The sequence below is a fragment of the Parvularcula bermudensis HTCC2503 genome (genome assembly GCF_000152825.2).
Lineage (GTDB): Bacteria > Pseudomonadota > Alphaproteobacteria > Caulobacterales > Parvularculaceae > Parvularcula > Parvularcula bermudensis.
The window spans coordinates 1,421,208-1,536,550 of sequence record NC_014414.1; the positions used below are offsets into that span (position 1 = coordinate 1,421,208).

Consider the following 115,343-nt stretch of genomic DNA (forward strand, 5'->3'; position numbering starts at 1 on the left):
GTAGAGAGAGACCGGCTGGTCAGCCCGCGCCGTCTCTTGAAACGGAGCTGGGGTCGTGTCGCCATAGACCGAGCTTGACGATGCATAGATCAAGAAGGGCGGGGTTTCGGCGTGGCGTACCAGTTCGAGGACATTGAGATGGGCCCGCACATTTGAGTCGACGTAGCTAAGCGGGTTTTCCAGGGAATAGCGCACCCCGGCTTGGGCTGCGAGATGGATGACAATGTCGAACGCGCTGCCGATATTGGCCACCGCCGCCGCGTCGGACAGATCCACCTTGGTAAAGGTAAAGCCGTCCCGTGCCTCAAGGAACCGCAAGCGATCCTGCTTCAAGGCCGGATCGTAATAGGCGTTCAGGCAATCGACGCCGGTGACGGTCCAGCCCCGATCGAGCAAAGCATGGCAGGTATAGGACCCAATAAAGCCGGCGGCGCCGGTCACGAGAACGCGCATCTAACTCTCTCACGGGCGAGCCGGGCTGTCCGCTTTCTTTCAAAAGGGACTGGGGACCGGCGATCAGACGATCGGTTGCGGATCGCCTTTCTTTAAGCCGGTGCGCCTTCTTTGGCCATCTTTCCTGTCGGGGCCCCTAGGCGGGCGCGCCTTCGTCACCGAATTCCGTCGGTGCCTGATCCGAGAGAAGGTCTTTTTGTTTCGTGGCGCGGCGATCCTCGTCGACCTTGCGGGCAATGGTATCGTCCACCGAGGTATCGACGGGCTGCGGGGCCCGGGCCGATGGCACGCGCTTTTCGGGGGGCGGTGTGGGGCGGCTTTGCCCCATCCCTCCTGGCGGGACGGCGAAGGGCGTATCGAGTTTGAGCCGGTAAATCGGCTCCGGCAGAGTGAAGCCGTCCCCCTCAAGACGGTCTTTGGTCACGGTAATCGCGGCGGATTTGGCCTTGAAATAGTCTGTTTCCGTTTGGTCGATCCAAGGGGCGAAGGTTAGAACGATATTGCTGTCGCCCACCTCGACGATCCAGGCCATCGGGGCGGGGTCCTTGAGGACGAAGGCTTGGCCTCTCAAAGCGTTCAACCCCGCTTCCATCGCTGCCCCCGGATTATCCTCGGCGTCGATCCCTAATTCAAAGGTGATGCGCCGCTCGGGATTGCGGGAGAAGTTCGTGATGACGGCCTTGAACACCTCGGCATTGGGAATGCGCAGATGGTTACCGTCGGGGGTCATCAAAATCGTCGCGCGGGAGGTCAGGCTGACCACCGTCCCATTGTGACCGCCAATATCGACGAAGTCTTTCGGGCGAAACGGCTGGCGTAGGCTGAGCATCACACTGGCGATGAAGTTCTCAATTGTATCCCTGACCGCGAAACCGACGGCGAGGCCGAGAACCCCGGCGGCCCCGAGCACCGCCGACAGTACCGCCACCGCGTCGAGGAGATTGAGGGCGATGACGATCCCCATCAAGATGAAGACGATCGGGACCACGGTTCTGGCGAGGCCGACGATCAAGGGATTGTCTGCAAAGCGGCGCCACAGCCAGCCCTGACGCCCCAGAAAGAGACCTAAGATCCAGAAAAAGCCGATCACGCCGGTCGCCACCGCCAGGAGAGGCAGTAGGGCTATCGTGTTCTCCGCCAAAAGGCGCGCCCGCTCGGCGGCCGGGGCGAGACGGCCATCGACCGATAGATCAGCAGCAAGAGCGTTCTCCACCGCGACCACTCCCGCCACGCGGGAGGCGACCTGCTCGGCCTCCACCACCTGATCCCGTCCAGGCACCGTGCCCTCGATCCGCACCACGCCGTCCGCGACGCGGACCTCAACGGCGCGAAAAGCGGGGAGGGCGGCGAAAATACTTTTAAGGCGCCGCTCGATATCCGCATCGTCGATCCCGTTTGCGGCGGCATCGATGGCGCCTTCGGTGAAGGTCACTTGCGCCTCCGTCGACGGCGGCGCCTCCGATGGCGGGGCATTCTCAATCGGGGCGGCGTCACCGGAAAGATCAGCCGACGATGATGCCGAGCCCTGGGCAAGTGCGAGCGGTCCAAGACCCGAAAGGAGGACGGCAGCAATCAGGATGAGGGAGCGCATGGGATGTCCTCGGCCATTTCGGTAGGGTGGCGCGCCGCATCCTGTCGAGAAGGCAGCTCTCCCCCCTTGAGATCGAGGTCGGGGAAGGCGGCTCACCCGTCCTTGTCCAACGCCTTGCGGATCAATCCCGCGACCCGATCGGGGCCTAAGACGGCGATGAACGGCCCCATGCGGGGCCCTTCGCTCTGCCCAAGGACGACTTCGTAAAGGCCGGTGAACCACGCCCGCATGTTTTCAAAGCCCGCCGCCTTACCGGCGTCGAAGACCGCCGTCTGATAGACATCTTCTTCCTGGCCGTCCTCAAGGGACGCCAATCGCTCGGCAAGGTCGAGAAGGGCTTCCCGCTCTTCAACCGTCGGAGAACGGAAGGATTTCTTCGGTTTGACGAAATCCTCGAAATAATGGACGGCATAGGGAATCAGCGCCTCGAGCGCGGCGATTTCCGCTTCCGTCGCTGTCGGCCGATATTTCGCCACGAAGCCGCGCAGCACCTCGGGGTCAGAGGTGCCGGAGGCATCCACCAGCGTCAGCAGCAGGCTGAACGGGACCGGCGGGGTCGTCGTCGGCACCGACCCGGTGTGGATGTGGAAGGCGGGATTATCCACCTGCTTTTCTTCGGGCTGGTCGGCGAATTTCTCGACATGGGTCCAGTACTCATCGACCGTCTTTGGGATAATGTCGAAATAGAGCTTTTTCGCCTTCTTCGGATTTTGAAAATTGAACAGGCTCAAGCTTTCGGGACTGGCATATCGCAGCCATTCCTCGATGGTCAGACCATTCCCCTTGGTCTTCGAAATCTTCCGTCCCTCTTCGTCGAGAAAGAGCTGATAGTTGAAGCCGGCCGGTGGTTCCGCGCCAAGGGCACGCACGATCTTGCCCGACAGGCGGGTCGATTCGGTCAGATCCTCTCCGGCCATTTCATAGTCGACTCCGAAAGCATACCAGCGCCCCGCCCAATCGGCTTTCCACTGCAATTTCGTGGCGCCCCCCGTGACCTTCGTCGTGACCCGGTCGTCGTTCTCGTCCTCGAAGACGATCTCTCCGGTTGCCGGGTCGCGGTCGAGCAGAGGCACGTAGAGCACGCGGTTGGTGGTCGGACTGATCGGCAGGATGGGCGAATAGGTTTGCCGTCTTTCCTCGCCCAAGGTGGGCAGGATGATATCCATCACCTCGTCATAGACCTCAAGCATCCGCAAAAGCGCCTTGTCGAGCGCGCCCTCGCGATAGGCCTCGGTGGCGGAGACGAACTGATAGTCAAAGCCAAAGCGATCGAGGAACCGACGCAACCGCGCATTATTGTGCGCCGAGAAGCTGTCATGGGTGCCGAAGGGGTCCGGCACGCTCGAGAGAGGTTGCTGGAGATAGGGGGCCAGCATTTCAGGTTGGGGCACCGAGGGGGGCACTTTTCGCATGCCGTCCATGTCGTCCGAGACGCAAAGAAGTTTTGTCTCCCGTCCCGACAAAAGAGAAAACGCATGGCGGACCATTGAGGTGCGTGCCACCTCACCGAAGGTGCCGATATGCGGCAGACCGCTCGGGCCGTAGCCGGTTTCAAACACCACGGGGGTGGATTTTCCCGTCTTCTCAAGCCGCTTCATAAGGGCGCGCGCCTCCTGAAAGGGCCAGGATTTGGCGGCGTCGAGCGCGGCGGGCGATAGCGTGACAGGGGGCAAAGCTTACTCTTTCGATGGGTCTGTGATGGGGGTTTGCGGAAACAGACGCACTTGCCTAGCAACTCCACTGGAAAGTCTCAAAGGCGAGTTATGAGCGATATCGATAAATCCCTGACGCCCGCCCATGCGATCATCTACCTCATGGTTCTGGCGTCCGCTTCAGATGGCGATATTCGGGATGCCGAGCTGCAGGCCATTGGCCGGGTCGTGCGGTCCTTTCCGTTGTTTGCCCCAACGGAGGAAGACAGCCTTGTGAAGACCGTCGAGGCGGCGGGCCAGATGATGGCCCCCGATGGGGGATTGCAAAAGGTGATCGCCGCGGCGGCCCGGGCTCTCCCCCCGCATTTGGGCGAAACCGCCTATGCTGCGGTCGTGGATGTCGTGACGGCCGATGAGAACTTGGCCCCGACGGAGATCCGGGTTCTCGAACTCATTCGCGATGCGTTGAACGTATCGGACGAGGGAGCGGCGGCGATCGAGCACGCGGCGAGAGCCCGTCACATGACGGTGGAAGCAGTCGATTGATGACCGATGCTTTGACCCTCGGCTGGGCCGAGTGGTGCGCTTTGCCGACCTTGGGATTGCCGGCGATCAAGGCCAAGGTCGATACGGGTGCCAAAACCTCCGCCCTTCACGCCTTCACCATTCAGCCCTTCGGACCGGCGGGACGCCGAAAGCTGCGCTTTGGGATCCATCCGATTCCAGAGCGACCGGAGTTCGAGGTCTATTGCTCCGCGGACATCGTCGACCAGCGCGATGTGACGAGTTCGAACGGTGAGACAGAGAGCCGCTATGTCATCGAGACGCCGATCCGGATCGGGCCTTACGAATGGCCGATCCAACTGACCCTCTCCGACCGTGAGGGCATGAGCTATCACATGTTGCTGGGGCGCCAGGCGCTGACGGAATTTCCCTTTGAGGGGGAGCCGCTGGTGATGCCGAGCCTCTCCTATCAACAGCCACAGCTCAGCTATGACGTTTATGATGGGCTGTCGAAAAAAGCGCCGACCCCACGGTCTCTCCGTATCGGGATTTTGACGCGGGAGCCGAATGCCTATTCGACACGGCGGCTGGTTGAGGCGGGGGAAACGCGGGAGCATGTCGTCGAGCTGATCGACACCCAACGGTGCTATATGCTGATCAATGCCGGACGGCCCGAGGTCCATTACGATGGCCGGTGCCTGCCGCCCTTTGACACGATCATCCCGCGGATCGGCGCCTCAATCACCGCCTATGGCACCGCCGTGACGCGGCAGTTCGAGGCGATGGGCACGTTTTGCGTGAACGGCTCCCACGCCATCGCCGTCAGTCGGGATAAATTGCATGCCCACCAATTGCTGGCGCGGGAAGGGATCGGCATGCCGACCACGGCGTTTGCGTCATCGCCCAAAGACACCCGGAACCTGATCGATTTGATGGGAGAGGGGGCCACCATCGTCAAACTGCTTGAGTCCAGTCAAGGCAAAGGTGTCGTCCTCACAGAAACCCGTAAAGCCGCTGAAAGTGTGGTCGACGCGTTCCGTGGGCTGAAAGCCGATTTCCTGGTGCAAGAATTCGTGAAGGAGGCCGGGGGCGAAGATATTCGCTGCCTGGTGGTCGGCGGCAAAGTGGTCGCCGCCATCAAACGTCGTGCCGCCCCCGGTGAGTTCCGGTCGAACCTCCACCAGGGGGGATCGGCGGTCACAGTGAAGATCAGCAAGGCTGAAAGGGAAACCGCGATCAAGGCGGCCAAGGTCTTGGGCCTTGGCTTTGCCGGGGTGGATCTATTGCGGTCGAGTTCGGGGCCGAAGGTGCTTGAGGTGAATTCCAGCCCAGGCCTTGAAGGCGTGGAGACGGCGACGGGTAAGGACGTGGCCCGTCTACTGATGGAAGCCATCGAGAAACGCGCCGCGAGCACGGTCCGTCGCCGCCGTCGCGCCTCTGAACCCGGACAATTATGATCTCAGAGATTGCCATGTCAGCGCTCAGGCGGGTTGACCCGGAACGGGCACATCGTCTGACCATTGCGGCGCTGAGAACCGGTATCGTGCCTGGCATGGCGGCCGATCAATGGCCCTCTCTGCACACGGAGATTGCGGGCCTTACCTTACCTAATCCCCTGGGCCTCGCGGCGGGGTTCGATAAAAACGCCCAGGTCCCAGACCCTTGTTTGCGGCTCGGCTTCGGCTTCGTCGAAGTGGGCGCGGTGACGCTGAAAGCGCAGCCTGGCAACCCCCGCCCGCGAGTTTTTCGGCTGCCGCAGGATTTTGCCGTCATCAACCGCTATGGCTTTAACAATGACGGCCTTGAGGCCGTTGCTGCGCGTCTTCGGGCCCGGCGCGGCCGGACGGGGGTCGTTGGGGTCAATCTGGGGGCAAACAAGGACAGCGCCGACCGGCTCAAGGATTTTGCCGTTGGCGCCGCGGCCCTCTCCCCCCTTGTTGATTTTTGTACGGTCAATGTATCTTCCCCCAATACGCCAGGGCTAAGACACCTTCAGGAGGCGGACACCTTGCGCAACCTCCTGTCGTCCCTTCCGTCGGTGATGGCGCCCTCGACCCGCCTGTTTCTAAAAGTTGCGCCGGATTTGACCGACGAGGCTGTTGCTGACCTTGCCGAGCTTGTGCGCTCCACCCCCGTGGACGCGCTGATCGTATCGAACACCACCATCTCGCGCCCTCATTTGACGTCCGACCCGGAGGAGACGGGGGGATTGTCCGGTCGCCCTCTCTTTGATCTCTCGACCCGCCGGTTGCGTGACTTCGCCTCGCTGCTCAACGGGGATGTTCCTTTGATCGGTGTCGGGGGAATCGAAGACAGCGACACGGCCTATCAAAAAATCCTCAACGGGGCGTCAGCCCTGCAGCTCTATACAGCCCTCATTTACAAGGGGCCTAGGCTTGTGGTTGATATCCTTGACGGGCTCGCCGATCGGTTGACTGTCGATGGCTATCCCACCGTCGCCGATGCGGTGGGGGCGGCGCACCGTTAGGCGATCATCAGTCGGTCTGTCTACGAAAAGAGTACCGCTCCGCCAGCTGAGAAGTCAGCAAATTTCCAGATTTCAGCAAGCATTAAGGCAACCTCCTTATAGTTTGGTGAGGATAAGAGCGCGGGACATGCCGAACACACGGCCTGAAATTAGGGCATTCGTCGAAGAAATGCGGTCCACACGATCGGGCCGTTTCATGTTGGAGGCATTGGATTGCCTGCCTAATGGCTTCGTCATTTACGACCCGACCCTCCACCTGATTTACGGTAATCAGGTGGCCCGGGATCGGAATGCCCAGATGTTCGAATTACTCGAAGCCGGGGTGCCCCTCGACCAGATCGTCCGACGACAGTTGAAGCTGATCCTGCCGGATCTTCCGCCTGACGAGTTTGAGGAGAGCGCCGAGGATTACATCTACCGTCTGCGTACGGGTCTGCCCGTCGAGTTTCATACGGAGAACGGCCGCACCGCTCAATCGAACTTCTTTGAAATGGAGAGTGGAGAGCGGGTGGCCGTCACGGTCGATATCACCGCGATCCGCGCCAATGAACAGCGCCTCAGGCTGGCTCGAAGCGAGGCAGAAGCGGCAAATAAGACAAAGTCGGCGTTTCTGGCCAATACAAGCCATGAAATCAGAACGCCCTTGAACGGTATTCTGGGCCTGACCGAGCATGTTCTGAAGCTCGACCTCCCGACCGAAGCGAGACAGCATCTCAATACGATCCACGATGCCGGGACGACCCTGCTCACCCTTCTTAACGATATTCTCGACCTCTCGAAGATCGAAGCTGGGGCGTTCGAACTCGCGCCGGATGAGAAGGCGCTTTCCGAAACCGTGGGCAAGGTCGAACGGCTCTGGTCAGGCCCGGCGAAGCAAAAAGGTCTCTCCCTCGATGTGGTGATCGGCCCGGGTGTCCCTGAAAAGGTCATTGCGGACCATCACCGCCTCTACCAATGTCTCTCGAACCTTGTTTCGAATGCGATCAAATTCACCGAAGAGGGGTCTGTCCATATCCGCGTCGATGCCTCCAAGCCAAAGGCGGGACAATCGGTGGTGACGGTCGCGGTGTCCGATACCGGGCCGGGGATTTCCGACGACATTAAGACCCAGCTCTTCAAGCCCTTCACCCAGGCCGATAGTTCCACCTCCCGCACCTATGGCGGCACCGGCCTTGGTCTCAGCATTGTGCAAGGGCTCATGGATCTAATGGGGGGCTCGGTCGATCTCGAAAGCAAGGTCGGCGTTGGGACGACCTTCCGTGTTCGGTTGCCGGTAAAGGTCCCCGGCGAGATCCATGGGCCAAAGCCCCAGACCGCCGTGCACATGCGCAGCATTCCCGCGGGGCTGAAAGTGCTCATCGTCGACGATATCGGTCTCAATCGACAGGTCGCGCGGCTCCTCTTGCAATCCTCCGGCTGTGTCTGCAGCGAGGCGGAGAACGGGCAGGAGGCCTTGGACATGCTGGCGGGTGGCCCCATCGATATCGTTCTGATGGATCTTCATATGCCAACGATGGATGGCTTCGAAGCGGTGCGCAGAATTCGTGAGAGCAGTGAGGCCTGGGGCGATGTCCCGGTCATCGCGCTGTCGGCGGATGAAGCGGCGCGCCGCGACGGGGAGCTGGGGGAAAAGGGGTTCAACGGGTTCATCGCCAAACCTGTGAGCGAAGCGCGCCTGCTTGAGGCGATTTCCGATGTCCTCAACGGAGAGAACTATCGCAACGGCCGCGTCTTTGCCGATATCGGCTAGAGCATTTTCAAGCGCACTTTGGCGCCGGCTCGCGTCAAGAAAATGCGGCACACACCTATCTAAGGATGTCTGACGGCTGGGGTGACCTGAAACGGCTCTAGGAACTCCCATTGTCGCGCCTTTCTACACCGAAGGGGGGCCACTTATAGGGGCCTTGGCACCGATGGTCGGGCGCGCCTATTCTACTCCCTATGAGCGATCCATCGCCGCCGCTGATTATCGCCGTGGACGGGCCTGCTGCCAGCGGTAAGGGAACGCTCTCCCGCCGACTGGCGGCTTATTATGGTCTCGCCTATCTCGATACCGGGATGCTCTATCGGGGAGTCGGCTGGGTGATGCTGAGCCGGCAACTCGACCCCCGACGCGTGGACGACGCCGAGGCTGCGGCCCGCGCCTTCAGTCTCGACGATATTGCCGATGCGGATATTCGAACCCCCGATGTCGGCCGCGCCGCGTCGCAGGTCGCTGTGCAGCCGCCCGTCCGGGCCGCGCTTCTCACCTATCAACGGCGCTTTGCGGCCGCGCCGCCCAACGGGTTGCGTGGCGCGGTCCTGGATGGCCGCGATATCGGAACCGTGGTGTGTCCCGACGCCCCCGTCAAACTCTATGTGACCGCGGACACTGAGGTGCGGGCCCACCGTCGATGGTCGGAATTGATGGCCCGCGATGCTCGCTCGCTCTCCTTCGAGAACGTTCTTGAGGATATTCGCCGCCGTGATGCGAGGGATGCGGGCCGAGAAGAGGCGCCGATGCGCCCGGCCGCTGATGCCGTGATTATCGACACAACAACGCTCGATCCCGATGAAGTGTTCGCCCGCGCCTTGAGGGAAATCGATCGCCGTTTGCCGTCCTGATGACCGGACCGCTGTATAAAGTCGTCGACAAATCGTCACAGGTTCGGCGCCCATCGCCGATTATGCCGCAATAACAAGCGACTAATGATGAGCAGTTTTTAAACCGCCGCACGCAGAGCGCCCATTGTGAGAGCTAGGGGGCGTCCCATATAGTCGATATAGCAACGGCGCCGAGCACCTCTCTCCCCCCCTCGCTGGTCGCTCGGCTTGGTCTTGCCTTGGCAACCCCGTACAGCAAGACACGTGCTTAGGGCCTCGCATTGCGCGAGGCCCTTTTCTTTTGGGGAGATAGATTGCGGGATCTTGCTTCCCGTATTGCCGCACCGACTTCAGCAGAATCCGAAGGGGCGGTTCGTCAACCGGGGTCTCAAGCGGCGTCGAGGTGCCAATCGGGCCGAACGAAATGGCATGTATAGCCGTGCGGGTAGCGCTCCAGATAATCCTGATGCTCTGCTTCCGCCTCGGTAAACACTCCAGCCGGCGCCAGTTCTGTCACCAATGGCCCTGGCCATTTTCCTGAGCGGTCGACATCGGCCATGACCGCTTCGGCTGTTGCCTTCTGCGCGTCGGAGGTAAACCAAATGGCACTGCGATATTGCGGGCCGATATCATTGCCCTGACGATTGCGGGTCGTGGGGTCGTGAATTTTGAAAAACCAATGCAGCATCTTCTCATAGGACACGACGTCCGGGTCGAAGATGATCTCGATGGCTTCGGCATGACCGGTGCGGCCTGTCTTCACATCGTTATAGGTCGGATTGTCGTAGGCCCCGCCGGTATATCCCACACGGGTGCGCAACACCCCGGGGACCTTCCGTAAAAGGTCCTGCATGCCCCAAAAACATCCCCCCGCCAAAAGCGCCCGTTCGGTCCGGGTTGCCGTGTCGCTTGTCATGCCAACTCCTTCTTCTTCGGTTGTGGGAGAGATGGGGCGCGGCGGACGGCCGATCAATGTGAGAAAGCGTAGCGGACCTGACCCAGGGCGTTTGCCACTTTCCCGGGGGAGAGGGGGATGTTCGTCACTCTGCCCTTTGCTTTTTCGAAGGCCATGACATTGTCGATGCGTCGATCGAGAAAGTCCCACGTTTGCGGGAAGGCCTCCGTCTCTTCATCGAATGTTTGCACCGGCTCCTCGGCGAACCATCGGGTCAGGGTCGACCCATAGACCGAACTCAAGGTGAGCCGCTTTGTGTACCAATTGAAATCCGTCGAGCGATCCCCGAGGGCCCGCCAGATCGCTCCGGATGTGCGCCACAAATGCCGCACCCCGCCCTGGCTGTAGGGGGGGAGGGCCAACGTGGCGGCCGCCCGCCGCGCCGCTTCGCGATGATCCGTCAGTTGACTGATCCGCATCCGCACCAGACTGGTGACCTTGTCGCGAATTTTTTCCGGGCGGACGTCCATCGCCGCCCATCGGTCCGCCATGCGGCGATCTTCTAGCGCCGCCCAATAATCGAGGACATCGAGAATCCCCTTGGGGAACAGGATCCCCAAATGGCCATTGGCCATTTGCCCGTGGCTGAGACCCGCCTCATATCCAGCCCGCCGCAAAGAGGTCTCCGTCCACCCCTCGAAGGTCGCCTCGATCAAGAGGGCGTTGAGCACATCTTGGCGGTCGGCTTCGAGAGGATCGTTCGGTACGGTGGCGGACATCGCGAGGCTCCAACTTGGGGATGGTAATGGACTTTTAAGTCCATTTTAGATATATATTTACGTGTTACAGGCTCCCGGTATAGGAGCCGTCGGAAATTGATTTAAGGGCAATGTCCGCCCTGTCACATCCGAACGCCCCACCGCGAGAGAATTGAGGAGAGCTACCATCGTTACTATCGTCGTCCGTGACAACAATGTTGAACAAGCCCTGCGCGCGCTGAAAAAGAAGATGCAGCGCGAAGGGACCTTCCGGGAAATGAAGCGTCGCAAGTTCTACGAGAAACCGTCTGAGCGGCGGGCGCGTCAAAAAGCCGAAGCGGTCCGCCGGGCCCGTAAGCTGCAACGGAAAAAGATGCAGCGCGAAGGGCTGATCTAAGCTCATCGCCATATCTCGATGAGGGAGCCGTTCCTTGCCTTTTGAGGGACGGCTTTTTTCATGACGTTTTTCAGGCCGGGACGGCAGAGTGGTCCCGTTTGAATGGGGGCGAGGGCGCCCGTTCGATGCCACTTTCACCGGCCTCGCTGGCTTCTTATCTCTTCTCCATATCAGAGTGGAGGTGTCTGCCATGCTCGACCCATCATCGACAACGTCGTTGCACCATGACCATGAGGGGGCCGCGGCCCAACCCGCATCTACACCCGTGCCTGCCTCTGCGCTTCGATTGCGCAAAGCGTCGGATCGCGGCCGGAGTGATCACGGTTGGCTTCGATCCGCCTTCAGTTTCAGCTTTGCGGACTATTTCGACCCCGCGCATAGCAGCTTTGGCGCGTTACGAGTGATCAACGATGATCGAATTGCCCCCCGGGGCGGTTTCCCCATGCATCCCCACCGCAATTTCGACATCTTCTCCTATGTGCTTGAGGGCCAGATCGCGCACCGCGATTCCATGGGCAATGGGTCGACGGTGGCGGCCGGCGGCGTTCAGTTCATGAGCGCCGGTAGCGGCGTTAGACATTCGGAGGTCAATCCGAGTGCCGACGAGCCGCTGCGGATCCTCCAGGTCTGGTTGAGCCCGGCGGTCCTGGATGGTGCGCCGAGATACGAGGTTCTCGGCCCCGAGGAGGTGGATCGACGGGGCAGGTTAGCACCGATTATCACCCAGAGCGGCCAAGCGGGGACGATCAAGACCGACGCGCCCGCCGATGTCTATGCAGGCCGCTTTACCGGGGAGGAGGCCGCGCGCTTCACGGTGCGAACGGGACGCCAATGTTGGGTGCAGGTCGCGAATGGCTCGCTATCGGTGGCGGGCCTCAGGCTCAGCGAGGGCGACGGGCTCGCCATTACGGCCTCAGGTGAGGTCTCCTTGGCAGGTGGCGAAGACGCCGAAATCCTGCTCTTCGATCTCGAGGCCGAGGCGCCCTCGGCGGGGTAGGGGCTTTGGGTGGATCGACAGAGGCGTGCCGACCTCCTAGGCTTTCGCCAGAATGCGGGGGAGCTTTCGATGCGGGCAACGATTGGCGTAGCAGGGGCGTTGCTGTCCCTCTTTTTGGGGGGGGCCTCGACGGCGCAGAGTAATGATCTGACCGTCGAGGAGAACCCGCTTATCGCTGGAGGGGTCGTGCGCTCCCTCGATCTCGACCAATTGAGCGAGGCGATCGCCACCGCCGGGTTTTTGCCAACGATCAGCCACTCGGCCACGGGCCTGCCCTATATCGTGGCTGAAAAAGCAAATGGTGCCCGCTTGTTCGCCACTTTGGGGGCGTGCGATATGCCCCAGGCCGGCAAGGGGTGCCAGCTGATCGAATATCTTGTACTGATGAATTTGCCAGCGTCGAGCCCGGCTCTGGTCAATAATTTCAATATCGAGCGTCGGACCGTCAGTGCAGGCTTTCTCGAAGGAAGTCTCACAGGGTTGACCTATCGTCAGGTCCTCCGCGGCGGTGTTCTGGCCGAGAATGTCGGCTTTACCTTCGGCCTGTTCCTGGAGGACGCGAATACGATCCAAGAAATGGTGATCGAGCAGTCCGGGCCAGGCCCCTTCGAAGTTTCTGTTCCGCCCGATGAGCGTTTCCCCCGCCTCGCGTCGGCCGTTGCCGCCACAGGCTGGGATGTGTCGAGACTGGTGGCGCGGTTCGGTCCCTTATCCCCTGAGCGCGCCAGTCCGCAGGTCCCTTTTCCGTCTATCACCGGTTTCGGCCTTGCGGTGCAGGAGGACTAAAAGCTGTAACCGATAGAGGCCCTGAGAAGGGTGTCTGTGCTTTCCCGTCCCTCCGGCGGCTCGCTTTCGTAGCTCAGCTTGAACCCGACATTCGTTGATAGTCGGTCGGTCAAGGCGGTGGTGAGCGTGAATTCGTTTGCGAGCGTGGTGTTGGCCTCCGCCAGGGTGGCATCGGCATCCTGCGCAAAGGTGACCCCGTCCCGTATGGTCCAGTCCACCTCGCTGGCCGCGAAAAGGGCGACCTCTGTCCCGTCGTCTTCTGTCGGCTCTCCTTCGGTCTCGGACACGCTGACGATACGGACCCCCGGCCCGCCAAGCAGATTCCAGGAGAGATTATCCTTTGCGATGACTTCGACCCCGAAGCCTGAGCCGATAAACCAGCGGCTATCGAACCCGGAAAAGGCGTCCTCCTCATAGCGCACCCGTCCGTAGGCGAAGTGTCGGTCGCCGGTCTGGGCGTCGAGACGATATTGTACGAAGAAATTATCCTGGGTCTCAGAGGTGACCTCCTCGCCGTCGGCGTTTTCCGTTGTTGCCTTGGCGTAATTGGCACCCGCATCGAGACTGTTCTTGAAACGGCCAAAGACCCGCTTGGCACTGAATCGGGCGCCGAGGACGCTGGTTTCCGTGTTGCCTGACGCTGCGGAGGCGGAGAATTCGATACGACCGTCCCAACCATTCGTAGGCTCATGTTTGACGACAAGGCCGCCTGCCATCGCCATCATCATGCACACAACACAACTCATACCTTTTAGATCCCTTGCCCTGGCGCCGCCTGATCCTCCGGATGACGCCGCCGATGATGCCGAGAGGAGGGCGACCCTGTCCCTGTCTCCCCCAAGGCCCTGTCCTCCGACCGGTGTGAGGAACATTATCATGGGATGATTTGTTCAAAAAACTATCATCATGACAGGAAGCGAAGGGGGAACCGGGGCGCGCGAAGAGAATGCGATGACAAAAAGACGCTGAAAGGCTTCACGACTCCGCTTGATTGATCCGGTCCTAGTATCGACGGATCAGCCAAACACCGAGGGCCAGACAGATCATCCCTGCAATCCGGCCCGGCGTGATTTCACGGACCTCCTGGCCGAAAGCGCCAAGATGGTCGAGCCAGATCGAGGCCATGAGCTGTCCCGCGATCAACGCCCCGACCCATGTGGCAATTCCGATACGGGGCACACTGAGGGCGGCCAGGGCGACGCCGGTCGCGCCGATGAGGCCCCCAAGATAGACCCATGGGGGCGCGGTCGCGATGACCGAACTGTTCGGTGCCTGCGGCCGTGAAAGAAGGATGAGGGCGGCAAGGCTGAGCCAGCCGACCGAAAAAGAGATAAGGGCAGCGACCAGGGGGCCGCCGGCAAAGGCCGCGAGGCGGCCATTGATCGCGCCCTGTGCGGCGAATATCGCGCCCGACAAAAGGCCCGCCATAACGAAAATCAACGAGGTCATGGAGCCGGCCTTTCTTGCCCAGGCTCTGTCTCACCTGCGCTATGATCGGCCTCCGATTCAACCGCCCGAGCGGCCTCTTCGATCCATCCGGTAAAGGGCTCCCTCACCAACGGTCCGAAGATCGAGGTGAAATGGCGGATCAGCGCATGGTCAGCCTCGTCCATCGTGACCGGGCGGCCAAGATCCACAAGGCTGGTCACCCCGTATTGCGCATCGCTGATCCCGCAGGGCGTGATCCCGGAAAAATGCGAGAGGTCGGGTTCGACATTGAGTGCAATGCCGTGAAGGCTCACCCATCGGCGGATGCGGACGCCAATGGCGGCAATCTTGTCCTCTTTTGGCATTCCAGGGCGGGAACGATCCACCCACACGCCGACGCGTCCGCGTCGCAGCTCGCCGTCTATGTTGAAATCGCCGAGGCTGGCGATCAGCCATCGTTCGAGGTCGCCGACATATTTTCTCACATCCCTGACCCGGTGCCGCAGGTCCAGCATCAGATAGGCCACCCGCTGTCCAGGTCCGTGATAGGTGTATTGTCCCCCCCGTTTGGCGGGATACACAGGAAACCGATCGGCGTCTTTCAGGTCCGCGGGTTTTGCCGTCGTGCCCGCGGTATAAAGGGGCGGATGTTCAAGAAACCACAGGCGTTCGGGACCGGTGCCGTCGAGAATGGCCTCGACGGCACGGTCCATCGCTTCGAGCGCGATGGGGTAGGGAATGGGGGTACGGGAAACGGTCAAATGAACGGGGCCGGTGGCGAAGCATGCTCCTGGATCCCCAACCGCCCGCGCATAGTCGGCCATGGGCACGGTGTTCGATAGTTTTGGGCGCTTGTCAAACTTAACTCTTGAGAGGGCGACGGCTCTTTGCTATCGCCCGCCGCTCCGAATGGGCCTTCTGGGACCATCCGGCGCGGTCGTGGCGGAACTGGTAGACGCGCAGCGTTGAGGTCGCTGTGGAGCAATCCGTGGAGGTTCGAGTCCTCTCGACCGCACCATTTCCCTTGCGCACCCGCCTTCGGCTGCTTGAGCGCGGGTGCGGTTCGGGATCAGTCCTCTCGGTGGCATTCGTGAACGGTGAGGTCCAGGCGAGCGCCGCCACCGCAAAAGCGCGGAACTTTGACAACACGCTACACTATTTCCTCTCAGGTGATACCATTCCCGAAGCGGTCTACCCTCCGCTGGTCGAGATAGACTACACATTCCCCTTGGACGCGCCTGCTGAATAGGCGCGCCGCAGTTGCGGTCGGCCTCAGTGCCTTCGCGTCTTGCAACAGTATTTGCCGGAGAATGACGTTTTGAGAATGAACCTCTTTCGCCTCTTCCTTACGCTGTGCGCCTATTTCGGGGCCACAGCGCAGGCACAAATCCTGCTGCGCGGCAATGACGGTGATCCAGAGACCCTCGACCATCACGGGACATCAACCATCGCTGAATCCCGGCTGATGGACGATCTTTACTCCGGGCTCGTCGATTTTTCCCCGACTGCCGAGGTCGTTCCGGGTACTGCGGAGCGCTGGGATCTGTCCGACGATGGCCTGACCTATGTGTTCTATCTGAGAGAAGACGCTGCCTGGTCGAATGGTGACCCTGTCACGGCGCACGATTTTGTCTTCGCGTTCCGTCGGTTGATGGATCCGTTGACCAGCGCAAAATACGCCACCATTCTCTACCCGATCAAGAAAGCCGAGCAGGTGAACACTGGTGAGTTGCCGCCTTCTGAACTCGGTGTCAGGGCGATTGATGACAGAACGCTCGAAATCAGGCTTGAGACGGCCACCCCATACTTTCTCGATCAGCTGACGCACCAAACTGGCAAGCCACTCCATCAGGCGTCGGTGGAGGCCTTCGGCGATCAGTTCGTAAAGCCCGAAAACATGGTGACAAACGGCGCCTATAAGCTCGAATCCTCAACGCTCAATGCCCGGATTGTCCTTCGCAAGAATGAGTATTTCTACGACGCCGACAAAGTGGCGATTGAGGAGGTTCATTATATTCCGTTTGAGGATAGGTCGACCTGTGTCCGGGCGTGGGAAGCCGAAGAGGTCCATATCTGTACAGACCTTCCCGCCCAGGATCTTCGACGCCTCGAACAGTACGGAGACTCCTTGCGGGTCGTTCCCTATTTGGGCACCTACTATTACGCCTTGAACACGCAGGACGAATTTCTTTCCGACCCGGAGATACGTCTGGCGATGTCGTTGGTGATTGACCGGGAGTTCCTGGCCGATGAGATCTGGCCAGGGATGATCCCTGCCACGAGCCTCGTGCCCGTGGGGATCAACAACTACCCCGGCGGCTCGCCCACGCTGGACATCTACAATATGTCGATGCTCGACCGGGAGGACGAGGCGATGGCCATCATGGCGCGGAAGGGGATTACCAAGGAAAATCCCGTCCATGTCGAATTGATGTACAATAGCGGTGAGAACCACAAGAACACCGCGACCGCGATTGCGGATATGTGGTCCGAAATCGGCCTCAAGGTAACCTTTAAGATCCGTGATGCCGCTGCCCACTATGCCTATCTGCGCGACAAAGGACCGATGCAGGTCGCCCGGGCCGGGTGGATCGGCGATTATTCCGATCCCCAGAACTTCCTGTTTCTTCTGGAGTCGTACAATGACGGCTTCAATTACGCCCGATACGATAATCCTGAATATGACGCGATAATGGTCCGGGCGGCGAACGAACTCGATCTTGACGTTAGGGCGGAAATTTTGCGCGAGGCCGAGGCAATCGTCCTCCGCGATACGCCTTTCCTGCCGATCTACTACTACTCTTCCTTCACCTTGGTTTCTCCTCGGATAGAGGGGTATGAGAGCAATGTGATGAACAAGCACCTCTCCCGCTACTTGACCCTTGTCGATTGATGGCGGGTTCGAGTGAAGTATACGCCCGATTGATATCGCCCGAAGGACGCTTATGCTCTCTTACGCACTGAAGCGCATATTGACGATCATCCCGACTTTGTTTGTCGTCATTACATTGACATTTTTCTTGATGCGCGTTGCCCCTGGCGGCCCCTTTGATGAGGAGCGTCCCCTGGCACCGGCGGTGCTGGAAAATATCCGGGCCAATTACGGTTTGGATAAGCCCCTGATCGAGCAGTATTGGACATATATGGGCAATCTCCTTCAAGGGGATCTTGGTCCGTCATTCGTCTACAGAGACAAGCGCGTCCATGAAGTGCTGGGGGAGGGGCTTCCTATCTCCCTTACACTGGGCGCGACGGCCTTATTCATCGCGCTTTTCGCCGGTGTGCTTCTCGGGACAGTGGCTGCTTTGAACCAAAATAAGCGCACGGATTTTTTTATCGTCAGCTTTGCGACGTTCGGGATTACGATACCTAACTTTGTTCTTGCTCCTATCCTGACCCTCATATTTGCCCTTACCTTCAATCTGTTGCCCGCAACGGGCTGGGGAAGCCCCCAACAGATTGTCCTCCCGGTGCTGGCGCTTGCGCTGCCGCAGGTTGCCATCATCACGCGGTTGATGCGCGGGTCTATGCTGGAGGCGCTTAAATCCGATCACGTACGAACCGCTCGGGCTTATGGACTTCCCCTCAGCAGCGTGGTGGGAAAGCACGCGTTACGGTCCGCCTTCCTGCCGGTACTCAGCTATCTTGGCCCTGCGGCGGCTGCGTTGCTGACGGGCTCGATCATCGTTGAGCAGATATTCGCGATCCCGGGCATTGGGCGATACTTTGTGACAAGCGCCCTCAATCGCGATTACACCATGGTGATGGGAACGGTCGTGATTGTCGCCACGCTGGTGCTCGTCTTTAATCTGATCGTCGATCTCTTGTACTCGGTTTTCGACCCGCGGGTGCGTTATGAATAGTCCTCCCCTCCCGGCACAGCCAGCTGTCACCAGCCGATCCTTGCTTCAGACCGCCCTGTTGCGTCTCAAGCGAAACAAGGCGGCGATGGTGTCCTTCTGGGTCATTATCGTGATGACCCTCGCTGCGATCATTGGGCCGACTATCTCTCCGCACCCTTACGATGAAGTCTATAACAATTTCGTCAGTGCTAAGCCGTCGCTCTCTCCCTATCCCAAACAGGATCAAATCGTTCCCATTGCGGAGACGGCGTTCAGGCGGGCCCGGGTCGATGTCGACGCCATCGAAGTGGCAAATGGACGTATACAGGTCGAGATCGTCAACCGGAACGCCGAACCGATCGATCCCCGTATCACGCGCTATCTCGTGCGGTCGGATGTTTTTGACGATGTGGATTTGCAGATCAGCGAGGCTGACGCCACCCGTGCCCATGTTACAGCGAATGTAAAGTCGCTCTACTTTCTGATGGGCACGGATCAGAATGGCCGAGACTTGCTCACGCGGATACTTGTCTCGCTGCGCATTTCGTTGCTGGTTGCCGCGCTTGCGACGGGCGTCGCTTTGCTGATTGGGGTCACCTATGGGGCGGTGGCTGGGTTCGTGGGCGGCCATTTGGACAACGCCATGATGCGCGTTGTCGACCTGATGTATTCCCTGCCCTTCGTTTTTTTCGTCATTCTTCTGGTCGTCTTCTTCGGCAACAACATCGTTCTTATCTTCATCGCTATCGGCGCGATCGAATGGCTCGACATGTCCCGTATCGTTCGAGGGCAGACATTGCAATTGAAGCGGCGGGAGTTTGTTCAGGCGTCCGAGGCGCTGGGGGTCAGTAAGGCGGACATTATTCGCCGACACATCGTGCCGAACCTTGCCGGGACAGTGGCCGTCTACATGACCCTCCTTATTCCAAAGGTTATCCTGCTTGAGAGCTTCCTCAGCTTTCTGGGGCTGGGGGTGCAGGAACCGCTTACCTCCCTCGGGCTGTTGATCTCCGAAGGCGCGCGGTACATGCGCAACGATCCGTACATGCTGATATTTCCAGCCCTTGCGATGTCGGTCCTCCTGTTTTCCCTGAACTTCCTGGGTGACGGACTGCGTGATGCCCTCGACCCGAAGGACCGATGACATGAGCTCGACTTCGTCCCCATCGCCCCTGCTGGATATCCAGAACCTGACCGTGGATTTCGACACCCCGGATGGCACCGTGCACGCCGTCAAATCGGTGTCCCTGTCTGTCGCGCCCGGAGAGGTCGTGGCCATTGTCGGTGAGAGTGGTTCGGGAAAAAGCCAAATCGCCATGACCACGCTTGGACTGTTGGCGTCCAATGGAACGGCGTCCGGCCACATTTTATTCCACGATCAGGACCTCCTCAGCCTCTCGAAAAAGAAGATGAACGATATTCGTGGGGTGAAGATTTCTATGATCTTCCAGGAGCCGATGACGTCACTCGACCCTCTTTATTCTATCGGTGATCAGATCATCGAACCGTTGATGGTCCACAAACGGATCGTCCGCCGCGAGGCACAGGCCAAGGCACTCGATCTGTTACGACTTGTGCAAATCCCGGACCCGGAGCGCCGGATGAAGTCCTATCCCACCGAACTGTCCGGCGGCCAACGACAACGGGTGATGATCGCCATGGCGCTGGCGAACGCGCCTGACATGCTCATTGCGGACGAGCCAACCACGGCCCTCGACGTGACGACCCAGGCAGAGATTCTCAAGCTCCTGGCGTCGCTCAACCGAGAGCTTGGGATGAGTATCATCTTCATTACCCATGATTTGGGCATCGTCGAGGCGTTCGCCGATCGTGTCTTCGTGATGCGGCAAGGGCAGCTGCTGGAAGAGGGTAAAACGGTCGATGTCTTTGAAAGTCCGAAGACAGACTATACAAGAACATTGCTGGCAGCCGAGCCGGACGGCACAAAGAGACCTGTCGATGACAGCGTCGAGGTCGTTCTGGAGGCGAAGGGCGTCCATGTGAGCTATGGCGATTCGCCCGGATTGTTCCGTAAGGATACGCGGTTTCATGCGGTGCGCGGGGTCGACCTTCGGCTGCGGGAAGGGCAGACCGTCGGGCTCGTCGGAGAGAGTGGATCGGGCAAATCCACGCTTGGGCGTGCCCTTTTGCGCCTCACGAACTGTGAGGGCCAGATCACCTATCTGGGGCGTGATCTGCTGGCGATCTCCCCACAAGAGATGAAGCCTTTACGGCGAGAGTTACAGATGGTGTTTCAGGATCCCTATGGATCTCTCTCACCACGGATGACCGTTCTCGACATTGTCGAGGAGGGCTTGCGAACCCATGCCGGCCATTTGTCGAAAGCGGACCGCGATGCTCAGGCTCTCGATGCCCTCGAGAAGGTGGGCCTCGACGCCAATGTGAGAAACCGATTCCCGCACGAATTTTCCGGCGGGCAGCGTCAGCGGATCGCGATCGCCCGCGCCATGGTCCTAAAGCCGAAAATAGTGGTCCTCGATGAGCCGACCTCCGCCCTTGACCGAACGGTCCAGAAGGAGATGATCGAACTCCTCCGAACGATTCAGTCCGAATTTTTGCTCTCCTACATCTTCATTAGTCACGATCTGGCCGTGGTGAAGGCAATGGCCGATTATGTCATGGTGATGCGAGATGGCGAGATCGTCGAAGAGGGGATGACGCAGCAGATTTTTGAAGATCCGCACCATGAATATACGAAGAGTTTGATTGCCAGTTCCTTTACTCTCAAGGATATGCTCACCAATCCAGCCTAGCCCTTGCTCGGCACATGCCGGCCGATCATCTGACACGCTCGGTCCGCTGATACCCCGGCCTCCTTCGCTGCGCGATCAACGCCTCCCGGCGAGGGTCGGGGCTTCGACGTTTCGCTTGGCGGCCTTCAGCGTAGATCGGCTTGCCAGGATGAGATCCAAGACCGCGTTCCTGAGCCGCCGGCTCTCTCGCTCCCGCCCTTTCCGCTTCATTACTTGATCGGGCTTAGGCGCCTAGAGCTATTTGGGTTCAACCGTAGTCGGAAAATATAGAGACATTTTACGGCATCGATTGACCTCAAACAGCCCTACGATCATTCGGCCGCGCGGTTCCTTCGGAGGCGTCGGGAGGTCGTTAGGAACGCATACGCGCCCACACTCCCCAATATTGCCAGGCTCAGGCCAGTGGCTGCGAGGAGCACATCATAGAGGCGCGCACCAATGCCTTTGCCCAATCGGCCCGAATGGAGGGGGTAGAAGGCGTTGAATGCCTGCACGCCTGGCGTGGCTGACAGGGCATCCGTCACCGACAGAATGGTCCCACGCGCTGGATCCACCATGATATAGGTGCGCCCGTTCGGTTGCCATTCTGCGGGTTGGCGCAGGCGAATGCGGACGGCGCCTCCTTGACGGGAGGACATCGACACGCCGCGAATGGCCGCATCCGGAAATGCCGCCTGGGCCGTCTGGTACAGCCTTGGCCAGTTCATCTCACCGCGCGCCGCTGGCGTCACCGTTTCGAAGGGCGGGGGAGAGGAGCGGCCCGCCAGCATCAGCGCCTTGGCTGCATCCGGGAAGATCATGCCCGCGCCGGTCAGGGCCATCACAATCAGGGGCAGAGCGGCAAGGACGCCGAGATTGCGGTGGCTGGAGAGGAGATCCTTCCGCTTCGTCGAGCGGGGCAGGACCCGGCTCCCGAGCGATCGACGTGCTGGCCAGACGGCATAAAGACCTGACAAGACGAGGCCGAACAGGCAAAGTCCAGCGACCCCAACCACGATCTCGCCTGTCTCGCCCATCAGCAAATAATGGTGCAATTCGAACACCCATTCTTCCGGGCGGGCATATCCATGCCAACGCGCAAGCTCTGCGCCGGTACTGTCCAGATAGGCAGCCCCACCAGTATGGAAGCGTACACGGATTAGTCCAAGATCTGGTGCGGGAAACCTGATCGACCGGATTGTGCTTGCGCCGTATTGCGCTTCGGCTCGCTCGGTGAGGGCGGCAATCGTCGCCGGATCGGCCGGCACCCCTCGCCGGGCCTGCGGAAAGCTTGCCCGCAGGAAATCATCCTTGAAGACAAGCAGCATGCCGCTCATCCCAATTATTGCGAGCAGGAGGCTCAGTCCGGCCCCGGACCACGCATGGATACGATGGATGACCATTTTTCCGCGTTAAGGCTCAGAGCTTAGCCCGTAACGACAGGATCAACAGCCGCGGATCGCCCGGGAAAATCCTCGTATCTCTCGTTCCCCCCGTATAATAGGTCTCATCGGCAATATTCTCCATGCTGAGGGCCATGCGATATTGATCGGCCTCGTAGTAAAAGCCCAGATCAAGCCGCGTATATCCCGGCAGCTCTACCTGTGTGGAAGGCGACGCATTGGTGACGCGGTCGGATTCGTAATTCACGCCGACAGAGGCCCCCACCGTCCCGTTCCAGACGTCACGGGGCAGGTTGTAACGCGTCCAGAAGAAGGCATCGTGCTCTGGCGCAAAGGCGTTACGCCGCCCGATCAGAGCCTCGTCCGGGCTCTGCGAAATCACTGAGTCGGTATAGGCATAACCAAATCGAACCTGCCAGTTTTCGAGGGGCAAAGCCTGCAATTCGAACTCAGCCCCCTGACTTTCTAGGCCGCCAAGCAGTTGCAGGTCACCGTTGAGGTTGGTCTCGACGATATTGGTTTTCTCGATGTCGAATACAGCAAAGGTCAGGTTTAGCTGCTCATCGAACAGGGAAGCCTTGAGGCCGGCTTCCGTCTGTTCGCCCCGTTCCGGGTTGAAGGACTCACCGTTTGCGTCGCGACGTTGGACTGAATTTGGATTGAAGGATTCAGTATAGCTCGCATAAAGCGAAAGAGCGTCATTGGGCCGGATCACGATGCCGCCCTGCGGCAGGAACACATCGCTCATCTGGTCGTCGGTGAAGTCGGTGGTCTGCTCGGTGAAATCGACATCCTGCCGGTCATAACGACCGCCCACCATGACCGTCAGCCAATCGGTGATGGCCGCTACGTCCTGGATATAGGCGCCATAGTTCAGATAGTCAGTAATCCGATCAGTCCCGGCCGTGATCGCAACCGGCTCGCCCACGCCATATGCCGGATCGAGGATCGAGATATTGGGTGAGATGGCCGAGCCGAAACGGATGCGCTCGTAATCCGCCCGCTCGAACCCGCCATTTAAGCCAGCTAGCAGGTTGTGCTGCGCGGGGCCGGTGTCGAATGCGTGGGATATGTTGAGGTCCACGAAATGATATTCGCGCTTGTTGAGCTGGTGACGGTCGCGCCGACGCAGCGTTGCGTCTTCCAGATCCGGTGCATCGTTCACACGATTGTTTTCGTAGAGCTTGCGCTCGTCTTCGTGAAACACGCTGCGGAGATTGAGGCGGAGGCGCGTCTTAGCCGAAATGTCCCAATTCACGTGGGCGAAGGCGACAAGGCCCTCGTCATTGTCGAAATCACCATCCTCCTGATAGCGCACATTTATCGGTGCGGTCTGATCGATATCGTTATTGACGGCGGCGAGGCCATCGTCAGCGTCGCCGTCTTCCTTCACATATTCAAGCCCGAAGGTGGCTTCCGCCTCCGGACTGACGCGGTAGGTGAGGGAGGGGAAGAGGTACACATTATCGTAGCTGACCCCGTCCCGGAAAGTGTCTTGGGTCTCCACGCGGGCGATGAGCCGATAGAGCCATTTGCCGTCATCGGTCAGGCTGCCGGTTGAGTCGAAGGTGAGGCCGGCGCCTGTGTCATCGCCGAAACCAGAGGTCTCGCTCGCATAACTACGCGTCGTGAAGGTGAGTGTGTTGCTGGCCTCTTCTTCTGGCCGCTTGGTCACGATGTTGACCAGGCCGCCAGGTTCCATCAGTCCGTAGAGCACCGAAGCGGGGCCCTTCACGACTTCCACGCGCTCAATATTAGCTGATGTCGGCGACCCGAAGCGGGAGGCGAGGCCGGGAAGGCCATTGATCTGCACGTTCTGCAGGCTTGCGGAGAGGCCCCGCAGCGTGAAGCTGTTCGCATTGGTGCCGGACTGACTGAGGCCCAGCGTATAGGGATAGGCATCGGCCAGCCGTTCGGAATGGAGATCTTCCAGGAAGGCTTTGTTGAGCAGGGTCACGCTGAGCGGCGTGTCCATGAGGTCCAGATTGGTCTTTGTCGCGGTTTCCGAGAGACGCAAATAAGGAATTTGCTCGCCGGTCACGATCACCTTGTCGTGAATTTGCTGCTCGCCCTCCGCGCGCGCTGACGCGCTGGTCTGCGGTTGGGCCCAGGCGGGCGCGGTGAACAGCAGGATCAGCGTGCTGCAGGCTGCCGAGTGTTTCAGTGCATTGGTCATAACGCTCCCCCGATATTGATAATCATTCTCAATACGCGCGGGGCATACATGTCTGGATCAAAGCGTGCAACTGAAAATCATTTGCATTATGGGGGCGGCAGCGTTCCCCCCCCAAGGTCATGGTCGTTGCGGCAAGGCCCGGCGTCTTCAGGCCATGCCGCCCTCATCGGCGCGTCCAGCGAGGAGACGCCCACTCATCTGAGACACCGCGCCAAAGCCCATCAGGGCCAGAAGGAGCCAGAAGATCATGCCGAGAACGGGGATCATCGACAGAAGGGCCACCACCAAAAATCCAAGGGTGGTCCAGCCGATCCGCCCGACAGGCCCTGGCTCCCCCTCGGCCGAGGTCAGGATGGAGCGGAGCAGGGTTCCCGCGCCATAGGCGATTCCGGCCAGGCCCAAAGGACCGAGGACGAGCACGATCGCGCCGAGGAGGAAACTCAGTGGCAAGCCGATGATCGTGACCCCGAGCGCGATCATCAAGGCCGGGCCGAGCAATCCGATGAGAAGGCCCATGCCGAGGCTCGCCAAGGGTTTTGTCCGCACACGCTCCGCCGTGCCGGAGGTCAGCCGGGGAAGAAGGAGGGCGACGACGACCGCCAGGAGTCCGGCCCCCAAGAACATGATGACGGCAAGGGCAAAGAGACTGGACACCGCTGACGCTGCGGGAGAATTGCCCCATCCTTCCTCGTCCTCTGACCACTCCTCTACATCGACCTCCCCGCGGATGGTCGCGGCCGGATCGATCTCGACGTTTTTCGCGCGGTAGGTGAGGTCTCCGCCAATCACTGTCAGGGGGCCAAGGGTGAGCGTTTCCGCCCTGAGGACCACGTCACCGTCAATCGGCGCGTTGATGTCGATATCTCCCCCCGCGGCTCGTAATTTTCCGCCGATCGGCGCCATAAGCCGAAGCTCGCCCCCGAAGGCATGCACAGTCCCCCCGATCCGCAAGGGTTCATCCAGCCGAATCTCACCCCCGGCGATGGTCAAATCGTCTTCGATGGTACCGCTTCGCAACGTGATGTCGCCCCCGGCGAGAAACCCGTCCTCGATCGTCAGCTCGCTCAATTCAAGCTCACCGCCCGCCAGAACGAGAGTATCCGCCGTCAATCGCCGACTGATCACCTCTCCGGCGGCGGCGATGACATCATCACGGGAGGTCGCTTCGAGGCGGATCTCGCTACCTGCGAAAAAGCTGATATCGTTCAGGGTCTTCTCGATCGTGAGCTTTTCACCGGCCTCAACCTCGGCTGCCGCGTGAAACGTCGCCCCCCCGACCGTCAATAGGGCCAAGAGAACAGCCAAGAAGCCGATAGTCCCCGCTCGTTGCCAGTCAATATCCATGGCGATTTGTCCCTCTCTCCCCCTTATTCGTTGAGATGATGAGCGGCGCCTTGCGCTAAGTCAAAAGTCCCCAGGGGCGATCGCTTTTGGGGCGGGCATTGATCTATGTCAGACCCCCAAGGATCGGTCTGCGGTTAGTGTAACGGGAACCCACCTTGGAGGGAGTTATGTCCAGCCCGACGGCGAGACCTGTCCGCAAATCGCGCGCCCCGCGTTCCGCTGCGCAGACCCACGAGGAACCAACAATTGCGGGCGAGGAGACATCGAAGGAGCATGGCATCGCGTCGCTCCTTAAGCCGGCGGAATTTCAATATTGGGCGACAGAACATATGAAGGCCTGCACGCAAATGACATCGAGGTCGGCGGAGGGCGTCATGACCCTTTGGAGCGAAATGGGGGCCTTTACCGGCCACCGTCTTCAAGCCGGAATGGAAACCGCGAGTGCGCTGGCAGGCTGCCGAACCGGGGGCGATATTTTCCGGTGCAGTGCGGATTATTGGGATGGGATGATCAGATCCTATGCTGACGAAACCGCAAAATTGGCCCATCTGGTCGCCGACATGACCAAGTCCGCGACGACGCCCATGGAAGCCTGCAGCGCATCCGCTCTTCAGAGTATTGCCTCAATACCCGAACATAACGGTATGTTCGTCTAGAGCCGTTTCAGGTCAACGACAGTCGTGAACCCTTTGGGTCTTTGGTTGATCGCAATTTCTACAAGCGAACCGGAAATTGACTTGGCGCAAAGCGATAAGGGTCCCACCTGGCGCAGAGTGATCATGGAGTAGAACGGGTGTCCCTATGAATCGCACTCTCATCATCGCGGCGGCTATTCTGGCGGCGGTCTCCGCGTTCTTTGTGCTCCAGGGGACATTGGTTCGGCGTCCTGACGCGTCATCGACAGTGACCCCTGGGGCCACACTCTCCCCCGCCCCGATAGCGGTCGGGGATCCGGAGATCGGACGTCGCCTCTTCGTCGCCAGAAGCTGTGTGAGCTGTCATCAGGTTCATGGGATTGGGGGAAGGGCCGGTCCCTCTCTCGATGCAGAGCTTTGGGAGGATCGGGCATCCCCAGAAGCGTTTTTTGCGGGCATGTGGCGCGGGGCGCCGCTCATGGTCGAATTACAGAAGCTCGAAATTGGCTATCAGATCGAATTGGACGGTGAGGATCTCCTCCATCTGGCCGCCTTCGCGTCGGATAAAGAGGCGCAGGAAGCCTTCAGCCTCGACGATGTCCCGCCGCAGATGCAGGCGCTTTTTCTTGATAAGCAATACGGGTTCGATGAAACCATGCAGGATTTCTACGACCGATATCGCGGCGAGGAATGGGGGCCGTTCTCCCGCGATCCGGTCGGCGAATAGCCGTCCGTAAAGTCAGCGCTCCGTAAAGTCAGCACTACGGCGCGGCGGCAATCTCTCAAATCGGGCTCTCAGATCGGGCTGGGCTCTCAGATCGGCGCCTCAGATCGGCGGTGAAAAGTCACCGGCTGCGACTTTACCCATGCGGGCAACCTCGTCCATGATACATCTCAGATCATGGAGCATGGTGTCCGACATAGCGCGCCGCATGAGGAACTCGAAGCCCTTGTGACGACGGCCGTTGACGCGATCGTTTCGATTGATCGCTTCGGACTTGTGCGACTCGCCAATCCCGCTACGGAGAAAATGTTCGGCTGGTCGGCAGGTGAGCTGATCGGGAATAAAGTCAATATGCTCATGCCTGAGGGGCATGCGGCTCATCATGACGCCTATGTGCAGCGCTATCTTGATGGGGGAGAGGCGCGGATCATCGGGATCGGTCGGCGCGTTCGGGGCAAGCACAAGGACGGCACGGAGTTTCCGGTCCATCTGAGCGTCGGCGAATTCTCGGTCGAGGGAGATCGCTATTTTGTCGGTATCCTGCGTGACTTGACTGAGGAGCAGCGGGAACATGCCCGGCTTCAGCAGCTCGAAGATCAGTTGGCGCTGTTTGCCCGCCGCAGCGCCGTGTCCGAAATGGGGGCTTCCCTCGCCCATGAGCTCAATCAACCGCTTACGGCCATCGACTTATTCCTGACGGCGGCAAAGCGGGCTTTTGGGGCGGATCCCGACAAGGCCCTCACCCTCTTTGAGGAGGCCCGGCGCGAGGCCCAGCGGGCGGGGGAAATCATTCGGCGTATCCGAAAAATGGTGGAGGGAAACAGCGGTCGGAAAGAGGTCTTTCCCTTAAAGCCGGTGATCGAAGATGCCATCGATTTGTGCCGCATTTCCGATGAGACCAATCCGGCACGATTTGAGGTCGTGGGGGCGGACGAGGCGTTGGTTCTCGGCGATGAAATCCAGATCCGCCAGGTCCTGGTCAATCTCATCAAGAATGCGCTTGAGGCGACGGCGGGACAGCCCGATCGGTGGATCCGAATCGACGTTGCGTGCCATCATTATGTGACAGTGGATGTCACCGATAATGGCCCAGGGGTCGCACAGGACGTTGCCGCCCGGCTCTTTGAGCCTTTCCAGTCCACAAAGGCCGAAGGGCTGGGGATCGGCCTGTCGATCTGTCGCACCATTGCCGAAAATCACGGCGGCGAATTGCTTCATATCCCTGTCGCCATCGCAGGGCAGGGGGGCGGCGGGGCGTGCTTTCGCTTGAAATTACCCGAAGCCGACCAGAAAACGGCGAGCGACGAATGACCACCATTGCCATTATCGACGATGATCAAGGGTTGCGACGGGCGCTCGTCGCCTTGCTCGAGGGCAGCAATCGCGAATTGGTCAGTTATGAGAGCGGCGAAGCCTTTCTTGACGAGGTCGCCGACCGGACCATCGATTTGGCCGTGCTGGATCTGAGGCTCCCGGGGTTGAGCGGCATTAAGGTGCTGGAACGGCTGCGGCCCCTGTCCTTTCCGGTCGTGATGATGAGCGCCAATGGCGATATTCGGACCGCGGTTGACGCCATCAAACTGGGGGCCACCGATTTTATCGAGAAGCCTTTCACGCCGGAAGATCTCGAAAGCTTGATCGATCGCGTCTTGGGAGATGAGGAACTGAGGGATGGCACTGATCTCGCTCCCATGCCCGAGGATTGGCCCCAGCTCGATGCGCTGACCCCCCGGGAACGGGAGGTGGCCTTGGCCCTCAATGAAGGGCTGACGAATAAGGAAGTGGCCCGCCGCTTGGGGTGCAGCCCCCGCACGATTGAGGTCCATCGGGCAAGGGTGTTCCACAAACTAGGGGTGTCGAACATTGCCGGCCTGGTGCGGACCGTCTCAGGTTTCGATCTGCCGCCCTGACCCGGCTCTGGGATGAAGATGCAACCGTTGACCTTAGGAGAACTACGTATGCGGTGCGATCGGAAGATACGCACTCCTACGAATTGGCGGGGATGTCCTGAAATGAGACGCTGCGGTTAGGCAGTCAGAAGGAGGGCAGCGTCATGCGGGCCCTGGACGTCAAGACATTGAAACGGGGGCAGACCCTGTATGTGGCGGGGGAAGAGGCCACCGCCTTGATGAAAGTGTGTGCGGGAGCGGTCATTTTATCGGTGATTTTGGAGGATGGTCGTCGCCAGATCGTCGACTTGGTCGGACCTGGAGATCTCGTCCATTTTGAGGTCGAGGGGCCCCTGGACCATTTCGCCGAGGCGCTGACGGATACGGAGATCGCGCAGATCGACGGCGCGTCGGCCCTGCAGGACCCGGACTTTCGCGCCTATTATCTGGAACAGGCGAGGGCCCGTATGGTGATGGATCGTCGGCATATTACGATGCTTGGTCGGAAATCGGCTCAAGAGCGGCTGGCGGATTTTCTCGAATGTTTGGCGGAGTGCCTCGACTGCGGCCCTTCGGCCATCGACCTTCCCATGACCCGCCAGCAAATCGCCGACTATCTCGGGCTCACCCTCGAAACGGTTTCGCGGATTTTCGCGCGTTGGGGGCGGGAGGGGCGGCTGCGTCAAGTCTCCCACGATCGCTACCTCCTGAGTGACCCGTCAGGGGGCAGGGGGGAGCCGTCCGTGCCCTTGAGCAGATTGTTGACGGCGTAGGGAGGCTGTCAGTCTGTCTGGCTAGCTGTCTGTCTGAGATTTCGCGGGCCCCCAGCCGCCGCCTTTGCCCCCTATGATCTACCGCAAAGCGGGGGCGCAGCGGCGGCCCTAGGCTCTCATTATTTACGAAGGGAGACCGTCCATGGCGATTGGTACCGTTATCGTCCCCGCCTTCGACCCCAAGGGGGTACAGCAGGCGGTCAGTGCTGCCTTGCCATTTGTCGAGAGCCAGGGCGCTCATCTCGTTGGGCTCCACCTCCGCGAACGCTATCCGGCGAGCCAAGTGCCGGAGTATAATTGGCACGCCGCCGTCCTCAAGGAATTCGAGGCCGGGGTGGCGGCCCGGGCCGACGAAATCCGGCATGCCTTTGAGGTCGCCAAGGGCAGTGCCGACGCCACCTGGCTCCAGCCCGAAGGGTCGGAGGGCCTTGATTTCGGCCCTGCGCTGCGGGCGGCTGACCTGATTGTTGTGCCCAGCCCAAAATGCTGTGATCGGCCCGATGCGGCGGGGTTGATCGAGGATATCCTCATCGGATCGGGCCGCCCGGTCCTCCTGGCCCCGGGGACGGTGCCGCCGGCGGTGCCGAAATCCTATCTGATCGGGTGGAATGGCAGTCTTGAAGCGGCCAGTGCCGTGGCGGTGGCGCGGCCCCTCCTCGACCTCGCCGAACGGGTCAGTGTTGTGTCCGTCGGCAGAGTGACGGGCCTTGTCCCCACGGCCGAGGCGGTCGCGGATACCTTGCGGCGGGGCGGTATCGCCGCCGAAGTGACCATGCTCGACAAAAAGGGCAGCGTGATGGAAACCTTGCGCAGCGAAGCGGCTGCGGCGGACATCGATACGCTGCTTGTGGGCGCCTATTCCCATTCCCGTATCCGTGAACGTGTCTTGGGGGGCGTCACCCGCCACACAGTCACGGATCCGTTCATGCGTACACTGCTGGTTCACTGACCAAGCGCCGGCTCGCCAGACATGGCAGGCGCTAGGGAAGGGGGGCGGTGAATGGAATGGGCCACGGCCTTAGGGCCGCTGCGCCCAAGAAGGCTCTCTTCCCCTCGAAAAGGTCGTTTCATTCCGGCGCTTGTCGGTCCGGGGCTCATTCCCCTAAGACGCTTTGGCCCTGGGGCGATGACGCTCCCGGGGACAGCTGTCGACAGATGGACAGCGGGGGACGAAGCGAGGCGACCGATGAGCGGAAAAACGGCACTTATCACCGGCGTTACCGGCCAGGACGGCGCCTATCTTGCTCGCCTCCTGCTGGAAAAGGGGTACACCGTACACGGCGTGAAGCGACGCTCGTCGTCTTTCAACACCGCCCGGGTCGATGATATCTATGTCGACCCCCACGATGAGAATGCGCGGTTCTTTCTCCATTATGGCGATCTGACGGACAGCACCAATCTGATCCGCCTCGTGCAAGAAACCCAGCCCGACGAACTCTACAATCTCGGCGCCCAGAGCCATGTCCAGGTCTCGTTCGAGACGCCGGAATACACCGCGAATTCCGACGCCTTGGGCACGCTGAGATTGCTTGAGGCGATCCGGATCCTCAAGCTCGAGGAAAAGACGCGATTCTATCAAGCCTCGACATCGGAATTATACGGCCTTGTCCAGGAGACGCCGCAGCGCGAGACGACGCCGTTTTATCCGCGATCGCCCTATGGAGCGGCGAAACTCTACGCCTATTGGATCACCGTCAATTATCGCGAGAGCTACCGTCTCCACGCGTCGAACGGGATCCTGTTCAACCATGAGAGCCCGCTACGCGGGGAAACCTTCGTGACACGGAAGATCACCCGAGCGGTCGCGGCGATCCATCACGGCGTTCAGGATACCCTTTACCTCGGCAATCTCGATGCCCAGCGGGATTGGGGCCACGCCAAGGATTATGTCGAGGGCATGTGGCTGATGCTGCAACAAGATGAGCCCGATGATTATGTGCTCGGGACGGGGGAGATGCACTCTGTGCGGGAGTTTGTTGAAAAGGCCTTCGCCCATGTCGAGAAATCCATTGAATGGCGAGGCGAGGGGGTCGACGAGATCGGCGTTGATCGCGCTTCCGGCCGGACCCTCGTCAAGGTCGATCCGCGCTATTTCCGTCCTGCTGAGGTCGATCTCTTGCTCTCCGATCCTGCAAAGGCCCGGGAGAAGCTTGGCTGGCAGAGCACGACCTCGTTCGATCGGTTGGTCCAGGAGATGATGGACAGCGACCTGCAAGTGATCCTGACCGAGCAGGATCGGCAGGGCCGCTATGACTGATCAGCAGACGCTGTACTCTCTCAGCGGGAAACGGGTCTGGGTCGCCGGCCATCGGGGCATGGTGGGGAGCGCTCTTCTCCGACGATTGGAGATCGAGGCGCCCGCCGCCCTATTGACCGTGAGCCGGGACGAGGTCGATCTGAGGGACCAGTCGGCGACCAGGGAATGGGTCGCGAAGGAGCGCCCCGACGCGGTTTTCGTGCCTGCCGCCAAGGTGGGCGGTATCCACGCCAATGCCGCCTATCCGGCTGAATTCCTCTATGACAATGTCATGATTGCCGCGAATGTGATCGAGGCGGCCTTTCGCGTCGGCGTTGAAAAGCTGCTCTTCCTTGGAAGCTCATGCATCTACCCGAAATTCGCGGCGCAACCGATTGCCGAGGAGGCGCTATTGACAGGGCCGCTTGAGCCCACCAATGAATGGTACGCGATCGCCAAGATCGCAGGCATTAAACTGTGCCAGAGCTTTCGCCGTCAGTATGGGGCGGATTTTATTTCTGCGATGCCGTCCAATCTTTATGGTCCGGGTGACAATTATCACCCTGAGAACAGTCACGTCCTTCCTGCCCTCATTCGCAAGGCGCACAGTGCGAAATGTGCAGGACAAAAGGGGATGGAAATTTGGGGGACGGGCACCCCACGCCGTGAATTTCTACATGTCGACGATTGTGCCGACGGGTTGGTCCATCTGATGAAAGGCTACAGCGACGAGGCCCTCATCAATGTCGGATCGGGGACGGATATTCCGATATCGGATCTCGCTCTTCTGGTCATGGACGTGGTCGGTGTTGAGGGAGATCTGTCTCACGATCTCAGCAAGCCCGATGGCACACCCCGAAAGCTGATGGATAATCGCCGGATACGAGAATTGGGATGGACGCCCGCGATCACTCTGCGTGAGGGGATCGCCCACGCCTATGCGGATTTCCTGGCACGCTACGCCTGAGGCGGGTCGCCCTCACAGTCATCTTCGATGCAATCCTGGAAAAACGACCAGATCTGCTGGGTCGTCTGATACCCCTGATAGACGGGAATCCTTAGTGCGCGCTGCCAGAGGGTCGGCTTACGCCCCGGCCAGGCATGGCCCGATCCCTTGATCAGGTTAAACTCAACCGTCGCGCCTCCATTGGACGATTGCGCACGGACGGTCTGGACCGGCCCCTGGCACTGCGACAAGGCATCGTCGAGATCGGGGAGGTCGACATTGCTGGCCGAGGCCCAATAATCGAGCCCTTCTTTGACGGCTGGCCAGCGCCGACGGCGATGGGTGAAGCGGCCTCGGCCACCGCGAAAAGGGACGTTTTCGTCGCGGTCGCCATGCACATGGATGACCGAAAGGGGGGCCTCGGCGGGCCGATCGAAATCCGTCATGGCCCCGGCAACGGCAGCCAGGCCGGCAATGCGTCCGGCCATCGCCGACGCGAATGTATACGCCATGGCGGCGCCTTGGGAGAACCCGGTGACGAAAATCGCCTTTGGGTCAACCGGAGTGTTGACGACAAGCTCGTCCACGAAATGTTCCAGGAAATCGAGGTCGTCCACCTCCGCGAAGGCAGGGCGAACCCGCTTGTCGTCAGGTGACGCATTCCAACTGAGCGAGCGGGGACGGCGACCACTGCCCGCCGGATAGGCTGTGATGAAGCCCTCTTGTTCCCCCAGGCGATGGAACTTCGTGATTTTCGCCATGGCAAGGGGATGAGACTTGCCTGGATGAAGGGCAATGACCAGGGGGAAGGGACCCTCCCCATCCTGAGGCACACTGATCAATGAACGCCGGGGCTGATCGTCATGGAGAAGCGAAAACCGGCTCAGCCCTTCTTTACGAAGGCGGCGCCGCTGCTTCAGCGCTTTCTTCACAGGACGTCGACGCAAAGCCATCAGGTCAGCGGACTTCGATCGGGAGAGGGATTGTCGGCCATCCAAAGCTCAAACCCCCCACGGGGATTGTGATTGTAGCCAAGTAGATTGCCATTATCGTCGATGTCGGCAACTTCCGTCGCAAACGGATTGACCGTCCCAATACAAATTCCAAACGGCGTTGAGTGAATAGCGCGAATACCGTAATTATAAGGGTTTCCAAAGCCGTTTGTGGTGACGGGCAGCCAATTCTCGCCATCGCAGGTCCGATAGAGTTCTGCGCCGCCAAGTTGATCCTTGATCGCCCGGTGTCCCATATGGCCGTAGAATTTTTTGAACAGCTCGGGCCAGTTCTCTTTGCTCGAATAGCTCATCATCAAGCTCCAATTGAAGGTCCCAAGATAGAGCCAGCCATTATGGACACCCTGTCTCCAGAAATAGCCGTTGAAGAAACTCCCAAAGCCTGGACCGTATCCCGAGAGGGGCTTGATTTTCTCGCCGGTGGGCGTTTCTCTTTCCATACCGACGATCAAGTCCCAGCTGCCGTCTTCGTTGACGCGGACGAGCTCTGGCCCCGCGGGGCCGGTCTTGTTGGGCACGTCGATCCCACCGTGCTGGATCCCACTTCCGACAAAGAGAGCATTGCGGAACACGGACAAGCTCGCGACGCCTTGATTTTCCTTGCCGCGATAGGCCCCCTTCTCGATAACCCGCTCCCATTTATAGGGGGGTTCCCCCTCCGCATCCGTCCGCCAAAGTTCATAGCCTGATAGGTTGGCGGTTCCGGCGTAGAGATGGTTGCCGAAGGGCAGCATTTCGAACACGGTCAGATTGCCTGACCCCCTGCCGAATCCGGGTTCGTTACACAGCTTCCAATCGCCTTTGACAGGATCGTCAGTAGAGAAGATGGCAGCGAAGTTCGAGGCATTCGGATCCCCCGACCGTCCGGTGGGGGAGGTGAAGAGCTTTCCTTTGAAGGGGATCAACAGGCGCAGGGTCAGAACGAAGTCCCCGAATTCCTTGGGCATCGGGATCGGGTTGAACTCATATCCATCGACAGTGCGCAGAATATTACAGCCATATCCCCGGGCCGACGCATAGGTACTGGCATAAAGGCACGGTTCGGGATCGCTCTTTCCTTGAAAGACGGCCATCCCGCGATAGCCAATCTCGCGGGGAACGCGGGACCCATCTCGGCCGGTAATGATCGGTGCCCGTCCAATCTCCTCCCATCCGCCGGTTGGCCCGCTCCAGCGGTGCATCTGCGCGCGCATATCGAGGTCGTACAAGTTTTCCGGGCATTTTACCGGCCAGTTTACGATGTTCGTTTTGACCTTGGAGACGCTGAGCGCACACATATTGGCACGGGTTGTGCCTACATAGAGGTGGTTTTTAAACCAGTACATGGAGTGCGGATAGGCGTTGAGCGGATCGGAAATTCCGGCCAAAGCGATGGGGGTGAAGTCTCGCTCCCGCGGGCCGGGCGCGGGCCAGGGGGATCCATTCATGGCGTCGATCGGAGAATTATACATTGTTTAAACCGCCTGCCCCTAACATCGTTCCTACGGCCGATAAGCGCATAAAATGAATGATGAAGAGTTGTATCTGGCCTAAACCGGCGTTACCGTCAAAATGTAAAAAGGGAGACAGGGGGAACTCGTTTCCGCCTGTTTAAAGTATGGCAGAGTGGTCACCACGCATAAAGCAAGTTACTGATGAACAGGATAAGCAGCAGCTTGCCTTCGTCAACAGCTTGTTGACAGAGCGTCGGTTCGACGATGCCAGTAAAGAAGCCGACAAGCTTCTCGCGAACAACCCTAAATCTTTCGGCGCCCACATGGCCAAGGGGCGCGCGCTACAGGGGCTGCGAAAGTTCAAGGACGCCCTCAATTGTTTCCTTCAGGCGGCGCAAATCGACCCGTTGCAACCGTCGGCTCATCTGATGGCCGGGATCTGTGCCTTTGTTGTGCCGGATCTGCCCCTCGCCGAGAAAAAGTTTCGCACAACCCTTGATATCGATAGCAAGAGTTCGGCCGCCCATGTCGGCCTTTCGCAGGTTCTGGTCCGCAATGGGGACAATAATCAGGCTCGGGAGCATCTTGACAAGGCGCTTCGTATTAACCCTGAGATGTCCATGGCGGTCATCCTCAAGGCGCGGCTCGATCTTAAGGATGGGGATGCCGATAGCGCGATCATTCAGCTTCAAGATCAAGTGCGGCGAACGCCGAATAATCGGACGGCCGAATTCGCCCTGATCGGTGCCTACATGCAGGATGAGCGGTGGCAGGAGGCCGAAGCCCTTTTGTCACGGATGGTTTCCGACAATCCCAATGATGCCATCATGCATGGTCTGTTGGGGCGGGTACGGGTCAAACGGGGTGATTTCAAAGGCGCCGAAGAGGCCTATCGCCAGGCCCCGGTGTCCCATAATCGCATCCAAAATCTCGCGCGTAATGTCCAAATGCTTGACGCCCTCGTTCCCCAGGGGAAATACGAGGAGGCGCGAAAGATCCTGTCCCAAGTGCCGAAAATGGGTCCCCTCGCGGCGATTGTGAATACCCGCTACGGCGATGTGTATAAGGCCGAGGGCAATTATCAGCAGGCGATCGCCTCGTATCGGGCGGCGCTCCTCCGAGACAATCAGGGGGAGGCAATGGTGGCGGCGGTCGAACAGGCGGTGGCTGATGCGGGGCGGGCGGATGATTCGCCGTTCGTCGCGCAACGTTTCGCTGACGCTGCCAACGAAGCCTTGGAAAAGAAGCGGAAGTCATTTGCCGATCAGGATTGGCAGGAGATGCTCGAGAAGTATCGACCGAACATCATGGCGATGATGGAAGATCGGGATATCGGCGGCTAACGGATGAGGGAACAGGCGGGTCGAGATCGACCGCTGGGGAGTGAGCTATGGAAAACCATCTCGTTTATATCATCATGGACAGCTGTCGATATGACAGCTTCGAACGGGCCAATACGCCGAATATCGATAAGCTCGGCATTGCCTCCCGGCGGTACAGCTATGCCTCCTGGACCTCGCCGTCGCACCAAACCATCTTGATGGGGATGACCCCTCATGAAAGCCCGAAAAAGGTCTTCGCGTCGGAGGTCTACAAAGGCGAATTCGTGAAATGGGTCGATCGTCTTGGGGTCGATAATTTGTCTTTTAAGAAATTTGTGCCCGACCTTTCCCTGGCGAAGGTTCTTAAGGAGCATGGATATCAAACGACCGCCAAGGTTTCCATGCCGGTGCTGAACGAATTGTCGGGGTTCAATCGGTTCTTCGATGATTACAAGCTCATGCCCAATCACAATGATTTCGGCGGCATGATCAAAGAAACGCGGTTCGATCCGCGCTTCCCGTGCTTCTATTTCTACAATCTGGGGGAGACACACTACCCCTACATGCTGGATGATCCAAGCCTGCCGCATATTTCTGGCGTGCACGGTGTATTTAAACGCATGGACGAGATGGTGAAGGCGGGTGAGCAGGCACTCACCGAGAATGCGGATTTCTTCCCGCGGGATTCAATGGCCGAGCTTCATGCCCAGCAAGTGAAATGTGTGGAGTATGTCGACAGCCTTGTCGGCGAACTCTATCGAAAGGCGCCGCCGAACACGTATTTCATCATCACCGCCGACCATGGCGAATTATTCGGCGAAGATGACTATTTCGGTCATGGCCCGATCATGCACGAAAAGGTCTTCGAAGTGCCCTATGTCGAAGGTCTGCGGCCCGACCGAACGTAAGTCGGTTCTGTGGTGAAGAGATAGCGAGGCACGATGGCGTTCCCGCCTCCTTTGTTCATTCTGGCGCCTCCGCGATCATTCACCTCCGTCGTGAATGGGGTCATCGGGCAGCACCCTGAGATTATGGGGATGCCCGAGCTCAACGTCTTTCAGGCAGAGATGATTGAGGAGTTCTGGACCGGGCGCCGTCCCGACGGCGGCGCGCGGTCACCATTCTGGCACATTATGCGCCATGACGGTATCCTCCGCGCCGTGGCGCAGCTCTACGCGGGGGAGCAAACCATCGATTCGATCGAGATGGCGAAGCGATGGTTGACGGTCAGATTCGATAAGTCAGCGGGGGAGGTCTATCGCGAGCTTTGTGAAAAAGTCAGCCCCCGGATCCTCCTTGACAAGAGCCCTGCTTATGCACGCCGGCGCGACTATCTGGACAGGATCATCAAGGCCTTTCCCGATGCCCGCTTCATCCATTTGATCCGTCATCCCCGTGACCAATGCGCCTCGATCCTGAAGGCCGATGGGGGAGAGCTGATTGCCTTCTTCATGGGGGCGGTCGCGAAGACCGACGGACAATACTTTATCGATCCGCAAACGCAGTGGCGCGACGCCCATCGGGTTATCATTGAATTCTTGCTGACCCTGCCCCGGAAACAGTGGATGCGGATCAAAGGCGAGGATTTCATGAACGATATCGAGGGCGGGGCGATCGAGATTTGCGAATGGCTTGGCATTTCGACAGCCCCCGAAGCCCTCGAAGCAATGCGCCATCCTGAGAATTCGCCCTTTGCCTCGATTGGGCCGGCGAATGCCCGATTGGGGAATGACCCGAACTATCTCAATTCCCCCGCTCTTCGGCCGACGAAGATCAAGACGTCGAATTATTCCGATCCCCTCAAATGGCGCCCTGACGGGGGCGGGTTCGAGGAGGACGTCAAAAAACTCGCTTCCTATTTCGGCTATCAGTGAGCGCAAAAAAAGAGGCGCCCAAGGCGCCCCTTAATGGTGATTCGGTCTGATCGTGGCCGCGCCCCTCAATCCTCGAAGATGAAGTCTTTCTCTACGGACTTCCGATGGATGGCATCGAGCACCAATTGATCAAGGCGACCATCCCGTTGCATATAGCGCGCGATTTGGTGCCCGCCTTTTTTATACTCACGGAAATAGACGTTAGGCAGTCCCATCATCCGTTCCGCACAGACCGTGTCGATACGGTGCGCGCGAGAATAATGGATGAAGAACTTGGTGTGTTTGTTGGACCCCTGCTCGAACAAAGGCTTCATATCGAGCAGATCAAGCTCCGCATGAGGATCATTGTAGACATTCGCGATATAGTCATCCATCGTGAAATCGTCATTTGCCAGACGATTATCGACGTCGATATAGGTTTGGGGCGCGATCGCCTGAACCTCATCCACCCCCATCAGATAGCCGAGCAGCATGGCGGCGTATCCCCCAGAGGAAACACCCACATTGATGATCCGTTTGCCGGGGGCCCGCTCAAGGATCATTTCCAACAAGAACGCCGCTGTCTCGGTGATCGAATGGGTGTGGGGGCGGAGGCCGAGATGATACCAAGCCCGGTTGATATCCCGTAGATAGATCTTGCTCGCCGGCATATTGATCGTGTTGCGGACGAATTGAAAAGGAATCCAGGTCGTCGGCGTCAGCGGCATGCCGCGAAAGAGGAGAAGGACGGTATCGGTATCGTCCTGCCAATGGCAATAATACGGCTCATCCGTCGTGGAAATGCCGGGGGGCAACTGGACTTTTGAGATGTCCTGTTGGTCAAGGGTCGGTGCATCGGATGCCATTACTCAATCCTTTTCTCGCCGTGGACAAGCCCACATTCACTTTGACAACGGCGAAACTGGTCTCATGAAAATTGTTCGAGCTGCCGGAAAAAATCAAGGGACTCAGGGTTAGCAAGAGCACTTGCGTTCCGAACCTCTCGATTATTCAAGATGCATTTCACAGCTATTTCCGCCAGCTTTCCGCTCCTTGTCCGAGGCAAATCCGGTGCCGAAAGGACGTAAGCAGGCACGTGATTGACAGTTAATTCACGGCGAATGCGTTCTTTTATGGCCGCAATAAGCTCATCGGTCAGGTCCTGACCGGCATCCATCTGGACAAATAGCACAATCTGCTCATCGCCCCGGGCCTGATAGCCAGCTGCCAAGCAGTTGAGCACCTGATTGAAGGTCAAGACCTCGGCATAAATTTCGGCGGTGCCCATTCTGATGCCCTGCGGATTGAGGGTCGCATCAGATCGTCCCAAAATGACATATCCCCCATGGGCCGTCCGTTCGATCAGGTCGCCATGGGTCCAAATGCCCTCGAACTCTTCGAAATAGGCGCCGCGATATTTCAGGCCCTCGGGGTCGTTCCAGAAATAGACAGGCATGGACGGGAAGGGGCGCGTACACACCAATTCCCCGGCGCCGGTGGGAATTGAGTTCCCGTCCGGATCATAGACGTCCACCGCCATGCCGAGCCCCGCCATCTGGATCTCGCCGGAATAGACAGGGCTCGTGGGGTCGCCGAGCACGAAACAGGAGGACAGATCCGTCCCGCCTGAAATCGAGGCAAGGTGCAGATCTGATTTCACACTGGCATAGATATATTCGAAATTATCGGTGGAGAGCGGCGATCCTGTCGACATGAGACAGCGAAGCTTGCTGAGATCCCGGTTCTCGCCAATCGGCATTTTCCGCTTCCGGCACATGTCGATATACATGGCCGACATGCCCAAATGGCTGACGCCGATTTCTTCGGCGAAGGCGAACAGCATGTCCTTTTCCGGCACGGAAGGGTTGCCGTCATAGAGGGCGATGGCGGCGCCGTTCGCCAAAGCCGGGATCATCCAGTTCCACATGATCCACGCGCAGGTCGTGTAGTAGAACATGATATCGCCAGGCTGCAGGTCGCAGTGAAACCGGTGCTCCTTCATCAGCTGCAAGAGCGGTCCGCCCGCCCCATGGACGATGCATTTCGGGGCGCCCGTCGTGCCGGAGGAGTAAACGATGACGGCAGGATGATCGAAGGGAAAGCACTCGCCGGGGACCTCATCGGTCTCGGCCGTCTTGAGGAACGCCTGATAGGTCTGACTATTCGGCAGATCGTCGAGACTGGGGCTCTCTGTAAGGGTCTGAAGCACGACAATCCGCTCGACGCTCGGCAGGGACTGCAGCAATTCTTGATAGATCGGCACGCAATTGCGCTCCCGCCGTGCCACGCGGAAGCCATCCACGGCGAACAAGATCTTCGGTTCGCTTTGCGAGAAGCGCTGCTTGAGGGATTCGACACCGAAATCCGGGGCGCATGAGGTCCAAATGGCGCCGAGGCTGAGGGTCGCGATATACATAGCGACACTTTCGGGGCGATTGGTGACGACGCCCCCAACGCGGTCGCCGGCGGTGACCCCCGCCGCCTTGAGGGCATGGGCGAGCTGTCCGACGGCGCGGCGAAGCTCACCGCGGGTCCATTGGCTCGTTTCGTGATCTTCGCAGCGGAAATAAATGGCCGGATCGTCCGCCTTGCCCCGAAGCAGGAGATTGGCCGCCGACAGGCGCGCCTCCGGGAAAAAACGCCGCTCCCACATCTCGCCGTCGTCGCGGAGGACGGTCGACGTATCGCCTTCCAAGGGAAAGTCGACAACGTCCCGGACCGCCTGCCAGAACGCAGAAGGCTGGTCGATCGACCAGCGCCAGAGGGCGGCGGTGTCCGTCCCCGCAAAGCCGTATTTCTCGCCCATTGAGCGATTGAGCTGACGCATGGCGGTAGCGTCCGCCCTTGCCTCACTCGGTGTCCAGAGATGATCACCCTGCGCCATATTTCCCTCCCATAGCGGTCAACGCCTGACCGATGTCGGGACCGGCGTTGACAGGGCCGTGCTTAGCTGACCTTCGGTTCGAGAACCTTCATGATTTCGGCAACCGACGACATTTGCTCGGTTTCTTCCTGACCGAGTTCGATATTGTATTTTTCTTCGATGGCGAAGGTGATGTCGACATGGGCCACGGAATCCCAAAGTTCTTGATTTTCCATGGATGTTTGCTCGGTCACCTCAGCCGCTTCGACCCCGATATTGGAGGCGACGATTTCCCGGACGTCGTTCAGCAATTCATCTCTTGTCATGTTGGACCCCTCACTTGCCTGCGCGCCCAGCTTTGGCCACCTGGCCGACGAAGTTCAAGGAGAAAAGCAAGAATAGGGCCAACAAGCTAAGAACAATGACATCGCGCCATGTTGCAGTTGCGAGATGCATGGGATAGGGTTGCAATGTGGGGGAGCTGGTGGATTTCCCTCTGTTTTTCCATGGGGTTGTGGGGCTCTACGCTGGCCATTGTGGCCGTGTTTTGGGTGGATGGTGCATGGGACGACTTTAATCGACATTAATGTCAGTGCTGGCGTAACTTTTACTTTGTCGCGCGGCTGTTAGGTTAGCCAAAGTAATGCGTGGTTGAGTGCTGTGGCTCTTTCTGTCATCTATTGTACTGTTGGGGTGCGCGGCTGTTCTTTGCTTTGGCGAGTGAAGCTGATGGGATTGGGCGACACGCGAGTTTGCGGGCGAGGGGCTGAGTTGCACGAATTGTGCAGCGCTGATCGGCGATTTTCCGCAGGCGCGGTTGTGGTGGGTATATGGTAGCAGACATGTCAGATCTCCCGGATTTGGACGAGGCTTGGGAAATGGCCGAGCTTCGGGGGCTGATCGATGGTCTCGATTCCTCTGACGAGCCGGTGCAACGCGGCCTCGACTTCAAGCGTGTCGTCCAGGATGAGCAACTTCGAAATCTCGGTGTTCATCTGTGGAGAGAGTATCAGGCAAAGATCTCGGTCAGCCGGGAGAAGTTCGACCAGGCCCTAGAAGCGGAAAATTTGACCCTGGCGGATCTTTGGGCGCCAGGGGTGACCGAAGATATCGATGTCGGCAGCAGTAGCGAAGATGTCGACGCTTTCAAAAAGAAGCTGATGTTCCGGATCCAGATTCTGGAGGTTCTGTTGAACATCAGCCGAGCGGATTTGGAACGGGCGGAACGGTGGCAGCCGCGGGATGCGGTCCCCGAACCGGACGAGGACGCGGCAGGCGCTGAGGCGTCTCATTTTCATGGGCATAAGGCGGGAGATACGGAATGAGCAATTTGGCGAATTCGGCGACAGGCAAACGCGACTTCGCGATTTTTGCATTGACGCCGAGCGGGCTCGACAATGTGGATCTCGCCATCGCCGCTTCCCGCGCCGGGGGCGTGGGGGTGCTGAATGCCGAGTATGGGGAAAATCCCGAAACGGCCGGGGGGCTGCTCGACCACCTTGCCAAGCACGCCCGGGGGGATTTCGGCATCTTGTTGCCGAAAGCGGAAGGGGCTTGGCTTGACCTCGTCAAGAGCGCCCAGACCCGCCCCCCCTTCGTCGTGGTGCCGGTTGATGGGCTGAGTGCCCGCGGGGTGGAAGAGCTGAAGGCGCTTGGCTGTACCGTTCTGGGACAGTTGACCGGCTGGAGTGAGGGCGCCGCGGCCTTGGCGGGCTTGGTCGACGGCTTTTGGTTGAAGGGGCATGAGGCCGGCGGGCTCATCGGAGAGGAGACCAGTTTCGTTCTCCTCAATGATATCAAGCGTCACACGGATCTGCCGCTTTTTGTCCGTGGTGGAATCAACCGCGAATCGGCGGCGGCCTGTGCCGTGGGGGGCGCGTCGGGGGTGGTGCTCGACGATCAATTGCTTCTGCTCGCTGAATCTCCGCTCAAGGAGCCGCTCGGCCTTGCGCTCAAGCGGTTCTCCGGGGTGGAAACCATTCTCGGCGAAGACCAGCACGGGGAACGCTATCTGCGCTTTTGGGGGCTGCCGGGCACGCGGACTGCCCGCGACCTGCGTGATGCGATCACCGCCGCCGGTGATGTGCATAAGGAGCATATCGCAAAGCTGGGATGGACTCTCGACGCCGAGGCGGAGAAGGTGCCGCCTCTCGGGCAGGACGGGGCGGTCGCCAGCTATTGGGCGGCGGAGTTCGGTAAGGTTTCAGCGGTTCTCAAGGCGATCCGTCAAAGCGTGAAGGAGCTGCCCCGGCGGGCCGCTCGGGCCGATATTCTGCAAGAGGGGTCCCCCCTTGCGGAGGCCCACGGCACCCGTTTCCCGATCGTCCAGGGACCCATGACGCATGTCAGCGACACCGCCGATTTCGCGGTGGCTGTCGCGGAGGGGGGCGGGCTCCCCATGGTGGCCGTCTCCCTGATGCGGGGCGAGAAGGTCAAAGATCTCCTGATGGAAACCGCTGAGAAGATCGGCGACAAGTCCTGGGGCGTGGGGATGCTCGGCTTTGTGCCGACCGAGACCCTCGCCGATCAACGGGCGGCGATCCTCGCGGCCAAGCCCACTTTTGCGGTGATTGCCGGTGGTCGCCCCGATCAGGCGCGCGAGATGGAGGAGCAGGGGATCCGCTCCTATCTCCATGTGCCCTCGCCAGTGCTCCTCGAGCAATTCATCCAGAATGGCGCCAAGAGCTTTATTTTCGAGGGCCGGGAATGCGGTGGCCATATCGGCCCCGTGGGGAGCTTCGTTCTCTGGTCGATGATGAGCGATGCCCTGCTCGCCGCAAATCTCAGCCGCGAAGAGGCGGGCAAGATCCACATCCTGTTTGCCGGCGGGATCTTCGATGGGCGCAGCGCGGCCATGGCGCAGGTCATGGCGACTCGGGTGGCTGAAGCCGGCTTTAAGGTCGGCATCCTGATGGGGACGCCCTATCTCTTTACCGAAGAGGCGGTCACCGCCGGGGCGATCAACAAGACCTTTCAGGACGTTGCTATTGCCGCCACGGCGACGGCAAGCTGCGCCACGGGACCGGGCCATGCGAGCCGCTGTGTGACCTCTCAGTTCGTGACGGATTTCCGGACCAAGCGCACGACCATGGCGCGAGAAGGCAAGTCCGGCTCGGAAATCAGTGAAGAACTCGAGGCGATGTCGCTGGGGCGGCTTCGCCTGGCCTCAAAAGGGGTGTCCCGCCCCGCGGATGGCTCGCGCCGTTACGAAGAGCGCAGCGAAGAGGAACAGCGCGAAGGCGGCATGTATATGATCGGCCAGACCGCCACGCTGTTGAGCGAGGTGACGACGGTCGAGGCGCTTCACCGGGGGGTGTGCGACGGGGCTCAAACGACCCTCAGCGCATTCGTCCGGACCCTGCCGATCGAGGCCAAGGTCGTGGATCAGACCCCCGCCGATATCGCGATCATCGGGATGAGCGCGATCCTGCCTGGGGCCAAAACCGCCGAGCAATTCTGGGAAAATATCCTCGGAAAAGTGCACGCCATCAAGGAAGTGCCCGAGCATCGCTGGGATGTGGATCAGTTCTTCGACCCCGAAAAGGGCAAGCGGGACAAGATCTATTCCCGCTGGGGCGGCTTCATCGACGATGTTCGCTTTGATCCGATGCGGTTCGGCATGCCGCCGAATTCGCTCGAATCGATCGACCCCATGCAGCTCCTCGGCCTTGTCGCCATGGATGAGGTCATGAAGGACGCTGATCTGTGTCCGAATGGTCTCGATGGGGAAAATACATCGGTGATCCTCGGGTTTTCCGGCGGTCTTGGTGAGCTTGGGATCAAATACGCAGCGCGGACGGAGATGTACCGGTCTCAAGGGTATGTGGATCCTGAGGATCTCGACTTTATGCCCGAATGGACGTCCGACAGCTTTGCGGGGCTGTTGCCGAACGTTGCGCCGGGGCGGATCGCCAACCGGTTCAATCTCGGTGGCGTCAACTTCACGGTCGATGCGGCCTGTGCCTCCTCCTTGGCGGCGATCTATCAAGGCGTGCTCGAACTTGAGACGGGGCGCAGCGACCTCGTTATCGGCGGCGGTATCGACACCGTTCAGGGACCCTTCGGCTTTACGTGTTTTGCCAAGGCCGGGGCGCTATCCCCCCGGGGCATGTCGAACACCTTCGACGAAAAGGCCGATGGGATCGCGATCTCCGAAGGTCTCGCCATGATCGCCATGAAGCGCCTGTCGGACGCCGAGCGGGACGGTGACAAGATCCTGGCCGTGATCAAGGGGATTGCGGGCTCTTCTGACGGGAAGGCGAAGGGGCTGATGGCGCCGCTGCCGCGGGGGCAAATGCGGGCGCTCCGCCGGGCCTACAATCAGGCGGGATATTCTCCCGCCACGGTGGGGCATTTCGAGGCACATGGGACCGGTACGGCCGCGGGGGATCGCGCTGAAATCGAAAGTCTCAGCACGGTTCTTCTGGAAGAGGGGGCCGAGCCCCGTAGTGCGGTGGTGGGGTCGGTGAAGACCAATATCGGTCACACCAAATCCTCAGCCGGGGTAGCTGGGCTGATCAAGTCGATTTGTGCCCTGAACGATAAGATATTACCGCCCCATCGCGGGGTCGACGTGCCGAACGAAGCCTTCACCAAAGAAGGCTTCCCGCTGCATGTCTCCCAGGAGGTGCGGCCGTGGTTCGCCAGTGCCGGCCCCCGGCGGGCGAGCGTCAGTGCCTTTGGCTTTGGCGGCACCAATTTCCACGCCACGCTCGAAGAATATACGGGCGACTATCGCGAGGCGCAGCCCCTCGCCCGGCGCTGGCCGGTGGAGCTCTATGTCTGGCGGGAAGAGAGCAAAGACGCCCTGATCGCGGCGATGATGGACACCCTGTCCGCCCTCGATGCGGGGGGGCAGCCGCACGGGCCCGATCTCGCCCTCAGCTTGGCGGCCAAGGCGGCGCCCGCGGGGCTTGGGGCGGCAATTGTGGCCTGCTCCGTCGATGTGCTTCGGGAAAAGCTCCGGGGGCTGATCGGTAACATCAATCAGCCGAACGACATCGATCGTCCGGCGGGGGCCTATTATTCTGGCAAGTCGAGCGCCGATGCGGGTCAACTGGCGGTGCTGTTCTCGGGGCAGGGGTCGCAATACCCCGACATGTTCCGCAAATTCGCCGCTTACAATGCGGCGATGCGGGACCGGATCGAACTCGCCGACAAGCAGACCCGGTCGAGCGAAACCTTCCGTGATGGAAAGCGCCTTGCGGAGCTGATCTACCCCGCCGATCGTTTCACCCCCGCTGAGGATAAGGCCGCGAAACAAGCCTTGATGCAGACCGAGGTGACGCAGCCGGCCCTCGGCGCCGTTGAGGCGGGCCTCTGGGCGGTGCTGTCGGCGATGGGGCTCACGCCGGCCATGGCCGCCGGGCACTCCTATGGCGAGTTTGCCGCCCTTCATGCGGCGGGGTCGATCACGGCCGAAGAGCTCTTTGCCATCTCCGAGGCGCGGGGGCGTCTCATCTCCAAGGCGTCGTCCGGGGGGGATCTGGGGGCGATGGTCGCGGCATTGGGGCCGATCGAGGAGGTCCGCCGCGTCGTGGGCGACATGGACGATGTCTATTACGCGAATTTCAACGCGCCGCGGCAGACGATCCTGTCCGGTGGCAAGGACGCCATGAAGGCGGTCGCTGACAAGCTCGACGCGGCGGGGATCAATGCGAAGATGCTGCCGGTCTCGGCGGCCTTCCACTCGCCCTACATGCAGCCCGCGAGCGAGCCCTTCAACAAGGTGCTGGGCGACATCGACTTCAAGGCGCCCCGCTTCCCGGTGTACGCAAATGGGACAGCGGCCCCCCATGACCCTGCCTCCTTGGGGGCGGCCATGGGTGCCCATCTGACGGGACCGGTGAAATTCACCGAAACGGTGGAGCGGATGCACGCCGATGGCGCGCGCATCTTCCTCGAAATCGGCCCGAAAACCGTGCTGACGGACCTCGTGAAGGCCAATCTTCTCCAAAAAGACTTCACGGCCATCAGTGTCGACGGCCATGGGGGCGACCTTGCCGGGCTCTTCCACGGGATCGGCGAATTACACGCCGCTGGGGTTTCGCTCGATTTGGCACCCCTCTTGAAGGGTAGAGCCAAGCGAATTGACCTCAGAAAGCTCGCGGAGATCCGCCTCGAGCCGCCGATGTCACAGCATGAGTGGCTGATCAATGGAACCTATGCACGGCGCCAAGACCAAGTGGTTCACGTCCAAGCCCCGCAGCGGGACACCCCCGCTCTTGGGGCGCCGGGCGCGGGCGCTGCGGTTCATGGGGCCCCTAATGGGTCTCTCAATGGATCTGACAATGGATCTGAGGCGCTTCCCGGCGCGGCCCCCCATGGGGCCGGCGGCGCGGCTTCGGCGCCTCAAGCACCCAACGGCCCGGCCAATGGGACGGGCCCATCCCCTTCTGCGTCGCCATCCCTCCCCGAAGGATGGCGCCGTATCACCGGCAGCGCGGCGCACGGCCTCGCCGGCTCCCGGTTTTCTCTCACCAATGGCTCAGGAGACAATGCGATGACCTACGATCCACCGCACGGCTCGCCCCTGATGGGTGACGCTGCGCTGCGGGAATATTTCGGCGTAATGCGCCAATTTCTGCAAACCCAGGAAAGTGTGATGCTTTCCCTCGCCGGGAACGGCGCCGGTTCTGCCATGGCGTACGAAGCCCATCAGCAAACGGCGATGCCCGCTCCGGCGCCGGCCCCGCTGGCGTTGCCGCAACCTGCCGCGCCCGCGCCCCAAGCCGCGGCACCGGCCCCCGCGCCTGTTGCAGAACCGGCCCCGGCGGTGAACGGTCACGCGCTGAACGGCCATGCGAATGGCGCCCATATGAACGGCGCGCATGCCGAGCCGGCCCCGGCCCCGGCGCCCGCACCGGCTCCTGCTCCGGCCCCCGTGGCCGAGGCGGCCCCGGCCCCTGCGGCCGCGCCCGCGCCTGCGGCGGCTGGCAGCATCGATGTCAAAGCGACCCTGCTCGACATCGTCAGTGACCGGACCGGCTATCCTGAGGACATGCTGTCCATGGATGCCGATATCGAAGCCGATCTTGGGATCGACTCGATCAAGCGGACCGAAATCCTCGGTGCTATGCGCGGGGCCTTGCCCGACAGTGCCACCGATGCGCTCGAAGAGCGCATGCAGGATCTCTCTAAGGCGAAGTCGCTTTCTGAGATCGAAGGCATCATTGCCGGCGTGGTTGGAAGCGCCGGGGGGGCGGATCAGCGCCCTTTTGAGTTAAGCGGGGAGGCAACGCCGATTGTGCCGATTGAGGCACCGTCATCAGCATACGCCGCGCTTCCCCGCTTTATCACCAAGGCGTATGCAGAACCGGTGGCCGATGTGCCACTCGAAACCCCCGACGACGGGGTCGTGGTCATCCTCGCAGGAGACGCCGCGGCCCTCGCCGACGAGGTTCAGAGCCAGATTGAGACCGCCGGCGGGCAGGCCGTTATTGCCCGTCGGAAGGTCTGGTCTGACGAGGCGGCTTTTGCCACCTGGCTCAATGACATACGGGCGAAGTACCGGATCCGACGGGCCGTCAACCTGGCGGCAGTCGATTTGCCGCCCTTTACCCTCGACATGTCGCTCGACGCCTGGCGGTCCCAGATCGACGCGGCGGTGAAGTCGCTCTTCCCGGTTCTCCGGCTCTTGGCCCCCGACCTCATGGAGGGCGGTACCTTTATCAGCGCCTCAGCCTGCGGCGGCCAGTTCTCCCGCAGCGCGCCCTTTGAGGCGTTCGATGGCGGGCTGCCCAATCCCGCCGCCGGCGGCGCGATCGGCCTTTTGAAATGCCTGTCCCTCGAATGGCGTGAGGCGCGGGTCAAAGCGATCGACCTCGATCCCAAGGAAAGCCTTGAGGCCCAGGCAAGCCACCTTCTCACCGAGCTTCTCTTGCCGGGCGGACGGCGCGAGGTCGGCTATCCCGGCGGCGTGCGCACAGTCTTTAAGACGGCACCGGGCTCGGTCACCCGCCATGCCGAAAATGCGCGGCATCCGGACGAAAATTGGGTCGTGCTCGCGATTGGCGGGCTCAAGGGGATCACAGCGGAGACCTTGCGCCATCTCGCGTCCCGTAAGGCGACCCTGGTCCTCGCCAGCCGCAGCGGTATTCCCACGGCTGAGGAAGAGGACACCAAGGGGATTGAGGACGAAGGGCAGCTCCGGGCGCACTTTATCCAGAAGGCCAAGGCGGCGGGAGAGAAAATCCTCCCTGCTCAGATCAACAAGAAAGTTTCGCAACTCATCTCGACCCGCGAAGTCTATGCGAATTTGCGCGACTTCGAAGCCTTCGGCGCCAAGATCGACGTGCGGTCGGTGGATATGCGTGACGCCGACGCGGTTGGCGCCATGGTCGATGACCTTTACGGCAAATATGGGCGGATCGATGCGGTGTATTTCGGCGCCGGTATTATCGAGGACAGCCTCCTCATCAGCAAAGAAGACCTCTCAAGCGTTCACCGCGTGATCGATACAAAGGTCGACAGTGCGTTCATCCTGGCGAAGAAATTGCGCGTTGACTCCCTCAAATTCTTCGGCCTCTTCACCTCCGTTGCCGGACGGTTCGGCAACCCCGGACAGACCGATTACGGGGCGGCGAACGAAGTTCTGAACCAGCTGGGCTGGGCGCTTCGGGCCCATTGGGGGCCGGGGGTCAAGGTCTCTGCGGTGAATTGGGGCCCGTGGCTGAAGGTCACCAATGGCAAAGGCATGGTGACCCCCGAGACCAAAAAGCAGTTCGAGGCGCGCGGTGTGTCGCTTGTCACCCCCGCCGGCGGGCTGGTCTACATGGTCAACGAAGTGCTTTATGCGTCCCCGGATGAGGTCGAAGCCATCGCCGGTGACGAAAGCTGGGGGTATCAGGAGGAAGCCTTCGGGGCCCTGCCGCGGCCATCCGCCCGCAAGATCGGCGGGATGGACTTCCCGCTGCTGCATGGCGCGGAACGAACAAATCTCTCTACAGAGCAATATGGTCTGACCAAGTCGGTCGACCTGATCTCGGATCCCTATCTCGATCACCACCGGATCGATCATACGCCGGTCATGCCGTTCATGGGGGCCCTTGAATATATCGCTGAGGCGGCAGCCTTCGCCGCGCCGGACAAGACGGTCTACAGCGTGTCGGATATGCGCCTCTTCAAAGGGGTGACCTTGGAGGGCGATCATGTGCCCCTCGATATCAAGGTCAAACCGACGGGCGAGGGGGCCGAGGTCGAGCTATGGGCGGGCGGCGCACGCCCCGTGCCGGGCTATCGCGCGGCGGTGTCCTATACCCCGCCAACCATTCAGGCCCCGACCTATGTGCCGCCGCCGCAGCCGCGCACAGGGGTGTCGATGGACGAAGCCTATCGCGATTGGCTGTTCCACGGCGCCTGTCTGCAAACCATCACCAATGTCCGCCATCTCGACGAGCGCCGTCTGGTGGTCGATGCGATGGCGACGGGACCGGGGGATCTCTACCCCCCCGCCAAGGGCGCAAACTGGATTTTCGATCCGGCTCTCCTCGATGGGGCCTTGCAAATGGTGCTCGTCTGGTCGCGGGTCATGCGCAACGAGACGGGGCTGCCCGCAAGAATGTCGAGCGTGACGCGCTTTACCACGGCGCCGGTCACCGGCCCTGTGCTGATCGACATGCACTTTATCTCTGCGCATGATGATTCGCGGATTAAATGCAATTTTGCGATTTTCGGTCAGAATGGTCAGCCTCTGGTATTTGTCGACCTCTTTGAGGCGACCAGTACCGATGCCCTCAATCGGGTCGGCGGTGTGGTCGCCGATCGTCTTCCCTTCGGTCAGGGACGGTCCGAAGCCGATGCCCTGAAGCTTCTGTGAGAGATGGTATGACGAAGCCCCTGGATATCGCCATTGTCGGCATGGACGGCATGTTCGCCAAAGCGCCGGACAAGGAGATCTTCTGGTCGAACATCCTCAATAAGGTGAATGCGATCACCGAGGCCAGCGACGAGTGGCTGGGTGAGGAACGCCTGCTCGACCCCGATGCGCCCCTCGAAAAATTGCGGATCTATACGCGTCGCGGGGGCTTCCTGCATGATATTTCGCGGTTCGATCCTCGGCCCTATGGCACCATGCCGATCTCGGTTCTGGGCGGCGAGGCCGATCAGTTCCTGGCCTTGCATGGAACGGCCCTGGCCCTGCGGGATGGCGGCTATGGCGAGGATCGGGATTTCGATCGCAGCCGCGTTGGGGTGATCTTCGGCCATGCCATTCACGCCAATCGGGGCAATGTGAATGGCTTCCAACACGCGATCATGGTCGATCAGGTGCTGCATACGCTGGACCATCTGTTGCCGGATATGTCGGATGCAACCCGCGACGAGGCGGAGAAGATTCTCCGTAAGCGGCTACCGAAATTCAGCGTCGATACGCTCCCCGCTCTGGTGCCGAATATGATGACCGGGCGGATCTGTAACCGCCTCGATCTTCAGGGGCCGAATTATATCCTTGATGGCGCCTGTGCCTCGACATCGCTTGCGCTTTTGGCGGCGGCGGATGAGCTGCGATCGGGTCGCGCCGATATGATGTTGGCGGGCGGGGTGAACACCACGACCTCCAGTCTTGTTTACGGGGTCTTCTGTCAGCTGGGGGCCCTGTCCCGGAACGAGCAGGTGCGGCCGTTCTCCGCCCATGCGGATGGGACCTTGCTCGGCGAAGGGCAGGGGGTCTTCCTTCTGAAGCGTCTCGAAGATGCCCTGCAGAACGAAGATCAAATCCATGCCGTGATCAAAGGGGTAGGGATTTCATCGGACGGACGATCCTCTGGCCTCATGGCGCCCTTCCAGCGGGGCGAAGAGCAAGCCATCGCCCGCGCCTATGAGAATACCGGGATCGACCCGAACAGTATCGATCTGCTCGAAGCCCACGGGACCGGGATCCCGCTTGGGGATCGGACAGAAGTCAACGCCATGCGCGCCGTGTTCGGTGAGCGCACCGGCGGCGTCCCCCATATCGCCCTAGGCTCCGTGAAATCGATGGTGGGGCACACCATTCCCGCCGCCGGAGCGGCGTCCCTCATCAAAGTCACGATGGCGTTGAAAGAGGGGATCCTGCCCCCGACCTTGGTGGAGGAGCGCAATCCTGATCTCGGTTTGGAAACAACCCCCTTCTACTTGAACCGCGAGCCGCGCCCATGGCTGCGGCGGAAGGATCAACCGCGCCGTGCGGGGATCAACTCCTTCGGGTTTGGCGGCATCAATTCCCACATCTCCGTCGAAGAGTCGCCCTATGCATCGATGAGCGACTTGCCGGTCTTTGGGACGCGGCGAGTTTGGGGCCCGGAACTTTTTACCTGGGCGGCAAATTCCAAAGAGGACCTGCTGGGCACTCTCCGCACGGCTCAAAATGCCCTGGCGGAGGGGGAAAGTTCGCAGCAGGCGTTCACGACATTCGCGGATCAAACGGTGGATAAGGCCGCAAGCGATGGCGGCAACCATCGTCTGGCCTTTGTCGCGAAGGATTTCGACAGCCTAAAGAAAAAGCTCGAAACGGCCGAAAAACGTCTCGCCGACAAGGATGAAGCGGACTTTGGCATCGTCAAATCGGGCATCTTCTACGCCAGTGACGCCAAGCAGGGGAAGGTCGCCTTTATGTATCCCGGTGAGCATTCCCAATATGCCGGGATGCTGTCCGACATCCTCTTTACCTCGCCGACGACCCATCGCTGGATGGAGCGGCTTGAGGACCTGTTTGGCGACAGCCGCGCCATCGCCCATCGGCAGCTCCTGTTCGGGCCGCGGGATGAGTACACGGAAGAAGAACGCAAGCTCGCCGATGAGACCCTCGCCCGGGTCGAAGAAGGCTCAGAGGCCGTGTTCTTCACGGACATGGCCTATTTCCGCCTCCTGTCGAGCCTTGGGGTAAAGCCCGATGCGATGATCGGCCATTCCACCGGCGAGAATGCCGCCCTGATTTCGTCCAATGTGATCGGTCTCAACGAAGAGGGGGTCAGCAATTTCATCCGGTCGATGAACACGATCTTCCAATCGATCGAGGAGCGGGGAGAGATCCCCTCGGGCACATTGTTGAATGTCGGGGCGGTTGCCCCCGAAGCCATTCAGGACGTACTCGGCCGCTTTCCGGATGTTCGCTTCACCATGGATAATTGTCCGAACCAGGCGATTATTTTCGGACCGAAGGATGTGATGGAAACCGTCGGCAAGGAGCTGGCGGGTAAGGGGGGCGTGGTAACGCCGTTGCCCCTCTCCTGGGCCTATCATACTGAGTTCATTAAGCCATTGGCGGATGAATTCCACGCCCTGTTCCAGGGCGCGCCGATCGGTGAGCCGATCGCCACACTCTATTCTTGCTCAACCGCTGAGCCTTATCCCGATGCGCCTGCCGATATTTTCGACACGGCCGCTCAGCAATATATGACGCGTGTACGGTTTACCGACGTGATACAGCGTATGTATAATGACGGTGTGCGGAGCTTCATCGAGGTTGGGGCTGGGTCGAGCCTGCAGGGCTTTGTGAAGGATATTCTCAAAGCGGATGACGTTCTGGTGGCGAGCTGTGACAATCGTAAGCGCAGCCCGTTGGAAAGTCTTCTCACTCTTCTGGGGCAGCTCTTCACCGTACAGCTCCTGCCCGATGCGGCGGTCCTCAAACCGACTGTGCGGACGGATTACGAGAATGTCTCGGACGATCCGCGCTTGCCGAGTGAACTGCCCCTGATCCATCTCGACGAAGACTCGGCGGAGAAACTGCGTCAGACCTTGAAGGTGACGTCGAGCGGTGCGCCCGCCGCCTCCGCCGGTCAGGCGGCGCCGTCGGCCCCGAGCTCTCAGCCTTCACCAGCGGCACCTGCTGGCGTTGCGCCCGCGGCGCAGCCGGGCGGGGCAAGACAAACGGTCGAGCCGGTGTTCCATCGGATTGATCAAATGCTCGCAGTGCCCCAAAGCGTGAGATTATGGCGTGCCCAGGTCGCCGATCGTCCGTCGGAGGACGACCTTCAGCGGTGGGCCACCCGCCTTGATGAGGGGACCCGGAACGAGTGGGTCCAGCGCTTCGCGAAATCCCATCCGATGCGGCGTCAGGAATGGTTGCTCGCCCGCATCCTCGCAAAACATGCGGTGGCGGATTATCTGGGGCTGCCGAGTGGTGACCCGGTCGTGATCGGACAGCACGCCTCAGGCCAGCCGATGGCGGTTGTCACCCACGCGGGGGCCGTGCCCACGGCCGCTCCGCCCCTCAGTATTGCCCATAAGGACGGCATGGCCGTCATCGGTGTCGGCGCCTCTGCCATCGGGGCAGACATCGAACGGGTTGGGATCGTGCGCGACAGTGTCGGCATGGCTGAGCGGATCCTGACCGACGATGAGCGATATTATCTCGACCAGGCGCGAAGCCGCAGCGCGGCCCTCGTGACGTTCTGGGCCTTAAAAGAGGCGACGGCGAAATTGCTGGCGGCTCCTTTTGTTGGGCAGGAGCGGGCCTTTGTTGTCGACGCCATCCGCGAAGATACGGGAGAGGCCATGGTCGGCTTTGCCGGAACGATGGTCCGGGCTTCCTTCCGGGTCGTCGGTGAATATGTGTATGCCGTGGCCTATTACGAGGCGGCGGCGGCGCAGGCGGCGGAATAGGCTTAAGACTAAGGACAACCAGGCCGCGGGGGCGGGGCCCAGCCGCCCCTTCGGCTTTTCCGACCACTCTCAGCTTTCTGGTCGATCTCTCCACAGTGGGAGAGACCACCGGCGCGCCACAAAAAACCGGCCCGCCATGGGCGGACCGGTTTCCCGTCATATCGGTCTTTTCAGCTCAGTCAGGGGAGGGGGAGCGCTCTTACCACTTCCCTTCGCTGAAGAACTGCCAGATCGCACTTTCAGCATTGAATGTCTGGGTGGTCTCGATATCGAGCGCTTTTTGCCAGAATTTGGGTTCCATGCCCGGCCAGGAATGGCCGCCCCCGCGAATGACGCAATATTGGACCGCACTACAGGACGAATAGCAGATCGTATCGGGTGTCTTTTGGGTCGATTGAATGCTGCCTGAGCATTTGTTCTCACGGCGCCAGAAATCGATCGTCTGCTGCACGGAGGGATAGGAGTCGGCATTGTTCGCCAAGCTCAAGCTGCCTGAGCCTCCCTCTAGAGGAATATTGGAGTCCTCGGTCCCATGGATGTGGAGGACGCGGACCGGTTTGCTGGGATTGCAGGATCGGGTGGTCATGGTGGCCGCGACCGGGGCGATCGCTGCAATTGTATCGGACATCCGGCAGGCCAGGAGATAGCTGAACATGCCCCCCTTGGAGATTCCCGTGGCATAGATCCGGCGTTGATCCACTTTATAACGCCGTTCGATGTCTTGGAGCATCGCCCGGACAAAAGCGACATCGTCGACCCCGCGTTTTTCCGCAGAGCCCTGGTTCAGTCCGCTGCCGGCGTTCCAGGTGCCGCCATTGGCGCTGCGCCCCTTTGTGCCATTTGGAAACGCCACGAGGATGTTCGCCCGTTCGGCCAGCTTCGGCAAGCCGCTGAAATCGGCCATATTTTTCGCATTTCCGCCGCCGCCATGGAACGCCATGATGAGCGCCGTTGGCCGCTCGGAATTCAAGTTGCGCGGGACGTAGAGCAGATAATTGCGGGTCATCCCCCCGGCCCGTACGTCAAATTGGACGAGGCCTTTCTCCGCGGGGGTGCCCGTCGAGCCGCGCCCTGGTTCAGGGGGCTGGTTCCCATTGTTGCGATAGCCCGGACCGGGGCCGCAGGATATGAGCACGAGGGACAACAGAAATGCTGTAACCCCCTTCAGCAAAAAAGAAGGTGTCTTACGGGGCATAGGATCACTCCAAATCTTGGCCGCTTTCCACCGCTAGCAGTCGTCTCGATCAAGTCCATAGTGAGATCCACCGCCGCCTCTAATTGGCCCGATCCCTGCTATGATCTTGGTCTGTATAGACAACTGCCGGGCAGTGGTCTTAAATGATATAACAGTAATGCCTAAACGCCCGAGACCGCATCGAGTTCTTGCGGCGGTGCAAAAAAAACGGCATATTGCGGTGCATATAAATGCGCCGTCGTGAATAGGGTGGTGGGCAACCACCTGTTGGGAGAGTGGCTGTGAATTCCGCTGATATTGATCGCGCCGTCGTCGGCATCCTGGAACGGTTTACCGACGATTGGGGCGTCGACCATCAGATCACCCCTGACTCGCAAATCGTGGCCGATCTCGAATTCGAGTCGATCGATGTGATCCAGCTCGTGGTCGCCATCGAGCAGCATTTCGGCATCCGCAATATGGGATTTGATGAATTGCTGATGAAGGACGGCAAATATGTCGACGACCTGACCGTCCGGCAAATTGCGGACTTCATTAACAAAAAGATCAACGGCGCCTGACGATGGGGGAGGCACGGTCGTCTTAAGTCGGACGATGTGGGACTGGCCTCGATCGCGGCGAAATAGAGTTAAATTGGGAAGTGGGAAGAACTATGGTCAAGACACTCTTTATCGGAATGGATGGCGCGACCTTCACGGTCCTCGATCAGCTGACCAACGATCCCTATGGCGAAGGCGTGACCATGCCTTTCATGCGAAAGGTCATGAATGAGGGCTTCCACGCCAAATTGCGGTCTACGCCTCACCCCTTAACCCCGCCTGCCTGGACATCGCTGGTCACCGGACGGTCGCCCGGGCACCATGGTGTCTATGATTTCGTGCGGTTTGAGGATCGGGGGAACGAGATGTTCTTCACCCTCTACGATTCCCGGGACATTCGGAAAGAGACAATCTGGTCGATTGCGAGCCGTCAGGACCGCTCGGTGGTGTCGCTGAACTTCCCCATGATGGCGCCGGTCAACCCGGTGAATGGCTCTTTGGTCCCGGGCTTTGTCTCCTGGAAGCACCTCAAGATGAATGTCACGCCGCCTGAGCTTTATGACCGGCTCAAGGGGATCGACGGTTTCAACGCCAAGGAACTCGCCTGGGACTTCGAGCGGGAAGCCCAGATCGGGGAGCAGATGAGCCAGGATGAGCTTGAGCGCTGGGTCACAGAACATATGCCGCGTGAGGAGCAATGGTTCCGTATCGCCGAGGCGCTGCTCAAAGAGGATCAACCCGACATCTGTGCGGTGATGTTCGACGGCACCGATAAATTGCAGCACCAGGTCTGGCACGTGCTCGATCCGCAACGGATCGAAGCGGGTCTGAGCGATGAGGACAAACGCCTCAGGGAGATGGTGCTCAACTATTTCCGGACCCTGGACAGCTATGTCGAGCGTCTGGTCGGTCTCGCCGGCGACGATGTGCAGGTCTTCTTCGCGTCCGACCACGGATTTACCGGGTCTGAGTACGTATTCCGGGTGAACCGTCTGCTGGGCGAACTCGGCTATCTCAAATGGCGGAAACACGAGGGATCGGACGCCGATAAGCGGCGCGAAGATGCGAATTTCGCGGACCTCGATTGGGAACACACAAAAGCGTTCTGCCCGACGCCGTCGAGCAATGGCATTGTCATCCGCCTCGCTGAAAATGAGGGCGATCCCGGCGTGCCGATCGAAGAGTATTACGAGTTCCGGCAAAAGCTGATCGACGATCTGATGGCCTTCGAACATCCCGAGGGCGGGCGGCCCTTCATCCGCGATATTCTTTTGCGGGAAGAGGTTTTCCCGGGCATTGCCCGACGGGAAGCGCCCGATCTGACGCTGATCCTCGACGATTACGGCTTCGTCTCGGTGAAGGACCGGGCCCCGACGATCATCAAGCGGCCGGTGATGATCGGGACGCACCATCCTGACGGGATCTTCCTTGCCTATGGGAACGGCGTTGCCAATACGAGCGTCGATCTCATGAACATCATGGATGTCGCCGCGATCCTCGTTTACAGTCTCGGCCTCGATATTCCCGAGGACTTCGAGGCAAAGGTTCCGGACGAATTGTTCACGGAAGACTATTTCCGGAGCAATCCGGTGAAAATCGGTGATCCGACCATGGCGGTCCAATTCAACCGTCAGGGGACGGAGGGAATGTCAGATCACGATAAAGAGAAGATCTTCGATCAGCTCCGGGCATTGGGCTACCTCGAAGATTAATCGCGCCAAGGGGGTTTGGCCATGGAAGTTGTCTCGTGCCGGGGGGCGCAAATCAGCGTTACCCAGCTTGATCCGCTGGGGGCGGAGCGTCCCAATGCGCCGGACATCGTCCTGGTGCATGGGCTCGCAAGCAATATGGCCTTCTGGTATGGCGGCGTCGCGATGATGCTGCGGGCCTTCGGTCGGGTGACTGTGCTTGATCTGCGCGGCCACGGCCTCTCTTCCATGCCCGCTACCGGTTACACGGCTGAGGCCATGGCGGAGGATTTGTCCGATGTGCTCGATTTCCTCGGTCTCGATCGGGTGTTTTTGATCGGCCATTCCTATGGTGGCCTGGTCAGCTTCTGCTTTGCCACCAATTGGCCGGACCGGGTCCGGGCCTTGGTCCTCGCCGACTCTCGCCTGCCCGTGGTGCAGCCCCGTATGGCCCTTGGCAGCTGGTCACAGGGGGGCGCGCTGAAGGGGATGCTGAAGGAGCTGGGGGTTGTTCTCGATGAGAATGACGGTGAATTCGGCGTCGCCCTGCTCACAGCGATTGCGCGGCTGAAACTCGAAAGCCCCGAACGCGCGGCGGTTCTTGAGCAAAAAGTGATCAATAGCGGTCGGGTCATGGGAAAGCGGTCGGCCAAACGCTGGATCGAGCTGCTCGATAACACGACCGCGGCCAAAGATTTCCAGTTTGGGACCGACCGCCCCGTCGAGGCCTTGAACGTGCTGAAGGCGCCGACCTTTGCGCTTTACGGGCGCAAGAGTATGACGCTGAAATCCGGCGTCGCACTGGCGCGGGCATGTCCAAGGGCGCGGTTCCATGTCATTCCTGGGGCAGGGCATTTCTTCCCCGCATCACGGCCAAAGGAATTTGCCATGCGTACGGCGGCTTTCTTGACCCAAGAGGGCGGGATCCGGCCCGCGGCCTAAAACAAATCACTACTTCTGTCATACAGGCTGAGCAAGTTGAGCCTTTTATGTCGCGAACAGCGACGATTCCCGTTCTCTTATGAGGCGTGGAAATCGCGTGTATGACATCCGGCGCATCAGGGGCATCGGTTCGCCGGGGATAGGGGGCCGACTTCCCCCATAAGGGGGACGACGCCGAGCGATCTCTCCCCCCCGTCTGCGCGGGCGTCCACCCAGCGAAAGGGAAATCCCGGCCTTTTGTGAATGGGGACGCGCGCGAGGGGGCTGCCGAGCGGGGCCTCCGCGCCATTTCTGCATCTTATCGATGGGGCCCGCGCGTCCTGTCTTCATGGGAACCAGCGCCCAGTTCACGTGAAAATGCTTAAGCCCTAGGAACGGGGGAGGCCGGAAGGCTTCGTGAAGCCTCTTTAAGGGGGCACGCCGGGCCGGAGACGGGGGAGACAGGGCGCCGCTTTGGCGCCCCGTCACCCCGCCGCTGGGTCTTAGGGGAACCAGGACCAGACTTCGACCTGGAAGAAGCGGATCAAGAACAAGAGATAGGCCCGCCACAGCGGCATCGTATCGGTCTCGATCTTCGCATACCCTGTCATATTCGAGGGGAGGTCGGGAACCTCTTCATCAATACTGGCCACGATCCGCAGCACCTGCTCGCCGCGCTGGGGATCGACCGTCGGCGCAATCGAGTTGACCGTACCGTAGGTGACATCGTCGCTGAACCCCCAGGTCCGGATCCGAACCCGCTGCCCCACCTCAAGGAACCGGGCTTCGTTTTGGGACACGAATACCTGCACTTTTGGGCGCTGCATGTTCTCGATCTCGACGAACAGATCGCCAACGCGGAGATAATCGCCGAGACGGAGCGTCTCTTCGGGGGTCACGACCTGACCACCAATGGTTGCACGGAGCGTGGTCCGGCTCACCTCGTCCTGTCGGTAAGACAGATCCTGCTCCAGCCGGGTGACATCGGCCCGGGCCGCCGCGATTTCTGACGGTGTGGCGTCCCGGTCCACGACGTCGAGATTGGCCCGGGCGACACCGAGATCGGAGAGGGCTGAGCGATATTCAGACCGGGCCAATTCAACGGCGCGGTTCGAGGTATAGCCATCGGCGGACAAAGCCTGCTGGCGCTCTAATTCGGCGCGCCGAAAATCCAGCTGGCTGGCCGCCCGTTCCACCTGACGACGGGCCAGTTCGACTTCCTCATCGGTGGAGCCTTCAAGCAGGCGATCGAGAACGGCGCGGGACTGCGCCAATTCGGCCTCGATAACGCGAATATTACGCTCCGCCTGCCAATTGGTCACCTGCGCAAGGGGCGCTCCTGCCTCGACGATGTCCCCTTCTTGGACATAAATCTCAGTGATTTCCCCCTCAATGCGCGCGCGTACCTGCGCCCGCTCTTGAGGAAGAACTTCGAAATTACCGCCGGGCTTGTACTGATAAGGCCACCAGAGGAACAGGAAGGCGATCACCAAAAGGGCAATTAAAACAGGCTTTGCCCAGCCCGCGCGGGTCGGCGGGGTGATCTGTGGCAGCGAGGTTGTTTCCTGCTGCGGATGGCGCGTTTTGATATCGATCACGGGGGCCCCAGCTTTTTTCGACTTCTCAGGCCCGGGCAAGGCGCGTGCCTGATTGCCATCGCGCAGGGCTTGAACATTCTGACGCAGCTTTTCCTGCATCCGATGCGACGCATTTCGGGCGAAATAAAGCCAGAGGGCCGAGATCATCAGGATGACCGCGAAGATGCCCATTCCTGCGCCCCCGAGATTTCGCTCGAGAACAATGGCCAACATGCCGAACACAAGGGTGACGACCGCGATGACGACCAACAGGCTGATGGTAGAAAACAACAAGGCGCCGGTCTTGTCCCATGCTCCCATCTCGTCGGGCGCCTTTTTCCCCCGAAGCACCATGCCGAGATACCGGAAAGACCGCTCCCGTAGGAAAGGCTGGCCGATATAGGCGGCAATCCAGCGATAACCGTCGGTGGGGAAAAAGGGCAGGGCCGTGACGATCAGCGCGGCGAGCGACATGTGGCTCAGCAGCAGCATGAGATCGGACAGAAAGACCGCGTTCGGCCGCAAGGCCAGCCACATCATGGCGAAAAAGCCAAAGAGGAACATCCGGGTCAACATCGCTGAGCCGAAGACGCGGCGCTGCGCCTTATAATCAAGGCCCATGATCGCCCGGTGATCGATATAGAACCGGGGGAAGAAGCCGAAGAATACGTTGATCCCCAGGCTCTGCACGGGGGCGCCATTGACGTAAGCGGCCGTCCCTTGAACCAGTTTACTCACCAGGTTGACGCCGAAAAGGCTGAGCACGACGAGTACGATAACGCCGACATCGAAAACGGCGCGGCGGAAATCGACCCCCATGGCCTCGCCATGATTGAAATAAACACCAAGACCCAAGGCGAAAATGGGCAGCGTGATAAAGGATAAAAACCCGAAGGCCGGCCGCAATTGCCCCATCATCGCAAAAAAGGCGGTGGGATCCAGCAAGGTCCGCCGGAACGGTGTCGCACGGGGATCGGGATCGTCGGGATCGAGGATCCGATCGATCACAGAGGCTTGGTTTTCCTTGGTGGCCGAGACATCCTGGATGATGCCCATGCCCATCAATTCCTGGGCGAAGGCGGTGAAATTGTTGAGGGTCAGAGTCGTGTCGAATTGGGCTTCAAAGGCGGCTTTCAATTCCACAAATGAGACACGGCCATCCAGACGGGTACAGAAGAAGTATTCCTCCTCTCCGACCTCGAAGATTTTCCCTTCTGGGGTCTTCAAGTAAAAGCGTTTGCGGCCATCGACGACATCGGTCGACTGGCTGACGGTCACATCGGGACGAAGCCGATATGGAAGCGGAAGATGGTCTGAAAATTCAGGGCCTTGCGACGCTTTACTGCTCACGATGATCTCACCATCCCCAGGTTGTACACCAACGCATTTCGCCGTTGCTCGTTATCCTATTCAATAAAGAGCCCAGATGGCAACGCGCTTGCAAAAAACAAAACCAATCCGTCCCATCGTCCTTTTCTGAAATGGAATTGTACGATAGGCCATGTAGGCGAAGCACAGCTTGTGCCAGGGCGGTACCGATCAGGGAGATGGTCCGACTCTATTTGCGGATTAAAAGGAAGGTATCATGAGCCAGTTGTCCGATAACGTACCCGAGCATGAAATCGAAGAGCGCCGCCAGCGGTTGATGGCGCTGAAATCGCGGGCTGCCGGCCTCAATGCAGGCGGGGCTGCCCCCGCTGCGGCGGCCCAACCCGCCGCCGCGCCGCCGCCGCCGAGTGCGGCCCCCAGTGCCGCGCAATCATCGGGCCCGGGCGGCGCCGCCGATGCCTATAGCGGCGACCGCAGCAAGTATTTCGCGGGCGTTCTGCTTAAGACCCTAAGGGCGCGCCCGGAGGGGGAAGAAAACCCCAAAATGATCCCCGGAACGGCGTTCACTGAGTATGGGACCAAACGCCTGCTCGAAGAACTGGAAACCCGGAGCGACCAGGTCGGTGCCCCCGGCAAAGGCATGATGCGCCGGTTCCATGAGTTCCTCACGGCGAAGCCGACCGACGGCCAACAAGCCTATGAGAACGTCAATCTCGAACATTTGGAACGCTTTGCGAATTTCCTGACCAAAATGCAGCAGGTCGGATGGGAAGGCGTTCGCCAGGACTTCATGCAATCGAGTGAGGGCCAAGGACTCCTTGAAGCCTTCGCGAAACCGCGTGTCGACAAAATCGACGAAGAAATGAAGGAAATGAAGGCGGAGATCGCGGCGCTGCGCGAAGAGGTCAACAAGCTCAAAGCGGTTCGCTAAGCTTTATTCAGGTAGGTCGGCCTTCCTGGCGCAGACTTGCCGACTGGGAAACGACCTGTCGAGGTGCTCAGCACGTCCCCCATGCCATTGGGCATGAATGCAGTGGGCATGAATGGCGGGGGGCATGAGTGACAGGACCAACCTCCAAGAAAGGGCCCCATCTGGGCCCTTTTTTTGGGTTTCTGCCTTCTACGCGCGTAGACAGGGTCGACTGCAATTTGTGTGGCGCCATCGGTTCGAGATTTGCATTCCTGGGCGAGTGGGCGCCGTCCGGTGAAGGGATGCGCCCGCGGCTGTCGGTCAGGCCGCCGAGCGGCGGTTTTTACCAGGGTCGATAATAACCGGACGAAAAAGATGAAGTCGCATGAAATATCAATCTCTCTTGCTTAATCACAGATGAGAGGTCTTGATGGGCGGCCAGATAAAAAAGCGGGAAACCAAAGGCGTTGTATGGTTTCGGGGAGTAGAGTTGGAATGGTTGGGGTAAAGAAGCCGCTTATCTGCGCGGCTGTTATGGCGATAACGGCGGTCTGTCCGGCTGTCGCTCAGACGCTGACGGCATCCATCGACCAAGCAATGCAAGCCGATCCCCGGATCCGTGAGGCTCAGAGCCTGATGGCTGCGGCGGAAGCCCGTCTCAGCGGTGCCCAGAGTGGTCGCATGCCCCTCATCCGCCTTCGGGGCCAGGCCGATTATTTGTCCTCCGAGACGACCTCGGAAAGTGACCGGGTTGTTGCCGGGGTCGAGATCGACGAGATTTTCACCACCGAGACGGACAATGAGCGTTACCAAGGCGCGGTGGACGCGCGCCTCGAACTCTATGCGGGGGGGCGCATCCGAGGCGAGATCGCCAGTGCCAAAGCGGCGGCTGAGGCTGCCCGCGCGGAAATCCGTCAAGTCGAACTCGAAATCTATCGCGATGTCGCGGATGCCTATCTTGAAACCTATGTCGATCAGGAATCTTTCCGGCTGGCTGAGGACAGTCTTTCTCTGTCGGAGCAACGCTTGCGGCGTGCCCAACGCCAATTCGATCTTGGTATCCTGACACGCACCGATGTGTTGCAGGCCGACGCTCGCCTCGCCGGCGCGCGCGCCGCCCTTGCCGACGCCCGAGGGGATCTGGCGATCAGTCGCTATCGCTACATCGAGCTTGTCGGGCAGGCCCCTGAGGATTTGAGCTTGCCGACCTTATCGCCCCCGGCGAATGTCGATCAGCAAAGCGTCGTATCCACCGCCCTTTCGGATGCGCCGTTGGTCGAAGTTGCCGAACATCTCGAAGCGGCGTCCAGTGAAGCGATCCGTGTGGCGCGCGCCCAGGGCCGTCCGAATGTCGCCCTCGGGGCCACATACGAATATACCGACGGGACCTCGACCTTGCTCGACACTCGGGAGGAATTTCTCGTGGGGGTGAGGGTCGAAGTGCCGCTTTATTCCGGCGGTCGCGTAAGCGCGCTGATCCGTGAGGCCGAAGCGCTCAATCAGCGGGACCAAGAGCGTCTGGCCCAGGCCCGCCGCACGATCGAGCGAACAGCCTTTGAAGCCTTTGAACGCTATCGCCAGTCCCTTGTGGCTGTGGACTTCGCCGAGGAAGTGGTGGAGGCCAACGAAGCGGTGGCTGAGGGGGTGCGGGTCGAGTCCGAAAATGGGATTCGTACAACGCTGGACTTGCTGAATGCCGAGCGGAATTTGCTCGATGCGCGGACCAATCTTCTCGAAGCTCAGAAGGAAGCGACCCTGGCAACAATCGACGTGCTGCTCGTTCTCGATTGTATGCCTGGTCGGGACATTAGCTGCGCGGTCGGGGACGTCGTGATGTTCGAGGATCCAGCCCCCGATGGGGCCGACACGACCGCCGCCCTTTAAATCATTGGGCGACGGGGCGGGGGGCGCAGGCCTATTTGTCCGCCCACCTCTCGCCGCAGCCTCGCCGCAATAGCCGTTTCACGACACCGTTGAGCTGAAACGGCTCTAGAGTCCCACGAAGGACAGTCCGGCATTTAGGACGAGAAACGCCACGGCGCCGCTGACAACCTGAAGGATGGCGAATCCGAGCCCGGAATGAGCGGATCGGCGAAATCGCCCCCGCCAAGTGTTGCCCGTTGCCGGCCAGCGACTGGCCACATACGCGGCGACGATCAAATGCCGGATCCCCAGGAGAATGAGTACGGCCACCAAAAGCGTCGCATTGAGCTGACCGAGACCGGCCTCATTCAACTCATGACCGAGCGCGAAGATCGCCAGTCCAATGGCGATATTAGTGGCGACAAGAGAGGAGAAATAATAGCCGAAGGTCTTCAGCCATGAACTATCGGGATATTGATGGAACGTCGCATCCCATAGGGCCTTTATAAGATTAAAGAATACAAGGGCCGCTATCGGTGCGAGGACAATGCGGAGATCGCCGGCGCCAAGGGGGGCCGTGGCGCCAATGACGCTGGCGCCAACGCTTAAGACCCCGCCATAAAGGAGGAGAGCGATGGCTGAAACCTTCCGCTCTCGGCCCGGCATCATCCAGGTCGTGCGGGTATCGGCCAGAACATAGAGCCACATCGGAACGAGAATATGGCGCCAATGCGGATAGAGTGTCCAATCGACGCCCACCCATCGCGCAATGGTCGTCGTAAGGGCGTCCATCAGCGGCTTAAGGCCACCAAGGAAGACCGTTATCGCTCTGTCGTAATAGGTGAGCAGAGCTTCGAGTGCCGAAACGAAATCGACCCGCAACGCATAGTCCAGCAATAGGACAATCGACAGACTGCCGAATAGGACACTGAGAAAGGGAAGAACTCGGAGCATATCAAACGGTACGCGTCACCGCCCCTGAGCGTAAGGGCCCCTTATCGGAAGGCCTATCGGGCAGATCATCTTGGCCGTTGATCGCTCTGGGCGTGTTCATTCACGGCTGTCGGGGGACGTCGCACCGGCATTCTGACTTCTACGACGGTCCCCACCCCTTGGGTGCTGAATGCCTCGATCTCGCCACCGGTCGCTTCGATGATCTCCCGACAAATCGATAAGCCCAGACCCGATCCGCGATCGGGATCCGCCTTTGTCGCCTTCCCAAAGGGTTCGAAGCACGTTTCCAGGGTTTCCGGTGGCATCCCCCTTCCCGTATCCCGGACGCTGACAACCAGAAGATGTCCATCATAATCGGTCGTGACGGTGATCGTGCCCGTATCGGTAAATTTGATGGCGTTCGAGACCAGATTACCTAGAACCTGACCGAAGCGCAGGGGATCGAATATCAGACGGGTCGGCACGTTCTGACGAATGCGGCAGGTCAAAGTGAGCCCCTTTTTGGCGGCGGCTTCTCGATGAACCCTCAGAACAGTCTCGATCGCATCGGGGACGGACGCCACTTCGACTTCGATCGACACGCCCTTGGCTGAATTTTCAGCCTGTTCGAGTATGTTGTTTACAATCTGTAGGAGTTGATTGCTCGCCTCGTCCAAAGCCCCCACCAGCTCGGCCTGTAAGTCGTCAAGGCGAGAGCTCCCAAGGGCTTCGGCCATGCCGATAATACCGTGTAGCGGTGTTCTGATCTCATGGCTTAAGAGCGCGATAAACTTGCTCTTGGCCGCCGCCCCTTCTTGCGCCTCCGACTTTGCCCGACGAAGCTCGGTTTCTGTCCGTTTCCGCGCGACCGCATAGGCCAGGACCCGTGACAAGAACGGTTCTGACAATTGATCTTTTAGGATAAAATCATCAGCCCCCACCCAGAGGGCGCGGGAGGAAATATCTGCCTCGTCACCGCCGGTCATCAATATCAGCGTCGCAAGAGGGTCGAGAGCCCGAGCCTGGCGGACGAGATCCGTCCCATAATCCGCGCCCAAATATTCGTCAATCAGGAGGACATCGAAGCGCGCCGGCGCGAACACCTCCAAGGCCTCCGCAACCGATCGAACGCGGTGTAGTTCCCCATAGGGATTTGCCCATTTAAGGTAACGCTGTGTGAGGACCGCGTCGACATCGTCATCCTCCACAAGGAGAATTCTCAGCCCAGCCTTTCCCATAGGCGAGAACATGGTGGGAGCAACTGTCGCCATTGTCATTTACACTCACTACTTGGCTTCACTAACCCCCACAACCATTTAGGGAATTGGCTCTAGTTCACCGCAAACGTACTCACCGCGAATGATCAAAGTGCTTAGCAAATAATTGATCGAGTCGCTAGGCGTCAGGGGCGTGAGTCGACTAGTAAATTTAGTCCTTCGACAATGTCTTGTCGAGAACTAAGGCGAAAATGCGGAGTGTTCTCGATGGCAAGGCCGAATTTCTTGGCGTCGTCAACGGCGATACGCAAATGATATGTGTCGTAGGGTAATTGTTCGAAAATATAGAAACCATCGAATTCAGTACGGGTCCGATCGATGAGAACTCCTTCCCCATCGAGCAATTCCAAGGGGAGGCCCGCAATGGGCCGACCAGTCTGACGATTGATGACGGTCCCCAGCACCTCACCGGTGGGGATGAGGGGAAAATCAATGCTCTGTATTCGTCCCGGACGCGGTACGATAGCCACTGTATCGCTGATACTCGGTTTCAAAAAAGGATCGTCAAGGGAGGATAAATCGAGCTCGACTCGGACGGGTTGGAATGCAGGAAGGTTCGTCAGCATAAGGGCGTTTGACGAGGTTGGGCGGTCCTCGTCAACAGGGCGCCCATTAACCGCAGCCTGTACGCCGCCAAGCAGAGGCTCGTTAGCCGATAATTTGCCATCGGCATTCTGGTCGAGAAAAGGCCGTACCATGATCGTGCCATGCTGGGTAAGCGGCTGCCCGCGGGCCTGCCAACGGGCTGCTCCCGGCGGTTTGAGGAGAGAGGAGGTCAGATTGACCCCGACGCTCAGATCCTGATCGCTGCTGATGCGGGCAAAGGCGCCGATCGCCACTGAATCGAGGCGGGTCGACCAGCCGATTTCACCAAATGACTGGGCATTTCGGAATAGATAGCCGCTCCTTATGCGCGTTGTCGTGGCCTTGCCGATGAGCCATTGCTTATCGAGGGACAATTCTTGCAGCTCCCATGTGGGAGAGAATTGATAGTCTGCGTTGAAGCGCCAGGGGCCTGATGACGTATTTTGACTGATGAGTGTTGTCCCCGTGGTCACGTCGTGAGACGTGAGGGTCCCTTGCTGGTGCTGGTGCTGGATCGCCGTCGTCGCATAGGTGTCGCCGAGGCGGGTCGACGCTCTCGCACGCGCATCGATCCGCCCAAGGCCCTCCTCGTTTTCCGACCAGGCCGCCGCAAAGGCAGCGACCAGGGGAACGTCGGTCTCCTGTAGAAATTGGGCGTCTAATCTTATGTCCGCGCGGGAGCGGAGGGGGCTGTTTCCGATAAAGCGAGCTTGTTCACTCTCGAACGAGGAGAACCGTTGTAAACTGGCTTGCAGCGAGAATCGGGGAGTTCCTCGTTGCGCGGCGAGGGAGAGGGCGGCGCCGCTGGAAAGATCATGGGCGACATCGGCGAGAACGGCCCACCCCCCAATGGCGGCGCGCATTCGCCCCTCGGCAAACGTATTTTGACCATTTGTATCGGGATAGGTACTGACCCCCCCGCCGAGGGTCAGTGTTTCGGTGATGCCGATATCGAGTTGCGAAAGGGCCCGCCAGCCACGCTCCACGCCGGTGTCTCGGCTGCCGAAGAGGGTTTCGCCGTCCTCGTTAACAGACAGCGAAAAGCGGCTTTTCCCCGGCGCGAGACTGTCCGAGCCCACCAGGATCTCTCTTTCCACATCCCGCCGCTGGCCCTGGGGTCCGTAGAATTTGAGTGTGAAAAGATTTCGTCCAAATCTCAGCGCCACATCTTCGAAGAGATATTCGTTGCCGCTCTGAGCAGATTGAACCGCCAAGAAGACGCCGTTTCGGTAAAGCTCGACCTGCCACCCCGGCGGGAGCGGCCCCCGAAGATCGGTACTGTCGAAGACATCGGGGCGATCGAGCCGGCGATTGGAGAGGAGGAGGCCCCGACCAAAGGAGGGGGCCGCCGTGAGGGGACTAGCAAGGCTTGCGACATCACCGGCCATGGCTTCGGTCAGAAAGGGGCCAGAGGGCAAGATGCCCCGAGGGTCACGTCGTCCGATGCGGAAACGCACTTGGTCGAGGCCGGTTTCGGCCGACCCGGCGCCATAGGTTTCCGCCGTCAGACGCAACAGATCGCCTTTCGCGATAAAGGTACTAGCGGCGGTTTGATCGATACGGCTGATCTCGGAGGATAGGCTGACATCGATGATGGGCGCCGTCGCCACCGCGTACGGTGCGAAGGTCGCCTCCTCCAAGCTCGGGCGCTCTTGGGCGGGGGAACGGGCCGCGCCCTGGGCCTGCCGTGCCATGCGTTCCTCGAAGGGGAGTGGGACATGGCTCTCGACCAACAGGACAGCTTCCGATGAGCGGTAGGTGAGGTCGAGGGGAAACCAGTCCGCAAGCGTATCAAGGACCACGCAGGCCTGGCCGGCATCGTCGAACACCGCTCCCCTCGGCAGAGGCTTGGAAACGAGGCCAATCGTTACCTCATCACCATTATACTGGAGACGGAAGGACCTATCCTCATCGAGGAACCAGCCTTCGAACCGATCTGGATAGTGATCGATGGCAAAATCGAGGGCGAGGGTAAATTGATGAAAGAGGACGCAGGCCCCGCCGGCCGTGTCGTAGCCGATAAGCCCCGGCTCCAAAATTTGTCGCCCTGTGCGGAGCTCAAGAATGATCAGTGTGTTCGGGTCGACCGATGGCCAGGTTTCTGTGGGCCGTTCCCCTGCGATGGCCAGGGGCCAGGTAAGGAAGCAAAGCGCCCCCAGGATCAATCGCTTTAACAGCCACGCCAATGAGATTTGCTCAACGCGTTGGCAGCAGCGGAACGGGGTCAGAAAGGACGGCGCCTGTCGTCGACGATCTGTCCTCGAACAGAACGGAATAGTGCGAGAGGTCGTCTTCCTCCACCGACGGAAGGGGGAGGGTGGCCCAGCGAGCGGAATTAGGGGTATAGACAGCTAATCCCCGTCGCTCGGCCACAACACTGCCCGACCGATCGTCGATCAGCCGCAGATCGCCGTAGAGCGAACGGCTACCAAGCCGCCGCACTTGCACTTTGGCCAGCGCGGTCTCGGCATTGGTGTCAAGATCAATGTCGCCGATCTCGACAGAGGCGGTCAAGATGCCTTCTCTGACAATGACCGGAATGCTCAGCCCGAAAATTGGCTGTAGGGCGATCGATATCGCCCCGCCTGTCGCCGGCGCGTTCGGCGCCGTTTCAACGACATCAGGAATCGCCGACAGCAATAGGTGAGATCGATATTCCCCCGGTTCGAGATCGGCGGGTTTTCTGACGATCAAACGAAGAGTTTGAGGGGCGCCGGGCGCAAGCGTGACCTGCCGGGGCGCAAAGCGCACAAAGGGGGCAGAGAATTGTTCCCCGTCCTTTGGCGTTTCAACCTTTTCAAAGCGGCCATCGCTCAACATACGTCGGTTCTCGAACGAGACGCGAAACGTCGTCGTCTCCATGCCCTTATTGACAAGAGTGAGGTCGGCGACGCGGTCTCGGCCTTCGAGAACGATACGGGTGGGGGAGATCAGTAGATCGCCTGGGCCCGCAAGGGCACTGCTCGCCCCCCCCGTCGCCAGCATGACGAGGAGGCCCACAAAGAGCCGCCGCGCCGAGCCTTTCCTCGTATGAGCCATACGACGGTTTGCCATGGGATCCGCTTTATTCGTAGTCGACGGAAACGTTGAACGTCCCCGAATAGGCGCCGGGCTCTTGCGCTGCGGCGATTTCAAGAGTGGCCCCCAGCGTAAAGCTGTCAGACCCGGCTGTCAGTTGGCCACGATCGTTCGTCAGGGACGTGACAAAATCCTTGACCAACATTGTGCTGGACGAGGTGGCGTGGGTAATGGCGGCCGCAACCGGCAGCGTGACAGCGTAATTGTTGTCCCCGGTCCCGGACACCGTAAAGGCCGCCGCGGTGCTGGTGCCAAAGCAGACCTGGCCAACCGGGCAATTCTGGGCACCGGTCGTGTCGACCGTGACGTCGAAACCGCTGACCGGATCGGCAACGATCTTCCCAAAGGCCAGATCGGCATCCTTGGTCAATTGGATCGCATCCAGAATCTCAGCCTGCGCAGAAAAGGTCGATGATTGCGCGAGGACACTCCCTGTCGGCGAGAGTGCCAGAACGATAAGCCCCACGGCAATTTTCACGTTATGCATTGTATTCCCCATCAGATACTCACCCCGCCGCTCGGTGCGTGAACGGCGTCCATGATGGCGACCTATCAGAGGGGTTTTAGGACAGAATGTGAGGGGGATTAGTCGGTCTGCCGCCATAGGTTGGCAACGACCAGCCTTACGCATACCGCTCGGTGCTGATAGGAAGGGGGGATGTCCCTCTCAGACGCTGACTTTGCCGCACGCTTTCGCCACCTCCTCAGGCAACCTCTCATTGGTATGCGGACATTGACGTCGGGTCTATCGCGCGAGCCTCTTTCTGCGCCGGCGAAGGAGATCCTCTCCGCGATAAGCCAAGGTCTTGAGGAGACCGATATCGAACTTCAGGCCCTCGGTCATTTTCTATGGTTGAGTTACGGGAACCCGATCCCGCAACCGGCTCCCCTGGAACTCGAAGACGCGATGGCGGCAATGATCGGTCGAGATAGTGACCTTCGGGGCGAGGGGGGGCGCATCGAGACGGATCTTGCTCCCCTTACAGTCTGTACCGACGAAAATTTGCTCGCATTATCGATCCTTCCCCTTCTCGATAATGCCCTCGCCTTTTCGAAAGGCAGTATCACGCTCACGGCGAGGCCTCAGGCCGGGAAAAGAGTGGCGATTGTGGTAAAAGATGAGGGGATTGGCATCAGCGATCATTTTATGGCGCCGCCTTACGAGCCCTTCCGTGTCGAGAACGAATTGCAGACATCCAGGCCGTCTCGACTGGGCCTTGGCCTCCCCGTCTCATCAAGAGCCATTGAGGCCTTGGGGGGGCGGTTGATCTTTCGCCGCCCCGAAACAGGGGGCACGGAGGTCACGGTCGACCTTCCTGCCCACCTGCCTGAGAGATAACCGACGGTCGAAACGTCCCTGGACCGCGCGGCTAGGCCGCCTGGGCCACCCGGCGCCCGATGCGCAGGGCGAGGGCCGCGATTTTCGTCCGGTTGCGCTCGTTGAGTTTGGTCGCGATCGACTGGATGTGAACCCGGACGGTATTGATGGACAGTCCCAGATTGTCCGCGATCTCTTGGTTACTGGCCTCCTCACCCAACTGGATGAAGATTTCCTTCTGCCGCGGCGTCAGCTTTTCATAGGCTGCACAGGCGAGAGCAAAGCTCCGGTCATCGGAAATCACGCTGGCATGGGGTTCGCCTGATTCCGTTTGGAGAATGCGGAGCGGCAAGGTGACCTCACCGGCGAGTACCCGTTTCATCGACCTGACGATCGCTTCCGGCTCGGCGGTCTTCGGCACATAGCCCACCGCCCCGTGTTCAAGGCAGCCAAGGACATCTTCGCGCCGCTCGCTTACCGACATGATCATGATCGGAACGCTGTCCATCCTGGAGCGGATCTGGAAAATCGTCTCCCAAGGATCGGTCTGCGGCATATTGAGATCGAGAATGACAAGGTCGAAGGGCCCCTCCGTCTCGATTTTCTCAATAATGGTCTCCGCGGACACAGCTTCCGCCGTCGTGACCGCCTCAGCCAATTGCGGGAGCAGGCTGATGATCGAGGCGCGAGCCACCCAGTGATCGTCAGCAACCAGGACTTTTAAGCTTCTCATGAAAATTTCCTCACAAATAAATTACAAGCGCCTGCACGGTCCCGTTATAGAGACCCGCAGGAGCGGACATGTCGATGGCTAGCTCTGCCCCACAGCTGACGTCGGCACGCCCATTCCGGTCAAGCCGACCGAAGGCAGGTATGGAGCACTGGATTCGCTCCATTCGTAAATCACTGCCCTGATGGCTGAGAGTGCCGTTCTGTTGGACAAAGAAGAGGAAGAGGCGATTGGGACGCCCTGAAAGGGTAAGCTGGGCCGGACCGAAAGGGCCGCTGAGCAGTTGTATGCTTCCCTGGCTCCAGCGCACGCCGTCGGCCGTAATGCCGACCCGTCCTCCGGTCCCAAGGCTCGCTAACCGCCCGAAATTTAATTGAGCCGACGACGTGAAGTAGATGTCCTCACTAGATCTGCCCCCTTGGGCCAGAGAGGATCCTGTGCCGCCCATCATCAGCGTGGCCAGGATGAGGAGACCGAAAGCTTGCGTCTTTCTTAACACGATGGTGAACTCTCGTTCTCCGTGGCACGGACAATGCAGTCGTCGTTAGTGTAAATATAATCGCTCAAATGTCTGAACGTTCGGTTAAAGAATTAACCTAGTCGTAACGATTAGATGCAAGACTAGTCAGTTTGTCCGGGGGGTTGGCGTCAAGATGAAGGCGATCTTTTTGGCGGTCATCCTGCCCGCGCTTGGGGCGCAGTCGGCACCGAACTCGGAAAGCGCCCAGGCCGCTGAGATCCGGGCCAGTGTGGAAATCATCTCGCCCTTGCAGGTGACCTTTCAGCCTTGGCTTGAGCCGAATCTGCTAGGGTCTCAGGATACTAGTGGTGGGCAATGGTCCATTTCACGCGACCCAACACTTTCGCCGAGTTGTGCGAATCAGTGTTATCGTATTGATATTGAATAATAATAGATGATCCGTAGGTTGCGTGTGGGGTCGAAAAAAAGAGGAAATCGTGAAGCCCAAAAGCACCCGCCTGGCTGGCATGAAGGTCATTGCCGTCGATGATAACCGGATCAACCAATTGGTGTTGTCGCAAGCGCTGAAATCTACCGGGGCCGATCTTGAGTGTTATTTTCGCGCCGCTGAGGCGATTGAGCGCCTCGAGCCGGGGGCATCGAGTTTTTTCCTCCTCGATGTGATCATGCCCGATATGGATGGTCTCACCGCGACGGCAAAGATTCGGGAGTGGGAAACCGCGAATGAACAACCGCATCGGCCTGTCCTGCTTCTGACCGCCCAATATGTGGGTAATCGCCGCGATGAATTTCTGGCTTGCGGCGCCGATGGCTTGCTCGAAAAGCCATTCTCCGCCGGCGACCTTATCGCTCAGATGGAAGCATTGTTGCCTGTCGAACAGGTTGCCATTGGCCGTTAAGAGCCTGGCGACAGGGGATAATCTCCCAACCGTTTGTCCCATCCTAAAAGAAACTCAACCGTTTCGTTCGGATTAGTGATCGTTTTTCAACTCTTTCAGGAGAAGTAGCTGGGGTTCATCACCGCGGTGCGGTGGGAAGCCACAAAGCGAGATCACAGATGTATAGAACGCGGGTGCTGATTGTTGATGACAGTCATACGATGTGTGCACTCGTACAGCTTGAGCTCTCTTCCGATCCTGAACTCGAGGTCGTTGCGGTCGCGCATAATGCGCGCGATGCCCGGGATGCCATCGACCAATTCAAACCCGATGTCTTAACCCTCGATATCGAAATGCCGGGGATGGATGGACTTGAGTTTCTCAGCCGGGTGATGAAGCATCGGCCGACCCCTGTGGTCATGGTGTCATCCCTCACGGCTCGGAATAAAGACCTTTCCGTTGAGGCCCTGTCCCGCGGCGCCGTCGACCTTTTCGCCAAGCCAGGTTCCGGGCCAGGTTCCCGGAATGTCAGTTTCGAAGGGTTGGCTCAGGTGGTCCGTGAGGCCGCCAGTGCCAAGGTTGTCTCGCCGCATCGGCGTGAAATCGCTTCGGCTACGCCCCAAATCACTGCGGCCAGCGGCGGGTTCGACGACAAAGTCATCGCCATCGGATCGTCGACGGGGGGAGTCGATGCCCTTTTGGCCGTGATCGGCCAATTTCCCGCAGATTGTCCCCCGACCGTGGTGACCCAACACATGCCCGCTGGCTTTACCGGTAGCTTTGCCAATCGTCTTGACGCGAACGCCGCGCCGGAGGTCGTCGAAGCGCGCTCCGGCGAAGTTCTCCAGCGTGGCCGCGTCTATCTCGCGCCTGGGGGGAAGACGCATCTTGAGGTGGCGCATGCTAAAAAGTTAATTTGCCGACTGCGGGAGGCCCCTCCCGTCAATGGGCATCGCCCCTCTGTCGATGTCCTGTTCAATTCTGTCGCGAACATGGCGGGGGCGAACGTCGTCGGGGCGATCCTGACTGGAATGGGCGCTGACGGGGCTCAGGGGCTTTTGCAAATCAGAAATGCCGGCGGGTACACGGTTGGCCAGGATCGCGAGACCTCTGTTATCTACGGGATGCCTCGCGTCGCCTATGAGATGGGCGCGGTCTGCACCCAGCTCCCGCTCCCAGATATTGCCTCAGCTATTCTCAACGCATGCCGACGATCGTCGAAAAGGGGGGTCGCGTGAACACAGTTTGTCTCTCATCCTTCGAGACCCCCGGGAAGAAAATAATCCGGGTGGTGCAGGGCGAATTCGCCATCTCAGGAGACCGTGAAGCGTTGATGACCACGATTTTGGGGTCATGCATCGCGGTGTGTCTGTGCGATCCTGTGGCGCGGATCGGCGGGATCAATCACTTCCTCCTGCCTGGCGATGGCGATGGCGCGTCGGGGACGGCAAAATATGGGGCGTTCGCGATGGAGCAATTGGTTAATGCCCTGTTGCGGGGAGGCGCCTCTCGTAGCCGTCTTGAAGCCAAGGTCTTCGGGGGAGGTCGGGTCGTCAGTGGATTGAGCGATATCGGTGAGCGGAACGCCGCTTTCGCGCTAAATTATCTGTCTACTGAAAATATCAGGGTAGTTTCCAAGAGTGTAGAGGGCGAGCGGGCAAGGCGGATCGAGTATGTCCCGACCACAGGCTCGGCACGGCAGAAATTCGTCGACTCACGACAAGCCCCTGCGGTGAAACCGAAAATGCCGGTTGCACCCCCGACATCAGGGGACGTGGACTTTTTCTAAGTCAATCGGAGATTTTATCCAAAGTAGGAGAACTTTCACTTTGGTGCGTTATCAAGTGGCTAGTCTGTACGGGTGCGACATTGCGTCAGTCTAGTCGGAGCGACTGAACGGAATTGAGGGAGGTCCTTCGGGTTATGTCGAATGAGTGGTCTGCCTCCCGAAAAGTGGTCCGGTTGATGTGTTAGACTTGGCTCCATGGAAGGAGCTGAGGAATGGGACGGAAGAGACGAACGGCCGAGGAGATCATCGGTCATTTGCGAGAGGTCGAGGTGCGCCTGGCGAAGGGCGAGACCATCGGGATTGCCTGCCGGGCGATCGGTGTGACCGAGCAGACGTACTATAGGTGGCGACGGGAGTATGGCGGTCTGAAGGTCGATCAGGCGAAGCGGCTTAAAGAGCTTGAGAAAGAGAACCAACGCCTACGGAAGGCTGTGTCGGATCTCACGCTGGACAAGCTCATTCTTTCTGAGGCCGCAAAGGGAAACTTCTGAGCCCCGACCGCCGTCGGAAATGCGTCGATCACGTCACGAAGGAGCATGGCGTCTCAGAGCGCCGTGCCTGCGAGGTGGTGGGTCAGCACCGTTCGACCCAGAGGAAGCGTCCTTCGGGCCGTCCTGGCGAGAAGGCGCTGACCGGTGCCATCATTCAGCTAGCTGAGCAGTATGGCCGCTATGGCTATCGCCGGGTGACTGCATTGCTCCGGCGCGACGGATGGCACGTGAACCAGAAGCGGGTCTATCGCATCTGGCGGCGGGAGGGGCTTAAAGTACCGCAGAAACAACCGAAACGCGGGCGCCTATGGCTGAACGATGGGTCGTGCGTGCGGCTTCGGCCGGAGCGCCCGAACCACGTCTGGAGCTACGACTTCGTCCAGGACCGGACCCATGATGGAAGGGTCTATCGGATGCTCTGCATCATCGACGAGTTCACGAGAGAGTGCCTCTCGATTCGCGTCGAGCGAAGGCTCAACTCGCAAAACGTGCTCGAAGAGCTCTCTCAGCTGTTCCTCATCCACGGGCCACCGGAGAACATTCGCTCCGACAACGGACCAGAGTTCATCGCTACGGCTGTCCGGGGATGGCTCGGCAGGCTGGGCGTGACGACACTGTATATCGAGCCTGGCTCACCATGGGAGAACGGCTATTGCGAGAGCTTCAACTCGAAACTCAGGGACGAGTTCCTGGACCGGGAAATCGTCTATACACTGAAGGAAGCGAAGGCCCTCATCGAGTGGTGGAGGCGCCACTACAATCAGCTGCGGCCACACTCATCGCTGGGGTACAACCCGCCCGCACCGAAGACCATCTTGCCCGCGGGGCTCCCGCCGCCTTACTATGAAGGTGCGGCGGCATGAGCCCCGCTAACCTGCCAGGTCTAACGCTACCGTTGGACCACCTCGTGGGGTCAGGCCACCCTCCTTGAGTGATGTCGAAGTCGAAGGAAGTTACTTTAAATACGACCTCAAATTGTTCACCACACAAGGGGAAGACGCCATTCGCGAAGTCTTCGACTTTGTCGAGGACGTGTGTAATTTGACGATTACTCCGGTGTCGGAAGCGGCCGGAGAGGCGGCGGAAGAGGTGGCCGATCTTCCCGCGGCGACATCGGACATTGCCGCCGAGGATGTATCCACAGAGCAGGAACAAGCCCTCGAAGAGGAGCCGGTCACCGCCCAGGCGGAAATGCCGTCGGAGGAGCCAGAACCCCCCACCGCGCCCGCGACCTCACCGAATGAGGCACCGAAGGACGCAAAGGCCAAAGCCAAAAGCGCCCAGCCGCGGGCCACCGTCCGGGTCGATCTCGAACGTGTTGATCGTCTTATCAATTTGGTGGGCGAATTGGTCATCAACCAGGCGATGCTGTCGGACAATCTTGCAGATATCGAAATGCCGCCGCATTCCTCCCTTTCGACCGGCCTTGATGAATTCAAACATCTGACCCGCCAGATTCAGGAAAGCGTGATGGCGATCAGGGCGCAGCCCGTTCAGCCGCTCTTCCAACGAATGTCACGGATCGTGCGGGAGGCGGCTTCCGCCACCGGTAAGAAGGTGAAACTCGTTCTGCACGGTGAACATACAGAGGTTGATAAGACGGTTATCGAACGGCTCACCGATCCGTTGACTCACATGATCCGTAATGCCGTCGATCACGGCCTTGAGAGTACTGAGAAACGGCTGGCCGCGGGGAAATCTGAATTCGGGACCGTCACTCTGACCGCCGGTCACCGATCGGGCCGCGTTGTGATCGAGGTGAGCGATGATGGGGGCGGGATCAACCGACCGAAAGTGAAGCAGATCGCCATCGACAAAGGTCTGATCCCCGCGGATGCGGACCTGACGCCTTCGGAAATCGACAATCTGCTTTTTATGCCCGGTTTTTCCACCGCCCAAGAAGTCAGCGATCTCTCGGGCAGAGGGGTCGGGATGGATGTGGTCAAGCGGGCGATTACCTCCCTCGGTGGACGGATCTCCATTACCTCCGACCCCGGAAACGGATCGACCTTTTCCATCAGCCTCCCGCTGACGCTTGCCGTACTCGATGGGATGATCGTCTCCGTGAGTGGGGAGACGCTCGTCGTTCCCATCACCGCGATCGTTGAGACGATGAAGCCGGCGGCTTCGGACATTCACGATGTTGGGTCGGGTGCCTATGTGGTCTCAATTCGTGGACGGATGGTGCCTGTCGTCGATATCGGCGTGGCCCTCGGCTATCGGAACCAAGCGCCCAATCTCTCACAGAGTGTCATCATGCTTCTCGAAGGAGAGGATGGCCGCTTGTTCGCGCTATCCGTCGACAATATTCAAGACCAGCGACAAGTCGTCATCAAGGGCCTTGAAAAAAATTACGGCGAGATCCCCGGTATCGCTGCGGCGACTATTCTCGGCGATGGGCGCATCGCCCTCATCATTGACCCCGATTCATTGGCACGGAGCAGCGACGACCGTCTTCAGCCTATGGATTATAAAGTCGCATAAGGAAACTCACCATGTCCGAAATTGAACGTGACAGCACGAACGACAATGTCGACGAATTGGTCGCCTTCCGAATTGGTGATCAGGAATATTGCATGGATATCATGCTGGTTCGTGAGATTCGGGGCTGGGCGCCGGCAACACCTATTCCGCATGCCCCTGACTTTGTCAAAGGCATCATCAATCTGCGCGGGGCCGTCGTCCCCATTGTCGACCTGTCCGCCCGTCTTGGGCTTGGAGCGATCGAACCCGAAGCGCGAAACGTCATCATTGTCGCGGATGTCGGTCAGCAATTCGTCGGCTTACTTGTCGATGCGGTTTCTGACGTGATGACCATCGAAAAGAGTAACATCCAGCCGACCCCCGATGTTGCCTGTGAATTGGCAAAGGTGTTCGTCACAGGTCTGATTACCTTCGAAGATCGGTTGATTCGTATCCTTGATGCGAACCAGATCATGCCGAAGGCAATTCAGGGTGAGGCTGCCTGATGTCAGCTTCCTCAGCGGCGACCGCTCAGGTCGGGGACAAGCCGGAGGATCTGACGTCAGCGGATTTCAAGGCCCTCTCCGACCTTGTCTATAAGGTGGCAGGCCTTTGCCTAAGCGATAAGAAAAAGGCGTTGATCAGCTCACGGTTGTCAAAGCGCCTTCGTAAGACCCATTTGCAGAGCCTTGGTGAGTATATCCGCTTCATCCAAGAGCCTGAAGGGCGGGATGAGCTCTCGGAGGCGATCTCTTCACTGACAACAAATGTGACCTCGTTCTTCCGCGAGAATCACCATTTCGAGTTTTTGAAACGGGATGTCTTTTCCCAGTGGTCGAGTGGACGGGGACCTTTGAAGATTTGGTCGGCAGGGTGCTCTCGCGGTGCTGAACCCTATTCTATTGCGATGACGGCCGCCGAGTTCTTCAAGACGAAAATGCCGCCGGTCAAAATCCTCGCGACTGACATCGATGGAACGGTCCTGTCCCAGGCGAAGGCTGGAATATACGATGAGGAAGAAGCGAAATCGATCCCGCCCGCACTGAAAAGGGCCTTCATGACCAGGAGCAATGGCCCGGACGACGATACTTGGCAGGTTGCACCGGCGATCAGGCAATTGGTCAAGTTCAACTATCTCAATCTCATGGATCGCTGGCCGATGCAGGGATGTTTTGATGTCATCTTTTGCCGCAATGTCGTCATCTATTTCGATGAGCCGACGAAGCAAAAACTCTGGGGCCGCTTTCATGATAAGATCGCGCCGGGCGGGCATATGATGATTGGCCATTCCGAGAGGATATCCGGTCCTTATAAGGACAATTTTATTGTTTCTGGTGTAACTACTTACCAGAAAAGTGACGGATTGCCCGTTACCCCCGCCGCCGAGGAGAAGGCGCAATGAGTCTGCGTGAAACAATCCGTATTATGATTGTCGACGATATGTCGACTAGTCGCGGAATTCTCAAGAACTCGCTTTACGAAATCGGCATCAAGAACGTCGACTTTGCCACCGATGGGGAAGAAGCCCTTAAATCGCTGGTTGGTCGACCGGCTCACCTCGTTCTGTGCGATTACAATATGCCGGGTATGGACGGCCTTGGTCTCCTGAAAGCTCTTCGCGACCACAAGCCGACCAGTCGGGTTGGTTTCATTCTGGTCACGGGAACCGACAGCAAGGAAGTCATCCAAAAGGGTGTTCAGTTGGGAATGAACAACTATCTCAAAAAGCCCTACACGACGGATTCCCTCCGTGAATGTATCACGAAGGTTGTTGGCAAGCTCTGATGATGGCTGACCGCGCAGCTCAAGGCATTTGCTTGTCGACCTTCCTCAACCGTTTGGGCGGAGAACTTGATCTTGCCGCAGACCATGCGGTCGAAGTCGAGGAGGGCATCTCTGCGCTTGTCGAAGCGGGCGGCGCGGTTTCCCGCGAAGCCGTGAGGGCGCTCCAGCGCCTCGACCATCTCCATCAAACCTTGGTGGCCCTTTCCGGGGTCTTATCCAAATCCGCCGCCCAGCAGGCCCCAGGGGAGGTAACCCTAGCGGTGGATGGGATCCTTTCCGACGTGACCCTTAGGGACGTTGCCAAGCGGCTCCAGGGACACACGCCGGAGACAGGGGAGGAGAGGGGCGAAATGCGGGCGCTTAATGACGACGAAGAGTGGATCATTTACTGACGAAGGGCCTTGTGCCGCATTGTGTGCAGTGCCGCTTTTGCGCGTGAAACATCGGCTTTTTCCGTCTCCCTTGATGGTTACGCAAAAGGTCTTGTAGATCGGGCCTCTATGGTACGATCCTTGCAGCCTAAAGCGAGTGTAAGAAGCGCTATTCAGTCGCGACCCTCAGTTGCTGACGGCGTAGAGTAAAACGACGGCGAGCTATGGCGACCGAGCAATTCATCCCCTCCGTCAGGACCGCTTCTCATTTCAGCGGGGCGCGATGGGTGAAACGCGCAGGGGACATCGTCGTCAGCCTGGCCGCCCTGTTGTTTCTTTTTCCGCTTCTTCTCCTCCTTGTATTTTTGATCAAAGGGGATGGGGGGCCGGTGCTGTTCAGTCATCAGCGGGTGGGAAAGGACGGCAAAGTCTTTAGCTGTCTGAAATTTCGAACGATGGTGCCCGGCGCCAGCGCGAAATTGGCCGAGGTGCTCGCCGCCGATCCTCGCGCGGCAGAGGAATGGGCTGCGGCCTATAAGTTGAGCAACGATCCTCGTATCACCAAGGCGGGGAATTTCCTCCGTGTCACGGGCCTTGATGAACTGCCGCAACTGCTCAATGTGCTGAAGGGGGAGATGAGCCTTGTCGGCCCCCGTCCCATTGTCGAGCCTGAGTTGACTCGATACGGCCCCTACAAAGGGTATTACCTCTCCGTCCGACCGGGGATAACGGGGCTGTGGCAGGTCAGTGGTCGCAATGCCATTTCCTATGGGCGTCGGGTGGCCCTCGATAAGCGTTATGTCGAAACCTGGTCTCTATGGGCGGATATCGTCATCCTTGCGAGGACACCCATCGAGGTCCTCTTCGCGCGCGGACGATAAGTCCCCCAAGGGGGCCCCTTGCGATGCGCTTGTGGCGACCTGCTGATTAGGACGCGCCGCCGAGAAGGGGGGTCCACTCTATCGGCATTTCTGCCAGGGAAGATCCTGAGACGGAGGGCCGATAGCCTAATTCGGCGGCGGACCATTCTGTCAACTCTGCACCCGACTGGACAAATAAGAAGCGGTATCCGCTCTCCACGGGCGAGAGGAGGCGATCTGTGAGATTGTCGAGCACAAGATCTCCCCGCTCACCGGCAACAATAAGCACGGCATGGATACCGGTCGCCGGATGCGTGACCACGGCGATCGAAAGCGCGTCCAACGGAAGGCCTCGGTCGATCAGCAGACGGCGTTTTTCGAGGACGTAGTCTTCGCAATCGCCACGCGCACCGATATCGGGGTTTGGATAGGAAAGCGGCATCGCCCATAGGTCATTTTGGCCATAGGTATCAATATCTTCCTCCGCCTCGATCGCGTTGTTCACAATCTTATTGACCATTGATAATTCGCGCATTGAGCGATTTGTCAACGCAATGAAGCGGGGAGAGTAGGCGGCTCTATGGGGGGGGAGGCGGTATGCGTGCTGGCGGACCTCATCGCTGTCCGCATCGAGGCGACCGCTATCGTCGACCACATTCAAGCTTCCCGTCGCAAGGGGCGCGGGGGCAGTATCGACCGGTAGAAGAGACGCGTGCTGACTCTCCTCCTCTTCTGAAAGTAGGGAACAGGCTTCGGGAAGCTGTTCGCAAAAGGCAACGAGACCTATGGGCGGGAAGGCCCGCTCTCCGGTCGAAAGGACCGTCAGGCGCCGGTCATCTGATGTGTGGGCGCATCCTGTAAGGAACAGGCCGATGATCAAAGGGACAAGAATAAAGGGCCGGGCCATCGCATAACTCCGCGTTGACCCTCGATCTATCGAAGCTGACTTAGCCTTCGGTTCTTAAAAATGTCCGTATAGATAACAAAAAATGAAGCTCCAGCCCCCCTTTGGTGAATATGGTCTTTAGATGGGGCCACCCCCTGCGCCGATGCGGTTAGCGGTCGCCGGATAGGGGCCCTGTAGCCAAAATCGGGGACGCTTCGATATCGCTGGCATCCAGCATCGAGGCGGTCCGTTCGAGAGCGGCCAGGATAAAGGCCTGCTCCCACAATTCGAGCGCCTCAAAGCGGTCTTCAAACCGTTCCTGCAGGGAGCCGGGAACGGCCTTCAACAGCGCTTCGCCTTCAGGGGTCAATTGCAGGATCGCCTGTCGGCGGTCCTCTTCCCCCTTCGTGCGCGTCATAAGACCGTTACAGATGAGACGATCCGTCAGGGCCGTCACCGTCCCGTGGCTCACCGACATCTCCTTGGCGACGAAACTTGCTGTCGCCCGCGGGGCGGCGGAGAGAACCTGCATGAAAAGCAATTGGGTCGGTGTCAGACCGAATTCTTTCGCAAGGCTCCGCGTTTGGGTTTCGGTCACCCTGAATATCTGTCGCAAGGCCACGAGCGCCGCTTCACACCGTTCGCCCAATTCGATTTATCTCCATCAGGGGGTTTCGCGCATCAATCCGACGATCAAGCTGGCTGAACATGCCAGAAGTATGAAGGTGAAGGGAAGTCCGGCCGTCACAGCGCCCGCCTGAAGGGCGCCCAACGCGGTCGCCCCGCCGCCGACCAGCAGGACGATCGCGATCAGCCCCTCCATCGTGGCCCAAAAAATCCGCTGGGCGACGGGCGCATGGAGTTTGCCGCCGGCTGTAATGCTATCAATGACCAATGAGCCGGAGTCGGATGAGGTGACGAAGAAAACGATGAGCAGCGCAACAGCAAGGCCAGACGCCAACATGCCGAAGGGCAGGAGCGCGAGCATGTCAAACAGGACCGTCGAAACCTCGGTGACGCCATCGGCCAGTTCACCGACATTAGCCTGGGTCTGATTGATCGCGATTTTCCCGAAGGCGGTGAACCAGCAGATGGCCGCGAGCGTCGGGACCACCAGGACGGCGGTGAGGAATTGGCGGATCGTTCTTCCGCGGGATACCCGCGCAATGAACATCCCAACGAACGGCGACCAGCTGATCCACCAGGCCCAGTAGAAGATCGTCCAGCTGCGGTACCACTCGATATTTCCTCGACCCACCGGGCTCGACAGCTTCGGCATATCGACGATGTAATTCCGGGTATTGATGAGAATGGCAGAAAGGATTTCGAGGGTCGGCCCTGCGGCGATGACGAAGATCAACAAGCCGATAGCGGCGATAATATTGGTGTTTGAGAGAAGCCGTATGCCCCCCTCCAACCCCCGGACCACCGATATGATCGCAATTGACGTGATGCCGAGGATAAAGAAGATTTGAGTCTGTGTCGTGTTCTCCAACCCAAACAATATCTCAAGACCCTGCGTGGCTTGCTGCGCGCCGAGTCCAAGCGAGGTCGCGAGGCCAAAAATAGTGGCGATGACGGCCAACAGGTCGATCACATGCCCCGGCCATCCCCAAATACGCTCGCCCAAGAGGGGATAGAACGCCGACCGGATCGTCAGTGGAAGTCCCTTATTGAAGGTGAAAAAGGCCAGAGACAGACCGACGATTGCATAGACAGACCACGGTGCCAGTCCCCAATGAAAGAGGGTTGCGGAGAAGGCCAAGCGCTCGGCCTCGGGGGTCCCCGGCGTGACATCATACGGCGTACCGCTCCAATCAGTGTAATAAGCAAGGGGTTCGGCGGCGCCGTAGAACACCATGCCGATGCCCATCCCCGCAGAAAACAACATGGCGAGCCAAGATAACAGACTGAACTCCGGCTGCGCCTCCTCCCCCCCGAGACGAATTTTTCCGAGCGGGGAGAGACCGATCGCAATCGCCAAGAGGAGGACGATATTTATTGTACTGACGAAAAACCAATCGAGGGTCGATAGAACCCAATCCCTGGCGCCGAGCAAGACGCTGGAGGCTGAGTCCTGAAACAGAAGGGTAACGGAGACGAAGAGCAAGATCAGGGCGGCACTGACGAAAAATACAGGATTATGCAGATCGAAGCCCCAGAACCGGACATTGTCCTGCCCTAGCTCGTAATCAGTCTCATAGGGATTGTCGGCTTCCCCTATAATTTCGTCATTCGATGTCTCGTCATTCTCTTGCATCACACAACTCCGGACCCAAGACCTCAAAAAGGTCGCTCAAATGGTCAAAATAGGGGCGCCATTGACCGACCCCTGATTGGTAGAGAGGTTGCCGAACTTGCTCCGCGGACGCGGTGCGCACAGACCGGGCTGATTGATGAAAAGCAAGGCACTGCTCTTCGAAGGGGAGGTCTAGATAGGTGAGGAGACGCCGTACCTGACCCTCCAGATCCGCGACGACATCTTCATACTGAATACGGAGAATGCGACCTGGGGCGACGCGCTCCCAATGCTCCATGAGCGCGACATACTCGCGATAGTAGCGCCCGATATGGGAGAGACCGTAGGAGAATTCTTGCCCTTCGGCGAATAATTGCTTGAAGCCTGACCAGCAACAATCCATGGCCCCCCGTCGCGCATCGATGATCTTCGCCCCCGGAAGGATCGTCAGAATAAGACCGATATGCCGAAAATTATTCGGCATCTTATCCGTAAAGAGCGGTGCGCCGGTGCGGAGGATCTTTGTTTCCTCAAGGTAGGTGCGCCCCAAATCAGTAAGCTCTTCTTTGGACAGGTTGCTCAGGATATCGGGATAGGCAGAGGGGTCGCCCCGCCGTCGCCGCCCACTCAAGCGGTGGGCGAGGGCCGGGATCGTGGGAAGCTCAGCCGTGCCGTCGATCTGGCTGTGGGCGGTGAGGATCTGCTCAAGCAGCGTCGATCCCGCGCGGGGCAGACCAACGATAAAAATTGGACCTGCCTCCTCAATTCCACGGCCGAAGAGTGACGCTGAGCGTGTCTCGGTGAAAAAAGTGCGTTGGGCCGTAAGCTCGACGGACAGCCGGTCAGGGTCATATCCAAGCTGTTCTGCCTTCAACCGATTTCCGCGATCGTAATAGAGGAAGCTTTCATCTGTGAGGCGACGAATTTCGAGGGCTTTCCCGAGGGCAAAGCACATATGAATGCGGTCATCGAGCGCGATGGAGGGGTCGGCTTCGGCGGTTCTCATCTGCCGAATTTCATCCTCGGCAAATTCGTACGTCTTGAGATTGGCCAGCGACCAATATGCGTCGCCATAGGTGGGGCGTATCGATGCCGCCTTGCGATAGGCGGCGATCGCCCCTTCGCTTTCGCCGGTCGTCTTAAGGGCGTGTCCCTGGGCGAGGTGGAGTTCCGCCGACTGGGGGAACCGCCTCAGTAAGTCGGTATAGACGTCCACCGCGTCCTGGTCCCGGCCCGCTGCCAGGGCCGCGTTGGCGTAGGCCGATAAAATGGCCGGGTCGTCCGGGGTTTCGGTTCGTAAGGTCGTCGCTGCGGCCATCGCGGCCGCGAATTTCTGCCGCCGACGGAGGACTTCGACATAATCGAGGCGTATTCTTTTATCGGCAGGTTTCAGGGCAATTGCCGTCTCAAGCAGGAACTCCGCATCGTCAAGCACGCCTGTCTCGATTCCTAGACGGGCGAGCAGGCGCATTCCCTCTGGATCCGTCTTATTATTCAAAAGGTAGGCTCGACATAAATCTTCGGCCTTTTGCAATTTTCCTTCGGCGGTTAGGCTCTCGACACTGACCAGAGCGGCGGGGAGGGCGGTCAGTCGCGCAATCTCGGCCTTGGCGTGGGCTTTGGCCTCCTCGTCTGCGGTAAGGGTCGCGATGGCTTCCCAACTCGCCTTTAGCGCGGGATTGAGCTGCACGGCGCGTATATAGGCGGCCAGCGCCTCCTGAAACCGGTCGAGAGATTTGAGGCTATGTCCCCATTCCTGCGCCCCGCGTCCATATCGCGGATAGGTCGTACAAAGATATCGGGCCGTTTCTTCAGCCTCGGTCAGATCCCCGCAATAGCGCAAGGCTACGGCGCGCAGATAGAGCGCGGCTTGGTGGGTCGGATCGGTGGAGAGGATCCCCTCTACCGTGGCGGCGGCCTCCCGAAAGGCGCCGGAACGCACTAACCGTTCGGCTTCGGATAAAATCGCGTCGTGGGTAGAAGACCCTGATTGCGGCACGCCAATCCCTTTATTGAGCACAAAAGGGGCCAGTATGACACGGCCCCCTTTCGCTTACATCTTTCATGGACGATTTAATAATTGTACGACATACGCAACCCGATGGTCCGCGGCCGATTGGTCGTGATCCGACGAATATCGTCCTGCTCATTGATGAATAACTCCGCCCGTTCATCGGTCAGGTTTTCAACGAACAGCTCGGCATTCCAACCGTCCTTCCCGGCCCCAAAGGCAAGATCGGCGGTGGTGTAGGCTTCCTGCTCTTCCCTGATTTCATCAGCCAGAGACGAGAAACTTTCAGAGGCATACTGAATGCCCATTTGCGCGTAAGCGTTGTAGGTCCCAAGCGGTAGCTCATAACGTGCCCGGCTGGTGAGCTGCAATTCAGGCACCAATGGCAATTCACTGCCCACCGGTGCCAGCTCGATCACTTCTGCGTTCACAGCGGTCAGCTCGGTGTCATTATACGAATAGGCCCCAAACAGGGTCAGCTCCGGCGTCGCGGCCCAGGTGAGATCACCCTCTGTCCCAAAGATTTCCGCATCAGCTGCATTCTCGATGAAGGTCAGAATGGAGACATTTTCGGGGTCGAAGCGGCTGACTTGCAAATCCGAGGTCTCGACGAAATAGACCGCGCCATTCCACCGCAGCGAGTTGTCGAACAATTCCGCTTTCCAACCGAATTCGTAGTTCGTCACTTCGTCGGTGTCATAGGTCGTCTCGACCGTTGGGAAGGCCGGATTGATGGACGCAAGGCCGCCTCCACGGTTAAACCCGCCGGGACGGAAGCCTTCGGAATAGGTCCCGTAAATCAGCGTGTCGGGGCGCGGCGTCCAGGAGACATTGGCCTTGAAAACCGTCCCGTCGGTTTCCAGAGGTTCGGGCGTATGCCCGCCCGACACATCGTAATCGCGACCGCGATCGGTATTCTCCGAGCCCTGGAAAATCCCGTCGGCGAAGTTTGAGGATCCCTCGAAATCACTGTCGATTTCATAGACCCGTAAGCCCCCAGTCACGCTCAAGACGTCAGGGATCAGATCGAAGGTCACCTCGCCGAAAAAGGCGAGTTGTTCCTCCGTCCGACGAATGTCGTTAAAGAAGGCAACCCCCGCCGGGCGAAGGCTCGGATCAATCTGCACCGCATCTGAAATCGGCGCATTTCGGGCAAAACCGAGATCCGGCGTTGCGAGATAGTAGAAATCATCCACCGTCTCGATTTCAAAATTGTCGTAAAAGACGCCCAGAGTTGCGCGGAGGCGATTCTCTTGCGGGGTCGTCACGCGAAATTCGTGGGTCGTCCGCTTTTGACCCTGATCGATCACGACGCCCTTGGCGGGGTTTAGGCATTCCCGTCCGCCCGGCGTAATGAATTGCGGATCGATATCATAAGCAGTGATGTATGCCGGATTATCGTAGGTACAGGTATAATAGCTGATGAACCCGCCAGCATTGTTGTAGCCTGTATAGTCCACAGACTGATTGATCTGCCGGTCCAGATAGGCCCCGGTATAGATCACGTCGAGCATCCCGAGGCGGCTCTCGATGGTCCATGCCGTCTGGTCGAAATCATCTTCGAGGGCATCGGGGAAAAAGCGCGTTACATCCAGATCGCCGACTTCGGGGTCGTAGTCGAAGACGCCGTCTGCCTCAATCTTTTGATGGGTATACTGAAGATAAGCAGTGGTCTCTGGTGTGATTTCCCAAAGGAAGGAGCCGCGGAACCCTTTGTAGGAAGCGTCGTTGAAATCTTCCTCAGCCAACAAATTGTTGTCAGCGGTTTCGTAGGAGACCGCACTCGGCGTGGCGGCTGATTGAGGGTTGATCGCCGGATCGGTGGTGAAGGTGCCGGGCACATTGTCGATATACCCCCCTTGGGTGACGTCATAGACGACACCGCGGAAGGCGAGTTTCTCATCCACCAGGGGGAGATTGATATAGGCCTCTAGGGCGTTCGACATCTCGCCGTCTTTGGTGGTTGCGATCGACGCATCGAAGCCGGCACCGAAGGTATCGAGCTCGGGCTTATTGGTGATGAGGCGAACCGTCCCGGCCTGGGAGCTGGCACCGAAGAGGGTGCCTTGAGGGCCGGGCAGCACCTCGATCCGGTCAAGATCGGCGGCGTAGACATCGAGGTTCCGGCCGGGCGCCGTGACCGGCTGTTCATCGAGATAAAGCGCCACGTTCGGGGTCGTCCCCTGCGCCCCGGACAGCAGAACCGAGATCGGCTGAACCGCTAGGCCGCGGATATACACCGTGGATTGGCCGGGGCCCCGCCCGCCGAAGCTGACATTCGGCAAATAGCGGACATAATCGTCGAAGGTCTGCGCGTTCAACTCGTCGAGGGTGTCACCATTTACGGCTTGGAGCGCCAGCGGTGCATCCTGGGCAGTGGTTTCGGTTTTCGTCGCGGTGACAACGATGGTGTCGAGGATCGGCCGGTCACCGGCGGGGTCTTGCGCTGCCGCCGTCCCCATCGCCACCGATAAAGCGAGAGCCGAGACACCGATACGGGTTTTCGTCATAGCTTCAATTTCCATAATTCTGCCCTGCCCTCGCGGCTGACCGCGAAGCCTAAAAAGCCTGAAATGTTGACGTAGAGTCGCGCCTAGTGGAAACAATCGAGAAACGCAATGTTTTGACTATTGAAGCTTTGTCGAGGTCGTGACTCCGTCCTTGCTCTCGGCGGCGCCCCTGAGAGCGCCTCACCGGGCCGTGGGCTTTTCAACGGTAAGGCTTTCTAGAACGCTCGGGTGATCCAGAGTTTGACGTTCGAGTCAGGGGCCCCGTCGGTGAGGCCAAAGAGCACACCAGTGAAGAGGCTGAACTGGCCGTCCAGGGGCAGCATAGCATAAGGGCCGATTTCGTGGCTCTGCTCGTCGAAGTCCCGAAACTCTGCCGTCGTGCCATAGGCGCTGAAAAGTTCGAGGCCGATACTCGTGCCAGAAGAGAGGGCGCCGGAAGGGAGGGCATAGTCGATCTGGCCGCGGGTCTGGAGCCCCACCCCGTCGCCGGCATTGTCACCGAACTGGACAGAGCTCAATATGACGGCCCGACCGCGCCAGCGCTCGGCCAGGGTCCATTGGTTCATCCAGTTCACGGCAATGTCATGGGGTCTTTCATCATTGCGAAGGCGGGTATCGAACCGGAGGCCGGTCTGCCAGGGTCGGCCATCCTCGCTTAGCTGCCAGAACAACTCGCCGCCGAGATAGTCGAACTCGACATGGCTATTGTCGGTTTCGCGGACCTGGATGACCCCGCGTCCCATAAGATCGTCGGAGAAAGACTGCTGATAATGGATGCGCTGTCCGAAACGCGCCGTTTCTGGCGTAAAGCCGACGCGGTATTCCAGCGCTGCGGCCCCTTCATCGACGACGGGGCCGAAGACACCGCCAAGGCTTTGGGCCTTGGCGGACATTGTGGTGAGCGCCGCGCAGGCGACCAGGGCGTAGAAGGTCTTCATGGAGTTTCCTCTTCATGAGTTACGCATAATGCATCGCGCGCGCAGGACTCGCTTTTTCAGATAGGTCGTTCTTCGGAAGATTACTCCGGCGAGTACGGAAGGGCGGAATGGTGAAGAACAATCTTCAGGTCGCCGTCCTCGTCAGGGGCGTAGACAAAGCTGTACTCTACCTTCACTTCGTTGCCCTCCGTCGTGGTGAAATAGTAATTCCCCATCGCGACGGCGGAATCGTCAAAGATCAGTGTACCTTCGTTTTCCCACCGTACGTTGGTGTAGGGGGCGATGGCAAAGCCTTTGTCCTCCTCGATACTGCCCCCGACGAAATACGAGAGGGCCTCGTCGAAGGAGCCGCGGAACTGGTCCTCCGCTGCGAGGGTCGGCTTAAAGAGAACAGGCTTCGACCCATAGGCATAAAAGCGCTCAATATGCTCGCTGGCGGCTTCTTCATAGTCTTCGCCAGCGGTATAGGCCTCTCCGATGGCGACGATGCCGTTGCCCCATGCCTGTTGGACGGCCGCGACATCAGCCTCTGTAATCTGAGTCTCTTCGGCGTAGGTGGTGCCGGCGGCGAGCGCCGTCGAGGAGGCGAGGGGAACACCGGCGAGGGTCACCGAAGCAAGAAGGGCGGGAATTAGGCGTTGAGGCATCATCAGGTCTCCACACGAATTTGTCCGTTTGTCCGCTTTTCCCAGCGGGGAGCAGGACTTGAATGTCACCACCAGGGTCCTCTCGGCGGCTTGGTGTAGAGATGGGCGAGGAACGTCGATCAGGGCTCGGCTTGATGGCGGGTGAATTGGCCTAGGCCGAATGGCCTAGGCGCCCGGCGAGGCATCCCGTATCTTGAGGTCATGGAAACGGACCCTTCACCGCTCGCCGATGTCCGAGAAACGGTTGGTGAGCTGCGCGCCCTATACCGTTCGGCTGAGGCAAGAGCTGCGCGATTGCGCCTTCTCATACAAGCGAGCGGTGACCTGTCCGCCGCCACGGGGGCCGACCTCGATAGCGCGATCGCGGCGAACGCGCAGAAGGCAGCGCATTTCGCAGGCTTCAAGGATGGTAAGGTGACCACCGATCCAAAGGCCGACGGCGTTGCTCTCATCGCGCCTGGGGCGGAGGGTCGCCGTGTAGGAACGCTGATTTTAACGAGAGAGGAGGGCGCTGGGGCCTCGACCTCCGAAGAGGATCAGGAGGCCCTCGGCACGCTTGCCCAAATGATTGCGACGGCGATGGACCGGGGGGCCCGAGAAGCCGAGCGCGATCGTCTCTTGGCGCGATTGCGAGATCGCGAAGCACAATTAGAGCGGACTGTCAGTAGGCTCTTCTCCGCCCAGGAGGACGAACGGCGCTATGTCTCTCGCGAATTACACGACGGTGTCGCCCAGACCGCCACAGCGCTTTTGCGACGGTTAGAAGCAAGCGTCGAGGGGTCCCATCCGCAGCATGACGATCTTCCGGCCATCGCGAAGGGATTGGTGCAGGAGCTACGCCAGGTCATTGCGGGACTAAGGCCCGTGGTTCTCGATGATCTTGGACTCTGCCCCGCTATCGAACGTCTTGCGAGCGATCTGCAAGGGGATGGATATCAGGTCCGAACTGACATCCCCGACGCAACGACCTTTTCAAGGCCCTTGGCGACGGGCCTCTATCGCGTGGCGCAAGAAGCGATTTCCAACATCAAGAAACACGCGGGCGGCCCCTGTGCTGTCGATATTACACTCAATTATTCAGAGGAAAATGGGAGGGGTATGCTGACCATCCGGGATCACGGTGTGGGGTTTTCGCCTGATCGCGACGCTCGACCCGAGCGGGGAGAAAATGTTGGTATCGAGATGATGACGGAGCGGATGCTCGCTCTCGGCGGTTCTCTATCAATAAACGAAGCGAATGGTGGGGGTGTTTGCGTCCGGGCGAAGATCGGCTCTGCATGAAAAATCCATCGTCACCACGGCTTGTCATCATCGATGACCATGAATTGGCCCGGGAGGGACTTCGCCTCGCCCTCGTGCAAAGGGGGTTCGAGGTGGTCGCCGTGGGCGCAACGGCCGCCGAAGCCATAGAGCTAACACAAACGACCGACCCGGATGTCGTTCTTTTGGATATCCGCCTTCGCGATGGTCCCGACGGCCTGGCGGCGGCGGCCGGTATCAAGGCGCTCAACCAGTCGGTTGCGGTTGTCATGCTGTCTCTACATGACGATGCCGACTATGTACGCGCGGCCTTAAAGGCTGGTGCCAAGGGCTACATCCTCAAGGACACGGCGCTTGATGAGCTGTGTGCGGAATTGAAAACTGTCCTTTCCGGCGGCGTGGCGATCCCGCAGGCATTATTGGCAGCCGTCCTGACCCCAAAGGCGGCCGCTCCCCCTGAGTACCATCTCGTCGAACGGCTAACCGACAGGGAGCGAGAGGTCCTGCGCCTCATTTCCGAGGGCAAGACCAACAAGGCAATCGCGAGGGAGTTGGTGATCAGCCCGGCTACCGTGAAGGCGCATGTCGAGCGCTGTCTGGCAAAGCTTGGTGCCGCCGATCGTACGCAGGCAGCTGTGATGATGGTCCGGTGGATGGAGGCTGAGGGCTAGATATGGGTGGGTCATTGCAATACTTGATTGCCCGTCCCTGGGCTGATCTTCCGTTAACGGCGAAAGGTCTTGTCGTTATTGCTCTGCCGCTCTTTATTCTCATGGGGTCGCTGATGATGCTGCACCAGGCGAGCTATGCGGAAGCAAGGGCCGAAGACGACGTACGGCGCGCCTTCGCGATCCAGCGGGACATCTATCAAGTTCACGCCCTTCTTGCCGAAGCGGCAAGTGGCGTTCGGGGCTATCTGTTGACCGGGCAGGACCGCTTTCTCGAACCGTTCCGCAGGGCGGAGGGAGAGTTGCCCGAGACCTATGCGCGGCTTGATATCGCGATTGAGGACCCCGGTGTGCGGGCCGCCTATGACGTCTTTCTCGATCAGGCGGATCAGAAGCGAGAAGGTCTTGATGCCCTCCTGGCCCAGACGCGGCAGGCAGGGAACGACCGAAACGGCACCGCCGAGATTTTGCAGATGTTGATCGACAATAAGACCGTTCTCGATGATTTGCGGGCGCAGATCGACGTTATTCAGGCGCTTGAGGGCGCGCTCCTCGATGAGCGCCGGGAACGGGTGGAGCGTGTCCGCGCCCTCTACCTTTCCCTGACAGTAATCAGTGCCCTCATCGGTCTTATGGGTAGTCTCGCGGCGGTCTATCTCTTCTCCACCGGGATCGTGCGGCGAGTCCAAGGGCTGGAGCGAAATGCGGAGCGTCTTGAGCGCGGGGAGCCGATGATCGCCTTCCCTCCCGCTTCCGATGAGATCGGTCGCCTTGCAGAGCAGCTTGATCGGGCGAGCGAACTTCTGCGCGCGCGCGAACAGGCAGTGCGCGACAGCGAGGAGCGGTTCCGACTGGTCGTGGAGGGGGTGCAGGATTACGGCATCTTCGCACTCACCCCAGAGGGTGAGGTGGCGAGCTGGAATACGGGGGCTGAGCGCATTAAGGGGTGGCAGGCAGATGAAATCTTAGGCAAGCACTTTGCCCGCTTTTATCCGTCGGAAACACGCGGCTATCTTCCGACGCAAATGCTCGAGCGTGCCCGCGACCACGGCACCGCCGAGGATGAGGGCTGGCGGGTTCGCAAGGATGGATCGCGGTTCTGGGCGAATGTCATCGTCACGGCGCTGCGTGACGAGGCGGGGGAGTTGAGGGGCTTCGCAAAGGTCACCCGCGACATCACCGAACGAAAGCAATCCGAAGAGGCCTTGAAGGCCGCGCGGGAGGCCGCGGTCCTGGCAAGCCAGGCGAAGAGCGAATTCCTTTCCCGGACTAGCCACGAACTCCGCACGCCGATGAGTGCAATTATCGGTTTTGCGCAAGTCTTGGAGCTCGATCACGATGACCTCGCGCCGCGCCATCAGACCGCCACAACGCAGATTTTGAAGGCTGCCCGCCACCTCCTGTCGCTGATTAACGACCTGCTCGATGTTTCGAGTATCGAGGCCGGCACCCAAGCCCTGAAACTTGAAGAGGTAAGTCTTCTCGACGTCTTGGAGGAGGCCTATAGCCTCGCCGCGCCGATCGTGAAAGCGGCCAATCTGTCCTTTCAGTTCGATCAGGAAAGCGCCCAGTACACGGTGCAATGTGATCGTCGGCGCACCATCCAAGTCGTCCTCAACCTTCTCACTAACGCGGCAAAATATAATCGCGAGGGGGCCTATGTGGCGCTGACGGTGCAACCGGACGGGAACGATGTGGTGGTCAGTGTCACCGATGACGGGGCGGGCATTCCCGATGAGAGGATACCGCGACTCTTCACGCCCTTTGATCGCTTGGGCCAGGAGAAGCAGCGGCGGACGGATGGATCGGGTCTCGGTCTCGCCCTCTCCAAGAGCCTTGTCGAGACGATGGGGGGGCGGATCGGTTTCCGCAATGCGACGCCTCCTGACAGAGGGGCAAGCTTCTGGTTTACCCTGCCGATAAGCCGAGCGGGGCGCGGGCCAGAGATAACAGACCCTGAGACGCGGGAGGAGGCAGCCGGTGTCGCTGAATGACTTTGTAAAGCCTGAGGAGATCCTCTCACGCCGCGTTCTCGTCATCGACGATGAAGAGGCGAACCTCTTATTGCTCTCAACCCTGTTGGAGCGGGAGGGCTACCGCGACTGCCATTTCGTGGGGGAGCCGTCGGTTGCGCTTAATCGATATCTCGACCTTGAGCCTCATATCGTCCTCCTTGATCTGATGATGCCCGATGTGGACGGCTACCAGTTGCTCGACTCCTTTCGCCGTCATGCGCGGCCGGATGAATTCCTGCCGGTCCTGGTCCTGACGGCCGATACCACTGTGCAGTCACGGCGCCGGGCCCTTTCTCTCGGGGCAAAGGATTTCGTCGTGAAGCCGTTCGATGTGGTCGAAATCGGCCTCAGGATCGCCAATCTTCTCGAAACGCAGATTCTCTACGAACGCTTGCGCCGCGCCTGAGGGCGGCAGGCATAGGGGAAGGGCGCCGGCCGGGGCTCTTCCTGCTTGGCGGCCAGCGCTCTCTCATGTCGATCCACGCCCCTGTGAGGGGGCGACTTTTGCGAAGTGCGTTTATGATGACCGGCATTGGTTTCGATCCACGCCCCTGTGAGGGGGCGACGATTCCCTGGGCTCCTCCGCCGTGCGCTATGATGGTTTCGATCCACGCCCCTGTGAGGGGGCGACCGCTGATGTGACCCTTGTCAATCAGGTGTTGCCAGTTTCGATCCACGCCCCTGTGAGGGGGCGACGCGCAGGTCGTGGCCCGTCCAGCCGCACCACAAGTTTCGATCCACGCCCCTGTGAGGGGGCGACGTGATGAGCTTGAGGCCCACGGCCCGCTACAGGGGGTTTCGATCCACGCCCCTGTGAGGGGGCGACTCTTGAGGTCGCCGATGAATTTATCACCGCGCTGTTTCGATCCACGCCCCTGTGAGGGGGCGACGGGCACGGCAGAGCCGGATGCCTCGCCAGATGTGTTTCGATCCACGCCCCTGTGAGGGGGCGACCCATTGGCCCTATGCTATTTTTGTCGAGGGCAATGTTTCGATCCACGCCCCTGTGAGGGGGCGACCCCAACTACGCGGGGGCCGTCCAGCTTATGCAGGTTTCGATCCACGCCCCTGTGAGGGGGCGACGGGATGGGGCAAGCGGGCGATCACCGCTTACCACGTTTCGATCCACGCCCCTGTGAGGGGGCGACAAGGGACAACCGGCGCGACGGTGAGCGTGAGACGGTTTCGATCCACGCCCCTGTGAGGGGGCGACACCGCAACAGAACGCTGGATGCGGGGTCGTCAAGTTTCGATCCACGCCCCTGTGAGGGGGCGACTATTGAGATCGTTGAGCCGAAACGACGGCGGCAGTTTCGATCCACGCCCCTGTGAGGGGGCGACAAGCAAAATGAATTGCGCACCACGACAGATCAGGGTTTCGATCCACGCCCCTGTGAGGGGGCGACGTTTCGATGGGGGAAGCCTGTGAGTATTTATACGGTTTCGATCCACGCCCCTGTGAGGGGGCGACCATCGCTCTCGCCCTCAGCGTCTTCCCAGTCTTCGTTTCGATCCACGCCCCTGTGAGGGGGCGACTTCTTAACACAGACCCGCGAACCATCCGGCGTTGGGTTTCGATCCACGCCCCTGTGAGGGGGCGACCTGGCCGAGGCGATCAAAACCTGTCCGTCGGCGGTTTCGATCCACGCCCCTGTGAGGGGGCGACCGGGCCGTGGGCCTCAAGCTCATCACCATTGGGCAGTTTCGATCCACGCCCCTGTGAGGGGGCGACCTCAATCATTGGCCTTCCCTTTCTTCTGTGGCCTGTTTCGATCCACGCCCCTGTGAGGGGGCGACCGCAAGGGGTAACACCAGCTGCACGTTGCCGGGGTTTCGATCCACGCCCCTGTGAGGGGGCGACTTGCAGATAGACCCACTCGGCGAGCGGTGGCATGTTTCGATCCACGCCCCTGTGAGGGGGCGACATTATGGGAGAAAAAATCGCGCGGTGGAAAGGGTCGTTTCGATCCACGCCCCTGTGAGGGGGCGACCCGCGTTGTTGTGGACACTGGACGGCGGCCCGTGTTTCGATCCACGCCCCTGTGAGGGGGCGACCGTGGGGTACGTAACATCCTGTAGTAGATGAGGAAAATGTGGATGATCCGCGATTGTGGTGGATCTGCCATTGCGATAGGGGCGATTGTTGCCAGAAAATGAAAAATTATATTATAATTCAATAATTTAAGGGAATCGCGAACCTGCCGATGGATGGCCAACAATATGGGGTTCGCGCGCCAATGCCGTTCAGAACAGCAGGGGACCATCAAGATCAAGAACCGGCTTGGCGCCGATATGCTCAATCCGGCGCTTGCCTTCTGCCCCCAATCGATAAAAGCGGAGACTGTCTTCTTTCTCGTCGATCTCGGCGATGAGCCGTGCCCGAAGCGCCACCCATTGGGCCGGGTCAACCTCACACTCAAAGACCGAATTTTGCACACGCTGGCCGAAATCCAGACATGCGCGGGCAACCCGGCGAAGGCGTCGGCTTCCTCCGGGGGAAGACGTACTTACATCATATGTCACCAGCATCAGCATGGTCTATCTCCAGATGAAGGGGGGATAGCCGTCGAGGTCCCCGCGTAGATGACGCGATAAAAGCCTTGCTTGTAGATGGGCGACGAGGCCCATTGCCGCGCTCTCACCAAGAAACGGGTGTCGGAGTTCCCGCTTTTTTCTCTCCTGCCATGCGATTAGGACCAGCTTTCGTCCGTCCTCGGTCAAGCTGATGGCGCCGCCGGCATCGACGACGAAGTCACGTGCTTTTATCTGTCCCCGGTTGATCATGGTCAGAGCAAGCCGATCCGCCAATACGGGGCGAAGCTCTTCCATCAGGTCGAGTGCAAGGCTTGCCCGACCGGGCCGATCTGTGTGGAGAAAGCCGACCTGCGGGTCGAGACCGACCCCCTCAAGTGCGGATCTGCAATCATGCCCGAGCATGGCATAGAGAAACGACAAGAGGGCGTTGACCCTGTCGAGCGGCGGGCGCCGTGACCGGCCGCCGAACCGCAATTCCCGGGGCGCCGCGTGCAACATCGCGTCGAAGACGCCAAAATAGACGTTAGCCGCTTCGCCCTCGAACCCGCGAATGACATCGATGGTTTCTGCCTCCGCTGTCCTTCGGGCAATGCGCCCCAGTCGCGCTTCGGCGTCTTCGAAGGCCTTCCGTTGCGGCGTCTCGAGCTTCTCCCCATGGTCGCGCAGGGCACGGAGGAGGACCGTCCGCTGGTTTGCGGCCTTGGCGGTTACGATGCCTCGAACAATGGGGACAGAGCGGGAGGGATCATCGGCCATCCGATATTGTGCCCGACGGAGCAGGACATTGCCGGTTTGTGCCCCCTCGACACGTGCCTGGAACCGTCCCTCGGGCGTCAAAAAGGATAGGGTGATCGCCTTTTCCGCGCACGCGGCCATCAAGGCAGGGGAAGCGCCTGTTCGGTTGAAACAGACCACGCCCTCAAGAGCATGGAGAGGAGCGCGCCCCCTTTCCTTGCCGTCCGCCTCTACGACGAGATTCTCGCCGTCCTTTCGCAGCCATGCATCTTCGCTGGTGACGTAGATGGTATTCAGCAGGCGGCGCATCGTAGGCTCCTTGCGCGTTTAGTCGACGAGCTGGCGCAGAAGCCATTTCGAGACGGAGGGAGGCTTTTCCAGCCGGTCGGGACAGCATTCCCCGACAAGGGAGCATCGGCGGCAGGCCGGTGTCCTTCTTGGCGGCGGTGTTCTCCCTTCGCCAATCATGGTCCTACAGTCCGCAATGACATCAAGGGTAAGGCGGCGTAATTCCTGATCTATCGACACCACAGTCCGCTTGCGGGTTTCTCCGTAGAAAAGCGCGCCTTCAGGAACGGTGAGCCCAAACATTTCCTCAAGGCACAGGGCCTGTGCGCAAAGCTGGACCTCGTCGGCGCGGTGGCGTTTTGGACGGCCTCGCTTGTACTCCACTGGATAAGGCTGCTGGCCATGGAATTCCACAACGTCAGCCTTTCCAGAAAGCTTCAAGGTGAGCGAACGAAGGACCATCCCGCGGACAATCTTTATGCCCTCGCGCCGGTCGGGTTTTCCGCCATCAACTCGCTCATGCAACAGGCGCCCTTGCGCGGTGGCCGAGTCCTCCGACCAGATGCGCTCGACATGGATCAGTGCGCATTGCCGCGGGCAAAAGAGATGGTGCTGCAATGCCGAGATCGGCGTCAGCGTGTCCTCGCTGTGCTGGTCCGGGGGTGGTAACATCCCCAATTCTACCTCTCGATCACCTCGACGCCCGTGGGCAGACCCTCGCGGTCGATGGTCACATCGTAATCGGTCCAGTGTCGCGCGGGCGGCCAATTGTCCGTATTTGGATCACCAACTTTTCGGCGTTCGCCCTGATACATCCGCCAGGTCTGGACGCGCTCAAACAGAGACTGGGCCTGCGCATTGCCGAGCGCGCTTTCATGTCGGAACACAACCAGCTTGCGGGTGGCCATCTCTCCGCGGGCGGCTGAACGGTCGTGGTCGAACATATTGCCGAGCGCCTGCCAAAGCAGCTCCAGGTCGTCTTCGGAAAACCCAGTGCCTTTGGTCTCGTCACTGGCAAGGGGGGCGGAGACGAAGCCATGGGCACGATAGAGGCCGTAGGGCACGATGTGCTTACGGCCCATGGTGCGCCCGTGCTTGTCCTCGGCATCCTTTTCCGTCGTTGCTGCCATGCGGGTGATGGAGATTTCCAGCGGCAGGATGGCCTCGACCGAGCGGGCGAAGGTGAACTGCACCGGGCCGCGGACCTGACCGGCATTGACGCCTGTCGACATCACGGCACCAAAGGTTCGCACATCCCAGAAGTTCGCGCACATCCAGGCCGTCAGCTCTCGTGCCTTCTGTCGGTCCTTCGGCAGTATATTAAACTTGTCGGTGATCTCGGGCATGACGGCGGCCCAGGCTTCCTTGTGCAGAAGATTGAGAGTCGAACCCTCTGTCATGTAGATGCGGTTATCGCTAGCAAGCGCCACATAGTTCCGCACCTTTCGCTTCAACGCGACGTCAGAGACGAGACCCTTATTGGTCTCAGGGTCGAGGCGCGGCATATTTCCCGCGTCGGGGTCGCCGTTTGGATTTCCGTTCATCACATCGAAATAGAGGACGAATTCGTGGCGGTTCGTAACCGGAGTGCTCATGCGTCGGTTCCTTCGATGGCGGCGTCGGCCAGGTCGGACGCGATGGCTTCGCCTGTGTCATTGCTAAGTTTTGTGGCCCGCTGGTGATAATAGCCGATGGCGAATTCACCCTGATCGGCAAGGCGTAGCGAACGAGGCCAGATGCCACCGGGCTTGGGGGTGAAGTGACTGTTGATCTCCTCTAGCTCCCGCTCGATCAACGTCGCCCAGCCAGGCTTTTCCTTTCGGACCTTGGAAAGATGATTTTGCCCTCCACGGACGATCAGGGGAAAGACGCTGGCCGGTGTCGCGGAGGCGGCGCCGAAATATCGGTCACGAATCGTGGCGTTCACTTTTCCGAGCGCAGCTCTCTGTGACATTTCGTAGACCGCGAAAAGACGGCCGAGCTGATAGCCGATATTGTCGTGGCTCCTGTCGAGGCCCATGGAAATCTCTCCTTGTGCTGAGGTAATGCGGCGTTGACGATTAAGGACGGCGCGAATGACGGCGGCGTGCCACCCGGTGGCGGCGCTGTCGCCGGCCCGCAACCGCATGATGGCGGCGGAAAGAAGAGTGCGCGGATAGGGCCCACCGGTCAGCATGGCCCGCATCACTTCGCCCGCGAGATTAGGCGGAATATTCTTGAAATCACCCTGCGCCGCTGTGGTCCGTACAAGAAGGATGCTCAGTGAAGGCGGACCGGTCCAGCCCAATGGTTCTGGCTTGATTTGTAAATCCTTGTGGTGTTGGACTAGCGCCGCGGCGAATTCGCCAAAGTCGCCCGTCAGCCAGAAGCGCACCGACAGGCGGGCCGCGTTCGGTGACAGGCCCAGGACATGAAACTTTGTCCCCTCAACGATCTCAGGCCGCAGCGTCGATAGCGATACGCCGGACGCGATTTTCTTCAAATCATCGCGTATCCGCGCCGTCTCCGATTCATCGGTCGGCGGTTCGGCGACATCGGCGAACCAATTGTCGGCTGCCGCCGCCGCGCCGTCGTCAGCTCCTGGCACATCGCTGACATCCGCCCAGAAGACGACGGTGGCATCGCCGATCGTACGCCGGAGACGATTTCCCCCGTCACGGACGAGAAGCGCGTTTAGCGCCGCACCATATCGGAACGCCGCAGCTTCACCCGTGGGGGCATTATCTCCTTGCTCTTTGCCGAGCGAGGTGAAGGCATCAAGATTGAATGAGACAAGTGCAGCGCCAGATGATTGAGCGCCGTCGACCCCTTTGATCGTTGGGTGGAGACGAGCGGGATGGTCGATCTGCCCACTGATGAGGCAGAAGACCCCCTCTGCATCGTCATGAGTCCTCACTCTCGCCTCAATAAGCGCCGCTGCGGCATCCCGCTCGTGAAGAAACTGTCGTTCGCCCTCCAGCCTGAACATGACATTGGCGTCGAGCATCTCCTCCTTAAAAGGAGCTGCGTCGAAGCGTTCTGGCTTCCAGGACTCTAAAAACCTCCTCAAGGCAGATAGCCCTTCGTCTTTCTGATCCTCCAACACCTCCAAGTGCAGCGCGACAAAAGCCGCATGCTCATCAGCTGTCCGCTTGCCGTTACCTGCCGTACGTCCCAAGACGTAGGCCGTCTTGTCCCATAGGAAGTTAGGCGAGATCCCAACTGTGCGTTTGACGGCAGCCGGGACAGTGTAGGTCCTTAGTCGTGGCTTTTTACCTGAAGCATCGTGAAGGGGTTCGATATCAAAGACCGTACCGTCCTGCTTCAGGATAATGCACCATCCGAATTTCTCCTCGCTCCACCCCGGTTTTGCGATCTCTGGATTGCGGCCATAATAGCTATTGAGCGCCTGCAGGATGCTCATTTTACGACCTCACCGGACTTGAACGGGGGCACTTCGATGACCCCATCTTTCATCACCGCACGGAAAAAATGAGACTCGTTTCGCCCACTAGCGAAGTCGATGTCGTGGAGCATCCAGCCAAAATCGTCGTCACGAACCTCAAGGCGGGGCTTGGCCTCGGGGAGGGGATCATTTTCGCCCAAGAGAGCGAATTCCGCCGCAAACTCTCGGGTGCCGAGGCAGGGGCGGTGAAAGCACTGGCCCTTTGCCGCCCGCCGGTTGAACATTGAGAGATGTTTGGCGGGCGTATCTTCGGGCCCAGCTTTCTCTGTCATCGTAAAGTGGGCTTCGATGACATACGCTACGTTTGTCAGGACCATGGCGGCACGTTGCTGCCGGTTCTCGTCAACCACGATCCCCAGGCCTTCTGTCGACCCCTTTTTCATCGCGCTTTTCGCGTTCGACGCACTAGCTTTGGCACCAACTTCGTTGCGGCGGATCGATTGAAAGCGGATGGGTTTCAAGACATGTAGGCGATCGATGTGCCAGCGGATCGCCGGCTTCCAGTGGATCGCCTCAAGAATGCCCCGCGCGGCAGAAGGTGTCATGACATCATAGCTGACGCGCTCAACCTTCATTTCTGGACGGGTAAAGCAGGCGTAGTCACCCCAGATATGTAGACGGATTGACATTCGAAAAGCCCCCGAGCTTGCTGAAGCAGGATTATCCGGGAAATATCGCTGATCGCAACCGGGAGTTTTTAAGAGATGATATTACTCTCGCTGTTGCGTGCGACAGGATCCGCGTCGATCCGCAGGCCAAGGTCCTCATCGTAGAGTTCAGGCTGCTCTGCCGGTTTCGTCACTACCAGCGTCGCAAACCGATCTCCGTATGCTTCGGGCCTGATGAATGCGACGGCCCCGTCGCGAAGGAGGGTGTCCCGCGAGGATGGTGGTATTGGCACAGTATATTGCTGCAAGGTTTGCTGAATGCCCTTCGGGGGGACGGGGGCATGGGTCAGCGCGTCGATCGCGTTTCGACAATTGTCATCGTAGGGAATGATCACTGGCACCATGACATCGTCAATCAGGCGGAAGGCCTTACTCACAGATTTATAGGGAAACTCCCATGTTCCAGCGCGTTCTCGTAGGGCCTTGATGATCTCGAATCGCTCGTCACTTTCCCCGTTCGGGACACGCGCATTATCGAGCGCCTCAAATCCTTGCCGCCAATAGAGTCCAGCATAGAATTCACGAATAGCCTCAAGGCTAAGCACATCGTCACTATACTTCTGAAAGCTATCTGCTGCTGCTTTGAGAAAAGGTCCAATGGCTTTTGGTGGCTCCCGATCACTTGGCTCGAATACGACTGTCTGGCCGAGCCCCTCGAGCTTTCCCTCTCGGTTACATCGTCCAGCAGCCTGAGCGATGCTGGAATGCCCCGTTGCCGCGCGCCAGACTTCGGGGAAGTCGATATCGACCCCCGCCTCGATCAGGCTCGTGGAGACCAGGCGGACAGGCCGTTTATTCTTCAGATCATCGCGTATTTTTTCGAGTACGTGTCGGCGATGCTGGGCGCACATCAGCGTTGAGAGATGAACAGCACCTTCCTGTCCTCGTTCCCGAAGCTGCAAAAACAACTCGCGCGCGTGGGCCCGACTGTTCACGATACAGAGCATTTGAGCCTGTTCATCGAAACGTGCGGCGATTTCCTCGTCGGTGACAACCTCGCGTTTCCAATGAACGTCTACGCGTCTGAGCTTCTGGTAGAGCTCTTTAGGCCGAGGCGCCAGCTCCCGTTCGTCGGGTATATCCAGTCCCCAGTGAGGATCACCTTTGTTCTTCAGAGCCAAGGCTTTGTCTTGAACACGTAACGCCGGCTGGGTTGCCGTGCACAGAACAATACTGCATCCATAGTTCTTTGCGAGTTCGTCAAGCGCCGCCATGCAAGGCCGAAGCAGGTGGACAGGCAAGGATTGGACTTCATCGAGGATAATCACACTGCGGACGATATTGTGCAGTTTGCGGGCTCGGCTCGGGCGGGAGGTAAATAGACTCTCGAAGAATTGTACCGCCGTCGTGACGACAATCGGCGCATCCCAATTCTCAGTGTCTCGTCGTAGCTTGGCTCGGCCATCCTCGCCCTCATTCTCGTCGTCGCGATCGTCAAACGGCGGCATCTTGTCCCAGTCGAAGCTCGAATGGTGTTCGAGAATTGCATCACCTAGCTCGACCTCTTTGCGGAAAACGTCGGCTGTCTGTTCGATGATGGACGTAAACGGAATGACGTAGATGATCCGCCGTAGATTGTGTCGGATCACGTGTTCGCCGGCGAAACTCAGGGAGGTCAGGGTCTTGCCGCCGCCGGTGGGGACAGTCAGGGTGAAAAGGCCTGGCGTGAGCGCCGCTTTCTGAGTTGCATGGTCAAGAATGGTACTCCGTAGTGTGTTCAATTCGCTATTGTTGTTGCGAATTCGCATCAAATATGTACGGACTGAATCAAGATGTGATGGAGTGAAGGTGCCTCCTCGGGTGGGGTTGGGGGCATCAGACGACACGGCATAGAAGCGCTCTGTCTCAAGAAAATCGGCATCTACTAAACAGGAAAATAACATCCGTCCAAGGAATGATTTGGAAAAATTCTTGTCTATGCTGTTTTCTTTTTGTGACAACGGCGCAGAAGCGAGCGTCTTGCAGCTAAGGAGTTCCCCCGCGTGTTCCTGCCAGCCTGTATAGTCTTCAATAAATTTTTGTCGTCGCCGATCGAGGTCGGCAAAGTCCATTAGTCCGCCATGGTGCCCCGCGATCCCATAGGCAAGAAGGCGACCCAACTTGTTTCCATAAAGAGTGATTGCTTCCTTGGCGCCCGCGGTGCTGTGGTCTGGCCCCCGCTGCGCACTTCCGTCGTCATGTCCTGTTCGGATATAGCGCTGATACGCGGCGGATACCTTGCCGATATCGTGGAGCTGACCCATGACCTGCGCCATTGGGCTTGCACCGAACTCGTCGGCAAACTGCGCAGCGGCCTGCCCAACGGCTAGGAGATGGTCGCTTAGAGGTTCCCACTGTTCCTTTGGTTGATCGGGCAGCGAGTGCGCGAAGCGATCCATCGAGGTTTCCTTGCAGCGACTGGTTGCGTCACGCCGAGTCTGACGCATTTCCGGCGATAATTTTTGTCATATTATTGCGGACGCGCAACGTCGTTCGACAGGCGCTCCGGGGAGAACTCTTCGGTGACCGTGGGCATATGGAGCTTGCGTCCGTCTCGCCTGCGATTCTGCAAAGTGGTTCGAAATCGACCCCGATCGGCACAAAGCAAGCGCCTCATATTTACTACCTCGTAGGAGAGTGGCGGGATTGGGCTTCGATGTCAGACAAACCGCCTCAAAATGATGACGCAGCCTTTATCGGGTACTGTCGGAAATAGTTTGAAAAGCGTGGCGACCTTGAGACGCTTCCATCAAGGCAGTCGGGTGATAGGACAAGAATCGCCAAAATCCGTTTGGATACTGATATTGAGCCGAAATAATCCCAGATGATGAGGTGGATCATCATCCGAGCAAGAAGTCGGCCAATTTACTCGGTAAAATATGTCCGCAAGCTGATTGATGCTCTGTGGGAAGCCGCGCAAAAATTGTGTGATCCGTGTTTGGACATCACCAGCAAAGCGGTTCTAGGGGGGGCTTTTCGAGGTCTGCTTTACTGGTGATGTTCACCAAACAGATATCTTATATAGACGATTAAATTTTTGAGCCGATTCCAGCCTGTCCGTCCAGCTTTCAACGATCCGACCCATCTGCAACAGATATTCAAGTTGACGCTGCTCGCGGCCGTCCGGGTCTTCGATGCGGAACACCTTCCAGAAATGCCGGGCGCGTTCACCGGATGGGCGTACCATAGGCCGCGACAAGGCGTCTAAGAGCTTCCTCAGCGGCCGGGCGCTTCTCCGGGAAAAGCACCGGAACCTATAGGCGAGATCCGTTTCATCGAAGGCCGCTTCCTAAAAGCAGCCTGATACACCGTTTGTGAGAGCGACCAGCTCCCGCTCACCCCTTCCAAGAATCAAGGCAACAGACCCCGTTTGAAAACGCTAGGCTTTTGATCGGGTAAGAAGCGTTTCGATGGGGGTAAAATGGTGCCCAGGGGCGGAATCGAACCACCGACACGCGGATTTTCAATCCGCTGCTCTACCAACTGAGCTACCTGGGCGAGCTTATGGCCGAGGCCATAGCGAGCAGCGTCCGTAGGCAATTGTCGCCTGCTTGTCCACTGCCGATTAAGACGCCATATTCAGGAACATAAGGAGGTCAGACATGACCCACTTCTTCCTATCGTCTGTGACCCTCGCTCAGCCGGTCATTAGCGAGCCTACGCTTCCAACGCCCATTGGAGACGAGATGCCGGTGGCGACGCCGACGACCTATCTGATCGTTCTTGGCGTCGTTGTCGGGTTGCTCACGCTCGCCTTCATCTTGTCCCGTATATTGGGCACGGGGCGTCGTCGGCACAGCGATGATGAGATCCTCCCGGTGCCCTTCGACCCCGGGCGCTACTGAGTCGGTACTGAGTAGAGACTCAAAGACAAGGGGGCGATGGGGGCGCGATCTGGTAGGGGCTCTCTTGCCGGATAGGGGCGGGGCGGCTAGAGCCGCGCTTCTCATCCCAATCAACATGAAGCGGAGGCAGTGATGGCCGGCCATTCGAAATGGGCGAACATTCAGCACCGAAAAGGGCGCCAGGACGCCAAACGCTCGAAGCTGTTTTCGAAGCTGTCAAAGGAAATCACCGTCGCAGCGAAGATGGGGACCCCGGACCCCGAGATGAATCCTCGGCTTCGATTGGCCGTACAGAACGCCAAGGCGCAGTCCATGCCGAAGGACAATATCGAGCGCGCCATCAAAAAGGCCGAAAGCGGGGAGGGCGATAATTACGAAGAGATCCGATATGAAGGTCGAGGGCCTGAAGGTGTCGGCGTCATTGTCGAAGCCCTGACCGATAATCGTAATCGGACCGCGTCCGAAGTGCGCAGCACCTTCACCAAAAACGGCGGCTCTTTAGGGGAAACGGGGTCGGTGTCCTTCGGCTTCGATCGTATGGGGCTCATCCAATATCCGGTCGATATCACCAGCGAAGACGGCATGATGGAGGCGGCGATCGAGGCGGGGGCCGAAGATGTGGAATCGAGCGAGGATGGCCATGCCGTCTATTGTGCCCTCGAAGATCTCAACGATGTATCGACAGCGCTAGAGGCCCGGTTCGGCGAGCCGGAGACCGTGACCCCGACATGGCGTCCCCAGATCACGGTCCCGATTTCCGACGAGAAGGCCGAGACGATGATGAAACTCTATGAAGCGCTCGACGACCTCGATGATGTGCAAAATGTCTATACCAATTTTGAAATGAGCGATGAGGTGATGGCGAAGCTTGCGAGCTAGGCCCTCCTCAGTCGGATCCAGGACAGGGGGAATCGGGGCGATCGCTCACGGCCCGCAGGGGGCTGACGATGTGGACGCTGTCAACCTTATGTGGGCGCTGTCAACGTATTGAGCAGTTCAAGGGCAAGAAGACTGGATATAATGGGCTTATAGAGCCGTTTGATAGCTCGGCGTGACCTTGCGGACGGCCATTTGAGGGTAGAGCTGGGAATAAAAGGGGCAGAGAGAGTTATTATTTTTATTCTCTCTCTGCTCCCTCTATCGGTCTGTCGGGCGAACCCTCCCAAATGTCACTCTGTCAGGTGACTTGTTTTCTTTCTTCCATTTCCCTCCCATCAAAACAAGAAAAATCGTTGCTGCACCGCAACGAGTGTGTGCAGTGCACAATAAAAGGAAGGGGGAGGGAGAGCGTACTGGCGTCTTGTTCTTGGGGCGCCTCGCGGATAGGCGGAGCGCTGCGCAAAGCCATCGGCAGACAACAAAGGACAACGGCATGAAGCTCAATGGCAATGAGATCCGTCCCGGGAACGTTATCCAACACCAAGACACGTTGTGGGTGGCGGTGAAGGTCAATGCCGTGAAGCCGGGGAAAGGTCCTGCCTACGCACAGGTCGAGCTGAAGAACCTGCTCGATGGACGCAAATTGAACGAACGCTTCCGCGCTTCCGAGACGGTTGAGCGCGTCCGGCTCGAGCAAAAGGACCACACATTCCTCTATGAGGAAGGGGAGCAGCTCGTCTTCATGGACACCGAGAGCTACGAGCAGATCAATATCGAAAAGGAGATGGTCGGCGAGCGTACGGCCTTCCTACAGGATGGCATGGCGGTTGTCGTTGAAAGCCATGAAGGGCGCCCCATCGGCGTCAGTCTCCCCGAGCAGGTGACCCTCGAAATTACCGAGACTGAACCGACGGTCAAAGGTCAGACAGCCTCCTCCTCTTACAAACCAGCTGTGTTGGAGAACGGCCTGCGAATTATGGTGCCGCCGCATATCACGCCGAACACTCGGGTGATCGTGAATACCGAGACCCTCGACTACGTCAAACGCGCGGACTGAGGCGGCCTTTTTGCCTGTCGCAACTCTCGGGGGGGAGCAGCGGGGAACCTGGAGCATTTTCAAGCGAAGGGGGAATCGCTTCGCATGAAGAACATGCGATGACGCAAAGACCTGGAGACGTTTCCGGACTGAGGTTGATCAGAAGCGGCTCTAGCCGAGCCCCCCGGCTCCAAGCGAGTGGACCTTAGCCGGGACGACATCGCTCTCCTGCGGCAGGGGACCGGGACGGCCGATGAAAAAGCCTTGCAAATGGTCAACGCCAAGGGCCTTCAGCAATTGGGCGTCACTCGCATTGTCCACCCATTCGGCGACCGTCTTTGTGCCGAAATTGCGCGCGAGATCGAGCAAGGTCCGAACGAATAGCTGGTTCTCCCGGGAATGGGTTAAGCCTGAGACAAAGGACCCGTCGATCTTCAGAATATCGATGTCCAGCGCTTTCAAATTCCGGAAGGATGTGTAGCCCGCGCCGAAATCGTCGATGGCAAATTTGCAGCCGAGCTTTTTGATTGCCGTTACGAAATCCCGCGACGGTTCGATCTCGTTGACCAGCTGGGTCTCGGTCAATTCGAGGGTGAGCCGGCTGGTGACATCGCAATGACTTCTCAAATGAGCGATATATCCCTCCGCCCAGAGGGGATCGCGCACGGTTTCCCAGCTCAGATTGACCGCAAGGGTGATATCAGGATGGGCGCGCAATGTCCCCAGCGCGAGCTCCAGCACCCGCCGATCAATCAAATGGACGAGGCCCAGGCGCTCCGCGGCAGGAATGAATTTCGGGGCGGGCAGCTCTTCGCCCGCTGATCGCATCCGGGCGAGACACTCAAAATGCGTGGGGGCCTGGCCGACATCACTGACAATGGGCTGATAGCTGAGATAGAGCCCACGATCATTGAGGGCGGTCAGAATAACGTCAGAGATTTCGGTGTTCTGACGTCGTTGCGAAATCGTCTCGGTTTGCTCCGAGAACATTTTGAAGCTTGAAGCCCCGGCCCGGCGGGCCTGGTCGAAGGCAGCTTCAACCTCCTTCAGCGCCGCGGCGGCGGAGACCATATCGGTGCGGAGTTCACTGGCGCCGATACAGACGGACACGGCGATGCCGCCGGCTCCGGTTTCGACGACCCGTTCCCGCATGGTGGTCATGATCTCCCGGACCGTCGTGTAGAGGGTGGTCTTGCCATCCGCAGCCAGTAAAACGCCGAATTTGGTGCCGGCGAGACGGCCGAGGACGGTGCCTCCCTTGACAATATCCTCAATCCGCGAGGCCACTTCGACAATCACCTGGTCGGCGACGTCAAACCCGAAATCATTATTGATCGAGCCGACATTATCGACGCCGACCAGCAGGAGACAGCCATTCCGCGTTCCCTCCCGTACCCCGTCGAGCCAGTCACTCAGCTTTTCCTTGAACGACGCGCGATTGAGCTGACCGGTCAGCTCGTCATAGGTGGCGAGATAGTTGAGGGCCTCTTCCCGCTCCTTTTGCGCATCGATGCGTCTGACCATCGCGATCAGAACATCGCTTTCGCCCCGCGGCAGCCATGTGCCCCGCTCTTCGACCCAATAGGCGAGCTTTTCCTCACCAATGCGATATTCGACGGAATAAGCGCGCTTTTCGGCGCGGGCGGCACTGACGGCGCTTTCGCGGCGGGTCAGATGCTCGCCATCGATGAGATTAAGATATCCGTCGGCCGTCTCGATCGAGGCATTGGGAATAGGCGAGAGCAGTGCACGCGCGGTGTCGATATCAGCCCAGGCCAGCGTGTCGGTTGCGGGGTCGAATTCAAAGAGTGTCTGTTGGGCGGCTTTGAATGCGGTCGCGACGGTTTCACTGCTGACCGAAATTGAGCGTGTCATGCGCGACGGCTCCTAAGGCGCCTAAGCGCCCCGATTACTAATGACATCACCTTTCTACGATATTGGCGTAAATGAACGCTGAAATCCGGACTGACTATCCTTGAGGAAGTTGGAAATCAGCTAACGCCAAAGTCACGCCTGGCGGCCTTCGTCGTGACGATGAAGCCAGCCATAAAATCGAGGAAAGTCATCAACATATAGATGAAGAAGACGGAGTTCCCGAAACCCGGCATGATAATGAAAAGGAGGAGGGCCGCAACGAAGAGAAGGGCCGAGAGGCTGTGATTGACAAGGGAGTCCGTTCCGGTCTCCGTCGCCCGCAGAAGCTCAATGAACAAGAGCCCCATGGACAGGGTGAGAAACGCATCGCCAAAGGTGATTTGCCACTTATTGCCAGAGACAAGGGTGGGATCGAGGAAGATGCGATCGATGAAGGCCTGCTCGCCGCCACCGGCAAACAAACCGATCGTATAAAGGATGAGGCTAATCACCAACAGGGGAACCATCGAGAACATCGAGGACTTCCTTACTCTATCTTTACCGAATCTATCGCTACCAATGCCGGGCACCGGTGTCACGCGAGGGTTTCTGTCACTCACGGAAAGAACGCTCCTCAATCTGCCCTGGATCCTTCGATCGTGCGATAAGCCAGCTTACCCCTATTAAATCGCGGATCGCTACCGCCGCCCGCCCCAAATTTGTGTATTTCGATTGGCCGAATTGCCGGGCCCGGTGGCTGACCGGCAAATATTCCGCCTCAAAGCCTTCTCGGATGATAAGGGCGGGGACGTAGCGATGGACGTGGTCGAAATAGGGGAGGCGGAGAAAAGCCTCCCGTTTGAAGACCTTAAGGCCGCAGCCTGTGTCGGCGGCATCATCGTGCAACAGCGCCTTCCGCACCTTATTGGCGAGGCCCGAGGCGAACCGTTTCGTCCAGGTGTCCTTTCGCTGCTGACGGACACCGCCGACCAGCGCGAGAAGCGAGGGGGCATCCGGGCGCATCAAATGCCGGTAGAGGCGCGGAACGTCGCTGGGGACGTTTTGCCCATCCCCGTCCATGGTGGCGATGACCGCCGCCCGGGCACCGAGAATGCCGGTCCTTAAGGCCCGGCTCTGCCCTGAATTGCGGCTATGCCGGAGAATCCGCAGTTGTGGATATTTGGCAAGGGCGTCGGTCAGGACCTCTGCGGTGGCATCGGTGGAGGCATCGTCGACGGCGATGATTTCGTGATCGATTTCGGCCAGCTCCTCGGCGATCTCCGCAATCAGGGCTGCCGCGCCTCCTGCCTCATTGTACATGGGGAGGACGACGGACAGGGCAGGGACGGGCCCTGGGAAGGACGCGCGATCGGCACCGAAAAAGGGGGCAGGGGAAAACGACATTGGGGGCCTAGAGCAGAAGCGCCTCTCCCGCGCTAGACCTTACCCGCGCGGGGGGGACGACGGCAGAGTGACGGAGGCAAGCGTCACGCCCTCGCTTTCATCGGCGCAACTCGATAGGAGCGGAGGTCACGGGAAGGAAATCGCGCGGCTATGGTCATCAAAGGGGTCAGGCACTCCCCCCACGGCGGACATATCGTGGTCCTGATCTTGTTCTCCGTCGTGTCGATCCTGTCCGGCCTCTTGACCGTGCCGCCGATCGATCGCGACGAAAGCCGCTTCGTGCAAGCCACGACGCAGATGATCGAAACGGGCAATTATATCGACATCCGCTTTCAAGCCGAAGATCGCCACCAAAAGCCCATCGGGATTTATTGGCTTCAGGCCGGATCGGTTCTCGCCTTCGCCGATGTCGAAGATCGCCCGCTCTGGGCCTATCGTCTGCCCAGTCTTGTGGGGGCGATGGCGGCGGTCGTGTTCACCTATCTTTGCGGTTGCGCGTTGTTCGGCGCGACGCCTGCCCTGCTCGGCGCCTTCTTGCTCGCCGGGGCGCCGGTGCTGCTGGGGGAGGGGGCAATCGCCAAGGCCGATGCGGCCCTTCTTGGGGCGATCGCTGGCATGATGGCGGCGCTGGCCTGGATCGTCACGGCGCCGGACGACCGACATTTAGGGAAACCGGTATTGGGGTTTTGGGGCGCCCTCGGGGTCGGCATCCTGCTCAAGGGGCTTGTTGCTCCATTGGTGGCGGTGTCCGTCCTGATGGGGCTGTTCTGGCATGGGAGGCATGAGCCCGAGCGCACGGCGCGCCTGTGGCGAAGGCTCCGTCCCCTATGGGGCGTTGTCGTTTTGTCGGCGCTGATTCTTCCGTGGTTTATCGCGATCGGTGTCCGGACGGAGGGGCGGTTCTTTACAGCCTTTCTCGGCGTCGACAGTCTTGGGAAAGCTTTTCGGGCCCAGGAAGATCACGCCGCCCCGCCCGGATTTCACTTTACGGTTTTCTGGGTCATGTTCTGGCCAGCTGCGCTGTTCGCCCTGGTCGCGGCGCGCAAAGCGATCGCCACCTGGCGCGAAGGCCCTGTGTTTTTCTGTCTCGCTTGGCTCGTCCCTTTATGGATTCTCTTCGAACTCGGACAAACTAAGTTGCCGCATTATATGATGATCGCCTATCCGGCGATTGCTCTTCTCATCGGCCATGCCGTGGTCACGCTTCCGGAAACCGCCCATCGCGGCCTTCGGCTGGCGGGCATTCCCATCTTCCTGGCGATCGGCTTCGCAGCCACCTTGTTCATCCTCTTTCTCGCGGGCCGGTTTTCGACGGCGGGCCTGACCCATTGGCACTATCTTGGCGGGGCTCTCGTTGGGAGCGTGGCCATTGCCGCGGCGGTCCTGGTGGCGCTCAAGAAATCGCAATCCGCGCTGATTGCGGCGGCCTTCGCCAGCAGCCTTTATGGGTGGGGCGCGTTCGAGGGCGTTCTGCCCAGCCTCGATCGTCTGACCCTGACGCCTGAGCTCGCCAAAATGCTCGACCGGAATGAAGCCCATCCGCTCAAAGACAATACAGGCCCCCTAGCCCTGGTCGGCTATAGCGAGCCTTCCGCTGTTTTTACCTTCGGCACCGACACCCTGTTGCTCAGCCCAACGGCGGCGGCGGCCTATGTCCTCGAAGATCCGCGGCGCGCGGCGGTAGTCGAAAGCCGAGAGGAGGCCGCTTTTATCTCGGCCATTCCGCCGACAAGAACGGCGCGCCGGGTCGCCGAAACGATCGGGTACAATTATTCCAACAATCGTGATGTCGAATTGATCCTATATCGGATCGAATAATGGTGATGGACGCAATTTTTCAATCTCTCGAAAAGGCGTTCGACGCCGCCCCGCACAAAACCATGCTGATCGCGATCGGCGCCCTGACCGCGACGCGATTCCTCCTTCTTGGGGTCTATCAGACCGGCCTCAATCCCGATGAGGCGCAATATTGGTTCTGGAGTCGTGATTTCGCTTTCGGCTATTACTCGAAACCGCCGATGATCGCATGGGTGATCGGCGCGATCACGGCCCTATTCGGCGATACGGTATGGGCGGTCCGTGCGATGAGCCCGGTTCTGATCGGCGGCGCCGGTTATTCTTTGTTTGTAACCGGACGATGGCTCTATGGCGATAAGATCGGCGTCTGGGCCGCGGTGATCTGGCTTTTGTACCCGGCGGTGATGCTCGGCGCGACGATATTTACGACCGATGTCCCTTTGCTCTTCTTTTGGTCCGCTGCCTTGATGTTCCTTGTGATGTTGGCGGAGGCCGCGCCTGGCCGAGGGCGGTGGGCGGGGGTGGGGCTTGGGGCCGCCATCGGCCTTGGCTTTCTCTCAAAATACGCCATGGTCTATTTCCCCCTTGGTTGGGGCCTTGCCTTGATGGTGTCTCCCTATGCCCGAAAGACCTTGCGGGCCGGGCCGCTTGTCCTCGCCTTCGGGGGGGCTGGCCTGATCTTTGCCCCCAACCTTTGGTGGAATGTCGAGAACGGACTTCAGACCCTTTCCCATACCGCGGATAATGCCGATTGGTCGGGGACGCTGTTCAATCCTGAGGAGATGCTGCAATTCTTCGGGGATCAATTCGGTGTGGCCGGTCCCTTTCTCTTTGCGGCCTTGTTGATCGGCGTTGTCGGCATGCCGTTCCGTTCACGGCTTGAACCTGCGCGGGATCGCTTCCTTCTGTGCTTCATCCTGCCCCCGCTCGTCATCATTCTGGCGCAATCTCTCCTCTCAAGAGCCCACGCGAATTGGGCCATGGCCGCGTATCCCGCGGCGGCGATTTTGTTGCCGGTCTGGATGATCAGATGGCGGCGGGCGTGGGTCCTCTGGTTGTCGGTGACCCTTCATTCGGCTGTCGGGATTATCTTCACCGCGGCCCTCATCGATCCCCCCATTGCCGACACGGTGGGGCTGTCCAATGCGATCAAGCGCGTCCGGGGGTGGGATGTTCAGGCGGAGGACCTCTTGCAGCGGGCTGAAGGCTTTGATGGCGTGGTGGTGGATGAGCGGGAGGTCGCAGCCCATCTGGTGTGGGAATGGCGGCGGGTCGACCGACCGATCGCCGTCGCCGATATCAATGGACGCCGCGACAATACC

The 115,343-nt window shown here is 59.4% G+C and carries 94 protein-coding genes, 2 tRNA genes and 1 CRISPR repeat array (2 of these 97 cut by a window edge); of the genes, 53 read left to right on the forward strand and 43 right to left on the reverse strand.

Annotated elements, in window-relative coordinates:
• The 3 genes from PB2503_RS06720 to PB2503_RS06730 form a co-directional block, all read right to left on the reverse strand.
• On the reverse strand, nt 1–453 hold the 5' portion of the coding sequence (locus tag PB2503_RS06720) for an NAD-dependent epimerase/dehydratase family protein (protein ID WP_013300484.1). 546 nt of this gene lie to the left of the window's left edge; the window shows 453 of its 999 coding nt (coding positions 1–453); its start codon is at nt 451–453; the stop codon falls past the left edge of the window.
• A 136-nt stretch (nt 454–589) separates the two neighbouring features.
• Nucleotides 590–2,044 carry a mechanosensitive ion channel domain-containing protein gene (locus tag PB2503_RS06725; RefSeq protein WP_013300485.1) on the reverse strand — a complete coding sequence of 485 codons (1,455 nt, stop codon included), beginning with the start codon at nt 2,042–2,044 and terminating at the stop codon, nt 590–592.
• Nucleotides 2,045–2,136: 92 nt separating this feature from the next.
• Nucleotides 2,137–3,717 carry a lysine--tRNA ligase gene (locus PB2503_RS06730; RefSeq protein ID WP_013300486.1) on the reverse strand — a complete coding sequence of 527 codons (1,581 nt, stop codon included), beginning with the start codon at nt 3,715–3,717 and terminating at the stop codon, nt 2,137–2,139.
• 90 nt (nt 3,718–3,807) lie between these two features.
• Between PB2503_RS06730 and PB2503_RS06735 the strand changes: the two genes are divergently transcribed.
• The 5 genes from PB2503_RS06735 (at nt 3,808) to cmk (ending at nt 9,292) form a co-directional block, all read left to right on the forward strand.
• On the forward strand, nt 3,808–4,242 hold the full coding sequence (locus PB2503_RS06735) for a tellurite resistance TerB family protein (RefSeq protein ID WP_013300487.1): 435 nt from the start codon (nt 3,808–3,810) through the stop codon (nt 4,240–4,242).
• Nucleotides 4,242–5,657, forward strand: a complete 1,416-nt coding sequence (gene rimK, locus PB2503_RS06740) for a 30S ribosomal protein S6--L-glutamate ligase (protein WP_013300488.1) — start codon at nt 4,242–4,244, stop codon at nt 5,655–5,657. Before PB2503_RS06735 ends, rimK begins: the two co-directional genes overlap by 1 nt.
• Before the next feature lie 14 nt (nt 5,658–5,671).
• The gene (locus tag PB2503_RS06745; RefSeq protein ID WP_202944413.1) at nt 5,672–6,688 is read left to right on the forward strand and encodes a quinone-dependent dihydroorotate dehydrogenase; all 1,017 of its coding nucleotides are present in this window, start codon (nt 5,672–5,674) and stop codon (nt 6,686–6,688) included.
• A 127-nt stretch (nt 6,689–6,815) separates the two neighbouring features.
• A complete protein-coding gene (locus tag PB2503_RS06750; protein WP_158305831.1) occupies nt 6,816–8,438 on the forward strand; it encodes an ATP-binding protein in 1,623 nt (540 codons plus the stop codon).
• Nucleotides 8,439–8,650: 212 nt separating this feature from the next.
• On the forward strand, nt 8,651–9,292 hold the full coding sequence (gene cmk / locus PB2503_RS06755) for a (d)CMP kinase (protein ID WP_041535405.1): 642 nt from the start codon (nt 8,651–8,653) through the stop codon (nt 9,290–9,292).
• A 367-nt stretch (nt 9,293–9,659) separates the two neighbouring features.
• Here the strand turns inward: cmk and msrA are convergent, their stop codons facing one another.
• Both msrA and PB2503_RS06765 read right to left on the reverse strand, forming a co-directional pair.
• Nucleotides 9,660–10,187, reverse strand: coding sequence for a peptide-methionine (S)-S-oxide reductase MsrA (gene msrA / locus PB2503_RS06760; RefSeq protein ID WP_013300492.1), 528 nt, complete (start codon nt 10,185–10,187; stop codon nt 9,660–9,662).
• Nucleotides 10,188–10,240: 53 nt separating this feature from the next.
• The gene (locus tag PB2503_RS06765; RefSeq protein ID WP_013300493.1) at nt 10,241–10,945 is read right to left on the reverse strand and encodes a COQ9 family protein; all 705 of its coding nucleotides are present in this window, start codon (nt 10,943–10,945) and stop codon (nt 10,241–10,243) included.
• A gap of 151 nt (nt 10,946–11,096) precedes the next feature.
• Here PB2503_RS06765 and rpsU point away from each other — a divergent pair, with 151 nt between their 5' ends.
• The 3 genes from rpsU to PB2503_RS06780 all read left to right on the forward strand — a co-directional run bounded on the left by rpsU (nt 11,097) and on the right by PB2503_RS06780 (nt 13,104).
• Complete coding sequence (gene rpsU / locus PB2503_RS14325; RefSeq protein WP_083811001.1) at nt 11,097–11,321, forward strand: 30S ribosomal protein S21; 225 nt, start codon at nt 11,097–11,099, stop codon at nt 11,319–11,321.
• Between the two features lie 265 nt (nt 11,322–11,586).
• Nucleotides 11,587–12,318, forward strand: a complete 732-nt coding sequence (locus PB2503_RS06775) for a pirin family protein (protein ID WP_013300495.1) — start codon at nt 11,587–11,589, stop codon at nt 12,316–12,318.
• Between the two features lie 69 nt (nt 12,319–12,387).
• The gene (locus tag PB2503_RS06780) at nt 12,388–13,104 is read left to right on the forward strand and encodes a YbjN domain-containing protein (RefSeq protein ID WP_013300496.1); all 717 of its coding nucleotides are present in this window, start codon (nt 12,388–12,390) and stop codon (nt 13,102–13,104) included.
• On the opposite strand, the gene PB2503_RS06785 is transcribed toward PB2503_RS06780, so the two are convergent.
• The 3 genes from PB2503_RS06785 to lipB form a co-directional block, all read right to left on the reverse strand.
• A complete protein-coding gene (locus PB2503_RS06785) occupies nt 13,101–13,850 on the reverse strand; it encodes a DUF481 domain-containing protein (protein ID WP_158305832.1) in 750 nt (249 codons plus the stop codon). The two genes, PB2503_RS06780 and PB2503_RS06785, sit on opposite strands and share 4 nt — an antisense overlap.
• A 256-nt stretch (nt 13,851–14,106) precedes the next feature.
• Nucleotides 14,107–14,553: a DMT family transporter gene (locus PB2503_RS06790; protein ID WP_013300498.1), complete on the reverse strand. Its 447-nt coding sequence runs from the start codon at nt 14,551–14,553 to the stop codon at nt 14,107–14,109.
• Entirely contained in the window at nt 14,550–15,356 is an 807-nt protein-coding gene (gene lipB, locus PB2503_RS06795; protein WP_013300499.1) for a lipoyl(octanoyl) transferase LipB, read from the reverse strand. The genes PB2503_RS06790 and lipB overlap by 4 nt, the downstream gene beginning before the upstream one ends.
• Before the next feature lie 109 nt (nt 15,357–15,465).
• Between lipB and PB2503_RS06800 the strand changes: the two genes are divergently transcribed.
• The 6 genes from PB2503_RS06800 to PB2503_RS06820 all read left to right on the forward strand — a co-directional run bounded on the left by PB2503_RS06800 (nt 15,466) and on the right by PB2503_RS06820 (nt 21,148).
• Nucleotides 15,466–15,550: transfer RNA gene (locus PB2503_RS06800), tRNA-Leu, on the forward strand.
• On the forward strand, nt 15,521–15,781 hold the full coding sequence (locus PB2503_RS14330; RefSeq protein ID WP_148235220.1) for an oligoendopeptidase F family protein: 261 nt from the start codon (nt 15,521–15,523) through the stop codon (nt 15,779–15,781). The genes PB2503_RS06800 and PB2503_RS14330 overlap by 30 nt, the downstream gene beginning before the upstream one ends.
• Before the next feature lie 75 nt (nt 15,782–15,856).
• Complete coding sequence (locus tag PB2503_RS06805) at nt 15,857–17,425, forward strand: peptide ABC transporter substrate-binding protein (protein ID WP_013300501.1); 1,569 nt, start codon at nt 15,857–15,859, stop codon at nt 17,423–17,425.
• Between the two features lie 52 nt (nt 17,426–17,477).
• Entirely contained in the window at nt 17,478–18,395 is a 918-nt protein-coding gene (locus PB2503_RS06810) for an ABC transporter permease (RefSeq protein WP_013300502.1), read from the forward strand.
• Nucleotides 18,388–19,518, forward strand: a complete 1,131-nt coding sequence (locus PB2503_RS06815; RefSeq protein WP_041534927.1) for an ABC transporter permease — start codon at nt 18,388–18,390, stop codon at nt 19,516–19,518. The genes PB2503_RS06810 and PB2503_RS06815 overlap by 8 nt, the downstream gene beginning before the upstream one ends.
• Nucleotide 19,519: 1 nt before the next feature.
• On the forward strand, nt 19,520–21,148 hold the full coding sequence (locus PB2503_RS06820; RefSeq protein WP_013300504.1) for an ABC transporter ATP-binding protein: 1,629 nt from the start codon (nt 19,520–19,522) through the stop codon (nt 21,146–21,148).
• 311 nt (nt 21,149–21,459) lie between these two features.
• On the opposite strand, the gene PB2503_RS06825 is transcribed toward PB2503_RS06820, so the two are convergent.
• The 3 genes from PB2503_RS06825 to PB2503_RS06835 all read right to left on the reverse strand — a co-directional run bounded on the left by PB2503_RS06825 (nt 21,460) and on the right by PB2503_RS06835 (nt 26,050).
• Nucleotides 21,460–22,530, reverse strand: a complete 1,071-nt coding sequence (locus PB2503_RS06825) for a PepSY-associated TM helix domain-containing protein (protein WP_013300505.1) — start codon at nt 22,528–22,530, stop codon at nt 21,460–21,462.
• A 16-nt stretch (nt 22,531–22,546) separates the two neighbouring features.
• Entirely contained in the window at nt 22,547–24,706 is a 2,160-nt protein-coding gene (locus PB2503_RS06830) for a TonB-dependent siderophore receptor (protein ID WP_013300506.1), read from the reverse strand.
• Nucleotides 24,707–24,853: 147 nt separating this feature from the next.
• Nucleotides 24,854–26,050, reverse strand: a complete 1,197-nt coding sequence (locus tag PB2503_RS06835) for a DUF8173 domain-containing protein (RefSeq protein ID WP_013300507.1) — start codon at nt 26,048–26,050, stop codon at nt 24,854–24,856.
• Between the two features lie 167 nt (nt 26,051–26,217).
• On the opposite strand from PB2503_RS06835, the gene PB2503_RS15040 reads away from it, so the two are divergent.
• The 8 genes from PB2503_RS15040 to fcl all read left to right on the forward strand — a co-directional run bounded on the left by PB2503_RS15040 (nt 26,218) and on the right by fcl (nt 33,274).
• Nucleotides 26,218–26,706 (forward strand): phasin family protein, encoded by a 489-nt coding sequence (locus tag PB2503_RS15040; protein WP_013300508.1) that lies wholly within the window; start codon nt 26,218–26,220, stop codon nt 26,704–26,706.
• Nucleotides 26,707–26,851: 145 nt separating this feature from the next.
• A complete protein-coding gene (locus PB2503_RS13925) occupies nt 26,852–27,412 on the forward strand; it encodes a c-type cytochrome (protein WP_013300509.1) in 561 nt (186 codons plus the stop codon).
• A 174-nt stretch (nt 27,413–27,586) separates the two neighbouring features.
• Nucleotides 27,587–28,720 carry a two-component system sensor histidine kinase NtrB gene (locus PB2503_RS06850; protein ID WP_013300510.1) on the forward strand — a complete coding sequence of 378 codons (1,134 nt, stop codon included), beginning with the start codon at nt 27,587–27,589 and terminating at the stop codon, nt 28,718–28,720.
• Nucleotides 28,717–29,319, forward strand: a complete 603-nt coding sequence (locus PB2503_RS06855) for a response regulator transcription factor (RefSeq protein ID WP_013300511.1) — start codon at nt 28,717–28,719, stop codon at nt 29,317–29,319. The genes PB2503_RS06850 and PB2503_RS06855 overlap by 4 nt, the downstream gene beginning before the upstream one ends.
• Before the next feature lie 143 nt (nt 29,320–29,462).
• Nucleotides 29,463–30,071: a Crp/Fnr family transcriptional regulator gene (locus PB2503_RS06860; protein ID WP_013300512.1), complete on the forward strand. Its 609-nt coding sequence runs from the start codon at nt 29,463–29,465 to the stop codon at nt 30,069–30,071.
• 142 nt (nt 30,072–30,213) lie between these two features.
• Nucleotides 30,214–31,020, forward strand: coding sequence for a universal stress protein (locus PB2503_RS13930; protein ID WP_013300513.1), 807 nt, complete (start codon nt 30,214–30,216; stop codon nt 31,018–31,020).
• A 237-nt stretch (nt 31,021–31,257) separates the two neighbouring features.
• Entirely contained in the window at nt 31,258–32,328 is a 1,071-nt protein-coding gene (gene gmd, locus PB2503_RS06870) for a GDP-mannose 4,6-dehydratase (RefSeq protein WP_013300514.1), read from the forward strand.
• Nucleotides 32,321–33,274 (forward strand): GDP-L-fucose synthase, encoded by a 954-nt coding sequence (fcl, locus tag PB2503_RS06875; protein WP_013300515.1) that lies wholly within the window; start codon nt 32,321–32,323, stop codon nt 33,272–33,274. Before gmd ends, fcl begins: the two co-directional genes overlap by 8 nt.
• Here the strand turns inward: fcl and PB2503_RS13935 are convergent.
• Nucleotides 33,265–34,206, reverse strand: a complete 942-nt coding sequence (locus PB2503_RS13935; RefSeq protein ID WP_013300516.1) for a CE1 family esterase — start codon at nt 34,204–34,206, stop codon at nt 33,265–33,267. The genes fcl and PB2503_RS13935 overlap by 10 nt on opposite strands.
• On the reverse strand, nt 34,206–35,717 hold the full coding sequence (locus PB2503_RS06885; protein WP_013300517.1) for a hypothetical protein: 1,512 nt from the start codon (nt 35,715–35,717) through the stop codon (nt 34,206–34,208). The genes PB2503_RS13935 and PB2503_RS06885 overlap by 1 nt, the downstream gene beginning before the upstream one ends.
• Before the next feature lie 146 nt (nt 35,718–35,863).
• Here PB2503_RS06885 and PB2503_RS06890 point away from each other — a divergent pair, with 146 nt between their 5' ends.
• From PB2503_RS06890 to PB2503_RS06900, 3 genes are read left to right on the forward strand one after another with little or no spacing between them, the layout of a single operon-like run.
• Nucleotides 35,864–37,042: a tetratricopeptide repeat protein gene (locus tag PB2503_RS06890; RefSeq protein WP_013300518.1), complete on the forward strand. Its 1,179-nt coding sequence runs from the start codon at nt 35,864–35,866 to the stop codon at nt 37,040–37,042.
• 47 nt (nt 37,043–37,089) lie between these two features.
• The gene (locus PB2503_RS06895) at nt 37,090–37,929 is read left to right on the forward strand and encodes a sulfatase-like hydrolase/transferase (RefSeq protein ID WP_013300519.1); all 840 of its coding nucleotides are present in this window, start codon (nt 37,090–37,092) and stop codon (nt 37,927–37,929) included.
• 33 nt (nt 37,930–37,962) lie between these two features.
• Entirely contained in the window at nt 37,963–38,895 is a 933-nt protein-coding gene (locus PB2503_RS06900; RefSeq protein WP_013300520.1) for a sulfotransferase family protein, read from the forward strand.
• Nucleotides 38,896–38,960: 65 nt separating this feature from the next.
• Here the strand turns inward: PB2503_RS06900 and PB2503_RS06905 are convergent, their stop codons facing one another.
• From PB2503_RS06905 to PB2503_RS06915, 3 genes are all read right to left on the reverse strand, one after another.
• Nucleotides 38,961–39,740: a hypothetical protein gene (locus tag PB2503_RS06905; protein ID WP_013300521.1), complete on the reverse strand. Its 780-nt coding sequence runs from the start codon at nt 39,738–39,740 to the stop codon at nt 38,961–38,963.
• Nucleotides 39,741–39,802: 62 nt separating this feature from the next.
• Nucleotides 39,803–41,758, reverse strand: a complete 1,956-nt coding sequence (locus PB2503_RS06910; protein ID WP_013300522.1) for an acetoacetate--CoA ligase — start codon at nt 41,756–41,758, stop codon at nt 39,803–39,805.
• Nucleotides 41,759–41,820: 62 nt separating this feature from the next.
• Nucleotides 41,821–42,063, reverse strand: a complete 243-nt coding sequence (locus PB2503_RS06915; protein ID WP_013300523.1) for an acyl carrier protein — start codon at nt 42,061–42,063, stop codon at nt 41,821–41,823.
• Between the two features lie 516 nt (nt 42,064–42,579).
• On the opposite strand from PB2503_RS06915, the gene PB2503_RS06920 reads away from it, so the two are divergent.
• From PB2503_RS06920 to PB2503_RS06930, 3 genes are read left to right on the forward strand one after another with little or no spacing between them, the layout of a single operon-like run.
• Nucleotides 42,580–43,062, forward strand: coding sequence for a hypothetical protein (locus tag PB2503_RS06920; RefSeq protein WP_013300525.1), 483 nt, complete (start codon nt 42,580–42,582; stop codon nt 43,060–43,062).
• Nucleotides 43,059–51,554 carry a type I polyketide synthase gene (locus PB2503_RS06925; RefSeq protein ID WP_013300526.1) on the forward strand — a complete coding sequence of 2,832 codons (8,496 nt, stop codon included), beginning with the start codon at nt 43,059–43,061 and terminating at the stop codon, nt 51,552–51,554. Before PB2503_RS06920 ends, PB2503_RS06925 begins: the two co-directional genes overlap by 4 nt.
• An 8-nt stretch (nt 51,555–51,562) precedes the next feature.
• The gene (locus tag PB2503_RS06930) at nt 51,563–55,321 is read left to right on the forward strand and encodes a type I polyketide synthase (RefSeq protein ID WP_013300527.1); all 3,759 of its coding nucleotides are present in this window, start codon (nt 51,563–51,565) and stop codon (nt 55,319–55,321) included.
• A 199-nt stretch (nt 55,322–55,520) separates the two neighbouring features.
• Here the strand turns inward: PB2503_RS06930 and PB2503_RS06935 are convergent, their stop codons facing one another.
• Nucleotides 55,521–56,516 (reverse strand): extracellular catalytic domain type 1 short-chain-length polyhydroxyalkanoate depolymerase, encoded by a 996-nt coding sequence (locus PB2503_RS06935; RefSeq protein ID WP_049781993.1) that lies wholly within the window; start codon nt 56,514–56,516, stop codon nt 55,521–55,523.
• Nucleotides 56,517–56,797: 281 nt separating this feature from the next.
• On the opposite strand from PB2503_RS06935, the gene PB2503_RS06940 reads away from it, so the two are divergent.
• The 3 genes from PB2503_RS06940 (at nt 56,798) to PB2503_RS13940 (ending at nt 59,685) form a co-directional block, all read left to right on the forward strand.
• On the forward strand, nt 56,798–57,076 hold the full coding sequence (locus PB2503_RS06940; protein WP_013300529.1) for an acyl carrier protein: 279 nt from the start codon (nt 56,798–56,800) through the stop codon (nt 57,074–57,076).
• A 92-nt stretch (nt 57,077–57,168) separates the two neighbouring features.
• Nucleotides 57,169–58,767: an alkaline phosphatase family protein gene (locus PB2503_RS06945; protein WP_013300530.1), complete on the forward strand. Its 1,599-nt coding sequence runs from the start codon at nt 57,169–57,171 to the stop codon at nt 58,765–58,767.
• A 21-nt stretch (nt 58,768–58,788) separates the two neighbouring features.
• Nucleotides 58,789–59,685, forward strand: a complete 897-nt coding sequence (locus PB2503_RS13940) for an alpha/beta fold hydrolase (RefSeq protein ID WP_013300531.1) — start codon at nt 58,789–58,791, stop codon at nt 59,683–59,685.
• 482 nt (nt 59,686–60,167) lie between these two features.
• Here PB2503_RS13940 and PB2503_RS06955 read toward each other — a convergent pair whose 3' ends face one another.
• A complete protein-coding gene (locus tag PB2503_RS06955) occupies nt 60,168–62,591 on the reverse strand; it encodes an HlyD family secretion protein (protein ID WP_013300532.1) in 2,424 nt (807 codons plus the stop codon).
• 235 nt (nt 62,592–62,826) lie between these two features.
• Between PB2503_RS06955 and PB2503_RS14690 the strand changes: the two genes are divergently transcribed.
• Together PB2503_RS14690 and PB2503_RS06965 are read left to right on the forward strand one after the other, a co-directional pair.
• A complete protein-coding gene (locus tag PB2503_RS14690; protein ID WP_013300533.1) occupies nt 62,827–63,501 on the forward strand; it encodes a hypothetical protein in 675 nt (224 codons plus the stop codon).
• 474 nt (nt 63,502–63,975) lie between these two features.
• Nucleotides 63,976–65,364, forward strand: coding sequence for a TolC family protein (locus PB2503_RS06965; RefSeq protein ID WP_013300534.1), 1,389 nt, complete (start codon nt 63,976–63,978; stop codon nt 65,362–65,364).
• A 105-nt stretch (nt 65,365–65,469) separates the two neighbouring features.
• Here PB2503_RS06965 and PB2503_RS06970 read toward each other — a convergent pair whose 3' ends face one another.
• The 5 genes from PB2503_RS06970 to PB2503_RS07000 all read right to left on the reverse strand — a co-directional run bounded on the left by PB2503_RS06970 (nt 65,470) and on the right by PB2503_RS07000 (nt 71,703).
• Entirely contained in the window at nt 65,470–66,297 is an 828-nt protein-coding gene (locus tag PB2503_RS06970; protein WP_013300535.1) for a hypothetical protein, read from the reverse strand.
• Between the two features lie 65 nt (nt 66,298–66,362).
• The gene (locus PB2503_RS06975) at nt 66,363–67,553 is read right to left on the reverse strand and encodes an ATP-binding response regulator (RefSeq protein ID WP_083811005.1); all 1,191 of its coding nucleotides are present in this window, start codon (nt 67,551–67,553) and stop codon (nt 66,363–66,365) included.
• 125 nt (nt 67,554–67,678) lie between these two features.
• Nucleotides 67,679–70,324: a carboxypeptidase-like regulatory domain-containing protein gene (locus PB2503_RS06980; protein WP_013300537.1), complete on the reverse strand. Its 2,646-nt coding sequence runs from the start codon at nt 70,322–70,324 to the stop codon at nt 67,679–67,681.
• 10 nt (nt 70,325–70,334) lie between these two features.
• A complete protein-coding gene (locus PB2503_RS06995; protein WP_013300538.1) occupies nt 70,335–71,192 on the reverse strand; it encodes a fimbrial biogenesis chaperone in 858 nt (285 codons plus the stop codon).
• A 10-nt stretch (nt 71,193–71,202) separates the two neighbouring features.
• A complete protein-coding gene (locus tag PB2503_RS07000) occupies nt 71,203–71,703 on the reverse strand; it encodes a DUF4402 domain-containing protein (RefSeq protein WP_013300539.1) in 501 nt (166 codons plus the stop codon).
• A gap of 171 nt (nt 71,704–71,874) precedes the next feature.
• Here PB2503_RS07000 and PB2503_RS07005 point away from each other — a divergent pair, with 171 nt between their 5' ends.
• A complete protein-coding gene (locus tag PB2503_RS07005) occupies nt 71,875–72,555 on the forward strand; it encodes a sensor histidine kinase (protein ID WP_013300540.1) in 681 nt (226 codons plus the stop codon).
• A gap of 31 nt (nt 72,556–72,586) precedes the next feature.
• Here the strand turns inward: PB2503_RS07005 and PB2503_RS07010 are convergent, their stop codons facing one another.
• Together PB2503_RS07010 and PB2503_RS07015 are read right to left on the reverse strand one after the other, a co-directional pair.
• The gene (locus PB2503_RS07010) at nt 72,587–73,267 is read right to left on the reverse strand and encodes a response regulator (RefSeq protein WP_013300541.1); all 681 of its coding nucleotides are present in this window, start codon (nt 73,265–73,267) and stop codon (nt 72,587–72,589) included.
• Between the two features lie 10 nt (nt 73,268–73,277).
• The gene (locus PB2503_RS07015) at nt 73,278–73,763 is read right to left on the reverse strand and encodes a DUF4402 domain-containing protein (protein WP_013300542.1); all 486 of its coding nucleotides are present in this window, start codon (nt 73,761–73,763) and stop codon (nt 73,278–73,280) included.
• Nucleotides 73,764–74,221: 458 nt separating this feature from the next.
• Here PB2503_RS07015 and PB2503_RS07025 point away from each other — a divergent pair, with 458 nt between their 5' ends.
• The 10 genes from PB2503_RS07025 (at nt 74,222) to PB2503_RS07075 (ending at nt 82,403) form a co-directional block, all read left to right on the forward strand.
• Nucleotides 74,222–74,644 carry a response regulator gene (locus tag PB2503_RS07025; protein WP_013300544.1) on the forward strand — a complete coding sequence of 141 codons (423 nt, stop codon included), beginning with the start codon at nt 74,222–74,224 and terminating at the stop codon, nt 74,642–74,644.
• Between the two features lie 158 nt (nt 74,645–74,802).
• On the forward strand, nt 74,803–75,861 hold the full coding sequence (locus PB2503_RS07030; protein WP_013300545.1) for a protein-glutamate methylesterase/protein-glutamine glutaminase: 1,059 nt from the start codon (nt 74,803–74,805) through the stop codon (nt 75,859–75,861).
• Nucleotides 75,858–76,412, forward strand: a complete 555-nt coding sequence (locus PB2503_RS07035) for a chemotaxis protein CheD (protein ID WP_013300546.1) — start codon at nt 75,858–75,860, stop codon at nt 76,410–76,412. The genes PB2503_RS07030 and PB2503_RS07035 overlap by 4 nt, the downstream gene beginning before the upstream one ends.
• A 212-nt stretch (nt 76,413–76,624) precedes the next feature.
• Nucleotides 76,625–77,766 (forward strand): IS3 family transposase gene (locus tag PB2503_RS07045; protein ID WP_148235142.1). Its coding sequence is split into 2 segments (ribosomal slippage): nt 76,625–76,889 and nt 76,889–77,766, totalling 1,143 coding nucleotides; the frame shifts between segments, so codons are not numbered across the junction.
• 64 nt (nt 77,767–77,830) lie between these two features.
• On the forward strand, nt 77,831–79,387 hold the full coding sequence (locus PB2503_RS07050; protein ID WP_013300547.1) for a chemotaxis protein CheA: 1,557 nt from the start codon (nt 77,831–77,833) through the stop codon (nt 79,385–79,387).
• An 11-nt stretch (nt 79,388–79,398) separates the two neighbouring features.
• The gene (locus PB2503_RS07055) at nt 79,399–79,872 is read left to right on the forward strand and encodes a chemotaxis protein CheW (RefSeq protein WP_013300548.1); all 474 of its coding nucleotides are present in this window, start codon (nt 79,399–79,401) and stop codon (nt 79,870–79,872) included.
• On the forward strand, nt 79,872–80,768 hold the full coding sequence (locus PB2503_RS07060) for a CheR family methyltransferase (protein ID WP_013300549.1): 897 nt from the start codon (nt 79,872–79,874) through the stop codon (nt 80,766–80,768). The genes PB2503_RS07055 and PB2503_RS07060 overlap by 1 nt, the downstream gene beginning before the upstream one ends.
• Nucleotides 80,765–81,151 (forward strand): response regulator, encoded by a 387-nt coding sequence (locus tag PB2503_RS07065; protein ID WP_013300550.1) that lies wholly within the window; start codon nt 80,765–80,767, stop codon nt 81,149–81,151. Before PB2503_RS07060 ends, PB2503_RS07065 begins: the two co-directional genes overlap by 4 nt.
• Nucleotides 81,151–81,543 (forward strand): hypothetical protein, encoded by a 393-nt coding sequence (locus PB2503_RS07070; protein WP_013300551.1) that lies wholly within the window; start codon nt 81,151–81,153, stop codon nt 81,541–81,543. Before PB2503_RS07065 ends, PB2503_RS07070 begins: the two co-directional genes overlap by 1 nt.
• A 203-nt stretch (nt 81,544–81,746) precedes the next feature.
• Nucleotides 81,747–82,403 (forward strand): sugar transferase, encoded by a 657-nt coding sequence (locus tag PB2503_RS07075; protein WP_013300552.1) that lies wholly within the window; start codon nt 81,747–81,749, stop codon nt 82,401–82,403.
• Between the two features lie 46 nt (nt 82,404–82,449).
• On the opposite strand, the gene PB2503_RS13945 is transcribed toward PB2503_RS07075, so the two are convergent.
• The 7 genes from PB2503_RS13945 to PB2503_RS07110 form a co-directional block, all read right to left on the reverse strand.
• Nucleotides 82,450–83,289 (reverse strand): transglutaminase-like cysteine peptidase, encoded by an 840-nt coding sequence (locus tag PB2503_RS13945; RefSeq protein WP_013300553.1) that lies wholly within the window; start codon nt 83,287–83,289, stop codon nt 82,450–82,452.
• Between the two features lie 148 nt (nt 83,290–83,437).
• Nucleotides 83,438–83,866, reverse strand: coding sequence for a MarR family winged helix-turn-helix transcriptional regulator (locus PB2503_RS07085; RefSeq protein ID WP_148235223.1), 429 nt, complete (start codon nt 83,864–83,866; stop codon nt 83,438–83,440).
• Between the two features lie 66 nt (nt 83,867–83,932).
• Nucleotides 83,933–85,528, reverse strand: coding sequence for a BCCT family transporter (locus tag PB2503_RS07090; protein ID WP_013300555.1), 1,596 nt, complete (start codon nt 85,526–85,528; stop codon nt 83,933–83,935).
• Nucleotides 85,515–87,506, reverse strand: a complete 1,992-nt coding sequence (locus PB2503_RS07095) for a tetratricopeptide repeat-containing sulfotransferase family protein (protein ID WP_041535426.1) — start codon at nt 87,504–87,506, stop codon at nt 85,515–85,517. Before PB2503_RS07095 ends, PB2503_RS07090 begins: the two co-directional genes overlap by 14 nt.
• A 74-nt stretch (nt 87,507–87,580) precedes the next feature.
• The gene (locus PB2503_RS07100; RefSeq protein ID WP_148235224.1) at nt 87,581–90,028 is read right to left on the reverse strand and encodes a TonB-dependent receptor; all 2,448 of its coding nucleotides are present in this window, start codon (nt 90,026–90,028) and stop codon (nt 87,581–87,583) included.
• A gap of 215 nt (nt 90,029–90,243) precedes the next feature.
• Nucleotides 90,244–90,966, reverse strand: coding sequence for a hypothetical protein (locus PB2503_RS07105; RefSeq protein WP_013300558.1), 723 nt, complete (start codon nt 90,964–90,966; stop codon nt 90,244–90,246).
• Nucleotides 90,967–91,046: 80 nt separating this feature from the next.
• The gene (locus tag PB2503_RS07110; RefSeq protein ID WP_013300559.1) at nt 91,047–91,616 is read right to left on the reverse strand and encodes a hypothetical protein; all 570 of its coding nucleotides are present in this window, start codon (nt 91,614–91,616) and stop codon (nt 91,047–91,049) included.
• 198 nt (nt 91,617–91,814) lie between these two features.
• Here PB2503_RS07110 and PB2503_RS07115 point away from each other — a divergent pair, with 198 nt between their 5' ends.
• The 4 genes from PB2503_RS07115 to PB2503_RS07130 are packed head-to-tail and all read left to right on the forward strand — an operon-like array spanning nt 91,815 to nt 95,962.
• The gene (locus PB2503_RS07115) at nt 91,815–92,894 is read left to right on the forward strand and encodes a sensor histidine kinase (protein WP_013300560.1); all 1,080 of its coding nucleotides are present in this window, start codon (nt 91,815–91,817) and stop codon (nt 92,892–92,894) included.
• The gene (locus PB2503_RS07120) at nt 92,891–93,544 is read left to right on the forward strand and encodes a response regulator (protein WP_013300561.1); all 654 of its coding nucleotides are present in this window, start codon (nt 92,891–92,893) and stop codon (nt 93,542–93,544) included. Before PB2503_RS07115 ends, PB2503_RS07120 begins: the two co-directional genes overlap by 4 nt.
• A 2-nt stretch (nt 93,545–93,546) precedes the next feature.
• The gene (locus PB2503_RS07125) at nt 93,547–95,535 is read left to right on the forward strand and encodes a sensor histidine kinase (protein WP_013300562.1); all 1,989 of its coding nucleotides are present in this window, start codon (nt 93,547–93,549) and stop codon (nt 95,533–95,535) included.
• On the forward strand, nt 95,522–95,962 hold the full coding sequence (locus tag PB2503_RS07130) for a response regulator (RefSeq protein ID WP_013300563.1): 441 nt from the start codon (nt 95,522–95,524) through the stop codon (nt 95,960–95,962). Before PB2503_RS07125 ends, PB2503_RS07130 begins: the two co-directional genes overlap by 14 nt.
• Nucleotides 95,963–96,027: 65 nt before the next feature.
• Nucleotides 96,028–97,611: direct repeats of the CRISPR family, unit length 31 nt; unit sequence GTTTCGATCCACGCCCCTGTGAGGGGGCGAC.
• A gap of 189 nt (nt 97,612–97,800) precedes the next feature.
• Here PB2503_RS07130 and cas2 read toward each other — a convergent pair.
• The 8 genes from cas2 to PB2503_RS07175 form a co-directional block, all read right to left on the reverse strand.
• Nucleotides 97,801–98,091 (reverse strand): CRISPR-associated endonuclease Cas2, encoded by a 291-nt coding sequence (cas2, locus tag PB2503_RS07135; RefSeq protein WP_041534936.1) that lies wholly within the window; start codon nt 98,089–98,091, stop codon nt 97,801–97,803.
• A gap of 3 nt (nt 98,092–98,094) precedes the next feature.
• Nucleotides 98,095–99,135 carry a type I-C CRISPR-associated endonuclease Cas1c gene (gene cas1c / locus PB2503_RS07140; protein ID WP_013300565.1) on the reverse strand — a complete coding sequence of 347 codons (1,041 nt, stop codon included), beginning with the start codon at nt 99,133–99,135 and terminating at the stop codon, nt 98,095–98,097.
• An 18-nt stretch (nt 99,136–99,153) separates the two neighbouring features.
• Nucleotides 99,154–99,786, reverse strand: coding sequence for a CRISPR-associated protein Cas4 (gene cas4 / locus PB2503_RS07145; RefSeq protein ID WP_013300566.1), 633 nt, complete (start codon nt 99,784–99,786; stop codon nt 99,154–99,156).
• An 8-nt stretch (nt 99,787–99,794) separates the two neighbouring features.
• Nucleotides 99,795–100,709, reverse strand: a complete 915-nt coding sequence (gene cas7c / locus PB2503_RS07150; RefSeq protein WP_013300567.1) for a type I-C CRISPR-associated protein Cas7/Csd2 — start codon at nt 100,707–100,709, stop codon at nt 99,795–99,797.
• A complete protein-coding gene (gene cas8c / locus PB2503_RS07155; RefSeq protein ID WP_013300568.1) occupies nt 100,706–102,517 on the reverse strand; it encodes a type I-C CRISPR-associated protein Cas8c/Csd1 in 1,812 nt (603 codons plus the stop codon). Before cas8c ends, cas7c begins: the two co-directional genes overlap by 4 nt.
• Nucleotides 102,514–103,188: a type I-C CRISPR-associated protein Cas5c gene (gene cas5c / locus PB2503_RS07160; RefSeq protein ID WP_013300569.1), complete on the reverse strand. Its 675-nt coding sequence runs from the start codon at nt 103,186–103,188 to the stop codon at nt 102,514–102,516. The genes cas8c and cas5c overlap by 4 nt, the downstream gene beginning before the upstream one ends.
• A gap of 68 nt (nt 103,189–103,256) precedes the next feature.
• Nucleotides 103,257–105,605, reverse strand: coding sequence for a CRISPR-associated helicase/endonuclease Cas3 (locus PB2503_RS07165; RefSeq protein ID WP_013300570.1), 2,349 nt, complete (start codon nt 105,603–105,605; stop codon nt 103,257–103,259).
• Nucleotides 105,606–106,628: 1,023 nt separating this feature from the next.
• A tRNA-Phe gene (locus PB2503_RS07175) sits at nt 106,629–106,704 on the reverse strand.
• Nucleotides 106,705–106,808: 104 nt separating this feature from the next.
• On the opposite strand from PB2503_RS07175, the gene PB2503_RS07180 reads away from it, so the two are divergent.
• From PB2503_RS07180 to efp, 3 genes are all read left to right on the forward strand, one after another.
• Nucleotides 106,809–107,051: a hypothetical protein gene (locus PB2503_RS07180; protein WP_013300572.1), complete on the forward strand. Its 243-nt coding sequence runs from the start codon at nt 106,809–106,811 to the stop codon at nt 107,049–107,051.
• Between the two features lie 132 nt (nt 107,052–107,183).
• Nucleotides 107,184–107,930 carry a YebC/PmpR family DNA-binding transcriptional regulator gene (locus tag PB2503_RS07185; protein ID WP_013300573.1) on the forward strand — a complete coding sequence of 249 codons (747 nt, stop codon included), beginning with the start codon at nt 107,184–107,186 and terminating at the stop codon, nt 107,928–107,930.
• Nucleotides 107,931–108,423: 493 nt separating this feature from the next.
• The gene (efp, locus tag PB2503_RS07190) at nt 108,424–108,987 is read left to right on the forward strand and encodes an elongation factor P (RefSeq protein WP_013300574.1); all 564 of its coding nucleotides are present in this window, start codon (nt 108,424–108,426) and stop codon (nt 108,985–108,987) included.
• 150 nt (nt 108,988–109,137) lie between these two features.
• On the opposite strand, the gene PB2503_RS07195 is transcribed toward efp, so the two are convergent.
• The 3 genes from PB2503_RS07195 to PB2503_RS07205 form a co-directional block, all read right to left on the reverse strand.
• A complete protein-coding gene (locus tag PB2503_RS07195; RefSeq protein WP_013300575.1) occupies nt 109,138–110,841 on the reverse strand; it encodes a bifunctional diguanylate cyclase/phosphodiesterase in 1,704 nt (567 codons plus the stop codon).
• Nucleotides 110,842–110,957: 116 nt separating this feature from the next.
• The gene (locus PB2503_RS07200; RefSeq protein ID WP_013300576.1) at nt 110,958–111,356 is read right to left on the reverse strand and encodes a hypothetical protein; all 399 of its coding nucleotides are present in this window, start codon (nt 111,354–111,356) and stop codon (nt 110,958–110,960) included.
• A 76-nt stretch (nt 111,357–111,432) separates the two neighbouring features.
• A complete protein-coding gene (locus PB2503_RS07205; RefSeq protein ID WP_013300577.1) occupies nt 111,433–112,224 on the reverse strand; it encodes a glycosyltransferase family 2 protein in 792 nt (263 codons plus the stop codon).
• A gap of 150 nt (nt 112,225–112,374) precedes the next feature.
• On the opposite strand from PB2503_RS07205, the gene PB2503_RS07210 reads away from it, so the two are divergent.
• The gene (locus tag PB2503_RS07210; protein ID WP_013300578.1) at nt 112,375–114,042 is read left to right on the forward strand and encodes an ArnT family glycosyltransferase; all 1,668 of its coding nucleotides are present in this window, start codon (nt 112,375–112,377) and stop codon (nt 114,040–114,042) included.
• Nucleotides 114,042–115,343: the 5' portion of an ArnT family glycosyltransferase gene (locus tag PB2503_RS07215; protein WP_013300579.1), read on the forward strand. Its footprint extends 234 nt past the window's final position; 1,302 of the gene's 1,536 nt are visible here — the first part of the coding sequence; the start codon lies at nt 114,042–114,044; the stop codon falls past the right edge of the window. Before PB2503_RS07210 ends, PB2503_RS07215 begins: the two co-directional genes overlap by 1 nt.

Bases quoted from the DNA above. Each gene is read 5' to 3' on its own strand.
- PB2503_RS07055 (WP_013300548.1), top strand. From the start codon at position 79,399: ATGTCCGAAATTGAACGTGACAGCACGAACGACAATGTCGACGAATTG.
- cas2 (WP_041534936.1), bottom strand. From the start codon at position 98,091: ATGCTGATGCTGGTGACATATGATGTAAGTACGTCTTCCCCCGGAGGA.
- PB2503_RS06890 (WP_013300518.1), top strand. From the start codon at position 35,864: ATGGCAGAGTGGTCACCACGCATAAAGCAAGTTACTGATGAACAGGAT.
- PB2503_RS06930 (WP_013300527.1), top strand. From the start codon at position 51,563: ATGACGAAGCCCCTGGATATCGCCATTGTCGGCATGGACGGCATGTTC.
- PB2503_RS06765 (WP_013300493.1), bottom strand. From the start codon at position 10,945: ATGTCCGCCACCGTACCGAACGATCCTCTCGAAGCCGACCGCCAAGAT.
- PB2503_RS06790 (WP_013300498.1), bottom strand. From the start codon at position 14,553: ATGACCTCGTTGATTTTCGTTATGGCGGGCCTTTTGTCGGGCGCGATA.
- PB2503_RS07075 (WP_013300552.1), top strand. From the start codon at position 81,747: ATGGCGACCGAGCAATTCATCCCCTCCGTCAGGACCGCTTCTCATTTC.
- PB2503_RS14690 (WP_013300533.1), top strand. From the start codon at position 62,827: ATGAGCCAGTTGTCCGATAACGTACCCGAGCATGAAATCGAAGAGCGC.
- PB2503_RS07210 (WP_013300578.1), top strand. From the start codon at position 112,375: ATGGTCATCAAAGGGGTCAGGCACTCCCCCCACGGCGGACATATCGTG.
- PB2503_RS06750 (WP_158305831.1), top strand. From the start codon at position 6,816: ATGCCGAACACACGGCCTGAAATTAGGGCATTCGTCGAAGAAATGCGG.
- PB2503_RS07000 (WP_013300539.1), bottom strand. From the start codon at position 71,703: ATGCATAACGTGAAAATTGCCGTGGGGCTTATCGTTCTGGCACTCTCG.
- PB2503_RS06780 (WP_013300496.1), top strand. From the start codon at position 12,388: ATGCGGGCAACGATTGGCGTAGCAGGGGCGTTGCTGTCCCTCTTTTTG.
- PB2503_RS13930 (WP_013300513.1), top strand. From the start codon at position 30,214: ATGGCGATTGGTACCGTTATCGTCCCCGCCTTCGACCCCAAGGGGGTA.
- PB2503_RS06900 (WP_013300520.1), top strand. From the start codon at position 37,963: ATGGCGTTCCCGCCTCCTTTGTTCATTCTGGCGCCTCCGCGATCATTC.
- PB2503_RS06885 (WP_013300517.1), bottom strand. From the start codon at position 35,717: ATGTATAATTCTCCGATCGACGCCATGAATGGATCCCCCTGGCCCGCG.
- PB2503_RS06735 (WP_013300487.1), top strand. From the start codon at position 3,808: ATGAGCGATATCGATAAATCCCTGACGCCCGCCCATGCGATCATCTAC.
- PB2503_RS06905 (WP_013300521.1), bottom strand. From the start codon at position 39,740: ATGGCATCCGATGCACCGACCCTTGACCAACAGGACATCTCAAAAGTC.
- cas4 (WP_013300566.1), bottom strand. From the start codon at position 99,786: ATGTTACCACCCCCGGACCAGCACAGCGAGGACACGCTGACGCCGATC.
- PB2503_RS06815 (WP_041534927.1), top strand. From the start codon at position 18,388: ATGAATAGTCCTCCCCTCCCGGCACAGCCAGCTGTCACCAGCCGATCC.
- fcl (WP_013300515.1), top strand. From the start codon at position 32,321: ATGACTGATCAGCAGACGCTGTACTCTCTCAGCGGGAAACGGGTCTGG.
- PB2503_RS06805 (WP_013300501.1), top strand. From the start codon at position 15,857: ATGAACCTCTTTCGCCTCTTCCTTACGCTGTGCGCCTATTTCGGGGCC.
- PB2503_RS06855 (WP_013300511.1), top strand. From the start codon at position 28,717: ATGACCACCATTGCCATTATCGACGATGATCAAGGGTTGCGACGGGCG.
- PB2503_RS06745 (WP_202944413.1), top strand. From the start codon at position 5,672: ATGTCAGCGCTCAGGCGGGTTGACCCGGAACGGGCACATCGTCTGACC.
- PB2503_RS13935 (WP_013300516.1), bottom strand. From the start codon at position 34,206: ATGGCTTTGCGTCGACGTCCTGTGAAGAAAGCGCTGAAGCAGCGGCGC.
- PB2503_RS07010 (WP_013300541.1), bottom strand. From the start codon at position 73,267: ATGAGAAGCTTAAAAGTCCTGGTTGCTGACGATCACTGGGTGGCTCGC.
- PB2503_RS07205 (WP_013300577.1), bottom strand. From the start codon at position 112,224: ATGTCGTTTTCCCCTGCCCCCTTTTTCGGTGCCGATCGCGCGTCCTTC.
- PB2503_RS07005 (WP_013300540.1), top strand. From the start codon at position 71,875: ATGTCCCTCTCAGACGCTGACTTTGCCGCACGCTTTCGCCACCTCCTC.
- PB2503_RS06920 (WP_013300525.1), top strand. From the start codon at position 42,580: ATGTCAGATCTCCCGGATTTGGACGAGGCTTGGGAAATGGCCGAGCTT.
- PB2503_RS06860 (WP_013300512.1), top strand. From the start codon at position 29,463: ATGCGGGCCCTGGACGTCAAGACATTGAAACGGGGGCAGACCCTGTAT.
- PB2503_RS06810 (WP_013300502.1), top strand. From the start codon at position 17,478: ATGCTCTCTTACGCACTGAAGCGCATATTGACGATCATCCCGACTTTG.
- PB2503_RS06925 (WP_013300526.1), top strand. From the start codon at position 43,059: ATGAGCAATTTGGCGAATTCGGCGACAGGCAAACGCGACTTCGCGATT.
- PB2503_RS07110 (WP_013300559.1), bottom strand. From the start codon at position 91,616: ATGATGCCTCAACGCCTAATTCCCGCCCTTCTTGCTTCGGTGACCCTC.
- PB2503_RS07030 (WP_013300545.1), top strand. From the start codon at position 74,803: ATGTATAGAACGCGGGTGCTGATTGTTGATGACAGTCATACGATGTGT.
- msrA (WP_013300492.1), bottom strand. From the start codon at position 10,187: ATGACAAGCGACACGGCAACCCGGACCGAACGGGCGCTTTTGGCGGGG.
- PB2503_RS13940 (WP_013300531.1), top strand. From the start codon at position 58,789: ATGGAAGTTGTCTCGTGCCGGGGGGCGCAAATCAGCGTTACCCAGCTT.
- cas7c (WP_013300567.1), bottom strand. From the start codon at position 100,709: ATGAGCACTCCGGTTACGAACCGCCACGAATTCGTCCTCTATTTCGAT.
- PB2503_RS13945 (WP_013300553.1), bottom strand. From the start codon at position 83,289: ATGGCCCGGCCCTTTATTCTTGTCCCTTTGATCATCGGCCTGTTCCTT.
- PB2503_RS07200 (WP_013300576.1), bottom strand. From the start codon at position 111,356: ATGTTCTCGATGGTTCCCCTGTTGGTGATTAGCCTCATCCTTTATACG.
- PB2503_RS06785 (WP_158305832.1), bottom strand. From the start codon at position 13,850: ATGAGTTGTGTTGTGTGCATGATGATGGCGATGGCAGGCGGCCTTGTC.
- PB2503_RS06820 (WP_013300504.1), top strand. From the start codon at position 19,520: ATGAGCTCGACTTCGTCCCCATCGCCCCTGCTGGATATCCAGAACCTG.
- PB2503_RS07060 (WP_013300549.1), top strand. From the start codon at position 79,872: ATGTCAGCTTCCTCAGCGGCGACCGCTCAGGTCGGGGACAAGCCGGAG.
- PB2503_RS06835 (WP_013300507.1), bottom strand. From the start codon at position 26,050: ATGGATATTGACTGGCAACGAGCGGGGACTATCGGCTTCTTGGCTGTT.
- PB2503_RS13925 (WP_013300509.1), top strand. From the start codon at position 26,852: ATGAATCGCACTCTCATCATCGCGGCGGCTATTCTGGCGGCGGTCTCC.
- PB2503_RS06895 (WP_013300519.1), top strand. From the start codon at position 37,090: ATGGAAAACCATCTCGTTTATATCATCATGGACAGCTGTCGATATGAC.
- efp (WP_013300574.1), top strand. From the start codon at position 108,424: ATGAAGCTCAATGGCAATGAGATCCGTCCCGGGAACGTTATCCAACAC.
- PB2503_RS07115 (WP_013300560.1), top strand. From the start codon at position 91,815: ATGGAAACGGACCCTTCACCGCTCGCCGATGTCCGAGAAACGGTTGGT.
- PB2503_RS06965 (WP_013300534.1), top strand. From the start codon at position 63,976: ATGGTTGGGGTAAAGAAGCCGCTTATCTGCGCGGCTGTTATGGCGATA.
- PB2503_RS07185 (WP_013300573.1), top strand. From the start codon at position 107,184: ATGGCCGGCCATTCGAAATGGGCGAACATTCAGCACCGAAAAGGGCGC.
- PB2503_RS06850 (WP_013300510.1), top strand. From the start codon at position 27,587: ATGGAGCATGGTGTCCGACATAGCGCGCCGCATGAGGAACTCGAAGCC.
- PB2503_RS07105 (WP_013300558.1), bottom strand. From the start codon at position 90,966: ATGAAGACCTTCTACGCCCTGGTCGCCTGCGCGGCGCTCACCACAATG.
- rimK (WP_013300488.1), top strand. From the start codon at position 4,242: ATGACCGATGCTTTGACCCTCGGCTGGGCCGAGTGGTGCGCTTTGCCG.
- PB2503_RS15040 (WP_013300508.1), top strand. From the start codon at position 26,218: ATGTCCAGCCCGACGGCGAGACCTGTCCGCAAATCGCGCGCCCCGCGT.
- PB2503_RS06830 (WP_013300506.1), bottom strand. From the start codon at position 24,706: ATGACCAATGCACTGAAACACTCGGCAGCCTGCAGCACGCTGATCCTG.
- PB2503_RS06975 (WP_083811005.1), bottom strand. From the start codon at position 67,553: ATGACAATGGCGACAGTTGCTCCCACCATGTTCTCGCCTATGGGAAAG.
- PB2503_RS06945 (WP_013300530.1), top strand. From the start codon at position 57,169: ATGGTCAAGACACTCTTTATCGGAATGGATGGCGCGACCTTCACGGTC.
- PB2503_RS06915 (WP_013300523.1), bottom strand. From the start codon at position 42,063: ATGACAAGAGATGAATTGCTGAACGACGTCCGGGAAATCGTCGCCTCC.
- PB2503_RS07125 (WP_013300562.1), top strand. From the start codon at position 93,547: ATGGGTGGGTCATTGCAATACTTGATTGCCCGTCCCTGGGCTGATCTT.
- cas8c (WP_013300568.1), bottom strand. From the start codon at position 102,517: ATGAGCATCCTGCAGGCGCTCAATAGCTATTATGGCCGCAATCCAGAG.
- PB2503_RS06910 (WP_013300522.1), bottom strand. From the start codon at position 41,758: ATGGCGCAGGGTGATCATCTCTGGACACCGAGTGAGGCAAGGGCGGAC.
- PB2503_RS06725 (WP_013300485.1), bottom strand. From the start codon at position 2,044: ATGCGCTCCCTCATCCTGATTGCTGCCGTCCTCCTTTCGGGTCTTGGA.
- PB2503_RS07100 (WP_148235224.1), bottom strand. From the start codon at position 90,028: ATGACGAAAACCCGTATCGGTGTCTCGGCTCTCGCTTTATCGGTGGCG.
- PB2503_RS07070 (WP_013300551.1), top strand. From the start codon at position 81,151: ATGATGGCTGACCGCGCAGCTCAAGGCATTTGCTTGTCGACCTTCCTC.
- gmd (WP_013300514.1), top strand. From the start codon at position 31,258: ATGAGCGGAAAAACGGCACTTATCACCGGCGTTACCGGCCAGGACGGC.
- PB2503_RS06935 (WP_049781993.1), bottom strand. From the start codon at position 56,516: ATGCCCCGTAAGACACCTTCTTTTTTGCTGAAGGGGGTTACAGCATTT.
- PB2503_RS07195 (WP_013300575.1), bottom strand. From the start codon at position 110,841: ATGACACGCTCAATTTCGGTCAGCAGTGAAACCGTCGCGACCGCATTC.
- cas1c (WP_013300565.1), bottom strand. From the start codon at position 99,135: ATGCGCCGCCTGCTGAATACCATCTACGTCACCAGCGAAGATGCATGG.
- PB2503_RS07065 (WP_013300550.1), top strand. From the start codon at position 80,765: ATGAGTCTGCGTGAAACAATCCGTATTATGATTGTCGACGATATGTCG.
- PB2503_RS06970 (WP_013300535.1), bottom strand. From the start codon at position 66,297: ATGCTCCGAGTTCTTCCCTTTCTCAGTGTCCTATTCGGCAGTCTGTCG.
- PB2503_RS07180 (WP_013300572.1), top strand. From the start codon at position 106,809: ATGACCCACTTCTTCCTATCGTCTGTGACCCTCGCTCAGCCGGTCATT.
- lipB (WP_013300499.1), bottom strand. From the start codon at position 15,356: ATGGCCGACTATGCGCGGGCGGTTGGGGATCCAGGAGCATGCTTCGCC.
- PB2503_RS06995 (WP_013300538.1), bottom strand. From the start codon at position 71,192: ATGGCAAACCGTCGTATGGCTCATACGAGGAAAGGCTCGGCGCGGCGG.
- PB2503_RS07165 (WP_013300570.1), bottom strand. From the start codon at position 105,605: ATGGATCGCTTCGCGCACTCGCTGCCCGATCAACCAAAGGAACAGTGG.
- PB2503_RS06825 (WP_013300505.1), bottom strand. From the start codon at position 22,530: ATGGTCATCCATCGTATCCATGCGTGGTCCGGGGCCGGACTGAGCCTC.
- PB2503_RS07090 (WP_013300555.1), bottom strand. From the start codon at position 85,528: ATGCAAGAGAATGACGAGACATCGAATGACGAAATTATAGGGGAAGCC.
- cas5c (WP_013300569.1), bottom strand. From the start codon at position 103,188: ATGTCAATCCGTCTACATATCTGGGGTGACTACGCCTGCTTTACCCGT.
- PB2503_RS07120 (WP_013300561.1), top strand. From the start codon at position 92,891: ATGAAAAATCCATCGTCACCACGGCTTGTCATCATCGATGACCATGAA.